Raw genomic sequence first — 115,343 nt, forward strand, 5'->3', positions numbered from 1 at the left:
GCGTCCTGAATTTCTCGGGTAGCTTCCTCCGGCGTTGCTCCCCATGCGCTACAGCCTGGCAGGTCGGGTACAAGCGCAATATAGCCGCTGTCCTCATCGCTCCAGAAAATCTCAATTAGATACTTCATCGGTTGCCTCCGTACTTGCGTATCATCGCTATCAATTGCCGCGCCTGATAAGGTGGAATCTTCCCTTGGCGGTTTTGGAAGTTAAGCTGCACGGGTTCCCCCTTTCGTTTGAATGCCCTGTGAGAGCCTTTCCCGCCATGATGAATAAAGCCTAAGTGCTTAGCGGCCTGGCAGGCATCTTCAAACCGGACTGCTTTGGGATTGGTGCAAATAGCCTCTAGCAACTTCTCGCGCCTGGTCATCCGTGCTGCCTAAACTTCACCACGCTAGCCCCTTCCCGCAAGCCGCCTTTTCTAAGCGTGAAGTCGGTAATCTTCTGCATGGGTGCCCGATACGATATAGCCCGCCGTCACATCGTTGCTATTTTTGTGGTTCAGTAGGGCCTTCACGGCATAGCCCGGTACATCTAGGGGGGCCGCCGCCGTGGCAAAGGTGCGCCTTAAGCCTGTGAAAAGCACCAACATAAGGCCGGCAAGATGCCGGCCTGAGCGTGTATCGAGTTTCTTACGATGTCTATTATTTCAAGGAAACAACAACTTCGCCAAGCGTACCCTGAAAGTCAAAAGGCTCGCGGTAGTCATAGGTAACCGGCGTGCCGGTATCTGTACCAATGTCCTGATTTTCTGACAGAGAGTATTTCATCGGTGCGGTTTTCTCTACGTTGCCCTTGCCGACTCGTTGACCGTCAACGAACAGTGTGATGGTACCACCTTTGCCAACTTCCTTATCCTTGCCTTTATAGTCGAACTCCATCTTGACCACGTGCTCACCGGCGGCGATCAATTTATCGCTGGCCACTGTGTAACGTGCGATATCAAGATAGTTATGGGTTGCGACCAGCTTACCGTTGAGCAGATAGAAGCCCCAGCCACCGGTATTACCACCCTGAGTAAAGATCATGCCGTTGGCATTATCGTCGATGGTAATCTTGGCGGTGATGGTGAAGGACTTGTTCTTCAGATCGGGCGCCGATGCTTCGGGAAGCCCCACAATGGGCACGGGGTAGATGTACTCAGAACGTCCCGCAGCCAGATTGGGTTTGCCCATCAGTTCAGCGCTGAAACGTTCGGAACCCCGCCAGTCGAGCGGTAGAACCTGTTCTTTAGACGCGGTGGCCCACCAGAGCTTGACCATCTCATCTAGTTTCTTCGGCTTCTCCTTGGCGAGGTTATTCGCCTGGGAGAAATCTTCCTCCAGATGGTAAAGTTCCCAAGGTGCGCTCAGTGGGTCAAACGCGCCCCGGTTCGGGTTCCATGGTGTAAATGACAGAGCGCCTGCCCACCACCCATCTTTGTAGATACCGCGATTCACGAACATCTCAAAATACTGGCTTGTGCGGATCTCTGCAGCGTCTTTATCGGCCAGAACGCTAAGGAAGCTGCGGCCTTCTATCGGTTTCTGCGCGGTCCCATTAACGCTGCGTGGCTCTTCAATTCCAGCGGCGTCGAGGATGGTCGCGGCCACGTCAATGACATGGGTGAACTGACTGCGTACTTCGCCGCCATTGTCGTATTTGGCGGGCCAACTCACCAGCATCGCGTTTCTTGTGCCGCCCAGATGGCTGGCTACCTGTTTGACCCACTGGAATGGCGTATCCATCGCATGGGCCCACGCGGCGGGGAAGTGGTTGAAGTGCTTGGAGGTGCCGATTTCATCGATAAAAGGCATCATGTCTTCGGTTTGCATCTGCACGCCGTTAAAAAAAGCATTCTCGTTCAGGGTGCCGGGGATACCACCTTCGGAGGATGCGCCATTATCGCCGATAATATAGATGATCAGCGTATTGTCAGCGTCAGGGAGCGTTTTCACATAGTCAAGTACCCGACCGACCTGTTGATCGACGTGTTCACCATAGGCGGCGAAGACCTCCATCATTCGGGCTGAGAGTTTCTTCTCATCGGGCGAAAGGCTGTCCCAGGCGGGCAAACTGTCGTGGCGTTTAGTGAGCTTGGTACCTTTAGGAACAACTCCCATCCTGATTTGGCGCGCGAGCGTTTCCTTACGGTACTCATCCCAACCACCATCAAATTTTCCTTTGAACTTCGCGATCATTTCCTTTGGCGCTTGGTGTGGCGAGTGAGTGGCCGCGGGAGCAAGGTACATCATCCATGGTTTATCGGGCTGAATCGCTTCAGTCTGCTGTAACCATTGAATGGAGTGATCTGCCAAATCGACACTGAGATAGTAATCGTCGTCAGTTTGCTGTCCTACCGGAGTCTGGTTTTCATACAGATACGGTCTGATCTGGCTAGTGTCGCCCGCCATGAAGCCGTAGAAATAGTCGAACCCAAGATTATTCGGCCAGTGATCGAAAGGCCCCATCGCGCTGGTTTCATAAGTGGGCGTATTATGATTCTTGCCGATCCAGGAGGTAATGTAGCCGTTCATGCGCAAAATTTCGGCAAAAGTGGCGGTATCTTTCGGGATAACCCCAGTGTAACCGTCATAACCCGTCGCGACCTCAGTGATGTTGCCAGTACCCGCCACGTGGTGGTTACGCCCGGTCAGTAGCGCTGCGCGTGTAGATGAACACACGGCTGTAGTGTGGAAGCGATTAAAGAAAACGCCTTCCTCAGCGAGCGCCTCCATGCTTGGCGAAGGCACACCACCGCCGGCGACAGAGAACTGGCCAAAGCCCACGTCATCAAGCAGCACCAGGAGAACATTGGGCGCACCTTCGGGTGCCGCAACCTGCTTGGGGAATTGCGGTGCATCGGAATTCAGGTAAGTGGTACCGACATTACCCCGGTATTTTTGTTCGGCATAGGGTAGATTAAGTTGTGGTGCGGTCACTCCCGGTCGACCTTCCTGAGCCACAGCTCCCGCACTGTGCAGGGCGATCATGCAGGATGCACTGAGCGCAATAAATTTTATTGGTGAAAGTTTCATTTTCTTATCTCGCAGCTAAACATAGATGTTGAGCGACCCCCGAGCGGCGATGCGAAGTGAAACAGCGCATCGAGCGCGAGGGCCGCATAAAAATAGTCCCCAATGTTTGACCCCAGCGGAGAAGGGTTGGCTTTGGCCACAGGCCGAAGGCTGTAAAGGTTTCCTTGCTCGGTTATCTCGAAGTTTATCCCGCCCTTGCGGGTCAATCCATCGAGGGAGCACTGCCCGTTATCCCGGCCCGTGCTGTTTAACCCCCTGGCGCAGTGTTTGGAGCACTGGTATTGGCCGGTCGCCACAAGCTGGGCGACCGCCACCATCTAAACATTGCAATACAAGCATTGTCATCATTTCATTTCAACGGTCACCTGCTCAATTTCACCCGTGAACTTATTAGGTGCTTGGTAGTCACGAGTTACGGGCTGTCCGGTGTCCTCGCCGACGCCAAAGGTATCGATGCCGAAGCGACCTGGGACCGTGGACTTCAAGCTCTCCTGAGCGAGTAGTTTCCCGTCCTGGGAAAACGTAACCACTCCTCCAGCGCCCGGTTTGTCGCCGCCGTCATAGGCGAAATCAACCACCAGGGTAGCTTTGCCGTCGATCGGCGCGGAACCCTTCAGTTTTGTATCGTCGCCGAAGTAATTGTAAACGAAGACCGGCACGCCTTTTTCGAGATAGAGGGATAAGCCAGCGGCAAGCCCGCCATAGCCGAGAACGACGCCGTTGGTTTTGTCTCCCTCCGCTTTCACTTTGGCGGTCAGAGTCCACGATTGGTTCTTCATCGAAGGTGCCGCGCTTTCCGGAATGCGGGTGGCACCTTCATAGTAGGTAAAGACCTTTCCTGCCGGGTCGGCCCCTGGAACACCGGGTTTAGGAACCGCGAGGCGGGCTGCGCCGCGGTCGTCGAGCGGAAGCACGTTAAATTCTTCCATAGCCAGGGCGAATTTCGCCTTCAGTTCCTCGAGCTTGTCCGGGTTCTTGTCGGCCAGGTTCATCGCTTCAGAGAAGTCATCGGGCAGGTAGTAGAGCTCCCATTGGTCCTTATCCCAATTCCCCGGGGCAAGATCCTGGCGCCATGGTAGCGTGTGCTGGGCGTTCGCCTTCCAGCCATCTTCGTAGAAGGAGCGGTTGCTGAGGATTTCGAAGTATTGCGATTTCCTACCCTCAAAGGACGGGTCCGTGAAGCTGGCGAGGAAGGAAGCGCCTTCAAGCGGCTTCTGCTCGACGCCGTCTACGGATTTCGGCATTGGCAGACTGGCTGCCTCGAGCACGGTCGGGAACACGTCGATCACATGCAAAAATGCCTCACGCGGCTTGTCGTCGTGCTTGATTTTCGCGGGCCAGCTCACGACCATTGGGTTGCGTGTCCCGCCGAGATGGGAAGCGATCTGTTTTACCCACTGAAAGGGAGCGTTGCCCGCCCAGGCCCAGCCCATGGGGTAGTGCGGCTCGGAGCCCGGCTGACCGACGGTGTCGAGCAGGGGAATGAGATCTTCCAACGGGGTTTGCACGCCGTTGAGCGCGGCAATTTCATTAAACGTTCCGTTGGGGCCGCCTTCCGAGGAGGCACCATTGTCGCCGACGATATAAATCACCATGGTATTGTCAGCATCGGGAAGTTCCTTGATCGCATCGAGCAGACGGCCGACCTCGTGATCGGTGAAGGCCATGTAGGCTGCGTAGTTTTCCATTAACACGGCATAGACCTTCTTCTCGGTGTCATTGAGGGTGTCCCAAGGACGTATCCAATCGGGGCGCGGTGTCAGCTTCGTGCCTTTGGGCAGGAGACCGCTTTCCAATTGGTGTTGGAAGATGGCTTCGCGGTAAACATCCCAGCCCTCGTCAAAGGCTCCCTTGAAGGGCTCGCGCCACTTGGCCGGGGCCTGGTGCGGGGCATGCATCGCGCCGGGAGCGAAATACATGAAGAATGGCTTCTCTGGCGCGACCGACTCGGAGAACTTCATCCGCGAGATCGCCCGGTCGGCCATGTCTGTGAGCAGATGATAACCTTCCTCTGGAGTCTTGTCGGGCTCAACCGGCGTCGTGTTCTCGAAGAGTACCGGATAGTATTGGTCGGTTTCACCCGCGTTAAATCCGTAGAAATAATCGAATCCCAGCCCGGTCGGCCAACGGTCGAATGGCCCCGCCACAGTGGTTTCCCAATCGGGTGTGTTGTGGTTTTTTCCATACCACCAGGTGGTATAGCCATTGCCCTTGAGCACCCGGCCGATGGTGGCGGTCTGTTTCTGAATCAGGGTCGAGTAGCTCGGGAAGCCCGTCGCCCATTCCATCAAGTACCCATTGCCAGCGACATGGTGATTGCGACCAGTCAGCAGGGCGGCGCGGGTCGGACCACAGATCGCCGTAGTGTGGAAGCGCGTGTATTTCAATCCCTCGGCAGCGAGTTGATCCAGCGCCGGGGTTGGAATCTGGCCACCGAAGGTGCTCGTCTGGCCGAACCCAACATCATCGAGCATGATGACGACCACGTTGGGCGCTCCTTCCGGCGCGGCGACCGGTTCCTGCCAGTCCATTTCGGAAACTTTGTAGTTCTCGCCGATCTTGCCTTTGAATGGGGAAAGTGGAATCGGCAAGCGGGATCTGTCGGGCCATTCCGCAGCGAATAGGGAGAAGGATAGCAGTATAAAACAGCAGGCCGCCAGACCAGCGACTTGTGGGGATATGGTTTTCATTTTTCTCATGGCACTCGGGGGTTTAGTGTAGTTCGGATTATTTTGGCGTTGAATCTACAAGCAATGGAAGATTTAGCCAAGTGGCTTGGGTGCAGGTAAAATTATATTTATTATTTCCTTAAAAGTTTAAGGCAGTCCTTAGGCCAAAGGCCCAAGTGGTATCGGTACGGGGTAGGGCGGAGTCGATCATTTGGGCATCGAGGGTGACATGGAACCAGGGTGTCATCGCAATATTGTAAAAAATCTCGCCCCCGATCTCATTGCCCACCCCCAAACCACGTAGCAGATCTGCATCGCTCATGCCTACATAGTACATGCCAGCACCCCACCTATCCTGTTGGCGGCTTGGGAATAATCCCTTGCCTCCTAATCCACCGGCTCCATGCCATTTCACGGGATTTGGATCGCCATCGGAAACTCCGAACCGAGCAAATAAACCCCAGCCCTTGCTGGAGTCTCCTTGGAGATATTGATGGGCATTGTAATAAAATGCCCAGGTGTCACTATCAGTCGAAGGAATCGACTGATTTTGCAAAATACTCCCAATGAAGACCCGAGGGTCCTGAGCAATCTCAAGGCGGTTCCTGTTAATCCCATAGAGAAACCCGAAAACTTGCCCACCGGGGCGCTCGCCTAAGGTATGCTGGACACTCCATTCGGTGGAGAGGCTTGTCCCTTCATCCCGTTTAAAGGGATTCTCACCAGCAGCCTCCTCGCTATTGTAGGCGGATAAAGTCCCCGTAATGTTTTTTTGGGGTAAAAAGATCATCCCTCCACCCAAGGTTACAGTGGGGGTAGAAGCAGCTTCTACCGGTGACATCAGAAAGGCGAGGTTCAAGAAATGGGTGTTGGAGCGGGCAGATCCGGCGATTTCATTGGCATCACCATCAAGGGTGTTAAGCAGGCCCCCAAAAAACCCCCATTTTTCACTCAGGAACTGGGTAAACGTTAGCTCGGTTAGGGCTCCTACCTCTTCATCGAAACGGTCCTCGACGTTAGGAAACACGGCGTCGTTATTGATGGGCGAGACGGTGCCGGCACGCCGCACCACAGAGGTTCCAGCGCGTCCCCCCAGTCTTGCCTTAAAGAATCCACCCGGCCACCAACCAGCCTTGCCCGTATCCAGTTTCAACACCAGGTCTCCGGAGCCGGTATGACCAGTATCATCTTCATCAGAGAATTGCTGAAACAACGGTCCTTCAAGCCCTCCACCGGCTACTCCTTGGAAAGTGTAAGTGGCATCTAAATCCACCGTGAGCCCCCGGTTAGCCCATTGGTCGCGCAGCCCTCCCCAATGACCGGTAAGCTTTGGACGGGACCAGAAATTTCCCCCGAAAGTGGTATTGGGTGTAGTTAGTGTATCTGTGGCCGGCGTTTCAGCCGTTGGAGTTGTTGGCGGCGAGGACGAATCAGCGAGTGTGGATAACGATGCTGCCATCATTGCGCCGCCATACACAAAGACTATGGCGATCAGCCTGATTAGCCGTCCTTTTACGCCGGTAAGGTGTTGGTTCTCTCTTTTGGACAGCAGGCTATAAGCCAGCGCCAGCGGCTGGTTAACTAAAACCAGAAAATGCATTGTTGTTTACTTTTTTTATTGACGAGGGCATTTGTATCAAAATTTATTTCGTAAAAACAAAATTGTATCCTTTGAGTATTGCAAAGCGTAACTTAACACCGTACTAGAGTTAAAGGATATTTTTAAAAAGTCTTCCGCGCAAAGCGATCCTTTCATCGACTGGCCTGGGAAAAAATATGATTCTCTTTGTTTTTACTTAGAGCGTGTGGCCAATTAAGCCATATGATGGTAGCGGCGAGGTGTATGCCGCCGAGGAAGGAAGAAAATCTCTCTTGAAAAACTATGCCCTTGGGCTTCTCCTTTGATTCTGACGGGTGAAGTAACCAGCACCCTTGGAGCAAGCCCCTCTACTACGATAATTGGAGACAGAGGGGAGAGCTGTCATTGCTTCTTCTGCGCAGCGGCCAGGATAATTGGCGGCAGCCACTCCATTATTACGTACGACTACCATAATAATAAAAATTCCACTGTCGCCGGAAATCTTGACGAAGTGCGTCATGCGTTGGCTGATATCATCGCCGATGATAAACGGGCAAGCGAGGTAATCCAGCGCCTTAGAGCATTCCTGAGAAAACGGGATCTAGAGCGATCTCTCCTCGACCTCAATCAACTCATTGGCGAAACGATAACTCTTGCCGAGGGCAGCTTGGCAAAAAAAGACATTTCGATAAGGTTGAAATTGCTCCCGACCTCCCTTTTGTAGAGGGCGATTCCGTTCAGTTGCAACAGGTTCTTTTGAATTTGGTGTGCAACAGTTTCGAAGCCATGGGTAATGAAAAAAAACGTTCCTCGGTATTGATAGCGCGAACCTGCGGGAAACCCTAAAACGGGTGATGGTATCGCTCCGGGATACCGGCGTCGGGTTTGAACCAACGCTTACGGAGCGCATATTCGATCCCTTTTTTACCACCAAGTCTCAGGGTCTGGGAGTAGGACTGACCATCAGCCGTTCTATCATTGAAGCCCGTCATGGCCGCTTATGGGCAATTTCTAGCCCTGATCAGGGCACGATCTTGAATTTCACTTTACCAGTGGTCCGTGCGGATTAAGTTATCATTTCTATTCAACCGGGGGGCTGGTTGACTGATATTAGTTCAAAGTCCTATATCCTGCTGGTTTGGAATGTGCTAAATTTCCCTCTATCCGCTGAACTTAATAATAAGGAGAATTTCGATATGTCCACTAAAATACTGCTAAGCTTGTTTCTTGCCACCGGAGTGGCGCTGATGGGTTGCCAAAGCACAGGCGATACTTCCTCTAATCTGTCCGAGGCAGCCGAGATTGATCGCGAGGCGGTCGCAGCCCTCAAAACGCTTTACGAAACCTCCCCCTCCGCCAAGATGTTATCGACCCAGGCAAAAGCAGTTTTAATCTTCCCCACCATCACCAAGGCTGGTTTCATTGGTGCGGGAAAGTACGGTAAGGGCGCCTTGCGCGAGCACGGTAAAACGGTTGCTTATTACGATATCATCGCCGGTTCCTTTGGCTTTCAGGCCGGTGTCCAGAAATATAGCTACGCGCTTTTTTTCATGACCGATAAGGCTCTCAACTATCTTGATGCCAGCAAGGGCTGGGAGATTGGTACGGGTCCTAACATTGTGGTGGTCGATTCTGGCGTGGCCAAGAATCTTAGCTCGACAACCGCTAGGGAAGGCGTCTATTCATTCATTTTCGGCGAAAAAGGACTTATGGCGGGTATTGATCTGGAGGGTTCCAAGATTAGCCGGATTAATCCCTAGCTGCGGAAATTCTGGAGCTTGGAGGCTGCAAGACTCTAGAATCCAGAAATCCATGGTGGTTTTTGTTGTGCTGCTGGTGGTGCCGCTCAGGCTACTTCAAGGTTATGCCTCTCCGCTGCGGCGGGATGAGGCTCTCCCCTGGTATTGAGCGAGGAAGTGGGGATTCCCGATGCCACCACCCGAGAAGAGCCAGAGTCCATCAAAAGTGAGCAGGCCCGCCTGGCATCCATAAGCCATGAGGGTCTGCTTATGCTTTGATATTCCTCGTTATCTCCGACGGCACTGGATTTTTGATGGCTGGATAATCGTTGGGCAGCCCTCTCCAGTTTAAAACAGGCGGCAAATCCCGTCAGAAAATGCATACTAGGGTGGGTCTATCGCCAGCTATGTTTGCTCTGTAATGTCAGGCTGGATGTACTCTAGGTCCAGGTAAAACGTAATATCTTGAACACCGCCCAACGGGCTATTTTGCCTCTCATTCAATCCCAGGGCATAGAGTGATCTATCCCGATTTTTCATGCCGGTTCGGTAGGATAGAGTTGGTTTCGCCTAGCCTACATAACCTCTGAGTGCCATGCATAGCAACTGAACGAGATAGCCACTGCTCCTGGCGCAAAATAGAAAATAGCTTTGTAGAGAATAGAAAATGGCTTTGAGCGATGTAATGGGTCATCCTCAGCGGAGGCTGCTTTGCTCGGTATTACTGATCAATGCGATGATACTAACAGCAGGCTGTGCAGGCTTGGGAAAAGGTATCACCGAAGCCATCATCAGTAGAGGCCAGGAGGAAGCGCAACCCCTGGGGTGCGAGATACGAGGGCAGGCATTTACCGGCCTGGAAAACTATATGTTTCGCCAGGATGCCCTGCCTCCTCTCGGTACATTCAACGGTGAACGGCCCGCTCTCAAGGTGCTCATGGTTCACGGTATCGGTACCCACCAGCCAGGCTATGCTCTTGAACTTGCCGAGAATCTGGCCAAGGCCATGGATCTTGATGTTACCGCGGAAAACACCAAAGATTTGACCCTCCTTTCTCCCTCGCCCGAAGAATTTGCAGCGGTACCGAAATACCATCCTGATCCTATCGATTGGCCTGATGAGTTGGGTACCCTACGCCTGTATCGCTATTGGAACAAGGCGGGAACCCGAGAACTTCTTTTCTACGAACTAACCTGGTCGCCCATCTCCGAGCCTGAAAAGACGACTCTCATCTACGACTCCTCTGGCGAGTACGAGTATCGGCGCGCCAATATTAATCAGCAGCTAAAAGAATTCGTCAACAATTATACCGTTGACCCTCTCATTTACGCTGGCAATCTCCGCGAGCCCATCCAAGCTTCCGTGGGTCAGTCTATCTGCTGGATGTTTAATACCAAGTGGTCGGACTTTCCCCATGGGACTGCCGCCCGATGCTCAGATTTTGCCAGCGCGGGGATGGACATGGAGGATGACTATGTCATGATGAGCCATAGCTTGGGCAGTCGAATCGTGCTTGATGCCCTCAACCGTATGGCTAAACTGCTTACTTACCTCCCGGACATAGAAGGGATTAGAAAAGCTTGGCAAGAGCGGGAAATCCCTATTTTCATGCTCTCCAACCAGCTTCCCTTGCTCCAGCTAGGACGTGGCCCTCCGGAGATTGCGAACCAAACCGCCGAATACTGCAAACCCACGGGAAATCATTATGCAAAGCGATATTTCAGGGAGACCCGCTTTGTCGCCTTCAGTGATCCCAACGATATCCTAAGCTACGGCATCCCGCCAAGTTTTGAGGAGGAGTTTATAGATTCCCGCATCTGTCCTCGCCTGATCAATGTCCTTGTTAACGTTGCTCCTGCCCAGGATCTTTTTGGGCTGGGTGAATTGGCAAATCCTCTCGCCGCCCATGACGGCTATAAGCGTGACGAGCGGGTGATTGCACTGATAACCCGGGGGATCGGAACCACTGCAGCCGCTCCCGTGGTTAAGGAAAATTGCAAATGGATGGAAACACGGCCCGTTGAGAAAGCACCTTAAGCTATGGTTTTCCCGCCCCCGTATCGCGTTGATTAAGCAGACCTGGGCAGATACCACCTCGCAAGAAGAAAATAGCAGCTCTCCTTGCCCCCCAATATAAAAATGAAACCTAAATTTGTATCTTTATGCTACCCGTCGTGCTTACGGGAGAGTAACTAGAGTTTGATCGTGGCTGATTCTAATTTTGTTTCTATAAAACCTCATCAACCCAGTGACTTCACCGGCCCTTGCACTGGGTTCACTATTTCATTGCGCGGCCTCGCCAGGGGATCGTTCACCGTTTATGGAGAATTCCAATGTTAGTTTGTAATCTGAAAGGGAATACCTTGTTTCTGTTGCTGCTGGCCACAACAGTCTTAATATTTCCCATGATTCCTGGTAAAACGCAAGCCGATAGCGCTCAAGATTTAGCACAAGCAGTTCAGAATCCGGTTGCCTCTTTAATTACGGTTCCCTTTCAGAACAATATAGGTTTTGGTGCCGGTCCGGATGATGATGTCATTAATATTCTTAATATCCAGCCGGTTATCCCCGTCAAGATTGGCAACTGGAATATTATCAACCGGCTTATCATGCCTCTCATCTATCTGCCAGAAACCAGAATCGAGCTGCCTGTACAGCCGGGCGAACAGAGCGAGGTGCTTACTTTCAATAGTGAATTTGGCGTGGGTGATATTAATTACACGTCATTTTTGTCTCCTGCTCAGCCTGGCAAGGTGATCTGGGGTATCGGGCCGTCATTCAATTTTAATACGGCTACAGACGATCACCTGGGTAGCGGTAAATGGAGCGCGGGACCCTCTGTGGTTATCCTCACTCAGCCTTCGCCTTGGACTATCGGCGTACTTGCCCGCCAGCTATGGTCATTCGCCGGCGATGATGGGCGCAGCGGCGTCAGCCAGTTTCTCATGCAGCCTTTTCTTGCCTATCAACTTGGCGATGGTTGGGCTCTCAGTTCAGCGCCTATAATGACTTCAAACTGGAATGCAGATGGTGGTAATGGCTGGACCGTGCCCCTAGGTGGTGGCGTCAACCGAGTGTTTACCCTTGGCAAACAGCCGCTCAATGCCAGCGTACAAGCCTACTATAATGTAGAAAGACCAAAATTTGCTCCAGAGTGGACCTTGCGTTTACAGCTAAACTTGTTGTTCCCGAAATAAACGAGTTTATAATCATTGGAGATCAGGCTGATCTCATCATGAGTAAAGACAACTAGAGGCTGCTTTGGACGGTAACGATCTTTACACGCACAATAATCCATAATGGAAATTTGCACTGCCGATGTTCTGTTTAATTTAAAAAGCGTATAAGTTGTGCGGGCTGACTCTATAAGCAATAAAAAATAACCTGACATTGATACCGGGAGGCAACGACGATATGTCCAAGATCTGCAAAAAATTTGGCGTCATCGTGTTGATGATAGCGCTGGCCAGCGCCTGCGCGACGACGATTAAGGGCAGGAGCGATTATAATCCGGCGGTTAATTTCGCTGACTACCACACTTTTTCATGGATAGGGGATAGCCCTCTCATCAGCGCGCCGTCGGGCATGAATCCGATCAACGTACAGCGTATTATGGATGAGATCAGGCACGATCTGACCGCCAAGGGCTATCGTTTCGTCCACGATCAGACTGAGGCGGATTTTGTCGTCAGCTTCACGATCGGCACGCGGGATAAGATCAATATTGACTCATACCCAGCTGCTTATGGTGGCTACTGGGGCTGGGGCGGGCGTTACTATGGCGGTACGGGGATGATGGCGACGGATGTCGAAACCTATACCGAGGGTGTGCTAGCCATCGATATCTTCGATGTTGCTACCCACCAGCCAGCTTGGCATGGGTGGGCGGCGGAGCCGATTACGAACTCAGTACGTGAAAATCCAAGCCCGGTTATTGCGGAGGCAGTCGCGGCGATTCTCTCGAATTTCCCGCCGCAGCAAGCAGGCAGCTAAGCCGCAACCGGCCAGATACACACGGTGGTCCGAAAGGGCCACCGCGTTCTTTTTTCCCCTTGGAATAGAAGGGGCTGGGTAGATTCTTGCTAGCATCACCCAAGTGCAAACCACCCCAATAACAATAGAAACGCCGCCGGAAAGGCGCCTCGCGCCCACAAGTCTACCCGTTTGGCCATCAGGTCACGATTAGTGGCGGCAAGGTAGGAAGCCATGACTATACTTAACAGCGCTAGAAATACAAGTAAGGTACTGCTGACCGAGAAGTAATCCATACGGGTCATATAGGGCAAGCGGGGAAGCAAGCTTGCGATCACAAAGCGGTGGGCAATCAGGGTCAGTATGGAGCTAGTGGCAATCCCAATCCGCACGCCAATTTGGTCGCGCTCGAGCCAGAAGCCTGCCCAAGACATGGCCACTACCACGATTAGCGGCAGCAATACCTGCCAGATATAGTACCCCACATAGCGTTTGGCCTCGAAGTGAAAGACAAAGCCTGCCGTGCGGATTTCCGGGATAGGTTGATAGGGCGACGCCACCGCCTTGTAGCTTACAATTTTCCAGTCTGGCAGGGAGAGATCCTTGGCAATAGATCCGCCGATCAAGGTCGGATCAAATCGTGGAGCGTCAGGCACGAATTCCAGTTCGCCAGCGCCATAAGCAGTGGATGCGAAATGAATTGTAAAGCCGTGCTGGTCCATGGGAAAGTCTGTTAGTTTCAGTGGCTGGGACAGCTTTCCACTAAAACGCTGACGGTAGAAGACATTCCCATCGGGATCTACCTGAACGATTTCGGGCAGAGACTTCCATATCATCCCTTGCCGATTGGCGATTATTAACTGCGGATTCCAAATCTCTTCCAGATCAATCCGCCGAGACGCCCCTTGTGGGTTGGCAAGGCATTTATCTTTCCAGCGCAGGCGCAGATAAATATTCGCCGCAAAGTTTTGATTGACATCGTCAATAGCGTCGATGTCCAATATAAACATAAAGAAGTGGACCTTAGTTGGCTTTCTTCGTTGGTCCAGGCAGTTAGTTTTGAGCCCTTCTTTTGCCGCCGTTTCCTTGGCGGTTTTCTCCACCGCCTTCTCAACCTCTGATTCGGCCAACTTTTGCGAGTCTACGCCATCAGCGCAGAACCCGATGGCGGGCAGTAAAAATATAAAAGAGATCAAAGCCTGCTGAATAGCAGGTAAGGGGTTTCTTTTATTACTAATCGCCATCATGGGGCATCTCCCATTACTGTTATGCCAGATAGCTTATTATTAAGGTCCACTTCCGAACGATTTTATTGCTCTTCAAGGTTATCGAAGAAGATCGGAAGGGGAGATTTGGGATGGACGGTTTATCCTTTTCCAGCCTTCTCGGTTTCCTCGGATACCTTCCAGATGCTATCGAATGTTATATCCTTGGGGTGCATAAATAACAACCGGGAGGAGGTTATTTCAATGCTTCGACGGCTTTCAGGTAGTCCTCGCATACTAGTCTTTTCGCCTGATCGTCGCCCGCTTCTTTGAGGCATTGTTGGTATTTGTCAAGTAGCTCTAGTCTTCGTTCGTATACGGCTTCTTGAGCTTTGTAGGCCTTATCTTCAGAGCTTGCGCAGCCCGTTGTGAGCATGGTTGAGCCGAGACTCAAGAGCATCATAACCAGCCCCGTCAACGTAAAAGCTGATCGTGTTTTCATTTTGTGCCTCCTTTTAAATATTGATGACTTCAAAAAAACTGTTAATTATGCCAAACAGGCAAAAAAGTGCTAGTTGGTAACAACAATTACGCCCAATTACCCAAAACGCCGCTATCGAGTTGAAGCACTATCGGATAAGCGTGACGCCAGGGGTAAGGGATTGAAGAGTTGTCAGAGAACTTTGGCTCAGCAATGTGCGTTGTTCCCTAGGAGCTGGCTTGGGAAGCGCCGCTACGCGTAGGATGAATAGATCTCACCGGGATAGGGGCCAACAAGAGATTCCTCCGAGGGCATGCACTGCGCCCCCTCAGGCTAGGCAGGAAAAAATGGCAATTATTTCTCGCCACGGCCAAAGAGATTGCTGGTTTTATTGTATTATCCTCCGAAATATTTAGAGTTAGAAGCTGTGGTCAATATACTAGCGTTAGCATAAGGGAACCGGACCGGCTAGGATATACAACCAAAGGCTACTGTGATTGAAGGGAGGTGTCGGGAGTAGACTTCTGACAAACATATATTTAAATAACAAGAGGAAATTAATATGATTCCAACCTCGTTTAGGCCAAGCGTTGCGGTTGCGCGGCACTTGGCGGGATTGGCCGTTGCCGTGGCGCTATTTGCCAGTGCCGGGCCGTCAATGGCGCAGGATAACGACAAACAACCGAATATCCTTGTCATCTGGGGAGACGATATCGGTCAAAGCAATATCAGTGCCTACACTTTTGGCTTGATGGGTTATCGGACGCCTAATATCGACCGGATTGCCAAGGAAGGGATGATGTTTACCGACTCTTATGGCGAACAGTCCTGCACCGCTGGCCGGTCGAGTTTTATCACTGGCCAGAGCGTTTTCCGCACCGGCCTCTCCAAGGTTGGTATGCCCGGCGCTAAAATTGGCATGCGCGAGGAAGATCCGACCATTGCGGGTCTTCTCAAGGCTCAGGGTTACGCCACCGGCCAGTTCGGTAAGAATCATCTCGGTGATCGGGACGAACATTTGCCGACCAACCATGGGTTTGACGAATTCTTTGGTAATCTCTACCACCTCAACGCCGAGGAGGAGCCGGAGCAAGCGGATTATCCAGGGGATAGGGTGCTTGCTGATGGTCGCACCTTCCGGGAAGCCTATGGCCCCCGCGGTGTCATCAAGTCCTCGGTCGACGGCAAGGTCGAGGATACGGGGCCCCTGACTCGCAAACGCATGGAGACGGTGGACGATGAGACGGTGGCGGCCGCCATCGACTTTATCGAGCGTAAGCATAAGGAAGGAAAGCCCTGGTTTGTGTGGTGGAACGGCACCCGTATGCACTTCCGCACCCACGTCAAGGAAGAGTTGCGCGGCATCTCCGGCCAGAATGAATACGCCGACGGTATGGTCGAGCATGACATGCATGTGGGTAAACTGCTTGATTTGCTCAACAAGCTGGGGGTTGCCGATAATACTATCGTGTTTTATTCAACCGATAATGGACCACACATGAACACTTGGCCTGATGCGGCGATGACCCCCTTCCGCAGCGAGAAGAATACCAACTGGGAAGGTGGCTGGCGCGTGCCGGCGATGGTGCGCTGGCCAGGGAAGATTGAAGCAGGCGAAGTCTCTAACGAGATTATCCACCACATGGACTGGATGCCCACTTTCCTTGCCGCTGCCGGTGTGCCTGACATCAAGGAGCAACTGCGTAAAGGCGGCGTTGAAGCCATCGGGCGCGAATACAAAGTACATCTCGATGGTTATAATCTTCTTCCCTATCTGACCGGTAAGGCCGAGAAATCGCCTCGCCAGGAGATTTTTTATTTCTCTGATGATGGCGATCTGATGGCGCTGCGCTACCATGATTGGAAATTGGTCTTTATGGAACAGCGCGTCGAGGGTACCCTCCAAGTTTGGGCCGAGCCCTTCGTGCCGCTGCGCCTGCCATTGCTCTTCAATCTGCGCCGCGATCCTTATGAACGGTCCCAGAAGACCTCGAATACCTACTACGACTGGCTGCTCGATCATGCCTACATGCTGGTGCCGGCGCAGACTTATGTCAGCCGGTTCCTTGAAACGTTTGAGGAATTTCCACCGCGCCAGAAGGCGGCAAGCTTCAACCTTGATCAGGTCATGGAGAAACTCAACACCCCTCCGGGGGCACGATAGACAACTCTATGATTTATAAATAGACTCTTGTGGCGGGGCAAAGCGCCCCGCCGCCGCTTACTTAGTAAGAGCCGTACGCCTGGATAACCGTGATCCGTAACGGAAAGAGTATTGTTGTATTTCCCTTATCTCCCGTTCGCCCCGATTCCAAACCGAGGGGGCCGTTAATGGGTTCAAAAAGAAATCCTAACTGATACGGTTGCATATAACCTTAAATACCCGCTTCGAGTTGCCATAGCCGCAGAGACTGAAAGCGAATAGAAAGGGGCATAGTCCACACTAAAAGGAGGAGTTAATCACGCTTCGCTTTATAAAAATAACGGTGCTTGGCGGCATTGTGTTTCTTATTCCGATCGTTGTTTTCATTGCCGTTATTGACAAGGCCCTGGAGATCACGAATAAGCTAGCCGCCCCGCTAGCGAAAGTGTTGCCCGTTGATTCGATCGGTGAGCTTGCAGTGGTCCAGCTATTAGCCATGGGAATGCTTGTGTTGATCTGTTTCATCGCAGGCTTGGCGGCGAAGACGGTATCTGCCGGAAAGCTCGTGCAGTGGCTAGAAGCCAATATACTGGAAAAAGTACCTGCTTATACGCTTCTCAAGGCCAAAACGGAAAGTATGCTACGCTCTGACAATACTGAAAGCATGCGCACCGTTTTAGTGCAGTTCGATGATTCGTGGCAGCTCGCTTTTGAAATTGAGCGCATTGAGAGCGGGAAGGTTGTTGTTTTCTTGCCTGGATCTCCCGATCCTTGGTCCGGTACGGTATGTGCTGTAGCTGAAGATCGAATTACACCCCTGGATTTAACGGTTAAGTCCGTGACTAATGTAATGAAACGGCTTGGTAAAGGATCGGCCGAGGTATTGGGTGATGTCCTGCGCTCCGATGAAAATTAGGTCCTGGTTGCCAAGTAAATCACGACTGTTAGGTAAGGTAAGCCATGGCTTTACAGTTAAGTACTCCAGCGGGGGAGACTTCCTTGTCCCTTGGCTTGACTCCACTGGCGTGCTCCAAAAACATCTTCCTATTTCATTCATAGGTACTTAAATATAATACTGTACCTAAATGGGCTTCATCTGATGGGGGGCTATTAAGGCGTTTTTATTTTCAATTCGTACTCGTAAGTGCCGTGGTTGCCTTCAGTGAATTTGCGTTTCACTGTTCCAGTGCCTGTTGCACCTTCCCATTTGCCACTGCCACCAATAACTTCGAGCATGCCTTCGCCGCCTTTTGCCTTATTATGAAGATCGAAGGCGTCTTCATCGCTTTCGCGAAAGGTACAATAAGATTCGGTACTTAGCTCCCCTGCCGCAGTAATGTGCCCCAAGCCGGCGCAATCCCCAAAAATAAAACCACGTTCACTGGGCTCGATGGTTGCAATAGTTTCGTTGGTCAAGTGCAATATCCCATCGCCGTTAGCTAGCGGCATCAGTATCTGGGTTGCTTTGTAGGTTCCGGTGCCATGGTAGGTTACCGTCTCACCGGCGAGGAGATTTTCCGCGGCCAAAAGAGATATTATAGGGATAATTATTTTTAATTGAATTGGCATGTTTTTCTCCTGATGATAGCCTGCCTGCGTCCGTTTCTATTGGATCTCATAGTTACGTGCTTTCATACAGGTGACAAAAGCGCGTTGATAAGCCTCCGTTCCCTGAGCTTGCTGCTGAGCTAATTGCTGTTGCTGCTGCTGTTCCCACTGCTGCTCTTCATGCTGGCGTTCACGGCGTTTAATCCCCCCGAAGAGCGCTCCAGTAGCCGCGCCAATCGCTGCCCCTTTCCCTGCATCTCCCCCGATGGCGCCGCCCACGGCCCCCAATGCAGCGCCCCTGGCGCCGCCACCTACTATCCCGCTGCCGGAGGGGGCTGAATATCCACCCTGAGGTTGCGCAGCTGCTCGACTGGGATCAAAACCGCTTTGTTGCACCGCCCACTGACCACATTCTTCTTTATCTTTAGCCTGCTGCTCCTGAGTTTGTCCATCCTTAGGATAAGCGAATACCTGGGATTGGGCCGCCGCCGACTCTGCAAGCGCTAAACTTGCCAAGATAATAAAAAAGAAAGAAAATCTCTCTCTCCTATAGCCGTATTTATTCATAACTTCCTCCGTCATTGGTAGTTGCACTTCAAGGCGAAAGCCTGCCGATGCAACCAGTTGAATGCCTGCTGAAATGAGTCTGCCTCGCTAGAATCGGAGAATAGCTCCTGGATAAAAAAATGTCATCTTTCAATACATGCTCTCGAGGTCAACATGCCCTTGAGGTAAGCCCGAGCAAGGGCTACATCCATGCCGAGATATATCCGCGATGAGAGCCGTTAAACAGATCTTGGCTACCCTTACCCTTGGAGCCCTATTGGGATGGATGGCTCTCGCGATATCTTATTCGCCGCTTCAACCTGAATGGTTACGGATAGGGTTGGCCGTGCTTATACCCCTTGGTGCATTGCTAGCCTTCTTCAGGATGCAATCACGCCGATGGGTGGTTGCTGGAGTTCTGGTGGTGTTCCTGATGTTCCTGGTTTGGTGGCTTGCCATTCCTCCCTCCAACGAACGGCATTGGCAACCGGATGTTGCCGTGTTGGCCTTTGCTGAATTTCATGGCGATCAAGTTACCGTCCACAATGTCCGCAACAACCAATACCGTACTGAAACCGATTACACCGTTCGGTTTAAAGATCAGATTTTGGACCTTGCCCAGCTACGTTCACTGGACCTTTTTGTTTCCTATTGGGGGTCGCCGCTCATCGCTCATACTATTTTGAGCTGGGGTTTTGATGGGGATCAATACCTGGCTATCTCAATCGAAACCCGCAAGGAGATGGACGAGCAGTACTCGGCGATAAAAGGCTTCTTCAAGCAGTATGAACTTATCTATGTGGTTGCCGATGAACGCGACCTAGTGGGGCTTCGCACTAACTACCGGGACGAGGATGTGTATCTCTATCGCCTCCAGGTGTCTCCGGACACTGCCCGGCAGTTACTTATCAGCTATCTGCAGACTATCAACCAGCTCCGTGAGTCCCCGGAATGGTATAACGCGCTTACTCAGAACTGCACTACCGCTGTTCGTGGACACGTCTTGCCCCACGCACGGCACGCTTGGTGGAGCTGGAGGCTCTTGCTGAATGGTTATATCGGTGAACTTGCTTATGATCTTGGTGTTGTGGGCCAGTCACTACCCTTTCCCGTCCTCAAGGCCCAGAGCCGCATCAACGAGCAAGCAAAGGGAGCCGCTCATGATCCCAGCTTTTCGGTACGAATCCGGGAAGGGTTGCCCAACATGGATAATTCAAACTTTGAAGGAGATGCAATGTAGGGCTAAAGTCCTATAGCTTTAAGCACGTTTTTCAGATAATTATTGTTGCGCGTATAGAGGTTCTCCTCTAGTGGGAACCGCCTTGGAATCAGGACGGGAATGACTAAATCACCGTTAACAATCAGGAGATTACAATGAAAAAGGTAAAAAGCTTTATCGTTATGGGGGCGCTTGCTTTGGCTGTAACCAATGCCTGGGGCGCTGAGCACGCTGAAAATGTTATTGATTCTATGAGAAAAGGCTGCGATAAAGAGCTTAAAAGTTACTGTAGTGAAGTAACGCCTGGCGAAGGCCGCATACTGGCTTGCCTTTATGCCTATGGAGACAAGCTCTCCGGCCGTTGCGAATACGCGCTATACGATGGCGCAGCTCAGCTTCAGCGGGCAATCGGAGCGCTAAATTACGTGGCTAATGAGTGCAAGGCCGACCTAAAGGAACATTGCGCGGATATCCAACCTGGCGAGGGACGGTTGGCGGCATGTATGAAGGAAAATAAAAAGCACCTTAGCCCACGATGCCAGCAGGCCGTAAAGGATGTTGGATTAGAAGTAAAGTAAGCATCTAAGCAAAACTTCGAGGTATTGGAGCTGTGCGGGGTGGGTAGTGTGGAGGGCGAGGGGATAGGGAAGTCCCCAGACCGATTCGCCGGGAGGATGCGGCGCCCTTTATTTTGGGAAGAAAAGAGGCTTACTAAACGCCATTCCCCCGCTCCACTTTACTCTTATTGTTTTATACGGCAGGATTTAAGAATCAGTTTGACGGAAAAGCCTGTCTAAAATACCCTTCATAGCGTCATTGACCTTTCTGAAATCTTCCTTCTGGGAGAGCATCTCTTCTGGTTGCTGGATATATCTGCCCTTTATAAGTTCATTTCCACAATGTGCGATGATTTGTTGCACATTTTCTAATCCGACTTCAAGGTGAAACTGTAAAGCTAACACCTTCTTATTATAAATAAATCCCTGGTTATGACAGGCTTCGTTTTGGGCTAATCGGATAGCGCCCGATGGTAATTCAAAAGTATCCCCATGCCAATGAAAAACTCTGAACTCCCGAGGTAAGAAGCCAAGCAAGGATGAAGCACGGGCTTCCGCCGTGAATTCGACGGGAAACCAGCCAATCTCTTTATATCGATTTTGAAATATTTTTGCGCCTAGCGCATCGGCAATTAATTGAGCGCCTAGACAAATCCCAATCACAACTTTATCCTCTTTAATAGCTTGTTCAATAAACTGCTTTTCCTGTACTAGCCAGGGGTAGGTTGTTTCTTCGTAAATATTCATGGGACCGCCTATCACTACTAGCCAATCAATTGTTTTGATGTCAGGTAGAGGATCGCCACAATAAAATTGGGTAGCCGATAATGAATGGTGATGAGCTCTTGCCCATTTTTCAATATTGGCGGGCTTCTCGAAGGGTACATGTTGAAAGTAATGAATGTGCATTGCTTTATTTTTTTTTGAAAAATAACAATACGCTCTACTATAAAATTATTCTTTATTCTCTATTTAAAGCCGAAATAATTGCTACATTCCGGGCGAGTATAGGCTAGTTAAATATAGCATCTTTGATCCCGTCTTATGTTGTACTATGTCCACAGTCGCTTGATTGTGTTGAGAAGCAAAAATTAAGCTGCTTGTATAATACCGGACCTAAATGGTAGGTAGAAAGTCAATTAATTTTGAGAAACTGATGCTTGCTTGCGGGTCACGGGCAATCATAGTCCCTGGCTGGAACGCATGGCACTAGAGGAGTCTAAAAAATCGATCAACCGATGTTAGTAAATCAACGACCGGGCTGGGTTTTTTATATTGCACTCCTGATCCTGGCAATTTTTGTGCTTGCGGGAATATTTTGGCCTGGTGGGCTATCACTATGGGCTCAAGGCGCATTGCATTTCACCACCCAGCATTTTGGCTGGTTGTATTTATTTGTTACGACCGGTTTTTTGGTATTTTGCGTGGGAGTAGCCATCAGTGATCATGGCAAGTTAAGGCTTGGGGCCCCAGGAGAAAAGCCGGAATTTTCTTTCCCTACCTGGCTGGGTATGATTTTCTCCGCTGGTATGGGGGTAGGGTTAGTATTTTGGGGAGTGGCTGAGCCCATGACCCACTACGTGGATCCACCCTTGCACCGGGCGCCGGCACGGACGCCAGAGGCTGCTAGTTTGGGGCTGCGCTACTCCCTTTTTCACTGGGGGTTTCATCAGTGGGCCAATTTTGCCGTCGTGGGGCTGGCTATTGCCTATGTTCGCTTCCGTTGTTCCCGGGGCGCCCTAATTAGCGAGGCTTTTCGCGACAGTCTCGGCAGCCGGGTTGAAGGACCTTTAGGTAAGGCTATCGATATACTGGCAGTAGTCTCTACCGTGTTTGGTGTAGCCACCACAGTGGGGATGGGAGTTATTCAGATCAACAGCGGCCTTGCCACGGTTTCTGATCTGGCATTTGGCGTCCCTCAACAATTGGCGATTCTTGCCGGTATAGCCGTAGTGTTCCTGCTGAGCGCTTTGACTCCCCTAGAAAAAGGGGTGCGTTATGTCAGTGATTTGAATATGCTGCTGGCGGCCGGGCTATTATTATTCGTTTTTTTTGCCGGCCCTACTGACTTCATTACCGCCGCTATGACCAATTCTATCGGTGAGTATTTTGCCAATTTAATTGGCATGAGTTTGGTCATGACACCTTATACCGGCGAGGATTGGGTAGAACGCTGGACTATTTTCTATTGGGCCTGGGGGCTTTCCTGGGCGCCTTTTGTCGGCAGTTTTATCGCGAGGATTTCCCGGGGACGAACGATCCGCGAGTTTGTTTTCGGCGTCATCGGCACCCCCGTGCTATTAAGTTCTCTGTGGTTTGCTACTTTTGGCGGCAGTGCTCTTTATTACGAAATGTTTGAGGGTGCGGCCATCAGCACAGCGGTGGTTAATGAACTCAGTTCTGCTCTCTTCGTTATGCTTGATCAGCTACCCGGTGCCAGTGTAGTGAATATGCTTACTGTGGTATTAGTGGTACTTTTCGTTATTACTTCGGCTAATTCCGCCACCTTCGTGTTGGGTATGTTCACCAGCAAGGGCGTGTTGGAACCCCGGCGGCTGGTGCGTGTCGCATGGGGCGTTATTCAGGTATTAGTGGCGGGTGTGTTGTTACTTAGCGGTGGGCTGGAGGCACTGCAAACGATTTCCATCATCGCCGCTTTTCCCTTTATGATACTGATGGTTTTTATGGCCGCATCGCTGCTGCGCTCCTTACAGAACGAGCGGCGTAAAATCGAGCGTCAAAATTTGGCGCTACGCGTGGCTGTTGAGAAGTTATTGGCGGCTGAGGCGACTGGGAGAATCACTTCAGACGGCTGTAAGGATAAAGAAACAGATATAGAGAGTAAGCGGTCAGAGGAATAATAAGCCAATCAGGTGAAAAATGTATTGCCGAGTCAATCGTGTTTTATATTGACTTGAATCTAATCAGATGAGGTAAGTTTCAATCCAATAATGCCGGCCACAATCAGCGTGATACATGCTAAGCGAGGTAGCGTAGCCGATTCCGAGAAAAGAATAATCCCCAAGACAGCCGTGCCAGCAACGCCGATTCCTGTCCATATAGCGTATCCCGTGCCTATAGGAATAACTTTTAATGCTTGGGAAAGAAAATAAAAGCTAGCGATCATCGCTACAACAGTAAAAACACTTGGCCAAAACCTGGTGAAACCCATGGTATATTTTAGCCCAATGGCCCAGACGATTTCTAGCAATCCAGCGACTACAAGATGAGTCCACCCCATCTATTTTTCCTTTTCTATGAATAGAATTTTACGAGATTTCGCTCGTCTCGGCTGAATCATAATTTTGCCCAGATGTCATTTATGATGACTGCTTCTAGCCATCCTATTGGATCAATCAAGTATTTCATTTGTCATTGGAGCCAGAAGTTATTCGACAGTCCTAAACAGCATTATTCTTTGAGTATTGCCTAATATCAATCTGTTTTACAATCGTTTATAGAGTTTAACCGGAGATCTAGCTGTTTGTCGTTTTTTCCTGAGACGCAAGTTGAGCATTTCCACTGCTACGGAGAAAGCCATGGAAAAGTAAATATATCCTTTTGGGATATGCAGCTCGAAGCCTTCAGCAATCAGGGTGACCCCGATTAATACCAAGAAGCTTAAGGCAAGCATTTTTATAGTAGGATGAGTGTCCACAAACTCCCCGATGGATTTGGAAGCAATCATCATGATAATAACCGCGATAACGATGGCAATGACCATGACGGGAATTTGGCTTACCATTCCAATAGCTGTGATCACCGAATCGAGGGAAAACACAATGTCCAAAACGGCGATCTGAGCGAGAATTACCCCGAAGCTTACCGCTTGCGAGCTTTGAGTGTGCTCTTCTGTTCCTTCAAGGCTATTATGGATTTCAATAGTACTTTTTGCCAATAAGAAAAGTCCGCCACCAATGAGAATAATCTCTCGCCCTGTTATTTCTTCTCCAAATATTGAAAAAAGAGGAGTTGTAAGGCGCATGACCCAGGCAAGGGATAGTAGTAGGGCAATACGCATACCCATTGCCAGCGATAGGCCAGTGATCCTTGCTCTGTCCCGTTGCTGAAGAGGTAATCGGGAAACAAGTATAGAAATAAAAATGATATTGTCTATACCAAGTACAACTTCAAGCGCAGTAAGCGTTGCCAATGCTATCCATGCTTGGGGATCAGCAATCCACTCCATAGTATTTTTGCTACCTTTATTATTAGGTCATATGATGAATTTTTCTTGAATATTCCGTCGCCGGTGGACAGGGAGAGCGCTCGCCGGTTCTAATGGGTGCTTATTTCCACTAGCCTCTCTCTGAAACGGGAGTTTCTAGTTATGGTTTCGAATGTTTCCACAGCTATTGCTCGTTTGATTGGACGGAGTTTTTATTTCCATAGGTTATGGTTTTCAGTGTGAAAGTCTAACCTAGGTTTTTACCATTTGGTTTTAAATTTGATAGTCTTTGATTACCCACGGTTGTTATATGGAAAATCTCATTTCGGAATACTAGGTGATGCAGCTTAAATTAAAAGCCGTACCTTACCTGCTATTATTTCTGCATTGACTAAAAGTAAAAGCTTACTGTGGCTGCTAGCTTTTTTAAGTTAATATAGAGCTAGCAGCTTTCACTTGGGAGAGAAAGTAGGATTTATTCCAAGTGTTTTTTTAGGCGTTTATATCCGCTTTCTATTTCTTCGGCAATAGAGCCTAAGGAAGTGAAAATCTTTTTTGAACTCTCAATCGTCTCATCTCGGATTGTATCCAGCGTAGGCTTTAATTTATCCCATTTCTTTTCTACTTCCTCCCATTCTTCCTGGGCCTCAAGCTTTGCTAGATGCATTTGCACGCGTAATTCATCACGTTGCCGCTTGAGGTTATCTAGTAACTCTTCGAAAGTGTCTTTATCGTGCTCCATAATATTTTCCTCTATACTTAATTTACTAAATAAATTTTGGCATTTAAATCTTTTCCTATCAAGGAAAAGTAACCACAGTTGCATCTATCTAAATATTATAGTGCATGGACAGAAATTAGACCTAAGCTGGTAGAGCACTAGGCGCAACGACTGGAGATTATGGTTTGTCAGGAATAATATAATGAAACAGCTCGATCCAAAATTGTTACTAGTCCAGCGGTTTTTTGCTGGCACCGGTAAGAGCTATGATTTTATGGTTAATCTTGCGACCCTTGGCATCGATCGTCTTTGGAAACGCAGGATGGTTAATCTTATGCCGCCTAACCCTAGTCGTATCCTGGACCTGGCTTGCGGGACGGGTATTTCCACGTTAGCGATTGCTAGCCGTTATCCAAACTGTCAAGTAGTTGGCGTAGAGCTGCGAGAGGAGTATCTGGAGATTGCGCGTCAAAAAATTCAAAAATTAGGATTAAAAAACATTGAGTTGGTGTTAAGCCGGGCAGAAGATTATCACTCGAAAGAACCTTTTGATTGCGTCAACTCTTCCTACCTGGCTAAGTACGCTGAGTTAAGAGTCCTTACCCATAGCACCAAAACCATGTTGAAAGAAGGCGGTTTGCTCTTAATGCATGATTTTACTTTCCCCCCTAAACCTTACCTCGTTCGAATCTGGCGCTTTTATTTCAAGGTGCTACAAACTGTGGGTAGTCGTTTTTTTCCCGCTTGGCGGGAAATCTATTATGGTTTGCCTCAATTGATTGAAAAGAGTCCTTGGCTGGCGGAACTAGAAGAATCCCTCCAGCAAGAGGGGTTCCATCATATTCAGAAAGAGTATTTAACCCTCTATGGCTCGGCCATCGTTTCTGCCCGGAAGTGAAAAAATAGTCCATTACGCTTGAGCCTGGGTGCTGGAAGTGGTGGCGAGACGGTGCATCATGGCGGTGATTTTGGCGGGTGCCTTGCTGAGTATTTGAGTGTATGGATTGTCAGGAAAAAATTCAATGTAAGATTCCGCTTGCTTCAAGCGTAGATTGATTTCCTGCTCCATACAGTGGATGAATTTATATCCGGTACGTTGGCACCAATGCTGTAGCGTCTTTTGCCAGTAGGAGGCAGGCTGCTGGGGGAGGGTAAGTCCTGTTTGGCGGCAAAAATAGCTGAGCGCGGGAAGCAGGGGAGAAAGTTTTTCCGGGTTTTCCTGGGGTTGTCTCCACCATGCGATAAAGTCTTCAAGGTCGTCGGCAATTTGGTAGGCTTCTCCCGTCCGGGCGCCAAAAGCATAAGCTAGGGCTGAGACTTCCTGATGGGCGCCAGCCGCGATGGCCCCTAGCTGGCAGGCAGCACCGAAAAGAGCGCCTGTTTTAAGATAGATAATGTGTTCATAAAGATCTTTCTCGAGGAGTTTATGGGCTCTACTTTTCCCGGTTTTCGTTTGCCAAAAAAGTTCTTGGTAAGCGCCATTAGCCACGGTAGCAATGGCATGTGCAACCGTGGCGCCGTCTTCCTTGCTTAATTCTGCCATGCTCTGGATGGCGGTTGCGAACATGATATCTCCCAGCAGCACTGCTCTTCGTGGCCCTTCTATGGTCCAGGTTGCGGGGCGCTTGCGGCGGATGACATCCTCATCGAGGTAGTCGTCATGGATGAGCGAGGCTGCTTGAATACACTCGATGGCGACGGCTCTTGGTAAGGAATCTTCAGGTTTACCTTCTTGAGTTTGATTCATAAGGAAAACCAGGCAGCCTCGAATACGTTTACCATCCTTGATGATTTGCTGGATAGTCTCGATTTGCTGCGAACCGAGGGCAGAAAAAAGCACGGGTATTTGACGGTTCAGCTCTTGGTCAAGCCGGGTGCGAGTCTCTTTCCAGTAGCTGACAAAATCCAAGCCTTCTGTTTTTTCTGCCATGGCGTTCACTTTAGGCCCACCCACGCCAGATAGCCATGCCAGCAGCCAATAAGATGACTCCTAGGCTGATGCTCTTTAATATGCTTTCCAGCGCCTCTATTTGAGACATATCTTTCTTTTCCCTGCCCGTGGCGGGGGTTCGCTTAAGTGCTTTATAGGGGCGTGATGCCTTAATTTCCACCAGGCTTAAACAGCCCATGGCGGCGCTAATTACCAAGGCAGCTAAGGATATTTGGTTAGTTTGCAGTATATAACCCGCAAGGACCGGGAGACTTCCCCATGATAAAGCGAACCAACCATCAGTATGGAATCGACCCTTGAACCATTCTAAGTTATAAGCCAGGACAAAAAATCCTTCGGGGATGGCAATGAGCCAGAGTAAGGGCGCATGGAGAAGCATATAGTAAATGCCAATGCTATAGGCGGCGAGAAGGGAAAACGCAGCGAGGAAACGAAGTTGGCGCACCGAAAAAACATGACCCCAGGGTTTGATATGCTTGCTACCTAAGGCGTCGAGCGCATGGGCACCGATGCCTAAGGCAAGAAAGTAAATGAGCACAATAGCCATCACCCTCTCCCACTGTATTGTCGGGGCTAACATCGACCCGATGACAGTGTAGGCAAGCACCATACCGGTATAGGGGAGAAACAACAGGCCCGTCAGAACCCGGAATTTCAATGGCCCAAAGGTAGGGACGAACCACTCATGGGTGCGGTCGCCGCTATTGGTTTGAGCCATTATTATGCTCCTCTCCTATAAGGTTAAATGAAGTAAATCCTAAAATAATAAATATAGACGATGAATGAGCATGGAGCATAAGCGTATTAAAGAAGTGACTAGCAAGGGTCGATACCTATAGGGTGTTTTAAGGCCCGTCCATTAGTCAATACAGATAGAGTTTAGTATGTATACACCGCAGGAGCGTAAGCTAGATCGCCGCGCCTTTCCGCGCCAACCCGTACAGATGAATGCTTATATTAATAGCGCGCGATTAGGGCGGTGCGATGTGGAAATCCGAGATTTTTGTCTAGGCGGATTATTTTTGGTCCCTAGGGATTCACAGGCGGCTTATATTCAGTTTCGAGGGCATACGGGTGAGACGATTACTGTCCATTTCTCTTGTTCAACACCTGCCGGTCATAAGGATTTTTCGCTTAATGTCCGTATGGCGCGAGTGTCTGAAGGAGGAATAGGCGTAGCATTTTCCAAGCCTGGACCTGAGGTATTGCAAGCTCTCCACTATCTTACCGCCCAGTCACGGCGAGTTCCTCCCAAGCCAAAACCAGCTCTGAAACGAACTGAGCACCCCGATGAGCGAAAAGGCGGGCAAGGAGACAATGTGCTCATAAAAGCTTGCCGGCAGCAAGTAATCGATTTTACGCCTATAATTTTAAAGGATTTTTTTGAGCGACTGGATGATGCTTTATTTCTTTGCGCCAGAGATGCGGGAAATAATCTGGAGCAAACCTTCTATCTTGAGGCCATGGAAGAAATAAAAAGTCATCGCTCGCGGGTGGAGGAACACTGGCAAAAAAATATTTTGGCGCGACTAAGCGCTTTGGGCACTATAGGTAATGCTCCTCCTCCGCGAGAGGAGGAGATAGAAACTTCGAAGCTTTCCATGGTAGACAAGGACGAATTTGAAGATTGGTTAGCGATTGCCGAAGTCGTATCGAAAATGGAAGCTTGCTATGCTGATCCATTATTTGAGCTTGAGAAACGCTTTAGCCGCCTCGCGGGGGAGATCCTTGATAAAGAGAATAACCCCGTGGGGCCAAGGGCTATTTGCCGAGCACTGCAAGAAGCAATGCGGGATCTAGAGATAAGCCGTTATATCAAGCAGCGTATCTACAAGGTATTCAAGGAGACGGCTGACGATAAATTAAGCCTATTGTATGATAACTTGAATGAGCTATTAAGAGGGGGAGGTATCTTGCCATCCCTAGAACGGAAATTTGCTGCTTCCCAGAGGCAGAGCACTCCAAAGAAAGCCCCACCGTTTAGCGAAGAGTTGTCAGTTCAAGCCAACGGAGCTACTTCTTCTTCAATGCCTGATAAACAGGAAACCCTGTTAGGCAGCCCTGCCTCCTTATCCCCTTCTCCTGTCCCGAAACCGGAGGTCCATGCTTTTGATCGTCCGCAACAAGCTGGTTCTACTATAGCTGCGGCTGAAGCTTACCGGGTGACTCGTGAATTACTGGGTTTATATAAATTAGGTGGACGGCGCCCAAGAGGAGGAGAACCTTCGGGAAAGGCTGCCGCTAGCCCATTAAAGGCGAATAAGACATTCGCAAATTCCAGCATGGCTAGCGTTAACGAGGATCGAATTGCTAAGCGGATGGCGCGTCTTCTACCAGAAATCGTGCAGCAGGAAGGTGCTGTTTATAATGATCGCAGCAGCGCCGAAGCCTGCGAGCTTATGGAGATTACGGGTAGCCTGCTGGTATCTATCCTAGAGGATAGTGTTCTGTCGGAGAATACGAAGAGTTGGATCGAGCAGTTGGAAGTCCCCTTACTGCGGCTCGCGGTCCTTGATAAAGCTTTTCTGCATTTGGAAAACCATCCTGCAAGACAGCTTCTTAATCTATTAGCACAGCTTGAAATGCCTCCAAGCGAGGAGCGCGATGACACCGATGCACAATTTGAGGACAATATTGATCATTTAGTGAAATATATTGTTCGCGATTTTGATCAGGATGTTGCTATCTTTAACCGGGTTCTAAATGAGCTTAAGCATTTGGTTGAGCAGCGAACCCGGTCTATTTCTAGCAATATTGCTCAAGTCGTTGAGAGCTACAAAGCACAGCAAGAATTAAAAAAAAAGAGGCGGATGATCGCCGAAAAGCAGCTAGAAGCCGGGGGGGATGGTATCAGCGATAGCCGTTGGGACGATCGCGTGCCGAATAGAGAGCAGGATCCGGAAGAGTGGGTAAAACGAGCTAAGCAGCTACCTCTCCATTGCTGGGTGCAATTTGCTGATGACCAAGGTCACCCACGGCGTTTGCAGCTAGTGTGGGTTGCCGAAGATTGTACTACCTTCGTCTTTGTGGACTCTAAAGGCAGAAAGGCGGCCACTTTGAGTCTCAATGAAGTTGCAATGCAGCTCCGCCGGGGAACAGCCACAGTACTGGAAGATGCCAATATGCCTCTTTTGGATCGGGCGCAATACGCGGTTCTGCAAAAGTTCCATAGCCATATTGCTTATGAGGCGACCCACGATCCCTTGACCGGATTGGTTAACCGCAAGGAATTTGAGCAGCGGGCAAACCGGGCTCTAGCCAAGGCTAAGCATGAAGTTCAATCCTATGTCTTGCTCTATTTGGATCTAGATCAGTTCAAAATTATCAACAGCACGTGTGGTTATGAAGCGGGGGATGCGTTATTAAAAGAAATAGCCAACTTACTAACGGAATGCTTGCCTGATGAAGGAATTTTGGCTCGGTTAGGGGATAATCAATTTGGGGTATTGCTAAATCAATGTCCCCAAGATGAAGGCTACGAGATTGCGGAGCGGCAACGAATTGCCATTGATAGTCATCGGTTAGTCTGGAATAACAAGCGTCTATCAGTGGCTGTCAGTATTGGCCTGGTTTCTATATCAGAGCAGAACTGCGATGCGGCTGTATTGCTGCAACGGGCGGAGGCGGCCTGCATGGAAGCAAAGGAGGCGGGAGGAAATCGTATTCAGGCTTGCGAGTTTGATGATGAGGAATTTAGGCGTCGTCATGGCATGGTAGAGTGGGTTGCGAGAATCGATGAAGTATTGGAGGATGGTCGGTTACAGCTATGGTGTCAGCGAATTACGCCTATTGCGGGCTGTCCGGAAATGGTGCCCCATTATGAGATCCTACTACGTCTCCGGGACCAGGATGGGCGGTGGATCGCTGCTGGTGAGCTTATTCAGATGGCAGAGTTCTATCATCGGATGATGGCTATCGATCAATGGGTAATCCAGTCCGCTTTTCGGTGGATGGCTGATCACAAGGAGAGGCTAGAGCAGCTTGGAGGGATGGCGATCAACCTTTCGGGCCAGTCCTTGAATGATAGGCGGTTAGTGACCTTCATAAAACGTGAATTTGCCAGAACCGGCGTGCCTCCCCAGCGAGTTTGCTTTGAAATTACGGAAACCGCTGGCGTTGCTAATCTCTCTCATACCGCCCAGCTGATTAGGGCGGTGAAAGACTTAGGTTGCCACTTTTCGCTGGATGATTTTGGCAGCGGTTTGTCGTCCTATTCGTATTTGAAAAATCTTCCCGTGGATTATCTTAAGATTGATGGAGCATTCGTGAAAGATATTGCTACCAGCTCTAGTGATTATGCGGTAGTCAAATCTATTAATGAAATTGGTCACTTTATGGGCAAGAAGGTGATTGCTGAATTTGTGGAAAGCAAGGCTATCTTGGCAAAACTTCAAGAAATTGGCGTTGATTTCGCGCAAGGATATGGTATAGAGCCGCCCCAAATCTTAAGTGCAATGGAGTAAAGGGCTAACTATAGTTCCATTTAACCTTTAGGACTCTATGTGACATAGATTTTTGTTCTTTATCCCATCATTGATTGATATTTATTGGTGAGTGTTCATGTCGCGCGCTTTTTTAGCGCTGCTAAAAAGGTGCGAATCCGGCGCGCATTGGTGCCTACATCGCTGCGCCCTACCCGTGATACGGAACGGATATCCACTCTAGAACCGTCATCAGAAGGCGTGATGCGAACAACAATATCATCGCTAAAACCAAACCAGAGAGTTGTATCCGTAGCTTCGAGGCGGATGCCGTCCTTTTTCGTTTCCCGAGATTCGACCGCTATTACCTTCCACCCCAGGCCGCGGGCGATGGCCAATGCTTCATCCAATGTGGTCTTAGGGCTGAGGGGCAAATGGAGAGGTTTAATATCCGGGTAGGCTTTTTGTTGCTGGGCAGCAATGCTGGGGCCACCGTAGCGGGAGGGGTTAGGAGCCTCGGCACGCACGGGAAGGAGTACTGAAAAGGCAGGCGGATTTTCGGTATCGGTCGTGATATCGTGGATGGGAGGTACCGACCGCGCCATCAACAGCCAATAGAGCGGGATTGACACCAGGGTTAAACTGAGTACCAGACCAAGCAAGGCATGCCAGATGCCTCGCCGTTTTCGCTGTGGTCGCGTGCGGAAAACGCCCCACAATGATAATACAATAGCGACTAATGCACCAAAGGTAGCCCAGCGCAGAATTAAAAAGCCGGTGGTAAAGTGCCATGCCCCGAGACGATGTCCCAATCCTGACGAGACTGCTGCTAATGCGCTTAGAAAAGCAATCGTGATACCTAGGAAAGCAACCCAGTCAAGGGGCTGTTGAGGGGAGTGGTGACTATTAAGAGGATCTTTTTTCATTGAATGATGACTCGCTATGGCTAGAGAGCAATTGGATAAAATCTACCTTTGGGGGAATGTAACTATAGCATTAGCTTGCCTGCGCTTGTCTAGCTGAGTCCATAAACGGTGGCAGACTTTAATACGCATATAGTGGGTGCGGCAGCGGTAAGCGGTACAGGGACTACCATGCTGATGATGACGCATACTTTTCCGTCCCAGGCGTTGGCGGGCTTTTTTATTTTAGGTGTGATAGGGGGAATCCTGCCTGACATCGATTCCGAGAGTTCCGTCCCCATTCGCTGGGCATTTAATGGGCTAGGAATCATAACGGGTTTCTTCTTGGTTTTATACTTTGGCGCTCATTATTCTCTTGTCGAATTGGTTCTATTATGGGGCGCTTCTTTTGTATTCATTCGCTACGGCGTATTTTCATTGTTTACCAAACTAACTGTTCACCGGGGGCTTGTTCATTCCATTCCCGCGGCGCTGTTTTTTTTCTTAGGGACGGTGGTGCTTGCGGCGCGAGTATTTGAAGTGGCGGTGCTCACTGCTTGGCTTTGTGGCGCTTTTGTATTGTTAGGTTTTTTGACTCATTTAATCTTAGATGAGCTGTATAGCGTCGATCTGAAAGGGGTACGCATAAAACGCTCTTTTGGTACGGCACTGAGTTTAGGGAGTTTCCGAACTCCCCTAAAAACAGTGTTACTCTATCTGCTAACGGGGGCTATGTATTATTTAGCTCCCCCCGCAGATAGTTTTTTGGCATTTATCTTCAATTCTCGATTACATCAGTTACTGGTTGAACGGTTACTGCCCAAAGCAGAGTGGTTCAGTGTTTCAGCAATTGATCTGTTTTAGCCGCCATGATGAAATCATTTTTATGCAGTCCTTTTATTTTATGGGACCACCAAGTCACGGTGACTTGGCCATATTCCGTTAAAATAGCGGGATGATGTCCAGCTTCTTCCGCAAGGGCGCCGGTTTTATTGGTAAAGTCCAAGGCTTCAGCAAAATTACCAAATTTAAAAACTCGTCGTAGACGGCGAACTGCGTCTTGTTCAATGATCTCCCAGTCAGGAACTTGAGGATGGAGTTCTCTAATTTCAGCTTCACTCACTCGTGGCGCTTCTGGACGACAGGCTTCGCATTGCATGGTGGATAAATCTTCCATTGCTCCTCCTTATTAATAGTGATTGTACCTCTAGCCTTGTGCTTATCCCGAGTTTGGGCCAGCATGAACTCAAAGTATAGACGATGAATCTCAACAGGAAGAATCTAGATCAGAAAAAGTGCTAAGTATCTCGCGCCTGTTAAACGGATTTGTTTTATTTATTGCCTGCGGGTGGCGATTTCATGGCTTGGGATTAAGTAAGGGAAGATCGGCTGGTCGCGACGACGGTGATGAGGAGTTTCTATTAAGCTGTTCACGAAAAGCTTGCGCCAATTCTTTTCCTCGCCAGGCTGCACGATTTGTGGGTCCGTAGAGATAATCTTGAAGCTCAATGGCCGCGGCATGAAGCCGGGGTGAGAGTTTAGATTTTAGCGGCTGAGTGTTTTGCCATGTAAGCCACGCAGCTTCAGCCTCTACGGCATTGTCGCGACGGCTTGCGTTTAGTAGTTTCCGGGCGGCAACGCGCTTAGGCGGATTGAGTGATCGCCAGATCTCCCGCAACCAGTTGTCAACACGGCAGTGTTGCCAAGCGACGACGGCGCAAACGAGCACAGCCAGCAATAATAACCAGGTAGCCCAGCGATAATTTCGCTGAGAGGATTGAGCGACAGCGGAGGGCGCTGGCGAGGCAGCTACTTTAAAGGACACGGTCGGCAAAGTTGTCGAGCCGTATTGTTCTATTTTAGGATTCCACCACACATATTTGATTGCGGGTACCGATAACATGCCGGGTTGCTGTAGCACGTAGGTTACCGTGTCCCGGCGCATCCCGGTAAATTTTCCCCGCTCGGATTTGTCGGCCACTTCAGCCTTGCCAAGGTAAGTGCGAATTCCCTTGGGTGCGTTCGTCGGTGGAGGTGGCAATGCCATACCCGTCATTTGGTCGGCTTTCTGAGTAATCGTTCGACGGAAGATGTCTCCTTGCTTCGCGGGTCCGGGTTGGGGATTCCAGGATTCGGTTACTTCGATTTTATCCGCCGTCACCAGAAACCCTTCATATTCACGGCCGGGTGGCTGTTTGATTTCAAATTTTAAGGCGGGAGTTTGCCCGATGTGGTCTTTTGGGGGACCGGTGAAGCCGTCGCGATTGGCAAAGCGGACCTCGAAGCTAGGGATTTCAACTGCGCCGGTTGCCTGGGAGAATAAGGCAAATTCATGGGTTTGCACAAACCAACTCTCCCCATCAATGTCCTTGGATGAAACGATGGGATTACCCATCTTGACGATCACGGACCGTGGAACTTGCGGAATCGAAAAACTAGTCGCGCCGACAAAGGAGCCTGTAGCCTTTACTTGGACAAAGAACGGTGCCCGCTGGCCAACCCAGGCTTCCTCCTTGGGTATCCTGACCGTCACAGGGTCAACATCAGCCGTAGCAGGCCCTATGAGTAGCACCGCCGCAAGGAAAATGGCTAAATGGGACCTATCCATGAAAAACCAGGGCCAGCTCATTGCTCTTTTTCCGCCCCGTTTTGTGCTTGCTGGTAGGCAAATTTGGCTTGTAAAAAATCAGCTGCCTTGGTTTGAACCTGGCGGAGCCACACTGCTTGGATTGCGGCGTCGGACATTGCTTTGTCGCCGGCGACTTCCGTTTCTTGCCCACCGGACGGTTTGTCCTGATCAAAGACGATTTTATCAGCACCTATCTTTTGGTCTCCAGAATCTTCTCCCTTGGCTTCAATCCGCTTGGCGCGGGCTTTGGCAAGATCGCGATTCTCTAGGGCTTCTTGCCACTCGGGTCGCATTTCGAGAGCCTTATCGTAACTGTTCATCGCCTGATCGTATTGGCCGAGCATAAGCCAGGCGTTACCCTGATTGTAGTACGCTTCGGCGGATGAGACTCGGGAGAAGGCTTGTGTGGCCAGCTTGAACTCACCAGCTCGATACCAGGCGACTCCCTGCCGCATTGGGTCTTCGAATGTTTTGGCGGCTTTGGTAAAGGCTTCGCGCTGCATAAGCCTTTGTCCTTGCTGATCAGGGGTGAACCATAGCCCGATCCAGGAGAGGGCCAGCAGGGCGCTTAGGTTTCCGATCATGATTCTCCCCGGGCAGCTAGCTTTTGGCGGCGAAATGAAAAAGCCACCATCAGGGCGAGTAAAGGCGTCAGCCAGTAGCCGACTTCCTGCCAGCGACCGCTTTCCCCGGCGATAGTGGCGGCTGTGTTGCGCTCGGCAAAGTTAACGATGGCGTTGATATCCCCGTCATCAGCCGTTAGCGCCCGTACTGGGGCATTCAGCGATCGGGCGACATTGCGAAGAGTCTTTATCTCCGGCGAGTCGGCGCCAGTGAGCGCCAGCAGCTGAACAGGCGGTGATCCCACTAACCCATTGGCGGCGGCTATCGTCTGGGGATCGGTTTCCGCCGCGTCGGCAATCACCAGCAGAGATCCGCCCTCCAACCCTTCCTGCAGCAACTCGCCCGCCTTTTGGATTGCCAAATCCAACCGATCTCCCGGTACCGGCATGATTTCCGGGCTGATCTCCGCCGCCATCTGGGCCACAATGCTGGTATCTTGAGTGGGTGGGAGCACCAGATGGGCCGAGCCGGCGTAGGCCACCAAGCCTAGCGGCTGGCCTTTCCGCGCTTGGGCGAGATCTGCAATTTTCAGTTGGGCCCGCTCCAGCCGTGATGGCGAAGGAGGAAGCAACTGCATGCTTTGGCTGGCTTTTAACAGGATTATTAGTGGCTGAGCATCGGCGGCAAACGGGTTTGGCTCTGGCTTCCAGGTCGGTCCCGCAATCGCAATCGCGGCGACAATCCAGGCTCCCAGCAGCCCATAAGAAGCATAATCCCGCGAGGAGCTTTGGCCAACAGTCAATGCCTCCAGCAGATCAGAGTCCATCTGCTCGCGCCATCCCCGCAAGGGATCGGCTCGTCGCCGCCAGAACCACCATAAGGTGGCGGCCAGGGGGATCAGAAGAAGCCCGGCGGGGCGGATAAAATGAAAGCTGGACAAGGCTTCGATCATGTTTCTATTTCCAGCTTGCCGGTGATCGGATTGACGCCAATCACTTGCTTTTTTCTCAGGGTGGCGGTTATCTTGCGGCGCGCTATCGCCTCATACAGTGTGGTTGCCAGTGATAGAATCAGCGCGATCGCAAGCGGCAAATAGAAAAGATCGCGGCGAGGACGATGGCTGACCATTTTTATCTTGCGCGTCTCAATCTCATCGAGCTGATCGTAGATGCCTGCTAGGCTTGCGCGGTCGGCGGCAAAGAAATAAGAACCCCCCGTCTCAGCCGCGACCTCTCGTAGAGCCTGCTGGTCTAGTTTGTCTTCGCCCGCCGTGGTTGGATCGCCAATCGCAACCGTATGAATACGAATTTCACGCCGCGCCGCCACGCGGGCCGCTTCCACTGACGGAACCTGGCTTTTAGTATCGTTGCCGTCGGTGAGCGCAATGATGGTTTTGGCAGGTGCCTCGCTCTCGCTGAAAAGATTAACGCCCAGCCCAATGGCGTCGCCAAAGGCCGTGCGGGGACCCGCCATGCCCACTTCACACTCATCAAGTAGACGCCGTGACAGTTGTAGATCAGTTGAGAACGGTGCTTGCAGGTAAGCCGCATCTCCAAAGACAACCAAACCGACGCGATCCCCTTCACGCCGCTGAAGGAATTCGCCGAGAACTTCTTTCACCGCCGAGAGACGGTCGACTTGGACCCCAGCTTGGTTGGTGAAATCCTTTTGTTTCATGGAGCTGGAGAGATCGACCAGCAGCAGTAGATCACGGGTCGGCAGTTCCTGGGTGATGGGGGGCTCGAGCCATTGCGGGCGAGCTAATGCGCCGAGTACGAGCAGCCATAACAGACTGGGCAAAATCAAGCGCCGCGCTGGACTCGGCGGCGAACTAGAATCGCCTTTGTGGCTCATTGCGCCTGCCAGTCGATTACCGAAGGGAACCCGCACGGCAGCTTGGTTGCTTGGCCGCGCTGGCAGGATGGTCCGCAGTAGCCATGGCAGTGGCAACAGAAGGAAGATCCACAAATACTCGAATACCAACATAAGGTGATCTGATCCGGGACTACTTATCGGCTGTTTCCGGCAGCCGATGGTAACGAATCCAGCCTGCGGCATACTCTCGCAGGGCGCGAATATCTGCTGTCGCTTGGGGTTTGCGGTAAGCACTATCTTCGAGCTGTTCACTGACTTGTTTCGGCATGGGATATGGCGATCTCGCAGCCAGCCACGTCGGCCAATCCGAGCCGGTTAGTGGAGCCAAGGTCGAACGGGGCGCGATCACTAAGGCCGTCCGCCTAAGAATTTCCGAGATGGCGGCTACCGTTTGGGCCGAGTCCAGCTCCCGCAGGGCGGTTCGTCGATAGGCATTTGCCCGCCAACGAAGCCACTGCCAAATGAGCAACGCTATGACCACACCCGCGACAATTGCCAGCACCCCGTACCATCCTGGCGCCGGTGGCCACCAGGCAACCTGAGGCGGAACCACAATATCGTGTAGGCGGTCCAGGCTGGTTGCGTTATCATTCATGGTTATCTACCGGGGGCGTTTTCCAAGGAGCGTACGTACTTGTTCCGCGGCCGGCCGGGCCGTGGAGATCGGCAGCACCGGCACTTGTAAAGCGCGGAAAATATCCTTCCATTTATCGAGCCGACGCTGAAAAGCTTCTTGGAAGTCTTTCGCAAATGTCGGCCTATCGGGCACGTCCCACACCCTGCCGCGATCACTGGCCAGCATCCCCGGCGATCCGGTAAGGGAAATGCCCAAGGGATCATAAACGGCAATAACTAAAATATCATTATGGGCCGCAAGCCCCGTAGCCAGACGTTGTGTTTCGTCGTCCGCGCCGTCCAGGTCGCTGATCAACACGATGAGATGATCATGCTTGGCAACGCGAAAAGCGCCCTTCAGGGCGTGATTGAGCATTATCTTGCCACTGGCTTGATTTTCCGAGGCAAGGTGATGATTCAATCGCACGATCTCGTGAAACAGCCGCAGCACGCGGGTTTGGCTGCGATGGGGGCAAATCTCAACAAGTTCATTCTCGTTGAACACCAGGCCACCGACGCGATCGCCACTGCCAAGTGCCCGCCACGCTCCGAGCGCTGCCAGTTCCGCCGCCGCAACTGACTTCATAGCCCGCCGGCTGCCGAAGAACATCGGCAGCCGTTGGTCGACAACCAGTAAGACCGGTCGCTCACGCTCTTCAGTATAGACTCGGACCTGGGGTGAACGTAGGCGTGCTGTCGCCTTCCAGTCTATCAAGCGAATGTCATCCCCTGGGCGGTAGTGGCGTAGCTCTTCAAAAGTAAGCCCGCGCCCGCGAAGCCTGGAGGCGTGCCGTCCGGCCAGCAAGGAACCCACGGGCTGGCGAGGCAGGAGGGAATAACCGCGCGCCTCGGCCTTTAGCAAAAGCAAGTCTTCCAGCGCGATGGTAACGCGGGCGCTCATCGGGGTAGCTCACGCCGGAACGACATTCTTAAGCAACGCTTCGATCACTTCCGTCCGCGTGACGCCGGCCGCCTCGGCTTCGTAAGAGAGGTGCACGCGGTGCGCAAGGCAGGCCGGTGCAACGGCCCGAATATTGTCGGGGGAAACGAAATCCTGTCCCTGCAACCAAGCATGGGCCCGGGCGGCGGCATCCAAGGCCAGGGTCCCGCGTGGACTTGCTCCCAGGCGAATCCACTTTGGCAGGTCGCCTTCGTATTGCTGCGGGTAGCGCGTTGCAAGGACTAGATCGACGATATACCGCTCGGCGGCTTCGGCTACGTGGATAGCATTCACTTGATTTCTGGCTTCGAAGATCACGTTTTGTGGAAGGGGCGGAGTCGGCTCTGGGGATTCGCCTGATTTTTCGCCCCGGACCAGCCGGAGAATCGCCGTTTCATTCTCCCCTTCGGGATAGTCCACGCGCACGTACAGCAGAAAGCGGTCCATCTGCGCTTCGGGAAGGGGGTAGGTCCCTTCCTGCTCGATGGGATTCTGGGTCGCCAGTACCAGAAATAACCTTGGTAATTGGTGCGTTTGCCCCGCCACGGTGACCTGCCGTTCTTCCATGGCTTCCAGCAAGGCAGATTGGACCTTGGCTGGCGCCCGGTTGATTTCATCCGCTAGGATGAGATTGCCGAAGATGGGCCCCGGCTGGAATTCGAAGGTCGCGTTTTGCTCGCGATAAATCTCCGAACCCGTCACATCCGAAGGCAATAGATCGGGCGTGAACTGAATCCGGCCAAACTTGCTGTCGATGAGTTTGGAAAGAGTCTTCACGCTGCGGGTTTTCGCCGTGCCAGGAAACCCTTCCATGAGAACGTGACCATCCGCGAGCAGTGCGATGAGAAGCCGCTCTACGACCTCCTGTTGACCGATGACGGTGGCATTCATCGCTTCTGATACTGCCAGTATGAGCTTGCGTGGGTCCATATATTTCTTCGTAGGTTATGAATGAGCGAAATTATCCGCGTCAAATTTACAAAGAACAAGCTCCCTTCATCGCCACGCTTAATCTTGTAGTAATTTCTCTCGAAACTGCTGTAGCTCTTCGCGGCGCGCCGGGGTGACCTCGGGGTACCGCATATCCAGCGATTTAAGCTGCTCTAGGATAATTTGGGCGACGATTAGCCGCATGTTTTTTTTGTCGTCCGCGGGAACCACGAACCAGGGCGCCTCTTTCGTGGCGGTGGCGTTGATGGCGTCCTGATAAGCCTGCTGATAATTGTCCCAGAACTTACGTTCCCTGACATCACTTTCGGAAAATTTCCAATTTTTGTCGGGTTTATCGATTCGAGCCAGGAACCGCTTCCTTTGTTTGTCTCGCCCCAGATGTAGAAAAAATTTTAATACCCGTGTGCCGTTGTGCCAGAGGTGTTTCTCAAAATCACGGATGGAGGTATAGCGTTGTTGCCAAAGCGCCTCCAGGTCGACCGTTCGACCAGCGGGCAGCTTTTGAGTTGATCGCGCTATTTCCGGATGGACTTTGACGACCAGAACTTCTTCATAATAGGAGCGGTTGAAGATGCCAATGCGGCCGCGCTGGGGTAGTCGAATAGCCGCGCGCCAGAGAAAGTCATGGTCCAGTTCCTCAGCGCTCGGTTCCTTGAACGCCTGAACGGCAATGCCGTGGGCGTTCACGCCCGACATAATCGCCCGAATCGTTCCGTCCTTGCCAGCCGCATCCATCGCTTGAAAGACCAGCAACATGCTGTAGCGGTCGTGGGCGTACATCATCCGTTGAAGACTGTTGATCTTCTTCTGAAACGCCTTTATCAACTTATGGTAGTCCGCCTTATTTTTGTAGATATCCTTGTGCTTGGTCTCGTGTTCGTTTAGCTTGACGGCTTTTTTTCCTGTAAAGGTGAACTCATCGGTATTAATGGCGTGAGGCATCAGTTTGATCTCCCTGGGTAAGCTTTTTCTTTAGTTTTAGCTATTTTAAAATTAAGCGCACAAAGCGATAGGGAATTCTTAAAGCTATTAGGAGAGGCTATCCACATAAAGCGTCAAACCCTTGCGGGCAATGACCTCTACCTTCTTTCCCGCCTCGATAGGGTCGCCATTCAGAGCGACGGCGTGCCATAATTCTCCATTGATGATGATCTTGCCCTTGGGCGTGAGTGGTTGGATTGCTCTTCCTTCTTGATAAAGCAGCCCTTCTCCTCCCAGCCAGGAGCGGCTATCGTATTGGTAATAAAGCGCTCCGTGTCGTTGCTCATAGCGAATAATGCCGCTTCCCAAGGCCAGAGTCGCCGCCATGCCGAAACTGCCGATTAGAATACTCCACCCATGGCCGGAGAAAAGATCTAGGAGAACAGCCGCCAATAACAAGAGGGCCAGGGCGAGCAAAAGGTAAAGACTCCACGTGGCGGCGGCTAATAACAGCTCGAATAAAGATAAATAATGGACAAAAATCCGATTCCGTGCAAAGCGCCGCCCTTTACGAGCGATGCGATAGAATAAATACCGCCAATAAAGCCCGCCGTAAATGGCGCCTCCCGAAATACCGAGGACGAGGGCATCGAGGTGGGCGGGAATATCTTCCCGCCTAAGCCATAATAGACTACCGCATATTACACCGATAAGAGCAGTATTCCCTATGACGCGGGCGCGCTTAACCATGAGTGACTAATTTAGGAGTAATTAACGATTGTTATTGTTTTAACTAAATTTTAAGAAACTGACATGCCTATCAATAGAGAGCCGCTTTTCTCCCATATCACGGTAATTCTAGGCGATCCGCGCCTACCGGATGAGTCTAAAATCGATAATTGCTTTAGTATCGAAGACTTAGAAGCTATCGACAGGGCTAAGGAGGCCCTGGGAGAGCTGAGTGATTACCAGTTCACTTACTTAGATAACCATTCGGCGTTGCTGCCCCAGCTTATCGCTAATCCCCCGAATTTTGTCCTCAATTTTTGCGATACTGGCTATAAAAACCAAGCTCAGCAAGAACTCCATATCCCGGCGCTGCTGGAAATGCTGGGAATCCCCTATAGCGGCGCGGGACCTACTTGTCTTGGACTATGCTATGACAAATCCCTGGTGCGGTCAGTGGCGAAAACCCATGGTGTTCCCGTGCCTGCCGAAACCTTTGTCCACGGCAATGACCTTAATGGAGCGATACTTAAAGATTTCCCTGCCTTAATTAAACCTAACCGAGGAGATGGCAGTGTGGGAATCACGGAAAATTCCCTGGTGTATGATGAACCGCAAGCCCACGCTTATATCAATAAGCTGGCTATGGAATTTCCCAGCTGCGATCTGCTCATCCAAGAATTTTTGCCTGGCGATGAATATAGCGTGGGCTTACTTGGTAATCCATCTTCTGGCTTTAAGATATTGCCTATTTTGAAAGTGGACTATAGCAGGCTAGCGGCGCACCGCTTGCCCCCCATCCTCGCCTATGCCTCCAAGGTTGATCCTGCCTCGCCTTATTGGACGGATATCAAATACGGTAAAGCCGCTATAGACGAGGGCCTGCGCCAGCGCCTGGTAGGTTATTGCAGGCTGCTGTTCGAGCGGTTGGGCTGCCGGGATTATGCCCGGTTCGATTTTCGCGCCGATGCCCAGGGCGAAGTTAAACTGCTGGAAGTAAATCCTAATCCTGCCTGGTGTTGGGATGGCAAGTTAAACTTGATGGTGGGATTTGCTGGGTACCGTTATGGAGAGTTATTAGAGTGGATTCTCCAAGCGGCTCAGGCTCGATACACTAAGAAGCAAGGTATATTTTCAGGGGAGCCAGCCTCCTTAAAGATTGGACACGCAGCTGACAGATAGCGAGCCGCTCGCGGGGATAGAGTAAGTGAGGTTAGACTAAATCACGGGGGATCGTCTCCTCCCAGCTGCGGGAGAAAACCAAAGTCTCGCCTTCGTAAGCCTCCAGGTCCGCATGAAGATGAAAGCCGTTTCGGCTTGAGGACAGGCGTGTTCGAGCCTTAATCCGGATTTCCCAATCACCCCGGCGGAGTAAGGCGTTTTGCTCGTTTTCGGCATGGGCTGACAGGGGATTGGTTTCGTCGATGCGAAAACGTTTTAAAATCGTGTGGCCAAGGTCTAAGTCGATGGCGTGGAGATGGGCGACCGCCGCGCCATCGAAGTCGCCGCCATCGCTGAAAATAGTATATAAGGTTTCGTTGGTGGAAAGATTGCGTTCGATAGTGCGTTGAAATTTTGCCGGCCGCAAGGTGAGGTGCGTGGGCGCGGGCGCGCTTTCTGGTTGCTCAAAAGGATGGAGCGATTGGTCTTGGGGATCGGAGGGACGCGTGGGTAAATCCAGATGGCTATTGCCCGTGAATAGGGACAGGCAAACGGGCTCTGGAGAAGGCCATGCCACCGGCCAGTAACTGGTGGAGATTGCTAGCCGAAGCGTATGGCCTGGAGGGAAGGCATGGGCGATGTCATTGAGCTGCACCCGCACGGTGTAGCGCCGGCCTGGTTCCAAAGGTTGGGGAGATTCATGGCTGTCGCGGTGGGCGAGATTCAGCAAACCGTAGGTCACGCGGGTGGAGGCGCCATTGGGAGCGATGTCATTCAAACGCACGGCGATGAGCGCGCAAGGCCGATCCAGGGCAAGCTCCAGGGTGACGACGGGAGCCCCCAGAATTTCCAGGCGCTGATCCAGTGGAACAGAATCGAAGGTCAGGGATTTACCGTCGTCTTCCCGTTGGTCAGTAGGCATTTCCCCATCCGCGCCAAAGCCGCACCAGCCGCCAGCCGCCAGGCCCGTTGTTTGCGGGGACTGGAACGTCAGTTTGGTTTCGGCGGTGGCCGCCTGCTCCAGGCGGTTGGGGTTTAGTATCAGCCTTAAGGGTGTAATCCGTGGAGAAGGCCAGCACCGTTCCGCCACCCAACGGCCGGGGCGTTCTTGGTAAAACGGCTGCGGCGGCATGCTTTCCTGCATCCATGCCCGATACATGGGTTCTGCCATGATTCCTCGATCAATTCCCTTGAGCCAGTGATCCCACCAGCGTAGCGCTTCCTGTAAGAAGCCAATGGCAGGCCCAGGCGCGCTCTCATGGGGAAAACTATGGGTCCAGGGTCCGATTAATCCCTTGCGCGGCACAGACAACCCTTCCAGAAGCCGGGGAATGGCATTGGAGTAGGCGTCGGCCCAGCCGCCAATGGCGTATACGGGGCAGCGGATGCGGCTATAGTCTTCGCACACTGAGCCATGCTGCCAGTAGCTATCGCGCCGTGGATGGCGCAGCCACACCTCGGGAAAGAGAACGGCATGGTGTAGCCGCTCCATCCACATTTCCCGCCAGCGCTCGCCCACTAGCTCCGGATCTGGGGGATAAGCATTAAAAGTTAATAATACCGAGCCCCAGGTCAGGTTTTCGTTGAGCAAGCAACCGCCCATGTAGTGGGCATCATCGGCATAGCGATCATCGGTGGAGCAAAGCGTGATGATCGCCTTAAGGGCCGGGGGCTGCATAGCCGCTACCTGGAGGGAGTTGAACCCCCCCCAGGAGATGCCCATCATCCCGATGGGGCCAGAGCACCACGGCTGAGAGGCGATCCAGCGGATAACCTCCATGGCGTCATCTTGTTCTTGCTGGAGGTATTCGTCCAGGAGCAGGCCATCGGAGTCCCCGGAGCCGCGAACATCTACCCGTACCGCGGCGTAACCGTGGCCAGCAAAGTAGCGGTGCATGGGTTCATCGCGGGGGCGGGTGAAATCTCGCTTGCGATAGGGGATATACTCAAAAATAGCCGGCACGGGGGATTGAACGGCATCCTCGGGCAGCCAGATTCGGGCCGCCAAGCGGCAGCCATCGGACATGGGAATCCAGCAGTTTTCGATCTCGCGCACCCGGTGGGGGAATGAGCTGATGACTTTCATAATTGTTCGACGTTTATCTTATCGGCGCGGATTTCCTGGGTTGACCAGAAGGCTAACGCTAACCGCTCCCGGGCGGCAAGGCCGGCTTCCAAGTCCCAGCAGTTGACTATTGCCAAGCGAAAGCCGCCGGGGGGCATGGCGTGGGTTTCGGGCGCTTTGTCCGGGAGGAAAGTCATCTGCATGCTGGAAATCCCAGGCTGGGCCAGGATTTCATCCATGGTTTCGCGCTTAAGATCCGGATAGAGCAAGCCATGGGCGCCAAACAAAACCACGCTATAGCCGGTACGGCGTTGATCGTCCCGGTAGCGCCAGCGACGGTGGGCATAGAGTTCAACAATGGCGTCCAGCCAGCCGGGGCCATACAGATCAGGCCATTGGTCGGCGAAGCGCAGGTGCGCCTCGATGATCTTGCCGCCGATGGTTTCCAGGTTGACGGCTCCCGTATAGTCTTTTAAGTGCTGGCGCAGCCAATTGCCGCAATAATCCTCAATGGCCGGACGGGGCTCGGCAAGAATAGACCAATAATCAAAGAGGCCGCCTTCAAGCGCTTTGCCAATGGTATGGCGCCACCATTGAGGCTCCCCGTTGACTACCGTCACGTCGGTGCTGACATGCTCCCCCTCCAAGAGGGGCATCCACATGTGTCCTGGCGCCTGTTCGCGCTCGTATTGTTCGGCGGACTCGATGATTTTGCTGCCGCTTCCCATGCCACGGAGGTTGTAGATGGGCTTGCTAAATACCGGAAAGTTGGGCGGCAGGATGTCGTGGGGCGCGTAGTCCAAGCCCTGGTTTTCGCAAATTAGCATCTTGTTATAAATCCAGCGGTATTGGGGATAAAGCCGCCATGCTAATTCATCGTCCGTGGGAATGAGCACGTCTTTGGGGCAGGCGATATTCTCGAAATATTGAACGCGCCAGGGGTCTTTTTCTATGATTGGCATATTTCAATCCTATTTTTGACTCTCACTCAATAGCCATGATTTATAAGTTTTTGATCAAGCTAGCCAAGCTGAAGCATAGGCGCTAAAGTTTAAGAAGAGAACTTTTACTTTCCTCTCCCTTCAGAGAAAAGAATGGACCAGGCGCTTTGGAATTAAACATGGATGTTGAATGATCCTCCAACGAGCGTGCGAAACGAAGCGGCGCATCGAGCGCGAGGTTGCTTGCGTTTTGCCATGAATGGGCGCTATGATTTTTCCGTTACCACAAGCGCAACTTACCCGGTAGGAGGGGAAGTAATGCGCGTGGAGGGTGATACCCTACGCTTAGTCTTGCGTGTTAAGTCGTGACCAGCTAAGGGCACCCTGTGAAGCGCGAATTGGCCAGAGGGATAAGATTTTGAATGGACAAAACTGACATCAGCCATGACGAAACTCCAAATATTTGATAATAGATAAAACTAGGCTGCCCGCAAGGCATCGACAATATTCATCCGCGCGGCGCGAATAGCGGGCAGGAACCCCCCCACCAGGCCCATGAGGAGTGAAAACAACAGGGCCTGCCAGGCAATCGTGGGGGTCAGGGTGAACGTAAAAGCCAGTTCGGAAAAAGTTTGCCAATTCATGGTGGAAACAGTCAACAATTGCATAAAGGAAGCGATGGCAAGACCGACAATGCCGCCCAGAAGGCTAAGGGCGAGGGCTTCCCAAAGAAAAGCTTGCAGGATACTGCTTCGGGGGAAGCCGATGGCCCGCAGGGTGCCAATCTCGGCAGTGCGGTTCGCCACTGAGGCATACATGGTAATCATGGCGCCAATCATCGCCCCGATGGAAAAAATCGCGCTCAAGCTCAGTCCCAGGATTTTGAGAAACCGGGACATCATTTCTGATTGCTCGGCGTAGAAACGGCTTTCCCGCTTGGCCTCCACGGTGAGCCGCTGATCATTTTCTATCTGCTTTTTGGCTTGCGCAAAGGTGGCGGTAGCGGCAAGCTTGAAGATGATGGAAGAATAATCATTACGCCTGAAAGCCTGCATAAGCTGCTCCACATCGCCCCAGACTTCCGAGCTAAAGCCGGTTTTGCCGGCATCGAAAATACCGGTGATAGTCCATTCACCCAACCCAAGACGAAGCTTTTTCCCGATGCTGGCGTTAGCGAAGTTTTGCGCGATCTTATTGCCGACAATGATTTCCCTAGCCCCAGGGTGGAACATTCTCCCTTGGGTTAACCGCACTTGGGGGCGAAGCGTTAAGCCGGTAGCGGAGATACCCCGGACCGTCACGTTGGAAGGTTTGCCTTGATCTTTTTTGGGGAGCACCATCAGCACCACCAATTCCTTGGAGAGCAGGGGTATTCCCGCCAGGCTATAGGCGGTATCCGGGAGACTGGCGATAATAGCTGCCTGTTCCCGGTCGATGATACTCTGTATCTCGGTTTCCGCCGAATGACGAATGACGATGACGTTATCCGGACTCCCGGTTGCTACCAGGGTTTGTTCTAACCCTTTGGACAGCATCAGCACCGTGGCGAAGACAAAAACCACCAGGGCCATGCCCAGGGCCGTCAGCAGCGTGGTGAGCTTGCGGGTCCAAAGATTGCGTAGGATGTAGGAAGAGGGCAGGTGCATACTAACCGATTTGCCGAAAGCCTGCCGTGGCCGATATGGTGGCACCCCTCCAGGCGGGAATGGCGGCGGCGGCAAGACCCACCACGAGGGCAATGCCCATGGCCAGCCAGGCGGTTTCTGGGGTCACTCGGAAGACGGGAAAAAAAGTACCCATTTTGCTGGCGAAGCTATCCGCCGCGGGATAAAGCAGCAACAGCCCGAAGAGACCTCCCACTAGGGCAATCACCACCGATTCCCCGGTAATTAATAGGGCAATAAAACTGCCAGGAAATCCGAGTGCCTTGAGTGTGGCGTACTCCCGCTTGCGTTCCCGGGCGCTCATCGCCATGGTATTAGCCATGACCGCCAAAATAATGATGAGAATCACGAAGGAAACCACCTCTATAATGGTCACAATCACTTCGGTCATGGCGACAAAACCAAGCTGAAAGGCTTTTTCGGTTTCCGTGAGGGTTTCCGCCAGGGAGTTGGCAAAAAGACCATCAATAGCCTGAGAAATTTGGGCGGCCTGGCTGGCCTGTTCAATACCGACTACATAGGCGCCCACGTGATTAGCCCGCTCGGCGCCGGTTTGTTTTAGTCTTTCATTTAAATATTCCCAGTGAAAAAGGAAGAGGGTTTCATCAATTCTCTCGCTAGTTCCTTTGTAAATCCCCCGCAGAATAAAATTCCAGTCGCCGGGATAGATCGTCCCTCGGATGGGGATAATATCGCCGACTTTCCAGCCGTATTTTTGCGCCAGTTTTTTACCTGCGATAGCGCCTTGGCGATCGCGAAAAAAATCCCTTTCCTCTTGGGGCGAGAGGAGATATTCAGGATAAAGCTTAAGATAGCTGCGGGGTTCGATGGCGAATTGGGGAAAAAAATTCTTTTCGCTGATATAAACGCCCCCAAACCAACTGGAGTAGCTGGTAGCAGCCACTCCCTTGATTTGCTGAATCTTGTTTTGGTAGCTCAGGGGTAAGGGGAAAACCAGAGAGATAGCGTTGCGGGTAATCAGGCGGGTGGCCGAAGCTGCGTCCGCGCCCGCGTACCAAGCCTCGACCGCTGTGCGCAGCAAGCCAAAGGCCACCGTCGCAACGATAATCCCCACCATGGTCAGGACGGTGCGGAGTTTTTGGCGGAATGCGTTTCTGATGATTAAAAGTAATAAGTAGCGCATTTTTCCAGCGTGGTTTCCAAGACGGCAGACTAGGAAGGGAAGAGGTTGTGATCGTCCAGCACCCCTTTGTCCAAGTGCCGGATGACATGGGCGCGCTTGGCGGCCAGTTCATCGTGGGTGACCATCACCACGGTTTTATGGAGCTCCCGATTGAGTTGTTGCAAGAGGTTTAAAATCTCCTGGGCCGACTCCCGATCTAGGTCCCCCGTGGGCTCGTCGGCGACGATCAGGGTGGGGTCAGTGACCACCGCCCGGGCAATGGCGACCCGTTGCTGCTGTCCACCGGAGAGTTGGGAGGGGTAATGGTCCATCCGATCGCGAAGGCCCACGATGGCGAGTACCAATTCCGCATGTTCCCGCCGCTCCTTGCGGGATAATGCAGTCAATAGTAGCGGCAGTTCCACGTTTTCAAAAGCGGTAAGGACCGGCATCAAATTATAGAACTGAAAAATAAAACCCACATGCTCGGCCCGCCATTGGGCAAGTGCCCCCTCGGACAGGGTGGTAATATCGATGCCATTGATCGTCAGGCTGCCGCCATCAGGCGTGTCGATACCCGCCACTAAATTCAGCAGGGTGCTTTTCCCCGAACCGGACGGCCCCATGAGGGCAATAAATTCCCCTTCCGCAATTGTCAGGTTGATATTATCGAGGACCGGAACTCTCTGATTACCCCGCCAGTAGGATTTGCTGAGATGGCGGATTTCGACCATAGCGTTCATGGCTTTAGCTATCTCCCTTGGGCGCCACCTGGGCGCCTTCCGGCAGATCAGCCGATGGATTAAGAACGACCTTATCGCCCTGTTGGAGTCCCTGGGCGACAATCACCCGCTTCTTATCCAGTTGTTTTTCCAGCGTGACCGGAATTTTATGAGCAATCTCGTTGTCGTTAACGCGGAAAGCGTAGGCTTGTCCTTCCTCTCTGATAATGGCGGAGCTTGGTACCACGATATAGGGTTTTTGCTCTCGGGGGGATAAGGGCTTGGAGAGAAAGGCGACCCGAGCGCTCATATCCGGCAGAATACGATCATCCAGATCGACAAAGCTGACCTTGACCAAAATGGTGGCCTTGGTGCGGTCCACGGTCGGGACAATCATGTGAACCCGACCCCGGAAACGTTCCCCTGGCAGGGCGTCAAGTTGGATTTCGCAGGGTTGATTAACTTTGACCTGCATTAAGTTGGATTCTGAGACGTCGGCTTCCACCTGCAGGGTGCGCATATCCGCCATGGAGGCTACGGCTCCTTTGGATTCGATGGTGGAGGAGAAGGGCGCCACCACATCCCCGAGATCGGCATATTTCTCCAGGATAACGCCATCAAAAGGTGCGCGAATAAGAGTATATTCCACTGCTACCTTGGCTTCTTGATAGCGCGCCTGGGCCGCTAGAATATTCGCTTTGGCGCTTTGGACTGCAGCGCTGGCTTTATCATGACGAGCTACGGCGGTGTCGTAAGTCTCGCGGTTGATAAACTTTTTATCAACCAGGGCCTTGGCCCGTTTCAAGGCAAGCGTGGCATCCTTAAGCTCAGCCTGGGCCTCTAGGAGCCCAGCACGGGCCACGGCGACATTGGCTTGTGCCTGCTCCTTGCTTGCCAGAACATCCTGGTTTTCCAGACGGGCAATAATATCGCCTTTTTTTACATGATTCCCTTCTTCTACTTCTAGGACTTCTAACCGGCCCGTGGCTTTGGAGGCAATATCAGCCTTAGTTTGGGGGACCACATAACCGGTGGCGTTGAAGAGGGTATATTCCTGGGCCGGATAGCTAAGCGATACGGTTCCTATGGCCACCTCGGTCCTTGAGTTAAAGACGCCAGGAAAAGCTAAATAAATGACTGCAATCCCGGCGAGTAAAGCGATAAAAAGAAGCCACCCTTTGTGGCGGACTTTAGTAGCTGGAGAAGATTTCTTTTGGGGGGTGCGATGAATTTTTAGTTTATCCAATGCTTCCATGGGGCTGTGGGCGCTTCGCTTTAAACTAGAAAGAATGTTGTAATTTTTTTCGGATCGCGATTATAAGCGCTAGCAGAAGCCGGCGAGTACCCACATTTACCAGCCAGGCAGGGCGCCGCCTGGATCAAGATACACGGCATAAGTGGCCCAGTTGCGAAATAAAGAAAAATAACGATGTTCTCATCAAAGAGTTGATGAGAACATATGCGCTCTTGAAGGCTACCTTCTACAGGTATCTGGAAACCGAAGCAGCCTGGATTTTCTAAACTCAAGTTTTTTACAACAGTGCCCTAAAAGCTCCATCTTGGATAGTACCCGAAACAAAATAATCTACCAGGTTAATGTCAATTGCTTTTACAAATACAGCCTTTTATAGAAGAAAAAACTTTTATCAAACTAATAAATTCCTGAAATTATAGCGATTAATTTTACGGCACAATATTTGCATATCAATTATTGCTACCTAATTATGATAAAAAATTAATACGGAGAAAATTAGTAATCTGTCTATTTCAGGGTTACTCTTCAGGGACATTAGCAGCGTTAATTGAAGTAAGCTTTTCAGGGAACGCAGAGGATAGCGGGGGAAGCATTGATTTTCTTCCTGGTGAAACCTTTAGTGGGTCTTTTATCTTCGACACGGGGCTGGCGGAGATATCGGAGCCCAACTCCAATGCCGGCATCTTTCAAGAAATTGGGAACCCTCGCGACGGTCATAGCGGTCTAATTTCTGCCAATCTTACAACTTCCCGCGGATCTGTTAGCTTTGATCGTTCAGATGCGCCGCGATCACATGATTCGATAGGGCTCATAACTGAGCAGATACCATTGTCCACTTCTGCAGGGAAAATAGGACAAACTTTTTTAACGTGGGTAACTACTGGTAATCAATTCAGACCAAACAATTACTTTTCCGGTAGCATAGATGGTAACTCTTCACCGTTTGAGATAATTCTTACACTGGACTCTATTGGTGATAAAGATATGTTTTTTTCCGATCCCCACCACTTGCTTTCACTCAGCCTTCCACCAGCTAACCCACCTGGCTTCCCAGGCGGTCTTCACCCACCTAAGTTTTCAGGCGGCCTGGTGTCCGTGAGGTTCCAGCAAGGTGGGGCTACGGGCTTGGCTTTTGGTAACACTGATCCATTCACTATAAGTCTTGTTGGTAACAATGGCGGGTCATCTGGTAATGGCGGAAGTGTCTCTATCCCCGAGCCCGGAACTTTTGCCTTGTTTTTCTTGGGTCTCGTTGGGTTAGGAGTTGCTGGCCGTAAGCGGACAACTTTATACCTGGATTAAGAGTCAACTCAATCAATCCTCTTGCTAGCGTTCTCGGTCATGGCCTCTATTTTTGCTTCGGCCTTGCGACTGCTCCTGTTGGGATTGACGGAATTCTTCAATAAGCACCTTACGCCGGGCCTCACGCTTCACCGCTTGCGCCTCTGGTGAGGCGTGAGCTTCCCGGTTAAATTCCGGTTGGGTAGCAGATCGGCCTGGGGGACCTGGAGCCCTACATAGAAATCCAGAAGAAAAACCTGACGTTACCTGACTATCGCCCCTTAGCGCCTATTTCCGCACGAATGTACACAGTACCCTGTTTTTCGTGATCAGACTCAACAATGTTGTTTAGGTATTTCGCTTGCCGGTGTAGCGTATCTGATTAATTTTCTTTTTGACCATACAACATATCATATACTTAATTCTGGCCAACGCTTTTTTGCAGCAGAGCCTAAAAAAAAGAAGAGTTTGACAATAATGAGGCCCTATTTATAAGGTTAGCCGGTAGAATAGTTACAGTTTAGCAGTTAATCAGGATAAGGAAGGAATGTTATGAGTGCTGAGTTCAAAATTATTATTGTGCCTATAGATGGCTCCGAGAGTTCACAACGAGCAGCCCGCTTTGGGGACAGTCTCGCCCAGGCCACCGGCCGGAAAATGAGGTTTCTCTATATTTTTCCCGCTACTCCCAGCGAGATTGTGGGGATGTCTCAGCTATCCCGGGAGGATATCGAGCGTTCGAAGGAGGAATCCGCCCGTAGAGCCCTGGATAAGGCTCACCAGGCTATCGGCGATGCCCAGCGGAAGACTGAGGAGCAAGTGCTTTTTGGCGATCCCGCCGAGGAAATCATCCGCTACATAGATTACCTAGGAGAGCAATCCGAACAACCACTCGTGGTCATGGGCCGGCGGGGCTTGTCGCGTATTGAGTCGCTGCTGCTCGGCAGTGTCAGCGAGAAGGTCATCCGGTACGTCAACGCAGCGGTCACTATCGTTCAGTAATAAAGCGCGTAGTTCCCGATAAGCCTCGCGTATCCGGCAAAACCCTAGATATCGAGAAAATCTATGACTGAAAACCGCAGCCCTGGCGCCCGCTTGCGGGCCGCCGCCGCAGTGGAGCGGCCCTTGCAAGTGGCGGGAGTCATCAACGCCTATGCCGCGTTGCTGGCTAAACGGGCAGGTTTCCGAGCGCTTTATCTTTCCGGAGCCGGGGTGGCCAATGCTTCCTTTGGCCTACCGGATTTGGGATTGACTACCCTGACCCAGGTCGCGGAAGAGGTTCGCCGTATCGTGGCGGTAACCGATTTGCCCCTGCTGGTGGATGGGGATACTGGCTGGGGGGACGGACTTATGGTGGCCCATGCCGTGGAAACTCTGAACCGGGCTGGAGCCGCGGGCGTGCATTTGGAGGACCAGGAGCAGGGCAAGCGCTGCGGCCATCGGCCAGGTAAGACCCTGGTCAGTACCGAGGAAATGGTGGCCCGGGTGACGGCGGCAGTCAGGGGGCGCATAGAGGACCAGTTTGTGATCATGGCCCGCACCGATGCCTACGCCGTGGAAGGGCTAGAGGCCGCAATAGCGCGGGCGCGGCGCTATGTGGAGGCAGGGGCGGATATGATTTTCGCCGAAGCCTTGAGTTCCCTGGAGGAATACCGGCATTTTGCCCAGGCGGTGCAAGCGCCGGTGCTGGCCAATATGACCGAGTTTGGCCGGACCCCCTTATTGACCGTCCAGGAACTAGGCGAGGCGGGAGTCCGGCTAGTGCTCTATCCTCTAAGCGCTTTCCGGGCCATGAGTGCGGCGGCCTTGCAGGTTTACGAGACCCTGCGCCGGGAAGGGACTCAGCGGCGCTTAATCGAAGGGATGCAAACGCGGGAAGCGCTCTATGACATATTAGGTTACCATGAATATGAGCGCCAGCGAAATGTCCATCCGCCACAGAAGGAAAAGCCATGAATTCAGAAAAAGGCAGTAGCGGTCTGGCTGGTGTTACCGCTGGCAAAACGGCTATCAGTACAGTCGGAAAAGAAGGCAAGGGATTGACCTATCGGGGCTATTCCATCGAGGCGCTAGCCGAGGGGGCCAGTTTTGAGGAGGTGGCCTATTTGCTGATTTATGGTCAACTGCCTAGCCGTGCTCAGCTAACAGAGTATCGGGAGCAGTTACAGTCCCTGCGTCGCTTGCCCGAAGGACTCAAGCCCGTGCTAGAAGCCCTGCCGGGCAATAGCCATCCCATGGATGTAATGCGCACGGGCTGTTCGGCCCTGGGTTGTCTCGAACCTGAAATAGATCAGAATCAGCAGTGGGATATTGCTAATCGTTTGTTGGCCCTGTTTCCTTCCCTGCTGCTCTATTGGTATCAGTTTCACCATCAGGGTATCCGGGTTGATACGGATACGAAGGAAGAATCCCTGGCGGGGCACTTTTTAAACCTGCTCCATGGGGAAACCCCGGAGGCCGTTTCCCGGCGAGTGTTGGATACCTCCCTTATTCTTTACGCTGAACATGAATTTGCGGCTTCCACCTTCGCCGCCCGGGTGACCGCTTCCACCCTCTCCGATTTTTATTCCGCGGTTACGGCGGCTATTGGCACCCTACGAGGGTCCTTGCACGGGGGCGCTAATGAGGCGGCGATGGTGCTTATCGAACGTTTCCAGGAGCCTGATGAGGCTGAGCAGGGGGTTCTGGCGGCGTTGGAAAACAAAGAAAAAATCATGGGCTTTGGCCATCGGGTATACAAAGACGCCGACCCCAGGAACGCCATTATCAAGGAGCGGTGCCGGCAACTGGCGGAACGGGCGGGGGACAGCCGCTTATTTCCCATCGCCGAGCGGATCGAGACCGTCATGAAGCGAGAAAAGGGGCTGTTTCCTAATCTGGATTTTTATACTGCCCCGGCCTATCGCTTTCTGGGCATTCCCGTTCATCTTTATACGCCCCTCTTTGTCTGCTCGCGGGTGGCAGGTTGGGCCGCCCATATCATGGAGCAACGGGCTGATAATCGCTTGATTCGTCCCATGGCTGAGTACAGGGGTCCCGAGCCACGGGATTTCGTGCCTATTGAGCAGCGTGACTAGCAGACTTTTCCATGAGCAATGACAAACGTTCCGCCCAGGGGCCACCGCCGGATGAAGTACTAACGACTCTGGCGGATTATGTTCTCCAGGAAAAAATCGCTCATCCCGAAGCTTATGAGACCGCCCATGACTGCTTAATGGACAGCCTCGGCTGCGCCTTGTTTGCCCTGGATAACCCCGCTTGCGTCCGCCTGCTTGGCCCTGTGGTTCCCGGCGCGATTTTCCCCGCGGGTGGTGCCCGGGTGCCGGGAACTGGCTATGTCCTCGATCCGGTCCAGGCCGCTTTCAATATCGGCGCCATGATTCGCTGGCTGGATTTCAATGACACTTGGCTGGCCGCCGAATGGGGCCATCCCTCCGATAATTTGGGGGCTATTCTAGCCATTGCCGATTATCTCAGCCGTCAGCGGCGGCAAGAAGGCGCGCTACCGCTGTTGATGGACCAGGTGCTGACCGCATTGATCAAAGCCTATGAAATCCAGGGTGTCCTCGCCTTGGAAAATGCCTTTAATCGGGTGGGACTGGATCATGTGGTGTTGGTGCGGGTGGCCAGCGCCGCCGTAGCGACCGCTTTATTAGGCGGTACTCAGGAGCGGGTTATCAATGCTCTTTCCAATGCCTGGTTGGACGGCGGTCCCCTGCGGACTTACCGCCATGCCCCCAATACTGGCTCCCGCAAGAGTTGGGCCGCCGGGGACGCCACCAGCCGGGGGCTGCGCCTGGCCCTGATGGCCTTGCAGGGGGAGATGGGCTACCTGTCTGCTTTGACGGCCCCTGGCTGGGGGTTTTATGAAGTGTTATTTAAAGGAAAACCTTTTGTTCTGACGCAGGCTTTGGGTAGCTATGTGGTCGAAAACATCCTCTTCAAGGTGGCCTATCCGGCGGAATTCCATGCCCAGACCGCCATCGAGGCGGCGATTTCACTCCATTCCCAGGTGATGTCCCGATTATCGGAGGTGGAGCGGATTGTCATTGAGACCCAGGAGCCGGCGGTGCGGATCATTGACAAAACCGGCCCTCTCCATAATCCCGCGGACCGGGATCACTGCCTGCAATACATGGTAGCGGTAGCCTTGTTGGATGGGCAGATCACCATGAAGGATTACGAGGATGAGCGGGCGGCCCGTGATTCCCGGATTGACGCCCTGCGGGAGAAGATGGAGGTGGTCGAGAAACGGGAATTTACCGAGGATTATCTAGATCCCGAAAAACGGGCGATTGCCAATGCGGTCCAAGTGTTTTTCAGCGATGGCAGCAGCACCCCTCGGGTGGAGGTAGCTTATCCTTTAGGCCACCGGCGGCGGCGTACCGAGGCGTTGTCCCTGCTGCGGGATAAATTCCAGCATAGCCTGGATGGCCGTTTTCCTCCAGAACGGTGCCAGAGGATTTTGGATCTTTTTGCTGATCGGGAGCGTTTGGCGGCCATGCCCGTGGATGAGTTTATGGAGTTGTTGATTAGCGCGGCCTGATTTTTGCCGGATACGCGGCGCTTAATCCGGCCTACGTCCTTATTACAGACGCTTCCCATCTACTTTTTTTCGCCCCCTGCTCCAGGAGACACCCCCCGCCTAGTCAGAACCCAGGCGACTTAGAATTTGACGGGCCGAAGATAGGGCTGGCAACGAGGCCGGGGATTCGCGTTAATTCAAAGACTAGGCCGTAGCCATTCGGACTGCCTGGACTGGGGAGCTGGGCCCCCAACGATAATTGCCAGTCCCGCCATACATTGGCGACAATGCCTATGGCGGAAACGCTCGAATTGTTCGTGCCGGAGAGATAGTCCGCCACAAAATTAAGCCTATTCTGGATGAGGGGGATTTCAGCGCCGAGCATATAGCCGATCCTATTACCATCGCCCAAATAATTCTGGTTGCCAGCATAGGCCCCAGCAAGATAGCGTCCATACGCGCGCGACTCGGGCTCATACATTCCGACAAGCCAGTTGAAGCTAAGAAAATCGGTGGCATTTGTAGTGCTTACTCCAGCTTGGGCCCCTAGGCCAACAGTGAATATATCAGAGAGCGAGAAGGTCTTTTGCCCGTTAACGAGCAGGCCAGCCTGATCCGCATTGCCCAATTCCGGGGGAGTCTCGCTAGGATAAAGCTGAAAATTGAAGAGGTTCATACCAAGCTCGAAATCGGGCGCCAGGCCATAGTCGATGGTCGTGTTCGATGTACCTAACGTGCCTGAAAGCAAAATATTCACCTGCTGTTGGAGGAAGATTTCATGGCGTTTCGCCGTTTCCGGAATGGGGACATTGAAGAGATTTTGCTGCGCAAACCCCGAACTATGCCCGAGCAGCACAACAGTGATAGCGGCGGTAATTATTTTCGCGATTAGCCTCACTTACAGTTTTTCTCCATAGGTTGATGCCTTGTTGGCTTCGGCTTGATCGTTTCTTGCCGATTCGGTGGCTTGGCACTGCCGTGCGTGCGCATCTAAGCAAAGGAGCCGGTGACGCTTACCAAACCTGTTGAGCCGATGCCGGTGCCGAAAAGTTCATCAATAAGTGTTTGCGCGTTTTCCCCACCCGTACCAACAGTAGCGGTCGGATCAAATCCAATGATGGCCCCGTAGGAAACAGTAAGGGGTACAGCAAAGGAAGGTGCAGCAACTATGAGGGCTGAAAAAACTCCAAAAAAAGAAAAAATTATGTTGCGTATAGTGTAAGGCATTATTTTTCTCCATTATTAGCGCCGTAAGATAATGGATAAATTATGGGACAGCGATAACTCTAAAGATTGTCCTGTTGCTTATCCAAGCGACGTGCATTTGGTTGTAGCAGACCGCCTCGCGGTAACGTCTGAAAGTCTCGCTATTTGAATAAGTTAAGTCTGAGCATTAATAGCTTGCTAAATTCGGAAGCGAGGTAGAGGTAAAGGAGTTCTTGGGCATAATTCATGCCAAAGCTTAATAGAACTATCAATACCCATCATAATTTATTCCATAATCGACAACACTCCACGTAATTCTGGATTAAAAGTGTTAAATTTACGGACAAATAGTTCGCCTAGCCAAGTACCTCAGAGCAACACCCCACCTCATAGCAGTGCTAGTCGTAAAAAATAAAATGACAAATCTGCTGTGGTAACGCCTAAGTGGCTGAATGTTTGACGCGAGCGTTTAGGTCAAGTGCGAAAAAAGCGCTAGCCTGGAGTTGAAAGGGCCATGCTATCCCGAATCCAGGAAAGTAGACCTGTTGTAATATAAGTGAGAACCAGAACCTGGGTGTTGAGCAGTGGATAAAATACCAGGTAGCCCGAAATGATTTTCTAATCGCCGGCTTCGCGATAGGCGGGATGCGCTGCCGCTTTCCCGCCCTGCTTGCTATTTTACTCTAGTGGGCAGAGTCAGGCAGACAAGCGCTTGAATAACAAACGAGCAGTGATCGGAAGATAAAGTTCGCTGGCGCTTCGTTTTTTTGCAGACATGCGACGCGGCCCCATACTGCTTGCTGTCAAGTGTCTATGTGGTACCAGTGTTGCTCACCGTAATTAATCCTGAGGTAAACTTCTGAGTTTACCTCAGGATTAATTATATAATTTATGCGGTGGTGCTTATACGGCCCTGTTGCAAACAGTAAAACAGATTGAAACCTATCTGTTAGGCGAGCATCGTTTACTCGGTCAATGAATAAGCAAAAGAGTAATTAGAGGATGTCATCTGCAATACCTTCATCATACTGCCTCCGCTGTATCTTTGCCTTGGAGTTTCGCCATGACTGATTTCAGTTTTGTTCCTACAAAACCTCATCCGTCTGGCAAATTCGCGCTTCACAGAGTGCCCTTAGCTGGCCACGGCTTAGCGCGCAAGGCTAAGAGTTGGATATCACCCTCCACGCGCATCACTTCCCCTCCTACCGAGGGTAGGTTGCGCTTGTGGCAACGGGAAAATGATAGCGCCCATTGATGGCAAAAGGCAAGTCACCTTGGCCCCCTGCCTGCTGCAGCCAGGTCGCGCTCGATGCGCCACTTCGTTTCGCACGCTCGCTGGTCGGGGTCGTCGTGCGTCCCTGCACTCCTTAAATGTATTAGAATTCGTGGAATCATTGTCCACCCGTGAGGAGAATCAAGCATGCAGTCCCCATTGGCTGATCGCCAGACCCCGCCAGGAAATGCCATGGCATCAACCTCTGCTAAATTTTGGGGCGTGGGCTTGCTGGTTCTGGTCTGGTCGATGTCCCTGTGGGCCGGTCAGCCTTACATCCCCGCCGATGACGCAACAGTGGTAGAACGCCTGCCTGTTGGCCAGCTCCTTGAAGGGAAAAAACTGGCTGCCTTAAGGACCCGGCTGGCGGTCCGCCCCAATGACATTCGGGTTGCCTTAAAGTTAACCCGGAGTTATATCCAGTTGGGCCGAGCCGAGTCCGATCCCCGCTATTATGGCTACGCCCAAGCTGCTCTGACTCCTTGGTGGGAGCAGTCCAACCCACCGGTTCGGGTCCAGTTGCTGCGGGGCATTATCCGCCAGGCTCTGCACAACTTCGAGCCTGCCTTAGAGGATCTGGAGGCCGTCCTAACCCGTCAGCCCCGCAATACCCAGGCTTGGCTGAGTCGCTCTGTGGTACTACTGGTCCAAGGACGGCCCCGCCAGGCTCTGGCAAGTTGCCTGAAGTTGATGCGGCTGGTCGATCTCCTGACAGTAGCAGCCTGTAGCGCCGCAGCTAGTGGCCAACTGGGACGGGGGGAGGCGGCCTACGATCTGTTGGAGCGGGCTCTGTCCCGTCCGGGAGACGATCCCACCACGCGCCAGTGGGCCTTGACGGTCCAGGGGGAATTGGCGCGCACCCTAGGCCAGGAGGATGCCGCCGAAATGGCCTTCCAACAGGCGCTGGCTCTAGGAGTGAGAGATACCTACCTATTGGGGGCCTACGCTGATCTGCTGTTAAATCAGGATCGGCCCAGCGAAGTTTTAAATCTATTGAATGGGGAAACCCAGGCTGATGGTCTCCTGCTGCGCCTGGCTTTGGCCGAGGCCCGGCTGGATCACCCGTATTTAAGCCGCCATTTGGGCCTGATTGAAGATCGAATGGCCGCCGCCCGTCGCCGCGGTGATACACTCCATCTGCGGGAGGCCGCTCGGGCTACCCTCCATCTGTTCAATAATCCGCAACGGGCTTTAGAACTGGCTCTGAAGAATTGGCAGAACCAACGCGAACCTCGGGACGCCCACCTGGTGCTAGAAGCAGCCCTGGCGGCTAGCCGGCCTGAGGCTGCCACCCCGGTGCTAGACTGGTTAGATGAAACGGGTCTGCAAGATCACACCCTAGCCCCCCTCCAACAACGCCTGCGGGAAATGAGCGACCATGGCAAGTCGTAATTTCATCTTTCTGTTTCTGCTGCTGCTCCTACCGCCGTCGGCTTTGGCTCATAAGCCCAGTGATAGCTACCTGATCTTGAATCCGGCGGCTGGGACTGGGCGTTGGGACATTGCCTTGCGGGATCTGGAACATGCCATCGGTCTGGACGTCGACCGGAACGGCCTACTGACCTGGGGGGAAGTGCGAGCCCGCCACCCGGCTATTGCCGCCTACGTTCTGGCTCGGCTAACCCTTTCCACCGATAAAGGAGACTGCCTCCTCACTCCTGGCGCTCAGCAGCTGGTAGATCACAGCGATGGGACCTATACGGTCCTCCCCTTAACCTTGGACTGCCCTGCCCCCGGACCCCTGACTGTGGATTACCGGCTGTTTTTCGACCTGGACCCTTCCCATCGGGGCCTGCTCCAAGTACAGCACGAGGGGGGGAGTGATACCGCCATTCTCTCCCCCCAACGCCCGGCTCTAACCTTGGCCGTTACGGGGCGGCCCTGGACCACGGTGCTAGCCGAGTATTGGCAGGAGGGAGTGTGGCATATCTGGATCGGTTTCGACCATATCTTGTTCCTGATGGCCTTGCTACTGCCAGCGGTGCTGTGGCGGGACGGAGACCATTGGCGGGCGGTGACCTCCTTGGGTTCGGCGCTGAAAAACATAGCGGCTATCGTCACCGCCTTTACCGTAGCTCACTCCATCACCCTGACCCTAGCGGTGGTAGGCTGGCTGGACCTGCCGGCCCGCTGGGTGGAGTCAGCCATCGCGCTAACTGTGGTGGTGGCAGCCCTCAATAACCTCTACCCCCTGGGGTGGGGTCGCCAGTGGATGATTGCCTTCGCCTTAGGTCTAATTCATGGTTTTGGCTTCGCCGGCGTACTCACGGATCTGGGGCTAGCGGACGGGACCATGGCGAGTGCACTAGCTGGCTTCAACCTGGGGGTTGAGACAGGTCAATTGGCCATTGTCGCCCTGTTTATTCCTTTGGCCTTTGTCCTGCGGGAGACGTGGTTTTACCGTCAGGCGGTGCTGAGAGGTGGCTCCTTGGCCGTCGCGGGGATTGCCCTGGTATGGCTGCTAGAACGCAGCCTAGGAGTGGTGGTGCTATCCTAAGGCCCAGAAATAGCGTCAGGTAGGTAGGTGGCGAAAACTGCTTGCGCTATTCCTGGTTCACTAAGCCTTTAAGGATGGATTCTCTACTGCTGGGAAAGTCAGCCGGCGCCGGAACTAACCTCCCAGCGCCGTCGGCCGTGCCTCGCTCCTCCCAGAATCCCAAGTCCCACCAGTAAACTCATTAGGGTAGAGGGCGCTGATACCTCGACGGTTTCCACCAGAAAGGTAGCATTAGCCAGATTAAGGGCAGAGGTACCGGCATCCGCTTGGGTTGAAGAGCTTAATAGAATATCTAAGGTGGCCATATCGCCGGGGTTCAGGCTAAAATTGCTAATAAAGGGTATGTTTTTATCCGCCATCCCCGTAAATAGGAGATCCTCCTCTATTAGCACCCCAAAAGGGCCTAGGATAGAGAAGGCTAGCGAGGTATTAGCCAGCCCACCTGATTCCGACTGTTGAATATCGAAATCTAGCGTGAACTTCAGCGCTCCACCAGGAGCGGTGAAGTCACCAGAGAAGGATGACGTGCTGGAGGCATCAGCGGACTCGTTAGTTCCGGCAATGCTTTCCGTATTGACAAGCAGCAGATCCTCGTCAACAGCGGCGAAAGCAGCGGCGGTGCTGCCATTGGCGGTACTGAGCAAGATATCGTCATTGAGAGGCAATGGCGGTCCACCTGCCACGAAATTGTCCGACAGCAAATCACCGCTACTCTCTTCAATGTTCGCTTCACCGAGAATATCGGCAGCGCTGGGAATGATAGTCACAGGAATAGCCCCAGCCACGGGGGCAGCTAATCCCAGGGCCAGTAGGACTACTAAGCGTTTTTTGTTCACGTTCTCTTTCCTTATCTCAATTTTGCAAGAAAAACCGGACGGTTCGGTCCCGTCCGGTATTAACGGCTGTTATCGTTATTATCGATTATCAGACGATTAGTCCTCAGGGCAGATACCATCGCAGCCCATCTCATTGGGATCAATATGGCGGCTGTTACGCCCGGACTGGGCAAAGCCTACATAGGGAAAAGTTTCCTGATAGGCTGTATCGTTGCTATTTACTCCATCCCCTAATCGGCCATTAACCTCGGGGTCATAACCGGGAAAGGGCGCGGCCAGCACACCTCCGGCTACTACCCGGGCGGCAATATCGGTCACATCGTCAGAAACCCGCCGACCGTTGGGAAAGCCCGCCGTATCGTCGGCTAGGAAGCCCAGCCGGCTGCGGTTAGCCGCGGCCGTGGGGGGAATGGCCGTGTTTAAGCGCAGCAGATCGGCGATTGGGCCTGTATCAGCTTTGGTGCAGCCGGGGCAGATGGGGGCCATATACTGGACCAGGGGCAGAAGATCAGTGCGGGGTGGCGCAGGGATAGCCAGAGCGCCCTCAGTAAGAGCATTAAACACCCGCGCTAGCAGGGGGTCCAGGGCGAAATCGGCGAATTGATCATCGTTGGCCGGCGCGCTGCGGCTCCACTCGTTTTTGAAGCCGGTGCCGATAATCAACTCATTGATCAGAGGATTACCCATTCGTTGGATCTGTACAAAGCTTCTCGAAGTCAGCGCTTCCTGTCTGGGTCGGGTGGAGTAGACCTTGACCCGAGGCCGGGAAGTGGTGCCCCAAGTACCGATGACCGCCTCGGGCTCATTGGCGGCATGCAAAGCACCGTCAGCGGTGAGCAAGGTGATGGGTACCTCGATGGCAATGACGTTGACGTTGTAGCCCGCTACTTCATCTGGAGCAAAGTTCAGATTATCATTGGCGTCTTGGGCAGCGCTTAGGACACCAGGGGCTACGGACTCACGAAAGTTGAAAGTGTCAAAGGCTGCGCCTAAGTCTATATAGAAGGGGTCTTCCACGGTACCGGCGAAAACCTGAACTCCTCCCCCTAAATTATGGATGCCTTGGATAGCCAGGGAGTCATAGTCGGGCATAGTCCTGGGGCCAACATTAGAAGGCACAGCGATCAACCCTGTGGCTAATTTGGTACGGGATGCACCTCGACCACTGCCCTTCACCAGAGTCACGGTGTAAGTCTGGCGTAAGCTTAGCCCCTCGGAACCAGGCCCCTCCAGAGTGGTGATAGCTGGGGGAATAAGGGGCGTGCCTGAAGCCACCGGTGCTGGAGAGTTTTCCGGCGCTGCAATACCGCCATCGGTCCCTACAAAGCCGGTAAAGACATTGGGTGCGCGTATCTCGGTTTGGAATTGAACCTCAAAAGTCACGTCCTCAATGGCATCCTTATCATTATCAATGCGGATAGCGTAGAGAATCTCCGGATCAAAGGGGAAATAATTAGGCCCGTTACCCGGTTCCAGAAGGGGATCGACACTCAGGATCAGGGTAACCTTGGTCGCATCGTCGTAACTGACAAAAGCGAAGAAGTCGGTGATATCGGCTTTCTCATCCAGGGCCGTTAAAGGCGCTTCACGGTGGCTGGCTGCATAGGCCAAGCTGCTTAAGGTTATTAAGAGGGCCGCTGTCGTTAGTGCAGCGATAATGGTATTAGATTTCATATGTTCTCCTCGATCAGGGGTTTGCCATCCATGGACTAGAAAACATGGTTCCCGGTCATTGCTGTCCCATAAACTTTCATGAGAACTGTAGAATTGTCTGTAAATGTGGAAATGCTTGGTTGTGGTGGGCCGCCTCACAGTAATGTCTGAAGGTGGTTTGCTATTTGAATAAGCTAAGCCAAAGCATTACTGGCTTACTGATTCGGAAGTAAGGCAAGGAAATTCAAGCATAATTCATGCCGAAGTTTAATAAGACTATCAATAACAATCATATTTTACTTTTGTACCGGCAACGCTCTAGGTCATTGTAGATTACAGTGTTAAATTTATGGACAAATAGTTCGTTTGGGAAAAGCCTCAGAGCGTGCCCCGGCGCCTATTAAAACGTAACTAAGTTTTTGATAATAAAATAATTTGCTTTGTATCGGCAATATTCTAGGATATTGTAAATTAAAGATGTTAAATTTGTGGACGAATAGCTCGCCTAGCCAAGTACCTCAGAGCAACACCCCACCTCATAGCAGTGCTAGTCGTAAAAAATAAAATGACAAATCTGCTGTGGTAACGCCTAAGTGGCTGAATGTTTGACGCGAGCGTTTAGGTCAAGTGCGAAAAAAGGGGCTAGACTGGAGTTGAAACGGCTATACTATTCCGAATCCACCGGAGGTTAGAGCTATTGTAATATGAGTGATAATCAGAATCGGGTTGTTGAGCAAAGAGCCGCATTATTAATAGGCGGATAAAATACCGAATAGCGCCGGGATGATCTTCTAATTGCCAGCTTCGCGGCTGGTGGGATGCGCTACTACTCAGTTAGGAAGGCTAACAGCCCTACGTTTCTTTCAGCTATTGGATTTCATGATATTTAAAAAATTAACACTATACTGTTTATGATTAAGTAAGCCGGCGATGTTGTGATAAGCCATGGGTTTAATTCAATATTGCCGTCCCTTGATAAACCCACTAACCAGGGAGATTAATAATGAGAAAAGTATTTTTGGGCCTACTGCTAGCTGCTATTTCTGGGTTTGCATTCGCCGATAGCGGGCCAGGCTGCGGGGCTGGTTCCGTGCTCTTTAAAGGGCAAGATCGGCTTGCTCCACACGTACTGGCGGCAACCACTAATGCTAGTTTTGGTAACCAAACGTTTGGGATGACCACGGGCACCTTGGGCTGTGATACCAGCAAGCCCATTGATGTGATGGCCGCCAATTTTTTTGATCAAAACATGGAACAATTGGCAACAGATATGAGCCGTGGCAAGGGCGAGCATCTGAACGCCTTGATAACGCTCATGAAGGTTCAGGAAGCCGATAAGGACCACTTTAAGGCCACGGTAAAAAATCAATTCAGTGTTATCTTTCCCAACCAGAATGTCACTTCTAAGGAAGCCCTCTCTGGGCTAGAAAAAGTGATGAAAGGGGATGCCGCCCTAGCCAAATATCTAAGTTAATTTCTCACGCTGAAGCCATGAAGCCGGGCACTCGACCGGCTTCATGCTTCTAAGATCTTCTGATCTGGCAGACCGCTTAGTTATAATCCCAGCTTTTCCCATAACTCCATTTTTTCCACCTTCATGCTTCGCCACCTGGGCTTATTTTGTCTTCTTAATGGTATGTGCGGCTGGACCCAGGCGGAGATTCCCACCCTGGAGGAACTGCTGGCGGCAGCCCAGCAACAGCAGCTTTCGGAACGCCCCGCGTGGTGGGCCTTGCTTCATTACCGACCGACCGTGCTGGGATGGGCTCACAAAAGCCAGGCGGACGATCCCCGTTTCTTTCTTGCCAAAGACGGGAAAACCGATCCCCATGGGGAGCTTGCGGCAACGCTCATGGCGTTGCGCAATGGGGATGGCCAGGGGACTCATCCCCAATGCCGCTTTCCTGCCCGCTTTTATTGGCTGCAACAACAGGGTCAACCTTTCTCCCGTATTCCGGCGGTGCCATGCCCACAGCTTGCAAGCTGGCTGGAGCGTCTGAATACGGTCCGGGTTACCCTGGTATTCGCCTCCTCCTATCTCAATAGTCCATCCTCCATGTTTGGCCATACTTTTTTGAGGCTAGATCCGCCCAGCCTCAATCAGGACAGCCTGATTCTAGCCAGCACGGTCAGTTATGCCGCGGATGCCGCAGCCCATGACAGCGAAATCATGTTTGCTTACCGGGGTATTTTTGGGGGTTATCCGGGAATCACCACGGTAGAGCCTTATTTCGACAAGCTTCGCCTCTATAGCAAACTGGAAAACCGGGATCTGTGGGAGTACGAGTTGAATCTGCGTCCTGATGAGGTGACCCAGTTACTTCGCCATGTCTGGGAAATAAAAGATAAGAGGTTTGATTATTTTTTCTTTGACGAAAACTGTGCCTATCGTCTGCTGGCCCTGATTGATGTAGCCCGTCCTGGCACCAGGCTGATTCCCCAAGTGAGCATTTTGCGGGCCATTCCTTCCGATACGGTGCGTATTGTGGTCGCCAATAATTTGGTCGATTCAGTTTATTTTCGCCCCTCCCAGGCGACCGAGTTACGCCACCATTTAAGCCAACTCAAGGCTTCCGAGCGCCACTGGGTATTTTCAATGAATGAAAGCCAACAGCTTCCTTCTGAGAAAGCCACTGCCGATTTAGCGCCGGAGCGGTATGCGGCGGTTTTGGAAACAGCCTATGAACTGATGCGCTATCGGGCCCAAAAGGAGGAACTAGCCCGCGAGGCTACCGCTGATTGGTCTTATGAGTTGCTGCAAGCGCGCAGTAAGCTACCGGAATCATCTAGCTTATCAACTGCGCCCAGACCCAAGGTGCGGGATGATCAAGGTCATCCGACCGGCCGCATGATGGCTATGGCGGGCCGCCAAGGCCACCGCCCTTATCTGGGTTTGTCGCTGCGGCCCGCCTATCATGATTTTTCGGACCCAGCGCCAGGTTACCGACTTGGTTCTCAGCTTCAGTTTTTAAATGCGGAGTTGCGTTATTATTGGGAAAGCAATCAACTTGAGCTGGAACAACTCAATGTGGTGGATATTATTTCCTTGTCTGCCCGGGATCGCTTCTTCCGTCCCATTTCATGGCAAGCGGGTTTTGGTGCGGATCGCCAGTTGACCAGTGAAGGGACGCGCCCCTTGGCCGCTTATCTTAAAGGCGGGGCAGGAGTGAGTTACGGTATTGCCCATGGATTGGCCTATGCTTTAGCTACCGGTACCGGTCGGGTAAGCACCCAGCTTGCGGATAGTTACCAACTATCGCCGGGCATCGCCCTGGGCTGGAATTTACAACGGTACTGGGGAAGTTTTCGGGTCGAAGCCCAGAGTCAGTTTTTCCCGGGCCAGAATGAAGATCCCTATTATCGGGGGAGCGCCAGTCTGAATTTATATTGGCCGCCCGGCTGGGGGCTGACTTTCAATATAGGACGGGAGAAGAGCGGGGATTTTTATGCCACTATCCTCCAAGGCGGGGTTCGGATTTATTTCTGAGGGGAGCAGGTTACGGGTATCCGTCGCTAGGTCGTTAGTGGGGCGATTGAGTTTAGTCATCTTTTTTATTCATTTGAGTGGCTGCAGCCAGGTATTCTTTTTGCCGGGCAAGGAGGAGATGCTTACTCCCAAGCAGCTTGGCCTAGCCTATGAGGACGTTACGCTATCCACGCCGGATGGTTACTCCCTCCATGGCTGGTTGCTTCATGCGCAGGGGAAACTGTGCGGCTCGGTTTACTTCTTGCACGGCAATGCGGAGAATATCAGCACCCATATCGCTAGCGTCATGTGGCTTCCTGCCCATGGCTATCAAGTGTTTCTGCTGGACTATCGGGGATATGGCCGCTCGACCGGTTCCCCGGATATTGCCGGTGCGTTGCAGGATATCGAAACGGGTTACCAGTGGTTGTTAGCACGGCCCGAAAGCGAGGAAAAACCCGTGTTCTTGTTGGGACAAAGTTTGGGGGCGGCTCTTTTGGTTGCTTTTGGCGCCGCTATTCCGGATTTACACGAACGAGTGGATGGCGTCATTGTGGATGCCGCTTTTACCCGTTATCGGGGCATTGCCCGGGAAAAGCTTGGTAGCTTTTGGTTGACCTGGCCATTTCAGTATCCCCTGTCCTGGTTGCTGCCAGGGTCGTATGATCCCATCGATTACATTGCCCAGCTTTCACCCACACCGTTGCTCCTTATTCACAGCAAGGAGGATGAGATTATTCCCTATCATCATGGCGAGGAGCTTTTTGCCGCCGCTCGCTCCCCCAAATTCTTTCTATCTACCGATACCCGTCATATTGGTACCTTCAACGTCCGCGAATACCGCCATGCGTTGCTTCATTTTTTAGACGCTCCCCTGGAATCGACAGGAGTTTCGGAGACAGCTTCGGTCCCGTCAAGCCAGTGCTCCGGTTAATTATCAAAGGTATAATCAGCGAGGAAGGGGTAGCTGGCGATGTGTTTCCGTACGCGCTCTATCAAACTCGGGGGCCAGTCAATTTTGTGACGGCTCCGATGGGGTTGGGTGTAGACAATGCTGGCGCAATCTTGGAGATAATCGTGGGAAGCTTCGATCTGGAGAAATTCGCAGACTTTTTCAAGTTGTGCCTGGGGATCTTGAATAAAGTCTTCGTGCCTCATATCGAGAATGTCCAGGCGCCGTCTATTTTTTATTTGCTGGATAGTTTCCATTCTACGGAAATATGAGCTTATAGCCCGTGCTAGGTCAGTGGAGTTTACGGTGCCCATGGCCTTTTTTCTCCTGGCCATGGTGGTAATGTTATCGTAGGGATTTCGCATGAAATGAAGGCATTTGATTTTCACTTTGATGACATGGTGAAGTTTATCTAGCAATGCAGGGTTTTTTCTTATCGATTCGACGCTTCCGCCGCCTTTTTTATCACCGATAATCTTGAGCTGCGTGAATTTTCCTTGCCATTGGTTGGGAACCCGATAATCATAGCCCGAGGCGATGCGCCCCCGTTTAGCCAACTTTTGTGAATACCTCATCAGGAGGTAAAAAAGCTGGGTTTGATGATAGCCAAATTTAAGACGCTTCATCAGATTGAATTCATTGGCAATGAGTACGTTGGGATGGGCATCGAGCAGGGCCCCAAGCATACTGTGCCCGCTCCGTCCAGAGCCCAGAAACATGCAGTAAGCTTCAACATGCTGGAAATACTTCCGCCGGGAGGCGCTGAAGGCGTGGGCGCTGAAGTAATCCCGGACCTCGGCAAGCCCGTGGTAGATTTTTCTTCGGGATTGTTTTTTTAGACGTGCCGTCGGCCTTTTGTAATGAATCATGGGGCAAATATCCCTAGGGGAAGAAGGAGATAACCATAACTGGCTTTTTCATTTGTCTGTTGCTTTTCGCCGTTTGGCGAGCAAGGCCACAATGGGGGCATAGTCTTCGCGGCGTATTTCCTCTAAAGCCTGTTCCACGGCTTCCGGCGGAATCCCCCAGCATTTTAAGGTCAGGCTAGAAAGCTGCAAGCTGGCTTCTAGGGCTTCGGGAATTACCGCGGCGGCGCCGGCTTGGCGCAATTGCTTGCTCTGGATTTGATCCCGTCCCCGCACCAGAATTTCCAAATCGGGATAGGAACGGTGCAAGTCGCTGATTAAATACTGAGTCCTTTCCGGATGGTGATCCAGGGTCATCACCAACAAATGAGCCCATTCTAAACCTGCCGCTTTGAGCACATCAATCTGGGCGGCGCTGCCATAATAGACGCTATAGCCCTGTGCTTGTCCTTGGGCAACCTTAAAAGGGTCCACATCAAGGGCAATATAAGGCACATTATAGTTTTGCAGCAGCCGGGCTACCGTTTGTCCTACCCGTCCAAACCCTCCCACGATGACATGATTACGCAAATCCTCGCTAGCGGTTTGAATGCGCTCCTCTTGATTGGCTAGAGGCGGAGTCAGCCGGCGGGAGAGGTAGGCTCCCAGGCTTGCCAACCAGGGAGTCAGCACCATGCTGAGGCTGACAGTGACTAAGAGAAGCTGGCCGATCTCCGTAGGGATAATACCTAGAACCATGGCGAAGCCAAAGAGCACGAAAGCAAACTCGCCCCCTTGGGCTAGCAATAACCCAATATGAACGGCAGTAGCCATGGGAAAGCCAAACAACCGGCAGAAGAGGACAAGCACCGTGCATTTCAGGCTTAACAGGCTGAGCAGCAATAGTAGCACTGTGCCGATCTGGGTCCATACTAGCTGCAAGTCAATGGTCATCCCTACTGACATGAAGAAAAGCCCCAGGAATAGTCCTTTAAAGGGTTTGATATCGCCTTCCACCTGATGGCGGTATTGGGTTTCGGCTAGCAGCAGACCCGCTAGGAAAGCGCCTAGTTCCAGTGACAATCCCATGCGGCCAGTGGCCCAACTGGTGCCCAATACGATAAGCAAGGTGGTAGCGACGAAGAGTTCACGATTATGGGTGCGGGCCACCAGGTCATAGAGGGGGCTGAGCAGGAAACGGCCAATGAGAAAAATGACCAAAAGGGCGAGTATCGCCTTGATTCCCGCCAGTGCCATGGCTTTTCCAATATCGCTGCCATCACTCGCCAAGAGGGGCAATAGGGCCATAAAGGGCACCACCGCCAAATCTTGAAACAACAGCACGGAAAAGGCGCCACGGCCGGTGCGGCTGGCGCTTTCGCCCCGCTCGGCCAGTAACTGCATTACCATGGCGGTGGAGGAAAAGGCCAAGCCGCCACCAATTAGAATCGCGACTTCCATGGAACTGCCTAGCTGGTGAGCTCCATAGCCGATAAGCAAGGCGGTTACTAATACTTGAACGGTACCCAGGCCCAGTACCTCTCGGCGCATGTTCATTAACCGGAGAATGGATAATTCCAGGCCAATGGTAAACAAGAGAAAAATGACCCCAAATTCCGCCACATGGCCGATGTTTTCCACTTCCTTGATTAACCCCAGGACATGGGGGCCGATGATGGCGCCAGCGGCCAAATAGGCAAGGATGGGACTGACCCCCAGGGCTTGAAACAGGGGCACCAGTGCCACCGCGGCCGTCAGGAAAATCAGTACCGGGGTGAAATCAAAGCCGTGTTCCATCATGGAGATGCTCCTGGGTGTCTTTGTTGCGGGCCATGGGCAGGCAAGAGCATGAGCATAGCCTTTTCCCAGGGGAAAAGGTGGCAGCCTACGCTTAGCGCCATGGTCTATATATAAGTGGATGTTAGAACCGAGGCTGATTTTAGCAGATTACGGGCTTGAATCCGGTTTATCAGAGAATGCCCATGGAAAGACCCCTGGGGAAACCCTTCAGCGCCCAGATAGCGGGAGCCCTCATAATCCGGCTTTGCACGCTGTTTAGGAACAATATTCGGCTAAGGTGGTTGATTATCCCGTTCCCTGCGCCTGATCGCTCCAGCAACCCGTGGAGTTTTGGCGTTTCTGCAAATAAAGGTTCCCCAATCCTGGGAGAGCGTGCTGGAAAACAGCGGCCAGAGGCACGCTGGTTTATGGGCAGGCGGTTGGATTCTGCGGGGATTTGCCGTGTTACTAGAGAATTTTTCAAGGTACTTACCTAGCCGCCACACCATGATCTAAATGATCTAAGGAAAGTATAGTATATCTTATTAAGAATAGGAGATTATGAGTTCTTCAACGGTTGTTTCTACGGGCATGCCTTCGCGGCATTTTTTCATGGCGCTAAAGGATTGTTCGATGGGATTAAAATCTGGAGAATAAGGTGGCAAAGCCAGCATGGCATGGCCATGTTTTTTGAGAAGTGAGCGCATTGTCTTTTTGTTGTGCACGGGCGCATTATCTATGACCACAATGCTGGGGAGATCCAGCTCTTTGAGCAGAAATTTCTCTATCCACGCATTCACCGTTTTTCCTGTACAAGAGCCTGTAAAAACAAACGGTGCCAGCCATTCTTTGCCGCGCTGAGCCATAAGTAAATTGGTTCGCTTTTCCCGCTTTCCTTTGACATCAGCGTAGAGTTTTTGCCCGGCTGGCGCCCAGCCGCTCAAAAGTAAACAACGTTTTCAGAGCCATATTTCTTAATCATCTTGCGCAGGCGGCGTAAAAACCTCTGCCTTTTCATAAAGCTTCGCTCTAAATAACGGCGCTCTTTTTTTACTGATTTTTATCTTTGATAAAGCATGCCCCATTGAACTCGTGTGGACACCAAATACAGCCGCACGTTCACGTAAGAACATATCAGGATACTTCTTAACATGGGCACATAAGGCATCCTTGTCGATCTTGCGATGACGCATTTTTGGCGGTGGTTTCGGAGCAATCTCATCAAGCCTAAGCCAACGATAAATCGTGTCACGGGATACTTTGAAAATTCTGGCAGCTTCAACCTTGCCACCACCGTCTTCGATAAAGGATAAGACAGCTATCCTATGGGGCGTTTGATAAGTCATCCCTAATGATAACATGTCTGATTCTTATTAAGAAATACTATATTTCTTAGACTTTCGTAAAAATGTGGTGAGCTTTATCGAAGAGGGCGGAAGCCGGAGAGAAGCCGGGCGCCTATTCAAAATATCCCGTAACACACTATATCGCTGGTGGACGAGTGAAGGTTTATGCCCTAAGCGGCATGGGCCTCGTTATCGAAAGCTGGATAAGGCGGCATTAAAGGGCCATGTTCAGGATTATCCTGATGCTAAACTTTCAGAGCGCGGCGCTCACTTTGGCGTTCATACCCGTGCAATTGGGTCCAGTCTGCGCCAGAAAAAAAGCGCGTAGATATGCCGAAAACTGCCCTATGCAAAGGGCGAATTATCTTGCCCGATGGCGCTTCAAAAGTCACGGTCAGGAGAACAGTGTTTATTGTGATGAAAGCGGCTTTGAAAAACACAGCTATCGCCCGCATGGAGGGCACCAGGGGGCCAAAAAATTTAGGGAGATGTAGCGGGAAACAACCGCAAGGAGGTGAACTTCATCATCGCCCAGCGCAGAGAACAAGGGCTGGCACCGGTTATATTCAAAGGCTCTTGCAACACAGCTTGGGTTAATATGTGGCTAAAGGATTTTTTGCTTAAAGAATTAACAAAACCAAGCGTTATTGTGATGGATAATGCCCGCTTTCACAAAAAATCTGATATCAAAGCCATTTTTGAGAAAGCCGGGCATACCTCACTTCCACTCCCAACCTACTCACCCGATGTCAACCCCATTGAACCATCCTTTGCTCTACTCAAAAAACAAAGGCAGTTCTCAGGAGAAAATATCGAAAAACTCATGATGTCACAAAGTTATTTAGTATAACTATAGCAAGTTCATAACCTTACGACTCTACCATCGAGAGAGCCTTAAGACCGAGATGGTCTGCTTCAAGGTGAAGGGCGCGGTCTGCAAGCGTCCCGCTCGCTAAGGCACAATTAAAACTGAAAAAGGGGCCAGCCTTTTTGGGATGGTCCCTTTTTTCTATTTAAGATTAATCGCGGCTGCGGTTATGGGGCGAGATCTCAAACCTTCTATGCAGGTACAGGCCAAGGGTTATAATTCCGATTGCAATCAGCATCAACAGCCATATATAGGCCTCCAAATAGGAAACCACTATCAGGGCGATCGCGAGAAAGGCGCCGAGCACATAAAATCGCCAATCCACGTATATACCCATAAGAAAGGTGGTTTGCGCTACTAAAAGGAGAATTACTTGACCGATGCTTTGCTTGTTTAACGTGCCAAAATCCAAAAGCATATAGGCCAATTGCACGGCAACCAAAAGCGAGCCCCAATGAATGAGCTGAGTCTTCAGTAAGGCTTTCCACCTAACGCCTGTTCCTAGTTGGGCATGGGACCATTCCACGTAGAGGGAAGCAACTGCGAGCAAGGGTACCATCGCCAGCCAATATAAGTGGCCCGTCCCCCAAGAAGACTGCGAAATAGCAACTCCGATAAGGGAAAATATAATTAATCCATAAAACAGGTATTCATCCAGGGTTAACCGATTGAAGCTCTTTTTTTCGGCTTTTTCGGTTATCTCCGAAAGTCCGGATTCTTCTAATTCCTGCGTCTCGTTCTGTTTTGTTTTCATGAAGTATTTCTCCACGCAATGAAAATAAATGCTTTTATACAGTATTGGGTGGTAAGCGCCGGGTATCGTTGCTTGAAACTCATTATGAATGAGTCTTGGGTTTTTTGCAGAGGAATCTAGTTAAAAAATGTCTATGAATAGGCGTTGTTGAACTGCTTGTGAGATATTTAAGTATAGGTAAGCTGACTGGTTCTGGGTAGCCTAATAGTATTTCGCTCTTCCTAGATAGTGTCGTCACATATAATTAAGGTTAATGGCCTCCTTACTAAGCTTATAGCTGGGAGATGGATTTGTTTAGAGCAAATATATTTCCGCTTGCAATCCTGTACCCAAAAGCTGGTAGCTTGTGTTTCATGCCATACTTTGGGTTGGGGGGGGAGCAGTTTGGAAACGATCATAAAACCAGAGGCTTATATTTGTATCTATTTCTTGGAACAGCGGCTTATTCTAAGGAGGAGACGGAAAGTATTGTTTGAGTCGCCTGTCTCCCTGGCAAAAAACGGTTTAGGTGAGGAAATAGGGAGCGAGTGCACGCCTCGGGGGTGGCACCAGATCCGCGCTAAAGTTGGTGCCGGTTGTCCCGTGAATACCGTATTCCGGGGGCGGCGGCCAACAGGTGAGATTTATACTCCTGAGCTGGGGCGAGCCTATCCGGAGCGGGATTGGATATTAACGCGAATTTTATGGCTAGGTGGTTTGGAAGCGGGTAAAAATCGTTTCGGCAGGGTAGACACTCTGCGCCGGTATATTTATATCCATGGGGTTCCGGATGCAGCGGTTATGGGCCTGCCGGGTTCCCATGGCTGTATTCGCATCCATAACGGACCCGTGCTTGAATTGTTTAAGCAGGTAAGGCCGGGAATGCGGGTATTCATTAGCTAAGCGGTTTTCCAATGCAATATTTTTTCCTAAGCCGGCTGCTAAGCGCGGTGGTCGTGGTGCTTGGCGTGGCTTGCCTCGTTTTTTTGCTCATCCATTTTATTCCGGGTGATCCCGTGGAGGTTATGTTAGGGGAGGGCGCGCAGCCTGCTGATCGGCAAGCATTACGCCAAGTTTTAGGGCTGGATCGTCCCTTGCTGGTGCAATTGGGGCAATTTCTCCAAGGGTTAGCCCAATTGGATTTAGGGACTTCACTTTATTCTCAGCGGCCAGTGATGGAATTGCTGGCCGAACGTTTACCAGCAACCGTGGAACTGGCTCTAGCGGCGCTGTTAGTGGCGATACTGATTGCTTTTCCTCTGGGGGTATTGGCGGCGGTGCGCCGGGGGACCATTTGGGATCGGGCGGCGAGCGCCTTTGCCTTGCTCGGAGTTTCAGTGCCCAATTTCTGGCTGGGACCCATGCTGATCCTGGTTTTCTCCATCGGCTTAGGCTGGTTTCCAGTCAGCGGGCGGGCCGGGCTGAGTTCTTTGGTGTTGCCGGCCCTAACCCTGGGGAGCGCCCTGGCCGCCATTCTTTCCCGGATGGTGCGTGCTGCTCTGCTGGAAGTTTTGGGAGAAGACTATATCCGCACGGCAAAGGCCAAGGGTTTGTCGGCAAGGCGGGTAATATGGTGGCATGGGCTGCGCAATGCCTTGCTTCCGCTCATTACGGTGCTGGGTCTGCAACTAGGCGCTTTACTAGGAGGGGCCGTTATTACCGAAGTGGTATTTTCCTGGCCGGGAATCGGTCAACTTACGATAGAGTCTATTCAACGGCGGGATTATCCTGTGGTGCAAGGGTGCGTGCTGTTGATTAGCCTGTCTTATGTGGCCATCAATACCTTAACGGATCTTATTTATGGCTGGGCCGATCCGCGGGTGCGATTAGGCATTGGAGAATGAAGGGCGCGTGGTTGCCCACGGGAATCCTGCTGGTATGGGCGGCACTTGCCTTACTAGGACCTTGGTGGGGGCTACAACCTAATGCTATCCATTTAGAATGGATATTAAAACCTCCCTGTCCGGAATCCTGGTTGGGTTTCGATGATTTGGGCCGGCCCTTGTGGGATCGCTTGGTCGTTGGCGCCCGGACCTCTTTTCTAGTAGCGGTGGGTGTGGTGGCTACCGCCGGATTTCTTGGCACCTTAGTAGGAACCCTAAGTGGCTATCTGGGAGGTTGGTGGGATCATGGGATCGCCCGGATAATGGATATTTTTCTAGCGTTCCCCGGTATCTTGCTGGCTATTGCCCTGGCAGGCATTCTAGGGCCGGGGATTGACAATGTGGTATTTGCTTTGGCCGCGGTGGGATGGGTTGGCTATGCGCGCCTGGCACGGGCGCAGGTCCTGAGTCTTCGGCACTATGAACATATACAAGCGGCCATTGCCCTGGGAAGCGGAACCCTGCATATTGTGGGGCGGCATTTGTTGCCTTTGATTCTGGCGCCGTTGATTGTGGAGGCCACCTTTGGGGTGGCAGGGGTAGTCGTGGCGGAAGCGGGACTGTCTTTCCTTGGACTGGGAGTACAGCCGCCAGCGGCTTCTTGGGGCAGCATGATCCGGGATGGAACCCGTTATCTTCTGGTCGCACCCCATATGGTATTAGTCCCAGGAGTAGCGCTGATGTTGGTGGTATTGGCCATCAATCTCTTGGGAGATTGGCTGCGGGATCGGCTGGATGTAAGGCGGCCAAGAGGAAAATAGGGGAATTAAGCGATGACTCTAGGCCCTTTGATGGTTGATTTAAAAGGCGTAACCCTGGACTCGGAGGAACGGGCGTGGTTAGGGCATCCTTGGGTGGGCGGAGTCATTTTATTTAGCCGTAACTATGAATCGCCGGAACAAATCGCAGCGTTGATCAAGGCGATTCACGCACTCAAGAAACCTCGTCTATTGGTAGCTGTGGATCATGAAGGAGGACGTGTACAGCGTTTCCGGGATGGTTTTACCCTTTTACCGTCGGCCTCTCTCCTGGGTAAGCTTTATGATCGGGATCAGCGCCAAGCCCAGCGTTTAGCAATGACAACCGGCTGGCTAATGGCGGTTGAGTTGCGAGCAATTGGCGTTGATGTTAGTTTTGCCCCCGTCTTGGATTTAGCTCAGGGAGTCAGCGCGGTGATAGGGGATCGAGCCTTTCACGCAGAGCCTGACGCCGTGATAGCCTTAGCTAGAGCTTATATCCGAGGGATGGCCTGGGCGGGCATGGCTGCGGTGGGTAAACACTTTCCGGGACATGGGTCAGTGGTGGCCGACTCCCATACGGTGCTCCCCGTGGATGAACGTCCCTGGCGGCAGATTCGGGAGAGGGATCTCTTGCCCTTTGAATATCTGGTGAAAGCCGGCTTACCAGCAGTCATGCCCGCCCACGTGTGCTATGCTTCAGTGGATGCCCGCCCCGCCGGTTTTTCCCCTTTCTGGCTGGAGACCGTCTTGCGTGGGCAACTGGGCTTTCAAGGCGCCATTATTAGCGATGATTTGAGCATGGCTGGCGCAGCGGAAGTAGGGAATATGAGCGCGCGGGTACGGACGGTTTTAGGTGCCGGCTGCGATATGGCCTTAGTCTGTAATGATCCTGACGGTTATGCTCTCTTATTGGATGAGCTGAACGGGGACCCTTACCCTCAGATTCCCGCCCGCCTGCTTCGGCTCTATGGCCGCTATCCGCTAACCCGCTCCCGGTTATACCGTAGCCCCGCCTGGCAAAAAGCGGTGCGGACGCTTGCTGCCTACGGCAAGTTTTAGGAGGGATGGTCGCGAAGCTTGATTGGACTGCTAGCGACTTCAATTAAGGCCAGATCATTACTAAATAGCGCGTAAAGCATCGCCCAATGCGGGCGGTGATATAAGCGCCTTGCAGAACTATGGGCATCATCGTAAAATTCATCTTCTTAAAACCACCGGACGGGCGGGGTTAGCCTGTGGAGCGACCGGAACGGGGACAGCGGCCAGCGCCGATGTCTAGGGAAGGCGCGTTGAAGCAGGAAGGTTCCTGGGGCGACCCAAGAACCTCCGCCCAATCGGGCGGAGAGTGTCAGCGTGTATAGCTCGCACTTTGGATTGCGCAGTATTCTGCGGAACATGTTTCCCCATTATTTTCTTTTAGCCGCGGTCATGGGCTTGATGTCTTGTGAAGCATCGACATGCTGGCGGGAGCTGATCGGTGAGTCGCCGGTATGTTAATATGGCGACATCGTGCCCTTTTCCGGCGTTTTCTGGCGCGGGAAATTAAAAGCCGGTATCTTGGCAGTATCAGCGGTTATTTCTGGGTTCTGGTTCAGCCGCTGGCCCAGCTCGCTTTGTATTCCCTGGTTTTTACCACTATTTTTAAGGTTCGCTTTCCGGAGCTCGAGCAGCACAGCTTTGTGGAGTTTGTCGCCATTGCCCTATGGCCTTGGGTCGCCTTTCATGAGGGGGTTATGCGGGCAACGACGGCGATCACTAATAATGCGGGGCTGATTAGAAAAATTGCCCTGCCCCATGAGCTGCTGGTGTATGCGGCGGTGGGCGGCAGCTATATCGTCCATGGAGTAGGCTTTTTGCTGGTGTTAGGGGTGCTCACGATGCTTAGTGCCGAGTTGTTTCTGAATACTTTGCCGCTGGTGTTGGGGTTGTGGGGGCTACTTTTGTTGCTGACCCTGGGGATAGCCCTGATTCTGTCGGCGCTGCAAGTTTTTTTGAAAGATATTGAACATCTGCTTGCCCCGGTGTTCATGCTTTTATTTTACGCTTCGCCGATTTTATATCCCCTCTCGTTAGTGCCAGACCCTTTCCATACCTTGATTATGGCTAATCCCTTGAGCTATTTCCTCGACCGTTTACGGGCCTTGCTGATGTTTGGGGAGTGGGTTCCCAGTGGAGCCGATATCCTGGCATTGCTGGGCAGTGGGCTGATCTTTATAGTGGGATTGCGATTGTTCCGGCGTTGTGCCGGCCGGTTCGAGGAATTTTTATAGCGTGGCCCCGCAACTTCTGGTAAAGCTGGACAACGTCAATAAGTGTTACCCGAAGCTGACCTCATCCCGGGAGCGATTGCAGGCGCTATGGGCCGTATTGCGGGGAAAGGGGGAATATGCCAGTCATCCCGTACTCCAGGATATCTCCCTGGAAGTTTATCAAGGGGAAACCCTGGGGATTATCGGTGAGAACGGCGCGGGTAAATCCACTTTGCTCAAGCATATTGCCGGCGTGGTTAAACCTTCTTCCGGCAAGGTGTGGGTCTCTGGCCGGATTGGCGCTTTGCTGGAGTTGGGCGCAGGCTTTCATCCCGAGTACACAGGGCGAGAAAATCTACAGCTTTCCGGCGCCTTGATGGGCATGAGCGATGCCGAACTGCAGGATAAATTGGCGGGAATTATCGAGTTTGCGGATATCGGCGATTATATTGACGAGCCTATTAAACACTACTCCTCCGGCATGGTGGTACGGCTTGGGTTTGCCTTGATTACCGCGTCACGACCTGATTTGCTCATTACTGATGAAGTCCTGGCGGTGGGCGATGAGTCGTTTCAGAAAAAATGCACCCGCTGGATGGAAGACTACCTTGGTAATGGCGGAACCTTGCTGCTGTGTTCCCATAGCATGTTCCATGTCCAGAAACTTTGCCAGAAAGCGTGCTGGATAAAGGAAGGGCGTATGGTGTCCTATGGCGAAGCGTTTCAGGTGACCCAAGCATACCTGGCTTACCATGAGGAGAAGTCCCGCCAGGAAGTTCGCCCCCAGGCCGCTTTATCGGCTGCGGCTTACCAGGTAAAGGTTGTATGGCTGCAAGGGGAAAAAGAGGGAGGGCTGGCGGTGATTCCCATGGGGGAAGATCTTGAGGTTAGAGGTGAGGTCTATTCTCCCGATGATAGGGCACCGACTGTGGCGGTGGGGATTATACGGATCAATGGCACCGAAATTTATGGCTTTACCTCCGATGTGGATGGGGTTGTGCTGAAACGTCAACAGCCCACCTGTTTTGCTTTTGCGCTGACTTTTCCCCGGCTGGCGCTTTTGCCGGGTAGGTACAAACTTTGCACCCATGCCATGGACCCCGAGGGAATGCGGTTGTTCGATGTGGTGGAAAGGGAGTTTCAGGTGGTGGGCCAGACTCGCGAGCTGGGGGTGTGCCGCCTGGCGCATGAGTGGCGAGAAAATCCACCTTAGAAACGCGCTGTGGGATTATTAAGTAGGCTGCGGCGGGAATTCAAGGATCTGCTGGAATTGGTAGTGTTGCCAGGAACCGCCATTTTTCTTCCTTGGCCTTGGTGTTTCCGATTCTACCGCTATTGTAGCCAGCAATCCTGGTTGTATCGGGCGTTGACGGAGCAGTCCCTGGCGGCGGCCCGGAAAATCATCCCTATAGATGATCCCGCCCGCTGGTGCGCAACTTACCGGTTAACCCAGTTAGTGGATCATGGCGATTTGTATCTTTCCCGTTTTCGCTCGGATCGCTGGTTGAGAAAATATCTCGACCTTACTGGAGCGAATTGGCCTAAGCACCCCTCCTTCTTGGCCATTACCTTCCATTGGGGAACGGGATTGTGGTCGCTGCGCCATCTGCGCAGCCACGGGATAGCTACGGCCTTTTTATCCGCCCGCTTTGATAAAAGCAGCTTTGTTAAACGGCGGATAGCATATTATTATTCCCGCTTGCGGACGAGGGAAGTGGAAAGAGCGGGGTTAACCAAAGTGATTTATAAAGGGGGCAGCGTGCCTCGTCTTCTGGAAGCTTTTCGCCAGGGGAAAGCGGTGGCGGCGCTGATTGATGTGCCTCCCCGCGAAGTGGGGACGTGTTTGCCTGTTACCCTTTTTCAACGCCGGGCTTGGTGGCCCAGCGGGTTGATAGGGCTAGCGGTAAGAGAGCATATCCCGGTAGTGGCTTTCACGGTGGCTCTGGACCCGGAGACGGGACGGCGGTGTTTGCATATTACGGCGCCCCTACCCGCCCATGATCCCCAGCAACTCGCGGAAGTCTTGGCGGGCTACTTTTCTGAGGCAATGTCACGGGATTCCCCAGCTTGGCATTTTTGGTGGTTAGTGGAAGAATTTTTTAAATACGAAATTTAGGGTAGGGATGAGTGATTTTCAGGGCTTTCCTCCTTTTGCCGAGCATTACCCTGGGGTCGACAAACTCGGCAAAAATTGCCGGATTAGCCCCACTGTCAGTGTCATGCGAATAGGCCGTCCATGCCTGGATAGAGGGATTTTTCTTGGGGATGAGGTGGTTTTGTTTGATTATGTCCGCTTAGTGTTAGGTGATCTGGGATTATCACCGGAAACTAAATTGATCCTAGGTAATCGGGCCATTATCAATGTGGGGAGCTATCTTTCTGGCGAAGGGGGCCTCATCATTGGGGATGAGGTGTTGGTGGGCCCCCATGTGCGGATTTTATCCGCGGGTCATCAAATCCATGGGGGGAGCTCTTCCATTGCTCGTAACCCCATTACCCACCAACCCATTCATATTGGCAAAGGCGCCTGGATTGGGGCAGGCAGCACCCTCTTGCAAGGTATTACCGTCGGGGAGGGAGGCGTGGTGGGCGCTGGCAGCGTAGTGACCAAAAGTGTTCCTCCCCATGCCGTTGTTGTCGGTAATCCCGCGCGGATCAAGCGTTACCGGCGCGGCCATGGTGTTGGCAAGGGGTGGCGTTTTTGTTGGCGCAAGCAGTAAAAATTAAGCCATATCTGTTGGTTAATAGTTAAAAAACGCGTCCCTGGCTAGCATAGTTAGTTACCATTGTTAAAATTTCTTTCAATTTCTCTTTTTTTTACCCGCACCATGAATAGTAACGCCCCATTCAGCAAGTCAATGCCGGTTTCTTCTCCACCCTTAAAAGAACATTTATACATCCGAGAATTTGATCCCCAGGGAGAAGATTCCCTGGCTAAAATTGCTCGCCTTATCCGGCCCCATACTCAGGTATTGGATTTGGGCACGGGACCCGGCATTCTAGGGAAATATTTGTCTACGGCGTTAGGCTGCATCGTGGATGGCGTGGAAATGAGCGGGGACCAGGTACAACTTGCAAAACCCTTTTATCGGTATTTACGGATGGCTGATTTGGAGACAGCGCGGCTAGCGGCGCTTTTTCCGGGCCACGGAGCGGGAAATGAGACGGAATATTCAATAGATACTAGCAGCACCGACTCTAAGGAAGATACGCATCACCGCTACGACTACATCGTCTGCGCCGATGTTCTTGAGCATCTGAAAAATCCTGGTGCCGTGGTCTCCCAATTGCCCACCTTGTTAAAACCAAATGGCCGGGTTTTGTTGTCTATTCCCAATATCGCCCATGCGGGCGTGATTGCCGAGTTGCTAGTGGGGGAGTTTCGTTACCGTCCAGAGGGATTACTGGACTCGACCCATTTACGCTTTTTTACCCGCCAGTCCTTGCTGGAATTTCTGAACTGCCATGGCTTGGTGCCCCTGTCGATGGAAGGGATACCCTGTGATATCAGGGCGAGCGAATTTCGAAGCTACTATGTGGAGACACTGCCGCCTGCTATTTACCGTTTATTGCAAGCCTATCCCGATGCTTTAACCTATCAATTTATTGTTGAAGCAGCGCCGGGCGTCCAGGCTGCAAAAAAACTGGCGGCAGAACCCACGGCGCCTGAATTTCACTTTGCCTGCCGGCTTTATTGGCGTACGGGAGGAGCTGAATATCAGGAAGAAAATAGTCGCTATGTGCTGGGTTGCATCGGTAAGGAGCACCAGACGATTCGGTTTTCTATGCCTGCCCTACCGGAAATTCCCATGGGGATACGGATCGCTCCCGCTGAGCGCCCAGGGTTTATGCAAATTCACCAAATTGCCCTCTACGATAAGGAAGAGCAGGGTATTTGGCAATGGCCAGGGAATACCGCTCATTTGCCGGTCGTTAATACCCACCAGATGGAATTTTCCCATGGCTGGAGCGCTCTTCTAGGAGTCAACGCGGTTTTAATGGGCAAGGACCCCTCTTTTGAATTGTCTCTTGAAGAATCGGCGCTAGCCTCTTTGCAAGCAGGTGGAACGCTAGAGTTGCAGATTTCATGGCCCTTGTCCGCTGATTTCATGGCGCTAACGCAACGCCTGGAGCAAAAAGATCGGGAGCTACAAGCGCGGGAGGAATTACTGCGGGAAAAAGAGCGTCTCCTGGTTCATCGTGACCGCCAATTAGAAGAAAAAGAGCGGCTACTAGAAGCTGGCAGGCAGGTTTTGCATGGGCTTCATGAACAACTGGCGGAGCAGCAGCGGGTGCTCACCGTCCATGAACAGCAGCTAGCGGAAACCAATGCCTTGGCCGATTACTTAAAGGCTCGGTTAGACCATCAAGAGAGTTGGCGCGGTTGGGCGCGGCGTCCTTTCCGGCCTTTGAAGCGCTGGTATCTAAAACGGCCCGAGGTTGAAACGGACGGCTCCCAACTTATTGACATCATCATTCCCGTTTATAATGCCTATGAGTATCTACGGGACTGCTTAGAGCGCCTGCGCCTCTGTACTCAGGAGCCTTACCGGCTGGTGCTTATCGATGATGCCTCAACGGACAGCCGTATTCAGACTCTATTTGAGGAGCTTGAGGCGGCGGGGGAGGAAGATATTCTGTTGCTGCGTAACGAATATAACCAGGGGTTTGTAGCTACCGCCAACCGGGGAATGTCCCTCGGCGCTAACGATGTGGTGCTGTTGAATTCCGATACCTTGGTAACCAGGAATTGGTTGGAAAAACTCAAACGTTGCGCCGCCTCGGACCCAAAAATAGGTACCATTACTCCTTTTACCAATCATGGGGAGATTTGTTCTTTTCCGGAGTTTTGCCGGGAAAATCCTTTGCCCGACGATCCGGAATTGATCAACGAGGCCATGGATCGCCTGGATCTTGCCGTTTACCCGGATATTCCCACCGGGGTTGGTTTTTGCCTTTATATTCGCCGAGCCCTTATCCAGCAGGTGGGTTTATTCGATGAAGCGGCATTTGGCCGGGGGTATGGAGAAGAAAATGACCTATGCTTGCGGGCGGCGCAAGCCGGTTTCCGGAATGTGCTCTGTAGCGATGCCTATGTAGCCCATGTGGGGGGAGGCTCCTTTGGCCAGGAAAAAAGCGCCGTCGGGGAAAAGCAAATGGCGGTGCTACTCAATAAACACCCCACTTACCTGGAGCAAGTCGACGACTTTATAAAAGGAGATCCCCTTAAACCCCTTCGGCAGTTAATTCAAAGTCAGTTAGAAAAGGCCGCTCCTTCCAGAAAGCCCGCTGTCTTGCATGTGATGCATGGCCACGGCGGGCCCGCCGTTTCCCAGGGCCGGGGCGGAGGGATAGGGATGTATATCGAACATTTAACGGCCTGCCTTGCTGGTGAATTCCGGCATTATGGGTTGATTGCCCAGGGGCAAGCATGGACTCTAAAAGAGCTTTTTTCCGGGAAAGAGGGGCAAGGTTATTGCTTTCAGCGACAGGATAACGAAACCTGGACGGCTTTTTTGGAGGGGATTTGCGCTTGGCTGGACGTTAAGCTGTGTCATATTCATCAAATTGCCGGTTGCCGCGATGGTTTGCTGGAAGCTTTTGCCGGGACGGCGATTCCCTATGGGGTCAGTATTCACGATTTTCTTTTGGCGTGTCCAACGGTGAACCTTTTGGATAGCAAGGGACATTACTGCCATGGCGTCACCGATATTGACCAGTGCCAGCAATGCCTCGGGGAACAGGCTTCCTTCGCTGCTATTAATATTGGAGAATGGCGGCGGCGGCATGAAAGTTTTTTAGCCAAGACCGCTTTCGTGCTTGCTCCCTCGGTCTGGGCTCAGCGCACTTTTAATAATTATTTTCCTGGGGTTCCGGTCACTTTCATCCCTAATTTTCAGCAGCCCAGGTTATCTAGGCACAGGGGAGGGAATATCCGTGGCTTCTTGCTCCCACAAGATGATATAAAGTCGATTGGTCTGCTGGGCGCTATCGGGCCGGTGAAAGGCGCTAGACAGTTGGAACAGTTAGTGGAAAGAACCCGGGAGCGGCAATTGCCCTTGCGCTGGGTAGTGATTGGCTACACGGATCGGCAGGGGGACCCCCCTGTGCCTTACCAGAGCGAGGATCAGATAGTAACGCTCCATGGCCCTTATAGGCAGGCAGATCTGCCAGTCCTGCTGGATCATTACGCTATCTCTTTGGTGGTCTTTCCTTCGGCGGGTCCAGAAACTTTTTCTTATACGCTCTCAGAAGCTTGGGCAGCCGGCCGACCGGTGTTGGTGCCTCCTATTGGGGCGTTGCAAGAACGGGTGGCAGAGTCTGGCGCTGGCTGGATCATGGAGGATTGGCAAGATATGGACAGGATTTTGGACCGGGTAATGGCTTTGGTTTATCCGGAAGTGGCGGAATCCCTGCTGTCAATTCAGGAACGTGTGGAACAGGCTAATCGCCAGCAGGCGGATCAATCGTGTTCTGCAAGCCTTTTGATTGCTGAAATCTACCGGCGCGCTTTTACCGCTTCTCCGCCGCCTGGGTTAATTAGCCTGAGCTCCTTGCGGGTTTATGAGGCAGCGTGCCAGGAGCATGATAGGGATTGAAAAAGAGAGCGGAACTGGAGAAAGTCTTATCATGGGTGGGTTAGCAAGGGCGGTGATTGAATGTCCCAGCATTATTGCGATCATTGTCACTTACGAACCGGACCTTGAGGCGCTGGAGCGGCTGCTCCTTGCCCTGTTTTCCCAAGTCGAAGCGGTGGTGGTAGTCGACAATGGTTCAAGTGAAGATATGCGCCAATGGCTCAAGCGATTGAATATTGCTAGCCTCCATTGTGCGGCGTTACCCGAAAACCAGGGAGTCGCTGCGGCTCAGAATGAGGGCATCGCTTGGGCGAAAGAGCAGGGCGCTACCCATGTGGTCCTGTTTGACCAGGACAGTGTGCCCGCTCCCGATATGGTTGCCCGGTTGTACGGGGCATGGCGGCAACTGGAGCAGGACGGGCTATCCGTGTGCGCCGTGGGTCCTAATTACCAGGATTTAAGGCGACCTAAAACGTCGCCGTTTGTTCGGGTGCGGGGATTAATGATTAGCCGCTGCCAGTGCCGAAAGGAGGGCGATGTGCTGGAAGTAGATCATTTAATTTCCTCCGGGAGCCTGATCCCGATGATGGTGTTGGATGCCGTGGGAGGTATGGTGGAGGGGTTGTTTATTGATTACATTGATACCGAGTGGGTATTGCGCGCCCAGCGCAGGGGTTATCGGGCTTATGGTATTTGCGGCGCCAGAATGAGCCATGTTCTAGGAAATAAGTCAATTCGCTTTCTGGGCCGTGAAGTTGTAGCGCGTAGCCCCTTGAGGCATTATTATCTGTTCCGTAATGCGCTTTGGCTTTACCGGCAAAGCTGGGTGCCTTGGGGGTGGAAACTGGCGGACGGGTTCCGTTTGCTACAACGTTTTTGTTTCTATGCTTTATTTGCTCCACCCCGGTTGCAGCAGGTGAAAATGATGACCCTGGGGCTTTGCCATGGCCTGTGGGGCCGTCAAGGGAAATATCCTGCCTGAGAGAAAACGATCATGCCTCTAGTGAGCGTGCTTATGCCCGCCTATAACCACGAAGAATATGTGTCCTCGGCAGTGGAAAGCGTCCTCGGCCAGACTCATAAAAATCTGGAGCTGATTGTGATTGATGACGCCTCCTCGGATGGCACCTGGGCGGTTTTACAATCTTTCCAGGATCATCGCCTGCGGCGGTACCGGCATGACCGCAACCAAGGCGCCCATGCCACGCTAAACGAGGCGATGGCTCTGGCGCAAGGGGAATACATTGCCATCTTGGATTCGGATGATAGGTATGACCCCCGCCGGCTTGAACGGCTGTTGTCGGAAGTCGGGCGCGCTAGCGGCAACGATGTTTTTATTTTTAGCGATGTGGATTTCATTGGGCCAACGGGAGGCGGTATTGCCGATCATCCCCGCGCCCAAGGCTATAAAACGCAGCGCAAGCGCTGGGAAACGTTAAGTCCGGCAAGCTGGTTTTTTGCCAGCAATCTTGCCATGACTACTTCTAATTTCTTTTTTTCCCGTTCCCTGGCAAATCGGGTTGGCGATTTTTCCCCCCTGCGCTATACCCATGATTGGGATTGGGCATTACGGGCTACCTTGCAGGGAACTATTCCTCTCTGGGTTCGGGAGGATCTGCTTGCCTATCGGGTCCATGGTGCCAATACCCTCTCCGAGGGTGATCTCTGGCGGCACATTCACGAAAACTCCTATGTGCAGGCCAGGGCGCTGCTCTCATTGGGGAAACAGTTAGGGGAGGGGAGCCCGGAGGGAAAAGCCCATGGGGAAGACATTCTCTTGGCCTTGATGGGTAATGAGAGCCTGCATCCCATTTCCCTTTTATGTTATTTGGTTTATGGTCTTGCGGGGACAGAAAATCTGTGCTTGCTAGATTGTGCGGGCGGGGGTAGTACCGGTTGGCGGTTACAGCGGCTAGCGGAGGCAGTTGCTTGCCCCCCGGGGGTCTTTCGTTCCATGGCTCACCTGGCGGAGCGGGAGAGAGCGATTGTCGTCCAAGCAGCTATGCTGGATGAGCGCTGGCAAGCCATGGAACAGATGAGACGAGAAATTGCAGGACAGAAGGCCATGGTTGAAGATCGCTGGGCTACCATCCAGCAGATGAGCGGCGAAATTGCTAGTCGGAATCAATGGATTGACGATCTGAGCACCGTGGTAAAAGAAAAGGAACATTGTATTAGCGCTCAGGGGACCATGCTAGATGAGCGCTGGCAGGCCATGGAACAGATGGGCAAGGAAATTGCGCAGCGGGATGCCCAGCTTGAAACAGCGCGGGCGGAAATACAGAAGCTCAATAGAAATCTTTTCATCCGGGCAGGGCGCTATCTCAGGCGGATGTTGGCGGCCCTTTAGTAAGGGGGAGGCATAAGGTATGGAAATAACCAATCTGGATTTGCCAGCGGATCTGGAAAGAGTGCTCCACGAGCACGTTTTTAGCAAATGGGATCAAGCCTTTCTTAAAACCCCCGAAGGAGAAGCAGGCAAACAGGAAGTACTGGTCCATCGTTTCAATAATGCGTTGCGCTTTACCGTGCCCTGGCTCAAACGCAGTCTCGATCTTTCTAATGCCTGTGTCGTCGAGATCGGTTGCGGATCGGGTTCGAGCACAGCCGCCCTTGCCCATCACTGCCGCGAGGTGGTGGGTTTCGATATCGACTCCGGTGCCATAAAGGCCGCCGAGGCGCGCTGCCAAGCCTACGGGCTTTCTAACGTCCGACTTCAGAGCGTGGCTCCGGAAGATTTGCTGCCAGCTATTGGCAGCCTGCCGCAAAAGGCTGATGTTTATCTTCTCTATGCTGTCATTGAGCATCAAACTTACCTGGAGCGGATCGAGACGCTCTCCACTCTTTGGAAGTTGCTTGCACCAGGCGGAGCCTTAGTTGTTATCGAGACTCCCAACCGGTTTGCCTATATAGACAAGCACACCTCGGAGCTTGAATTTTATCATCTGCTGCCAGACGATTTGGCCTTTCGATATATTCAGCACGTGCCCAGGCGGGCTTTCAAGGATACGATTGAACCTTTGATACAGCAGCAAACATGGGCTCAGGCAAGTGAGCTGCGGGTGAGATGGGGTCTGGGGGCAAGCTATCATGAGTTTGATATCGCCCTGGGGGAACCCTTAGATGAGATTATCGTAGCCGATGGCTTCGAGCAGGAGATGGTGGATTTTTTCCCCATAGACATGGATGAGGAATTGCTCACCCGCTTCTTTCACGCCCGAGTGCCGAGCAAACCGATTGGCTTTTCCCGGGCCGTGCTCAATCTCATTCTGCGCAAGCCTGGGGGGGAATTAGACCGGCGTGGAGCGGCTGAATTTGCGCGTAGCCGGAGAACTCAGATTGGTCTGAGACTGAACTCCGTGCCCGCGCCGCCGCAGACCCTAGCCCAACGCGCCTGGATGCGAGTCCGGACCTTTGTCGATCAAAAAGTTGGAATCTAAATCTGCTTCTTCAGTATTGCGAACATCGGCGATAAATAGAACTAAACATTCATTATAGATAAAATATGGCCACTATTGCCTGGCTTATTCCGAGTCTCCTTGAAGGTTCAGGAGGCCACCGCACTTTCCTTCAGCATGCGGATTATCTGCAACAACAGGGGCACCGCTGCTCCCTATACTTGGAAAATCCTGAGCAATTTTCTGGCCCCAATCTGCGTAAGCGTATCAAGCGGATGTTTGGGTATGATTTCCGGGAAGTCCATTCGGGTTGGTCGAATATTCGGCCAGCGGAGCTGGTATTCGCCACCATATGGTACTCTGCTAAGGTAGTTCGTGATTTGCCCTTTCCTTGTGTCAAAGCCTATTTCGTCCAGGATTTCGAGGCCCAGTTCAATTCCATGGGAGATGGTTATCTTATGGCCGAGAATTCCTATCGCTACGGCCTTTATCCGGTGACTATCGGCCGTTGGTTGCCGGCCTTATTAGAGCGCCAGTTCGGGGTGGCGGCTAGTCATTTCGATTTTTGCGCTGATTTAGAGAAGTATCGCCCGCTATCAAGGGTAAGGCGGGAACGGGCGATCTGCTTCATTTATCAACCGGATAAGCCCCGACGTTGCGTGGAGTTAGGGCTTGAGGCGTTGGGCCTCGTTAAACATTGGATGCCGGAGGTTAGGATTTATCTCTATGGTTCCAAGAGCAGCGCCCGGGCCTGGTTCGAACACGAAAACCTGGGCCTGTTGAGCTTAGAAGATTGCAATCGGCTTTACAACCGCTGTGCGGTGGGTCTATGTCTTAGCTCTACTAACCCCTCCCGGGTTCCCTTTGAGATGATGGCTGCTGGCCTGCCGGTAGTGGAGATGTATCGGGACAATACTTTATATGATTTTCCCGAGGAGGCGGTGTTGCTATGCGAGCCGACCCCGGAATCTCTGGCTCAGGGAATGAAGATTATTTTGGCTTCCTCTAAGCGGGCTGAAGCTATGAGTCAAGCTGGGATAGATTATATGGCTAACCGGCCGTTGGAATATGGGTTGGCGCAATTTCACGCTACGGTCAGTAGCCTGTTAAAAGGCACGGAGCCTTTTCCGCAGGAGCCAGCCCCCATGTATCGGCGGCCCGCGCTCGTTGCCGAGTCTCGCCCGGCAGGCACTGGGGCCGTTGCTGTTCCAGAGCCCTTGGTGGACCGGGGTCGTCTGGCTTTTTTGCCGCCTTTGCCACGCAAGGTCATACGGTTTTTTTATTATCGGTTGCGGCGGGCGCTGGCGGCGGTGAAAATATGAACAATGGCACGGGAAAGATAGCTGCTCAATCCTATGCGTTATTGACGATTGATGTTTGGGATACTTTGCTGCGCCGGCGCTGTCACCCCGATAGCGTGAAGTTGCAAGTGTGCCGGTATGTGGCGCTGAATTACGCGCAACATCTGCATCCTGAGAACCAGGATATTTGGGTTTTGTTACGCCTGCGCCAACAGGCGGAAAAAGAATTGGGAGATAAGAGCAGACAAGCGGGGCAAGATGATGAATACCGCCATCGGGAAGTTTACCGGCGTTGGCTGGCATTGGCGGGACTAACTCCCTTTCCCCTAAACCGCGAAACTCAGGAGCAATTGCTCTTGACCCTGGAGCGGGTGGAAATGGCCCAGGAAAAATTTGTTTCCTATCCGGATCCCACCATTGCGGCAACCCTAGAGCATTATCCTGTCTCTAGGCGGTGTTTTCTTTCGGACTTTTATCTGCCGGCTGCGGCCATCCAGAAACTGCTAGCTCATCATGGTCTGTCCCATTGGGCTGCGGAGGGGGTGGTCTCTTGCGAGGTAGGTTTAAACAAACGCTCTGGGCGGCTTTATCAACATTTGCACCAACACTTTGGGGTGACCCCAGGCCAGCATCTGCATGTGGGTGACAATGCTGAGGCGGATGTGCGGGCGGCAAAAAGAATGGGTGTGGTGGCGCTCCATTTTCAACCCCGGGATGAGCACGAAAAACGTCGGCAGCGAGAGGCTTCCTTTCATGCTCGAGCGGATGCCCTCCAAACGGCATCCCGAGATTTACTTGCTATTCCGCCTCCCTTCCCGTGTGAACGGCAGGAGATTTATGACTATGGCCGGAAATGCTCCCTGCTGTTAATAGGCTTTACTACTTGGGTCATGGAACGGGCAGTAGCGGATCAGGTAAAAGAATTATATTTCTTTACTCGGGAAGGTGAATTTTTTATTGAAATTTACCGCCGGCTGGTGAAATGGGATTGGTTAGGTTTTTCACCGCCCCCCGCCAGTGTGCTCCCCGTCAGTCGACTTGCTACTTTTGCCGCCTCCCTAAAGAATTTATCCACGACGGAGCTGATGCGTTTGTGGAATCAATACAGTACTCAGTCTTTAGGCGCGTTGTTGAAATCCCTTGGTTTGGAGCCGGTAGAGTTCACTGAGCAGGCTGTTCGCCATGGGTTGGAGCTAACCCGGCCTATTACCTATCCCTGGCAGGATACCCGCATTCATGCTTTTCTCGGCGATCCTGAGGTCAGCGCAGAAATTGAAGCCCATCTGAAGGCTAAGCAGGGCCAATTGTCTACTTACCTGGAATCCATGGGCCTGGAAAATGTCGCCGGTTCGGTGGGAATTGTTGATATCGGCTGGCGAGGGACCATCCAGGACAATTTGGCTCGTCTGCTGCCGTCAGTGGCGCTGCACGGTTATTATTTAGGTTTGAATCGGTTTCTTAATATCCAGCCAGAAAATATTCGGAAGGAGGCTTTTGGCCCCAATCTTAATAAGAATAACGAGAGGGGTTCTCTCTTGGATTTTGTGGCGCCTCTAGAAATGCTGTGCAATTCCCCTTCCGGTAGTGTGATGGGTTATGAGAAGGGTGAGCACAGTATTCAGGCTTATCGTCATACCGACGAGGAAGAAAATCGGATATATGATGCGTATGTTCGTCATTTTCAGGCTGGAGTATTAGACGCAGTCCCCTTTTGGGTGGATTTTCTGCGCACCCATGCTTATTCGTCCAGCGAGTTTCGGCCACTTGCCATGGATATTTGGTCGGATATCATTCAACACCCCCCGCCTTTTTTGGCACAAGCCTATTTTCAGCTTAATCATAATGAGACTTTCGGAATGGGGGGATTCTCCAATAAGCAGCGTATGCTAACCACGGGAGAGGTAATGGGCGCCTTTGTTTCCAAAAAACAGCGGACAAAGCTTCATGAATTTTTACGGGAGAATGGTTGGGTGCCAGGATTGTTGGCTTGTCCCGATGTTGATTCGACCTTTCGCTGGGTGCTGGGTAAGTTTTTATGGGCCTTGAGTATTCGGCGCTGGGTCCGGCGCCGTTTCTTCTCAAGCCTATAAGTTCAGAAAATATTATGGTTGCTTAGGGTTGTGATTAAAGCATGGTCGGTGAGAGTGCTAATCACGGGTACGCGGAACTGCTTGATTTTAGTGAGGTGGGGCTGGCTTTTATCGCCTGCCATAGGCAGATAGATTAGATCTGCGGCTATGAGGTATTCTGGCAGCGAAGCGGCGGTGGCCTGTATGAAAAATAGTCGGCGGGGCGCCATCGCTAGCCCTCTTGCTTTCAGCCCGGCGGGGAGAGGAGAGATATCGTCTCCTTCGCACCATAAAAAATATAAATTCCGTTGGTTATCCATCTGTCTGCTAGCAGCGCTAATAAAATCTTGCACTGCCTCCGGTTGATCTGTCTGAGCAAGACCCAGCATGATACGGGCGGCGTCGGGTATTCCAAGACGCTCCCTTAGGTGGATACGGCCTGTGAGCCGTTGCGATAAATTAAGCGTATGGGCGCGTTCTTGGAGTAGGCTTCTGTTTTTAGAGATATTTTGAGTAGGTTGCAGGGTTGAGGTTTCTCTTCCGCTGGCAATAGGGGGGGGGTTCTGGTTTGCTGCCCAGGGTGGTTTGGGATGAAAATGAGTGCGCAAAGCCCGGAGGGGCGCGGTCATTCGCCAGGAATTCGAATGACGTAAGGCAATCAGCTCCCGCTCCAACGTTTTGGTGTGAGCCTGGTGGTAGCTGAGCATTTGGCTCATCTCATTAAGCTGATGACGGCTTTCTGCCAGTTCTGCGGCTTGGCGGCAGGTTTCCTGCTTCAGCCGGGTATGAGTCGAGTGGTTGCGGATTTGGGCATTTTCAATTCCCTGGGGTAGCCAATTTCCTTGGGTTAGGGAGTTGCTGAGGGTTGGCAACAGAGCTTGGTAATCCTGCACCATATCCCGTGCCTGGCGGATAGGATGAGTATCCAAGTGGTGGGCAACACGGCCAAGGGAGACTCGCTCCTTCGCTAGAGAAGTAACCAGGGCGATCAAATCTTGAGCGGTGGGTGGGTATAGGAAGCCGTTTATGCCGTGCTGGATGCGTTCCCTGAATGCGCCTAAGGCGGTGGCGAGGGTAGGGATACCCAAGGCCCACATTTCGCTGAGGGTGTAGCTAAAAGTCTCCGGCAGAGTGGAGAGGAGCAGGGCGCAATCTGGCGAGAAATTCTGGATTAAGGTGCTGAGTTCAGCAAGGTTGTAGTCCGGAACGAGGGTGATACCCTTGATATCCGTGAAGGATTGAGCGAATAGGCCGCAGCCGAGGAGAAGGAATTCGGCCTGCTTAGTGAGTCGTGGGAGGGCCTCCTGCAGCAGGGGTAGCCCTTTGTGGAATTCTAGACGGCCAGGGACGACAATGCGTAATTTGCGGCTTTCGTGCTCCACATCTCTAGCGTTGTTGCTAGGCGTGGTGTGGACCGGGCGACGTAGCCGCTCTAAATCGGTGCCATGGGGGATGAGGTGGCATGTTTTAGCAGCGATTTCAGGATAAAGTTGGTACAACCGGTCCCGCGCCGTGCGGCTAGGAGCCACCAGATAGACTTGGGGTTGCAGGATGGCAGCCGCATAAACTTGGCGTGTGGCTAGCCAGTGTTCAGCGGTGGAATTATGCCAGCATTCGTTATGGGGGTTGGACTCTAGGCAATGGGCTAAACTGTCTTGATTGCAGCGTTCGCAGGAAGCGCCAAAATAACCGAACATGGCCGGGCAGTAAGGATAGAGATCGTGCAGCACCCGCAGGGTAAGCCGTCCAGTGTCGAGGGCATCCAGGGAGTGTCCAATCAGAGAAGAGACCACCACGGTCTCCACGGCCAGGCCGGTGAGGAGATCCGAGAGGAGGGTTTTATACTGAGGATGGGTAAGGGCAGTCGTGGGAATGGGAGGGGTAAGTTCCCAGGTGGCAAGGGGCCTCTCCGGGTAGGCCGAGTCTACCAGCTCCAACCCCTGCCCAAAAATATTACGGTTACTGACGGAATAAAGAATGAGGTGTCGCCGTTCCGGATAGTGCTGGATAAAGTCCTCGGTCCAACGGGCGATGCCGCCACCCCAGCTATGGAGAATATGGAGTAGGCTGGGCTTGGGATAATTATCTGCCATTAGAAGCGATAAGGGATGAGCCTATTTTTTTAGCAATGAGTGAATTTTTAATGACGTTTTTAAATAAATTTTACGCTAACATTTTGAAGAGTCTGGATAATGGCAATTGAGAAAAGAGGCAAGATAAATTATTCTTGGAATTTTAGCCAGGATTACAACACGGCGGCTACCGCTACCACCCATCAGGAGCGGGGATTATGGGCCTTTGATCATTGTGCCGTTTTTTCTCTACCACAGCGGCGGCTACTTTTAAAGAGCAGGCATACCGATAGCAGGTTAGTGGTCTCTTCAGAGGTCTTTCAAGTGCTCCAGTTTTGCCGGCAATTTAGAACACTGGAAGAACATATGGCCGTGGTGAAGAGAATGAATCCGGCGCTTGCGGAACGCCAGTCTGAAATAAGCCAAATTTTTAATAAATTCATTGAACAGGGCTTCATGATTTCGGCCAAAACATTAGTTACAAAGTTGCAGCATAAAGAGAGAAATTTTAGCCAGTCTCCTTTATTTGGAATTTTGGCACGCACTTGCGATAGGCCAAAGTCATTGGCCCGTTTAATCAAGAGTTTTGCTGAAAATGAGCACCATCATGGACAACGCTACCGGTATTTTGTGGTGGATGATTCCAGAAGTCTGGAGAATATCACTAAAAACCAAGCTCTCATAGAGCAGGCCAAAAAGAAAGAAGGGCTAGAGATTTATTATCATGGCTGGAGTGAGCAGCAAAAACTTATTGCTGCTTTGCTCGGGGCTTTTCCAGAACATGAGGAGTCAATCCAGTGGTTGTTAGGTAAAAATACCGAGAATGGAAGATTTTCAGGGGGCAGGCTCTGGAATTACATGATGCTTCTAACCGCTGGGAAACGCTTCCTGGCGATAGACGATGATATGGTCTGTCAACCGCGCCTGGCGCCGGACCACCAGAATCGTTTGGAAGTCTCGGAGAGACCGCGAGAAGTCCGTTTCTTCCTGGATCGGGATGATCTATTAACAAACACCACCGTATCTCCTATCGATCCTATCGAGCAACATGCCGATGTGCTTGGGCGCTCGATGGGGGCAGCGGCCCATCATTTCTCTGCGGTTAAGTTGGAGGAGCAAAGCTTTAAGGATTTTAGAAGAGAGCAGATGGATGCGTTGCGGGCCGACTCTAAGATTCTTTTAACCCAATCCGGTATTTTGGGTGATCCTGGCACTGTTTCTACTGATTGGATATACGAGCTTGAGGGAGAAGCAAGATCGCAATTGGTGGAGAGCTTAGAAAGTTATCAAGTATTACGTGCTAGCCGGTACTTGTGGCTGGGAACTTCTTCCTTTCATTTTTTACCTGACACTTCATTGCTCAGCACTCTGAGCGGGGTTGATAATCAACAGATGCTGCCTTGTACAAGCCCTTATTTCCGCAATGAGGATCACTTATTTGGGGGTTTGGTTAAAGCTTTGTATCCTACTTCCTTGGCGCTAGAATTCCCCTGGAGCCTGCTGCATTTTCCTGAATCTGAACGGGTTTGGAATCAAGCGGTTTTGGATAAGCCTGAGAATGTAGGTGCGCTTGGGTTTCTCACTGACATTACTAGTAATGCCATGAAAAATTGCTATGCTAATCATGCATGGCAAAGATTAACTTTCTTGGCAGAAACTTACCTTGGCTTGGCGAACGGGGATGTCGCTGTGCTTGAGGCGGGAATTGAGGAAAATTTGCTTCATGCACGGGTAGGTAAGGTCAATCGCTTGCAAGCCCAGTTAGATGCTTATCAGGGTCAGCCTTCCTATTGGGCTGAGGACATAAAGCGTTTATTGCAAGCGGGGAGCAATGCTTTGGTCAGTCGTGAAAATCGACTCATTCCCGATGCTGCACCGGATAGTGGGCGGACAGATCAGGTAGTCCTCGTCAGAACGCTATTACGCCAGTTGGGGGGTGCGTTGAAGGTATGGCCGTTGCTATGGCGGTTCTGCCAAGAAAATACTTGGGATTAGCTCTCTATCTAACCGCTTTAGACTCTAAGCCCAAGTGAACAAAGGAATTATCCGTCGAGTGATCCATTTAATGAAGGTCTGTATGATTTTTATGGGCCTAGCACTTATTTCGGCATACGGAGATGGCAGTAATGACCGCCGATTAGAAAGCAATGAAGTTTTTTCTCCCACCCCAGACGCACCCTCCTCCTCTCATCCCCGTATTGAGTATCGTTTGCAAAAGATGCTGGAAGCGGTGGCTAGCCCTAAGGGAACAGCCCAGGCTCGACCCGTGCAAGTCCATGTTCTTTTGGCTGGGCCTCTTACCGCCGAAACGCGCTTAGCCATCGAGGCGTTAGGAGGTAAGGTGGAAATCGAGCGCGGTGAGCATTTGCAAGTGTTATTGCCCCTGCCACGGGTTTCCGAGCTGGCGGCCTTATCCCAGGTCCAGTACGTGCGGCTGCCCCGCCGGGCCGAACCTCGTGAGGAGAATCGTCTTGTGCCGCAAAGCATCCGTAGTGAAGGTGTCCAGGCCACGTTTGCTGATCAGCTCCACTCCCTAGGGGTGACGGGAAAGGGAGTGCGGGTTGCTGTCTTGGATAGGGGGTTCCAGGGCTATCAGGATCTTTTGGGGGTTGAATTACCCGCTGAGGTTACGACAAAAAACTTTAATCTAGGGGAAGGGTTCGAGGGGACTCGTCATGGCACCGCGGTAACTGAAATTCTATACGATATGGCCCCCGAGGTGGAGTTTACGCTGATTGCCGTGAGTACTGAATTAGAATACATGGCGGCGCTAGATTGGCTGCGGGCGCAAGGGGTTTCCATCGTTTCATTTTCCTTGGGCTTCGATAATCTCGGTCCGCTGGATGGCAGGAGTCCGGTTTCCGCGGCTGCAAGCCGGTTATTTGATGAAGCGGATATCTTATTTGTCGCTGCTGCGGGGAATGAGCAGCAAAACTACTGGAGCGGTCTCTTTAACGACCTAGATGGCAATGGTGCCCACGACTTTAATGCCCAAGACGAGGGTCTAGGCGTCCAGTTGCGTGGGGGAGATGGCGTTCGCGTTATCCTCAATTGGGACGATTGGGGCGAAGATCCGGCCTATCCCCATGCCGATCAGGATTATGACCTCTATATTTTTTGCCCAGGCGCAGTCCGGTTTTCCCCCGATAATGCCTGTGCTTCATCTAGGAATTTCCAGACTGGGCAATTAGGCCAGGAGCCGCTAGAGCAGGTTTTTTTTGCTGCGCCAGAGACGGGCGAATATAATATTTTTGTTGTGCGCGGGAGTCCTGGAACCGGTGAGCGGTTACTGCGGCTATTTGTCGGCGGCAGCCAGGGAGAAGCTTTTCTCATGGAATATCAAAATACCGCCAGCACCTTGGTTTTACCTAGTGATGGCCGGAGTGTATTTGCGGTCGGCGCTATGGATATAGGCACCCAGCAATTAGCGCCTGAGTCTTCCCTTGGCCCCACCTGGGATGACCGAATCAAGCCAGATATCGTTGCCCCCGATGGGGTCACTACCGCCGCTCTGGGCGCTTTTTTCGGTACTTCGGCGGCAACGCCTCATGTAGCGGGAGCAGGGACGCTGCTCAAGTCCCAAGATCCCAACCGTAGCGCTCAGGATCTTAAGCTGCTGCTACAACAGGCTAGTACAGATCGTGCCGTTGGGGGAAAAGATAATGAATATGGTTCCGGAACCTTGCTGCTTGAGAATTTTGTAGCCGATGAGCGACTCTCGCCCCTATCTGGTGTATGGTGGAATCCTTCGCAAGTTGGGCATGGCTTTTTTTTCGGTATTCGCAATAATAGGTTAGTAGCTACTTGGTATACCTATGATGGAGTGGGGAACCCATTTTGGCTGCTCTCCGCTGGCTCCATGGCTGCTGGGAGTCGCTATTCTGGTACACTACATGCTTTTCATGGCCCGCCATTAAAGTCGCCCTTGAATACATTGTTTGATAGTAGCGGTAGTACTGTGGCTACAAACGAAATAGGTAGCCTTGATATTGATTTTATCCATCCTGGCGAAGCTTCCATCAATATTCAACTGAATGGCGATTCTCTAATTTCTCCAAATACCTTGAGCCTTAAGGCGCAGCCTTTTTTGGCCTATCCAGCAGCTGCTCAAAGTCCCCAGGTTCCTTATATTTCAAAGTACAGTGGTCTATGGTGGAATGCAGAGCAGAGCGGACACGGTTTTTTTATTAATATTCAAGAGAGCGTGCTAACCGCGGCATGGTATACCTACGATGATAGCCAGGGAGAGCCAGTCTGGATTCTGACGGCCGGTCCTATGGATTCCGCAGCTACCTATTCAGGAACAGCCTATCGTTTTACAGGCCCAGCTCTTATGTCTGGCGCAAATCTTGCTGATTACTTTGATGAGACGGGAGCTACTGTCAATGGAGTGGCCAGTGGTGCTCTTTCCATCACTTTTACCTCGAATACCACAGCGGTTGTGACTATCGGTAACGTGCTTTCGGTAAATGAAACCCTACAGTTAGAGCGTTTTAATTTTTAAAGCCTTTTAGAAATTTAACGGGATAATAGTATGTTTAGCATAGCGATTTGTTTGCTTTAGTCTGCTAAACTAATCACGGGTAATATAAAAGAAAACTATGCCGGGCAAGGCTATTCATGAAAAGTATAAATGGAGAGGGTAGGAACAAGTTCAGCGGAGCGGAGCGCCATCCACTTGTTTCCGTCGTTATAGTCAACTTCAATGGCGGTTGGCTGCTAACCGAAGCGGTGCGCTCTGTGTTGGAGGTGGATATCCCTTTAGAGATAATCGTCGTGGATAATGGTTCCCACGATAGTAGTCTAGCGTGCTTGCGGAGTATCGTGGACGGGGATTCACGAGTGCGGGTGATTGAAAATAGCCGCAACCTAGGATTTGCCCGGGCAAATAATATTGCTCTCAGGCAGGTGTTAGGAGACTATGTTCTGTTGCTAAATCCAGACTGTGTTATCCGCCCAAATACGCTCTCAAGTATGCTTAAGGCCATGGCTAGGGAGCCGGAGGCAGGGATGGCAGGTTGCCTGCTTCGTAATCCAGATGGAACCGAGCAAGCCGGTTGCCGCCGTAGTGTGCCTACACCATGGCGAACTTTTGTCCGGGTGCTTCATTTGAATAGGCTATTTCCCGATCACCCTAGATTTCAAGGGTTTGTCTTGAGCCGCCAGCCTTTACCTAGGGAGTCCTTCTCTCTCGAAGCTATCTCTGGTGCCTTTATGCTGGTTCGACGGGAGGGCCTCAAACATGTGGGTTTGCTGGATGAAAATTATTTTCTCCATTGCGAGGATTTAGATTGGTGCATGCGATTCCGGCAGGCGGGCTGGAAAATTTTATTCGTCCCGAGTGTGGAGGTGGTTCACTATAAGGGGACTTGCAGTAAGGATTGGCCTATCCAAGTGCTTTGGTACAAGCACAAGGGCATGGTGTATTTTTATCGGAAATTCTTTCGCCACCAATATCCCTTATCGCTTATGGGGTTAGTAGTCGGTGCCGTGTGGGGCCGTTTTTGCGTGCTAGCCGGGTTGGCCTTACTACGGCGGCTTGCCGCTGAAGGCAGAGCTAAGGCTGGGTTTAGAATAAGGAATACTTTTTACTTGGCTGGGAGACCCCCGAAAATGGCGAGCACTTCAGCCACGACGGCCTATCGGGTTAAGCCGGACAGCACCAGCGTTTCACAGGGAATGGCAAAACGTGCCCATAGCCGCTAATATTGTATTCATAGTCTCCGCTGTTTTCCTTGGTGTCTGATTTTAGAATGAAGGTGCTTGTTACCGGCGCAACGGGTTTTATTGGTCGGCACTTGGTGGCAGCGTTACTATCGAGAAAAAAAGCTATCCGGATATTAGCAAGAAATGCGGAGCAGGCTGAGGCAATATGGAGTCCGGGTTCACTAGAGGTAGTCCAGGGAAATCTTGGCAATGCCTTAACGCTGGGGGATTTGTGTGAAGGGATTGATATTGTTTTTCACTTGGCTAGCGGCAGCTTTGCCGAAAACGATAAGACCGGCGAGGCAGAGCGGCTCCACCAAAAAGTAGGGGTGGAGGGGACGAAAGAACTTCTGAGACGAGCTGTAAGGGCTGGAGTTAAACGATTTATTTTTGTGAGTAGCGTCAAAGCCATGGGTGAGGGAGGAAGCAGTCATCTTGATGAGGCTAGTCCAGAACTCCCCCAAACTGCCTATGGTCGAGGGAAGCTAGCTGCTGAACGGGTGGTGCTAGAGGCAGGCCGTACCTACGGTATGCATGTTTGCAACTTGCGCCTTCCCATGGTTTATGGCAGTGATGGCAAGGGGAATCTCCCCCGGATGATGGCCGCGATTGAGCGAGGATGGTTTCCACCACTGCCGGAAGTGAAAAACCGCCGTTCCATGGTGCATGTCAATGATGTTGTGCAGGCGCTATTGCTCACAGCCGAAAATCCCAAGGCGAGCCACCAAACTTATATCGTGACGGATGGTTGTACTTATTCCTCTCGCCAAATTTATATATTGCTTTGCCAAGCATTAGGCCGTTCTATTCCGGGGTGGCGTTTTCCGGCCGGGTTGCTGCGAATGATTGCTAAAGCGGGGGATTTTGCCGGGTGGGTTCTCAAGAGGGAAGTACCTTTGAATTCCCACGTATTATACAAGTTAATGGGTTCGGCATGGTATAGCTGTGCCAAAATACAAAGAGAACTCGGTTATCGTCCTCGGTATTCCCTAGAAACGGCATTGCCTGAAATCCTTAAAGCTCTTTGCTTAGCAACCCTTCACCAAAGATCGTTGGCATTGACTCCTGATAGGAGGGAAGAGGGGAAGTGAACCTAGAAAGCAATTTCCCGTACTCTTCCACCTCCCGTATTAAGGTGGGAAGATAGCCATTACTGAGCGTCAATTTTTTGCCAAACCGCTTTTGTCATTAATCGCCATTTATTTGGCGGCCACCAGGTACTTTACGGCAAGTTATTTAAATTAATACGTTTTTCTGCTATTGGAAGAGATGGTATGGGGCTTGCTTACATTAAGAATAAATAATTCTTAGTTGTAAGCAGAGGAATAAACCCCATGGCTGAAAGCGATACCTTGGATGCGGAAACCGGGAATGGTGGAGGCTCCAAAAAATCCCTGATTATTCTCATTTGCGCCTTGCTTATCCTCCTGATAATAGCGGTGGCGGGGGCTTTGTACCTAACTGGCGTGATAGGCCCGCAGGTGGCTACTAACGAGGTTTCCGCAGCCGCTAAGGTATCTAGCCAGCCCGCTATCTATCATTCTCTAGACCCTGTTTTCGTCGTTAATTTCCAGCACCAAAGCCAGCACCGGATACGCTTTCTCCAGACTAAAATGGAGGCTATGGCTCGCGATCAAGAAGTCATTGATGCGTTGAAAACGCACATGCCTGCTATTCGTAATACGCTGCTGCTTCTACTTAGCCAACAGGACTACGAAACGGTGCGTACCCTGGAGGGTAAAGAACGGCTGCGGGAGGCAGCACGGGAGGAGATTAATCTAATTTTGGAGGCCCAAGCGGGCGTCTCCGGCGTGGAGGCCGTCTTTTTCACTGGCTTCGTAATGCAGTAAAGCCATGGCTGCTACTGATATTCTTTCCCAAGATGAAGTGGATGCCTTGCTTTCCGGTATTGCCGGTGGTGGGGGTGAAGACGACCCACGGGTTCTGGGACATGAAAAGACGATTCGTCCTTACGATTTTAGCAGTGAAGACCGTATCGCTAGGGCTTATGTTCCCCTGTTGGAAATGATTAACGAGCGTTTTGCACGCCAATTTCGCCTCAGTTTATTTAACCTGTTGCGGCGGGCGACCGAGGTTACGGTGGGAGGAGTGCAGGTGCTCAAGTTTTCTGAGTATCTTCATACCCTCTTTATGCCTACCAGCTTAAATCTAGTGCAGATACATCCTCTCCGGGGGGCGGGCTTGTTCGTATTTGATCCTAAATTGGTATTTATGCTGGTAGATCGGTATTTCGGCGGTTCTGGGGAATTTTATAATCGCCTTGAAAACCGTGAATTTACCCCTACCGAGATGCATATTATCCAGTTGGTTTTAGAAAGAACCTTTACTGATCTAAAGCAGGCTTGGGAGCCGGTGCTGGCAATAAATTTTGAGTATTTACAGACGGAGTTTAATCCCCGGCTTGCCACCATTGCTAGCCCCAGTGAGATAGTAGTGGTTTCCACCTTTCATGTGGAGTTTGAGGGAGGGGGCGGAGAATTTCACATCGCCTTGCCCTATACCCTACTGGAGCCTGTGCGTGAACTACTAGATACTGGAAAAAAAGATGATTTCACTCAGGCAGATGGTGGCTGGAATCAGGCTCTAAGGAAAAATGTTTCGGATGCCGAAGTAGAATTGTCCTGTACCTTAACGGAAATCCGGCTTTCCTTAAAGGAGGTATTAGCGCTCAAGTCGGGAGATATCTTACCCATTGAACTGCCGTCCACCGTCACCGCCCTTGCCGATGGTGTTCCCGTATTCCGGGTCCGCTATGGGATTCACAATAGTAGTCGCGCTCTAAAAGTAGTAGAGCGTCTACTTTCTCCTGAGTCGTTTACTGAAAAATTATCCACTGAATTATAGATCCTTATAAGGTTTATCTATGAGTTCCCATCATAAAAATCAAGATTCCGTAGCAGTTGATGAATGGGCGGATGCGCCGTCCCAGTCACAAGTTGGCGAGTTGGACTCCGGGCAGGAGGAAAAGGTTACTTCCGAGGTCAAGAAAGAAGAAGTCGCCTCGATGTCGGGCCCCCAGGCGGTATTAGAAGAGCTGGAAGCCGATCCGGGAAATGTTACCAAGGATATCAATTTAGAACTTATTTTGGATATCCCGGTAACCATGGCCATGGAGATTGGACGCACCAGAATTAGCATCCGGAATTTACTGCAATTAAACCAGGGTTCGGTGGTAGAGCTTGATCGGCTTGCCGGAGAGCCTTTAGACGTTTTAGTCAACGGATGCTTGATTGCCCATGGTGAATTGGTGGTAGTGAATGAGAAATTTGGCATTCGCCTGACCGATGTAATCAGCGCCCCAGAACGGGTTAAGAGGCTCAAATGAATAAGTCTCCTTATGCTTTTATGGCTGTTATTTTTTTGCTATCGGTGTTTTCCGGTCAGGTCGCTCTAGCTACGGGAAGCCCCGCCCAAACCCGGCCGCTCCAGGGGGAGGAAGTTCCGGGAGGGTTCGTTCAAGCCCCCAATATTCCTGCTTCAGCGATTGCTACGGGAGAGGTACTCCAAATGATGATAGCCCTTGTCTTGGTGCTTGGCGCTATTGTTTTGGTGATGTGGCTGCTGCGCCGTGTCCAGGGTTTACAACGTAACAATGGAACTGACTTGCGGATTCTGGGAGGCGTGTCCCTTGGAACGCGGGAGCGGGCGGTGCTTGTTCAGGTAGGGGAGCAACAACTACTTGTGGGGGTTTGTTCAGGGCAGATCCGGACTTTGCATGTGCTAGAGACACCGGTTGCCGTGCCCCAGAAGCCGTTAAAAAACCCTTTTTCTCAGCACTTGAGTACTGTACTCAAACGGGGGGAGTCGCCATGAGCAGGCTGATGCGGCGGCTAAAATTATCTTGCCACCAGGGAGCGTGGTATTGGCTATTGCCTGGCTTGCTCCTGCTGCCCGTAGCCACAGGCTGGGCCGCGCCAGGTGTTCCCGCGCTGGCGGTAACGGCGGATGGGAATGGCGAGCAAACCTATACCGTGACCTTGCAAATCCTGGGGCTTATGACAGTTTTAACCTTGCTGCCGGCAGCAGTGATGGTTATGACCTCCTTCACGCGCATTATCGTGGTGTTTTCCATCCTGCGCCAAGCGCTGGGATTGGCCCAGACTCCCTCTAGTCAAATTTTGATTGGACTTGCCCTATTTTTGACCTTTTTTATTATGAGCCCAGTGTTGGATAAAGCCTATCAGGAAGGGGTAAAACCTTATTTTCAAGAAGAAATCTCCGTGGCCGATGCCCTGGCGCGAGTACGAGAGCCCTTTCACCACTTTATGATAGCCCAGACCCGGGAAACCGACCTTAAACTTTTTGCGGAGATCTCTGGACGGGAAGCGTTCGAGTCTCCTGAGCAGGTACCCTTTTCTTTATTGGTGCCCGCCTTTATTACCAGCGAGCTTAAAACAGCTTTTCAGATTGGCTTCTTATTATTTATCCCCTTTCTCATTATTGATCTTGTGGTGGCAAGTGTATTAATGGCGATGGGTATGATGATGCTTTCTCCCATGCTGGTATCGCTCCCCTTTAAACTCCTTCTTTTTGTTCTCATCGACGGTTGGTCCCTGCTGATGGGTACCTTAGCCTCAAGCTTTTATGTAGCCTCATGACTGCAGATATCGTCCTTTCCCTTCTTCGCCATAGTCTAGAGTTGCTTGCCTTATTGCTGGCTGTTCTCTTATTGCCTTCCTTAGCCGTAGGCGTCTTGGTGAGCATGTTTCAGGCAGCTACCCAAATCAACGAAATGACTTTGAGTTTTATTCCTAAACTCTTAGCCGTGTTACTTACGCTTGGCCTCGCTGGTCCTTGGATGTTGCAGTTAGTGTTGGATCACAGCCGGCAAATTTTTGAGAATATTCCCACGCTTATCGGGTAAGCATGGATTTTACCAGCAGTGAGTTAAATCAACTGATCAGCGCTTATCTGTGGCCCTTTTGCCGTATCGGGGCACTATTGATGGCGATGCCACTCTTTGGCAGCAAGGTCGTCCCAGTGCGGATACGCTTAATGCTTGCCCTTGCGCTCACCGTTGTGATTGCACCTGTAATCCCGGCCACTTCAGTAGCTGCTTTAAGCGTGGAGGGAGGGTTGTTGGTGATGCAACAGTTCCTAATTGGGCTTGCCATGACCTTGGTCTTACAGATGGTATTTCAGGCTTTTGCCATAGGGGGGCAAATCGTGGCTACCCAGATGGGATTGGGCTTCGCTTCCTTGATGGATCCTCAGAATGGAGTGGCGGTTTCCATGATCTCGCAACTTTATACTATTCTTATTACCTTGGTTTTTCTGGGATTAAATGGCCATTTAGTGGTCATTCAAGTGTTAGCGGAGAGTTTTTATATCCTTCCTTTGGGTGTGGAGGGGGCAAGTCTAGGGAGCTTTTGGCAATTGGCGGGAGGGGGAAGCTGGATGCTTGCCGGGAGCGTGTTAATCGCTTTGCCAGCCATTGGAGCGTTGTCGTTAGTTAATTTGACTTTCGGTGTGATGTCCCGTGCCGCGCCTCAACTTAATCCCTTTTCCATTGGTTTTCCCCTCACCCTCCTTTTGGGATTTTGGGTGCTTTTATTTACCTTGCCCAATGCTCCAAGTCATTTAGTCAATCTCACCGATACCGCTTTAACGCTTATCCGCGCTTGGTTAGAGGAAGGGAATAATGGCCGACTCTAGCGCCCAGGAGCGCACAGAACAGCCGACTGCAAAGCGCCAGGAGGATGCTCGAAAAAAAGGCCAGGTTCCCCGTTCACGGGAACTTAGCACCACAGTTTTGCTGCTGAGTTCTGCTCTAGGGCTGGTGTTGGTAGGGGAGTCTTTGTTGCAGGGGTTAGCTGATCTGATGCGGCAAGGTTTGCAGTTGGAGCGCGCCCAAATTTTCGAGCCGAAGGCTGTTATTTTACAATTCCAGTGGGGAGTAGGGGAAGCGGTCAAAATAATAACGCCTTTTTTGGCTTTAACACTGATAGCGGCGTTGGCCGCCCCTCTTTTAATGGGGGGTTGGAGTGTTAGTGCTCAGTCCTTGGGTTTTAAGTGGGAGAAATTAAATCCGGCCAAGGGCATGAAGCGAATTTTCGGCCCTCAAGGCGGCATGGAGCTACTCAAGGCACTGATTAAATTCCTGCTTCTAAGTGGTGTGGCTTGTCTGCTGTTTTGGCTTTTTAGTTCCGATTTGATGGCCTTGGGAAGGCAACCGTTTGTTCCCGCCGTATTTCAACTAGCCCACTTGATGGGATGGAGTTTAGTGGGCCTTTCAGCCAGTCTTGCGCTTATCGCGGTGATCGATGCTCCCTTCCAAAGCTGGAATCATATCCGTCAGCTTAAGATGACCCGGCAGGAGGTCAAGGAGGAACATAAAGAAACCGATGGCAACCCGGAGCTCAAGGGACGGATTCGCCGTGTTCAGCGGGAAATAGCAAGCCGCCGCATGATGGCAGCGGTGCCCCAGGCCGATGTGGTGGTGGTCAACCCTACCCATTACGCGGTAGCCCTGAATTATGAGCAAGATAAACAGGGTGCTCCACGAGTAGTTGCTAAAGGGGTTGATCAGGTGGCCCTTAAAATTCGAACGGTAGCGGCAGGTAATAACGTACCCGTACTCTCCGCACCGGCTTTAAGCCGCGCCATTTACCACAGTACCGAGCTAGACCAAGAAATTCCTGCCGGACTTTACCGTGCTGTGGCGCAGGTGCTGGCTTACGTCTTGCAACTGCGCCAGTACCAACGCCGGGGTGGTCCCCGACCCCAACCTATTCCAAATGAACTTCCGATTCCTGAAGACTTGAGGCGGGATTGATATTATGAATACTGCTGCTGTTCGCGGACACCTGCGCGAGGCGGGCCGTAATGGTCTAGGCGCGCCCATATTATTGCTTCTGATGCTTGCCATGATGGTGTTGCCGTTACCGGCGGCGCTCCTTGATCTGCTGTTTACTTTCAACATCTCGCTGGCTTTGGTGGTTCTGTTAGCCGGAGTTTATGCTCGCCGGCCCCTGGATTTTTCTTCTTTTCCCACGATACTTTTGCTTGCCACTTTAATGCGGTTGGCCCTGAACGTGGCCTCCACCCGGGTGGTATTGCTAGAAGGACATACAGGTTCGGATGCGGCTGGTAAGGTTATTCAAGCCTTTGGCGAATTCGTAATTGGCGGGAATTACGCCGTTGGCTTGGTGGTCTTTTTGATCTTGGTCATTATCAATTTTGTGGTGGTGACCAAAGGGGCAACCCGTATCTCCGAGGTGAGCGCCCGGTTTACCTTGGACGCCATGCCTGGCAAGCAGATGGCCATCGATGCGGATTTGAATGCCGGCCTGATCGATCAAGAAGAAGCCCGCCTTCGGCGCGAGGAAGTTGTGCAGGAGGCGGATTTTTATGGCTCCATGGATGGCGCCGGCAAGTTTGTTCGCGGCGATGCCGTTGCTGGCATTTTGATTTTGCTGATTAATGTTGTGGGAGGGCTTGCGGTGGGCCTCTTGCAGCATGATCTTTCTTTTAGCGAAGCCGCCCGGAATTATACTCTACTGGCCATTGGCGACGGCTTGGTTGCCCAGATTCCTTCCTTGGTGTTATCTACTGCCGCGGGTATTCTGGTGACCCGGGTTTCCCATGCGCAAGATATGGGCAACCAAATCTTGGCCCAATTATTCAAGAATCCTAAATCATTGGCGGTGGTCACCGTTGTGCTGGGAAGCATGGGACTTATTCCTGGAATGCCTAATCTGGCTTTCCTGGGGTTGGCTTTGCTCTGCGGCTTTGGAGTTTGGTGGTTGAGCAAGCGGCAGAAAGCGGAAGCGGCTCCCCCTCCTCCTATGGTTGCTCCCTCGGAAACGCCGGAACTGTCCTGGGAGGATATTCCGCCCGTGGATCCCATCGGCCTTGAAGTTGGCTATCGCTTGATTCCCTTGGTAGACAAGGCTCAAGGGGGGCAGTTGATGGGACGTATCAAAGGGGTGCGGAAAAAGCTCTCCCAGGATTGGGGTTTTCTGATTCCGCCCGTCCATATTCGCGACAATTTGAATATAGCGCCTATTGCCTATCGAATAACCTTATTTGGGGTCACGGTGGGGGAGGCAGAAGTTTTTCCCGAACGGGAGATGGCGATTAACCCGGGTCAGGTTTTTGGCAAGGTGGAGGGAACCCCGGCCCAGGACCCAGCATTTGGCCTAGAAGCCCTATGGATTGAACTAGCCCAGCGGGAACAGGCTCAGATGCATGGCTATACGGTCGTGGATGCCGGTACGGTAATCGCTACCCACTTAAGTCAAATTCTGCAAACCCATGCTCATGAATTATTGGGCCGGGAGGAAGTGCAGAAGCTGCTAGAAAATTTGGCTAAAACGGCACCCAAGCTGGTTGAAGGACTGGTTCCAGAGATCTTGCCATTGAGTATCGTGCAAAAGGTACTGCAACAGTTGCTGGAGGGGGGCGTTCCTATCCGTGATATGCGCACCATCGTCGAATCTTTGACGGAGCATGGACTGCGAAGTCAAGACCCCGCCATCTTGACAGCCATGGTCCGCATTGCCCTAGGCCGATTTATTACCCAATGTTTCAATGGCTTAGAAAAAGAACTCCAGGTTATTTCCATATCTCCTGCCCTGGAACAATTATTGCTTTCGTCTTTACAGACAGCTAATGAAGGGGGAGGACTGAATATGGAACCGGGTTTAGCAGAAAAATTGCACCTTACGCTGAGAGACAGCGCCCAGCGACAAGAGGCGGCTGGAAAGCCGGCTATTTTATTAGTTCAGGGCGTATTAAGGCCCTGGCTCGCACGCTTTGTCCGGCACGCTATCCCTGAGCTTAAAGTGTTGTCCTATAACGAGATACCGGAAGATAAACAGGTGCGTATCGTCGCCAGTGTGGGCAATTAATGAAAATCAGGCGGTTTACGGCTCCGGATGTGCGTCAAGCTATCCGGCAGGTACGGGAGGCGATGGGAGCAGATGCCGTCATCTTATCCAATCGCCCGGTTGGAGAGGGTGTGGAGATTGTTGCTGCCACGGATTATGAAGACACTGCGCCCAAGCAAGCTCTGGATGCTCAGCGCCACGATGGGGCGGAGCCTCTGCCAGAAAAAAGAACCTCTTTTGCAGCCCAGAACGGCGGGTCTCAGGAGCCAATTCTCCTCGAGATGCGCCAAGAGATGAAAAATTTACGCAATCTAGTAGAAACACAGTTATCGGATCTCGCATGGGGTGAAATGGGACGCCGCAATCCTTCTAAGGCGCAACTGCTCCGTCGATTAATGAACTTGGATCTAGCTTCCGATCTTTGCCAACAATTGGTTGCTCAGGTGAATAATGAAGGTGCTCCCCATCAAATTTGGCAGCAGGCATTGAAGGGATTGACTGACCTCATTCCTATTGCTAACGATGATATTTTGTCCGATGGCGGCATCATCGCCCTTGTGGGTCCGACGGGTGTGGGAAAAACTACCAGCGTGGCCAAGCTCGCGGCGCGCTTTGCCCTTTGCCATGGCCTCCATAGTGTTGCTCTGGTGACTACTGATTGTTTCCGCATCGGCGCCCAGGAGCAGTTGCATACCTATGGCCGCATTCTAGGTATTCCAGTCAAGGTGGCCCATGACCGGCAGACATTACAGGAAACCTTGGAATATTTGGCGGATCGGCGATTAGTGCTTATTGACACGGCAGGTATGAGCCAGCGGGATATGCACCTTACCGAGCAATTTTCCATGCTTGCGGGCGGTACCCTAGCAATCAGGAACTACCTAGTGCTCTCCGCCGCTACCCAATTCTCGGTGCTAGATGAAGTAGTACGGAAATTCAATCGGATAGATCTTGCTGGCTGTATTCTTACCAAACTTGATGAGGCAGCCAGCCTCGGCGGAATGGTGTCCACTGCTATTCGTCATCATTTACCTTTAGCCTATGTCTGCAATGGACAGCGGGTGCCGGAGGATTTTGCTCCAGCTTGCGCCCAAAATGTTGTTCATTTACTCAGCGAATATGCTCATGAGAAGGAGAAGGGATTAGCAGATAAGGTTTTGGCTCAAACTTCTAGCAGGGCTGGCGCTTATGCTCATGTCTGAAGCACGAATTGATCAGGCCAGCGGCTTGCGGCAGATGGCTCATCCCGTTCGGGTAGTGGCGATTACCGGCGGTAAAGGGGGCGTTGGTAAAACCAATGTTTCAGTCAATCTAGCAGTAGCCCTGGCTAATCAAGGCCGAAAAGTGATGTTGCTAGACGCTGATTTAGGGCTAGCGAATATCGATGTGTTATTAGGGTTACAACCTGCTTATAACTTGGCCCATGTGGTTAATGGGGAATGTTCGTTAGAGGACATTATTCTCCTTGGGCCGGCGGGAATAAAGGTTGTGCCGGCGGTTTCAGGCGCACGGGCTATGGTGTGTCTTAGTCCGGCGGAACACGCGGGTCTCGTCCATGCTTTCAGTAAACTCGGTATGGCTCTGGACGTCTTGCTAATCGATACTGCCGCTGGCATTTCTGACAGTGTGATTAGTTTTTCTCGGGCGGCTCAAGAGGTGTTGATGGTCGTTTGTGACGAGCCCGCTTCTATTACCGATGCTTATGCCTTAATCAAGATATTGAGCAGGGATCATCGACTGTATCGGTTTCATATTCTTGCCAATATGGCTCGCAGTATTCAGGAGGGTAGGGAATTGTATGACAAGCTTGTCAAAGTCACTAACCAGTTTTTGGATGTGACATTGGAGTTTTCGGGAGTAATACCTTATGACGATTGCCTTCGTAAAGCGGTGAAAAAACAAAGCGCGGTGGTGAGTAGTTATCCCAGAAGCAAATCGGCAGTAGCTTTCATGCATTTAGCCCAGAAGACGATTCGTTGGCCAATGCGGAGAGAACCTGGAGGACATCTAGAATTTTTTGTAGAGCGCCTAGTGCAATCTAGTCTGTATGCCGTGGATGGGCCGGCTAAAGCTTATGCCGGAGATTCTTATAGTAAAGGGGAATTATCATGAATGGGGTTGTTGCTTACGCTACTCGTACGCAAGAGAAGATGAGAGATGATGAGTTGGTTACTCAGTATGCACCGTTGGTTAAGCGTATTGCTTATCATTTGTTAACTAGGCTGCCGCCTAGTGTGCAATTGGATGACCTTATTCAGGCGGGTATGATTGGCTTGTTAGAGGCCGTTCGCAATTACAATGCTTCCCAAGGGGCAAGTTTTGAGACGTATGCGGGAATCCGTATTCGGGGTGCCATCCTGGATGAGATCCGCCGTAATGATTGGGCGCCCCGCTCGGTCCATCGTAAGGCGAGACAGGTTGCCGAGGTCATGCGGGAAGTTGAAAACCGTGAAGGTCGGGACGCGCGGGATTATGAGGTCGTTGAAGAGCTGGGGTTGCCACTTAATGAATATCATCGACTATTGCAAGATGCAGGCGGTTATCGGGTATTTAGCCTGGACGAATTCAACGAAGGTGAGGAGGCGGAGCCTCTAAGCGCTCCCTTAAAGGGTCCCTACGAGGGATTGCAGGATCAAAACTTCCGTGGGGCATTAGTTGAGGCTATTGAGGGGTTGCCGGAGCGGGAGCGATTAGTGATGTCGCTCTATTATGTTGAGGATCTCAATCTCCGGGAAATTGGCGAGGTACTAGGGGTGAGCGAGTCACGAGTTAGCCAAATTCACAGTCAAGCCGTTTTGCGCCTGCGATCTCGCCTAAGTGGGTGGCTGAATTAAGCTGCTGATCGCTCTATTTTCCCTGGATATTGTTAGTGTGCGGGAGTTCTATGCACATTTGAGGGGCCTGTCACGAGTAAGCGGACATTGAAGCCATCACGCGGGACATCATCGGGGGAGGGAAGGCGTCGGGACCGGCCTGTATGTGACATAGTGGGGCAATCTTTTAGCCGGCGCACATTGGAGGTAGGGGTTCCCCTCGGAATTGGGTTCAGATCAACAGTGGAGAGCGTGCCACCCTCCATGCTTGGTAAAAAGACAGATATGAAAAATTTCAAAATCATACTTAATCCGAGTATGTCAGAGTTGAGGTAGTGATGGAATTAGATTGGTTGCTTTTGTCCGTGACGGGAATATTGCTTATCTTAGTGCTTTATTTGAACTTTATTTTGCACCGGACTGGCCGGGAACTGGAGGAACAGACTACCCATCTTCAGCAATTACAGCGGGATTTCGAGGTTTTTTGCACTGCTGGGGACGAGTTGGGAAAGCAAGTCGTGCGATTGGAGCTGCGGGTAAAAAAGCTTGCTGAATGGCAAGATCAAATTAATTTACATACGCCTGAAGCACGCGCCTATAGTCAAGCAATAAAGATGGTGCGCAGCGGTGCCGATATTGACCAATTAGTTGCCCGCTGTGGATTATCTCAAAATGAAGCAGAGTTAGTGTATTTATTACATAATGCAAGCTCGGAGTCAAATACTGTATCGGAACAGACTAAAGCAAAAATTTCTTCTTTGTAATATAATGCGTGTAAATACATATTTGTAATGGTTATCATTAAGGAAGCAGTAAGAGCGGTGTTGATTCTTGCCTAGAAATAGTCGTTTTGGGTCAACCCATTACCGGCTTTGTCGTTCGTCCTCACTCCATAGCAGGGTGAGCGGATAGGATTAACCCCTCCGATCATTATCAGGCAGTAGTTGCCTGATCAGCAGCGGCAGGTCAATTTTATTTTTTTCGCCTAGAGCTTATCCAAGCTTACATACATTATCCATCACCAGAATACCCTGATCACGCGCTACCTGAGCAGCGACTTTCTTTTACTGCCCTTCTCGCAACTCCAAGTCGGGTAAACCGGGTAACTTTTTATATTAAAAACTAATCTTTAGCTACTATGTCTAATGTTCGGTGAAAGCAAAACATGATAAAAGTAAGACTGGGTTTTTTCCGGGCTTAGTGAAACAAGATGAAGCGGGGTACCTCTGGGATGACCGTCGCTCGGGGTATGATCGCCGTAAATTTAAGAAGCGGCGTTCTCGCTTTGAGCAGCGCGGGAAGAAAGATCGGCGCTCTCCTGAGCTTCCTGAAACCATTCGATACCGCATAGCACGAACCCAGCTCAGAACTCAATTAGAAGCGTATCAGATTAGCCATGTTAAATACCGTTTCATTGGGGTAGTTGTCTTGGTGATCGCTGTTTTCCTGGGAGGAATAATTTCTTTATCGCCTATTAGAGCGGAGAAGGGCTGTGATGTGCTCCCACGTCCAGGTGTCAATTGGAGTAACTGCCTTCTTCCAGGGAAAGATTTGGTAGCGGCTAATCTGAGCGAAGCCAATCTTCACAACTCATCATTTACAGGTGCTGATTTGCGTCGAATTTCTCTAGCTTCAGCTACTTTGACCTATGCTAATATGGCTTCCGCAAACCTGGCCTATGCTGACCTTTCTAATGCTGTGCTGCGAAGTGCTAATTTGCAAGATGCTAATCTGGGCTATGCCAAATTAGATTATGCCGATCTTTCCTATGCTAATTTGCTAGGGGCTAATTTAGAGGGAGCTTCCTTACGAGGGGCAAAGTTAGATCATGCTGTATGGCCTGATCAACGTGAGTGTACGCCTGGCTCTGTCGGATTTTGCCGATAAAACCCTATATAAAGTAAATGCCGCCCCCCAGTCTCTGCCCCAAAGGAAATTTAAGAGTCCCTTCACTTTATTCTAACTTGTATTGAGAGAGATTCATATTAGTGCTATTGCCGTTCTCACTGATTAAATATCTCCCGTTAATACGGATCATCTAGTAACCACGTTTTTCCTAGGCACCCTTTCCTTCCGTCCGCTATGTCTTGTTTATGGCGATACACTATACTTGGAGTTCCGCCATGACTGATTTCAATTTTGTGCCTACAAGACGTCATCCGCCTGGAGACTTCGCGTTTCTCGGCAGTCTTCGACGAAGGCATCATCTGGATCTTGGGTTCTTGGGCGCTCCACGTGCTTTCACTTCAGGTGTTCCCCACCCTGGGCTGGGCTCCGAGAGCGAGAAAATGATAGCGGGATTTCATGGCAGAACGCGAGGAATTTGGCCCTCGCGCGACCTGCGTCCTTTCGCTTCGCATCGTTGCTAGGGGAGAGTTCACCTTCCATGGAAGACACCAATGAGCGTTATTCTTTCTTCTCTTGATCTTAAGGGAGTGGTTTCGTGCGGCTTTTAGTTATGAAAGTTTTTCTGCGTTTAGCCGACTATGGGGGATAATCAGTAATGACAGTCTCCATTTGGATCGGCGTTGTCGCGCTTATTATTGGGTTATTGGCCTTAGATCTTGTTGTTCTAAATCGCGGGGCACGCATAGTTTGCGTCAAAGAATCCCTGGTGTGGACAGTTACCTGGGTGGCATTGGCGCTTTGTTTTAATGTATTTGTATATTTTCTGTATGAGAATAACTGGCTTGGATGGAGTGATCTGGCCTCCCACAATGTTAGCGGACGGGAAGCCGCAATCCAATTCTTGACGGGCTTCCTGATGGAAAAATCCTTGTCGGTAGATAATATTTTTGTCATCGCCATGATATTTTCATATTTGAAAATTCCCGTAGTGGAGCAACAACGTATGCTGTTATGGGGGATTTTGGGGGCGGTTGGACTGCGTGTCATCATGATCACATTAGGCGTTGCATTGATGGCGCGTTTCCCCTGGATAGCCTATTTGTTTGGGGGGTTGCTCCTGGCAACCGCCGTGAAAATGCTGATGACCCGCCAGGGCAATGTCAACATAAGCCGTAATCCCTTGCTGATCCTGGTTAGAAAATTCTATCCTGTTGTAGATGATTTTAAAGGGGGGTATTTTTTTAGCACCCTAAATGGAAGCCGTGCTGTAACGCCCTTGTTGCTTGCACTGATTCTAGTGGTAAGCACTAATCTAATATTTGCCCTCGACTCTATTCCAGCTATTTTTGCCGTCACCCAAGATCCCTTTTTGGTCTTCACCTGTAATGTTTTTTCAGTGCTTGGCCTTCATGCCCTCTATTTTACAATTGCGGGCCATGTGGAGCGATTCCGCTACATTAAGTTGAGCCTGATTTTTATCTTGATCTATTTCGCCATAAAAATAACGTTAATTTATTATTACCCTATTCCAAATATTGTCTCCCTAGTCATTATTGGAAGTATTCTCACGCTGGGTATGCTTG

104 protein-coding genes and 1 pseudogene (2 of these 105 only partly in view) are annotated in these 115,343 nt (G+C 51.6%); 61 read left to right on the top strand and 44 right to left on the bottom strand.

Annotated elements, in window-relative coordinates; translation table 11 throughout:
- The 6 genes from NWAT_RS04090 to NWAT_RS04115 all read right to left on the bottom strand — a co-directional run.
- Window positions 1-128 carry the 5' portion of a type II toxin-antitoxin system HicB family antitoxin gene (locus tag NWAT_RS04090; RefSeq protein WP_013219884.1) on the bottom strand. It extends 82 nt beyond the left edge of the window, so 128 of the gene's 210 nt are visible here — the first part of the coding sequence; its start codon is at window positions 126-128; the stop codon falls past the left edge of the window.
- The gene (locus tag NWAT_RS04095; RefSeq protein ID WP_013219885.1) at window positions 125-370 is read right to left on the bottom strand and encodes a type II toxin-antitoxin system HicA family toxin; all 246 of its coding nucleotides are present in this window, start codon (window positions 368-370) and stop codon (window positions 125-127) included. The genes NWAT_RS04090 and NWAT_RS04095 overlap by 4 nt, the downstream gene beginning before the upstream one ends.
- Window positions 371-421: 51 nt before the next feature.
- Window positions 422-592: a site-specific integrase gene (locus NWAT_RS15955; RefSeq protein WP_232420203.1), complete on the bottom strand. Its 171-nt coding sequence runs from the start codon at window positions 590-592 to the stop codon at window positions 422-424.
- A 52-nt stretch (window positions 593-644) separates the two neighbouring features.
- On the bottom strand, window positions 645-3,017 hold the full coding sequence (locus NWAT_RS04100) for an arylsulfatase (protein WP_013219886.1): 2,373 nt from the start codon (window positions 3,015-3,017) through the stop codon (window positions 645-647).
- 344 nt (window positions 3,018-3,361) lie between these two features.
- On the bottom strand, window positions 3,362-5,707 hold the full coding sequence (locus tag NWAT_RS04110; RefSeq protein ID WP_157679796.1) for an arylsulfatase: 2,346 nt from the start codon (window positions 5,705-5,707) through the stop codon (window positions 3,362-3,364).
- Window positions 5,708-5,825: 118 nt separating this feature from the next.
- Complete coding sequence (locus tag NWAT_RS04115; RefSeq protein ID WP_013219888.1) at window positions 5,826-7,286, bottom strand: carbohydrate porin; 1,461 nt, start codon at window positions 7,284-7,286, stop codon at window positions 5,826-5,828.
- Window positions 7,287-7,776: 490 nt separating this feature from the next.
- Between NWAT_RS04115 and NWAT_RS16940 the strand changes: the two genes are divergently transcribed.
- The 3 genes from NWAT_RS16940 to NWAT_RS04130 all read left to right on the top strand — a co-directional run bounded on the left by NWAT_RS16940 (window position 7,777) and on the right by NWAT_RS04130 (window position 9,025).
- Window positions 7,777-7,989 (top strand): hypothetical protein, encoded by a 213-nt coding sequence (locus tag NWAT_RS16940; protein ID WP_198342177.1) that lies wholly within the window; start codon window positions 7,777-7,779, stop codon window positions 7,987-7,989.
- 130 nt (window positions 7,990-8,119) lie between these two features.
- Window positions 8,120-8,335, top strand: a complete 216-nt coding sequence (locus NWAT_RS04125; RefSeq protein ID WP_041350464.1) for an ATP-binding protein — start codon at window positions 8,120-8,122, stop codon at window positions 8,333-8,335.
- 126 nt (window positions 8,336-8,461) lie between these two features.
- Window positions 8,462-9,025, top strand: coding sequence for a lipid-binding SYLF domain-containing protein (locus NWAT_RS04130; RefSeq protein ID WP_013219889.1), 564 nt, complete (start codon window positions 8,462-8,464; stop codon window positions 9,023-9,025).
- Window positions 9,026-9,127: 102 nt separating this feature from the next.
- On the opposite strand, the gene NWAT_RS17745 is transcribed toward NWAT_RS04130, so the two are convergent.
- Entirely contained in the window at window positions 9,128-9,262 is a 135-nt protein-coding gene (locus NWAT_RS17745) for a hypothetical protein (RefSeq protein ID WP_269724272.1), read from the bottom strand.
- 409 nt (window positions 9,263-9,671) lie between these two features.
- On the opposite strand from NWAT_RS17745, the gene NWAT_RS04135 reads away from it, so the two are divergent.
- The 3 genes from NWAT_RS04135 to NWAT_RS04145 all read left to right on the top strand — a co-directional run bounded on the left by NWAT_RS04135 (window position 9,672) and on the right by NWAT_RS04145 (window position 12,998).
- Window positions 9,672-11,042: a hypothetical protein gene (locus tag NWAT_RS04135; RefSeq protein ID WP_013219890.1), complete on the top strand. Its 1,371-nt coding sequence runs from the start codon at window positions 9,672-9,674 to the stop codon at window positions 11,040-11,042.
- A 296-nt stretch (window positions 11,043-11,338) separates the two neighbouring features.
- The gene (locus tag NWAT_RS04140; RefSeq protein WP_013219891.1) at window positions 11,339-12,202 is read left to right on the top strand and encodes a hypothetical protein; all 864 of its coding nucleotides are present in this window, start codon (window positions 11,339-11,341) and stop codon (window positions 12,200-12,202) included.
- Window positions 12,203-12,419: 217 nt separating this feature from the next.
- Window positions 12,420-12,998 (top strand): DUF4136 domain-containing protein, encoded by a 579-nt coding sequence (locus NWAT_RS04145; protein ID WP_013219892.1) that lies wholly within the window; start codon window positions 12,420-12,422, stop codon window positions 12,996-12,998.
- 95 nt (window positions 12,999-13,093) lie between these two features.
- Here the strand turns inward: NWAT_RS04145 and NWAT_RS04150 are convergent, their stop codons facing one another.
- Window positions 13,094-14,224 (bottom strand): ligand-gated ion channel, encoded by a 1,131-nt coding sequence (locus NWAT_RS04150; RefSeq protein ID WP_013219893.1) that lies wholly within the window; start codon window positions 14,222-14,224, stop codon window positions 13,094-13,096.
- Window positions 14,225-14,438: 214 nt separating this feature from the next.
- Window positions 14,439-14,684 (bottom strand): hypothetical protein, encoded by a 246-nt coding sequence (locus NWAT_RS04155; protein ID WP_013219894.1) that lies wholly within the window; start codon window positions 14,682-14,684, stop codon window positions 14,439-14,441.
- Window positions 14,685-15,225: 541 nt separating this feature from the next.
- Here NWAT_RS04155 and NWAT_RS04160 point away from each other — a divergent pair.
- Window positions 15,226-16,827, top strand: a complete 1,602-nt coding sequence (locus NWAT_RS04160) for an arylsulfatase (protein WP_013219895.1) — start codon at window positions 15,226-15,228, stop codon at window positions 16,825-16,827.
- 337 nt (window positions 16,828-17,164) lie between these two features.
- Complete coding sequence (locus NWAT_RS04165) at window positions 17,165-17,722, top strand: DUF502 domain-containing protein (protein WP_157679800.1); 558 nt, start codon at window positions 17,165-17,167, stop codon at window positions 17,720-17,722.
- Between the two features lie 194 nt (window positions 17,723-17,916).
- Here NWAT_RS04165 and NWAT_RS04170 read toward each other — a convergent pair whose 3' ends face one another.
- Window positions 17,917-18,375, bottom strand: coding sequence for a hypothetical protein (locus tag NWAT_RS04170; protein WP_013219897.1), 459 nt, complete (start codon window positions 18,373-18,375; stop codon window positions 17,917-17,919).
- 36 nt (window positions 18,376-18,411) lie between these two features.
- Window positions 18,412-18,921 carry a glycine zipper domain-containing protein gene (locus NWAT_RS04175; protein WP_013219898.1) on the bottom strand — a complete coding sequence of 170 codons (510 nt, stop codon included), beginning with the start codon at window positions 18,919-18,921 and terminating at the stop codon, window positions 18,412-18,414.
- 208 nt (window positions 18,922-19,129) lie between these two features.
- Between NWAT_RS04175 and NWAT_RS04180 the strand changes: the two genes are divergently transcribed.
- Window positions 19,130-20,140: an Lnb N-terminal periplasmic domain-containing protein gene (locus tag NWAT_RS04180; protein ID WP_013219899.1), complete on the top strand. Its 1,011-nt coding sequence runs from the start codon at window positions 19,130-19,132 to the stop codon at window positions 20,138-20,140.
- Between the two features lie 134 nt (window positions 20,141-20,274).
- Window positions 20,275-20,697, top strand: coding sequence for a cysteine rich repeat-containing protein (locus tag NWAT_RS04185; protein ID WP_013219900.1), 423 nt, complete (start codon window positions 20,275-20,277; stop codon window positions 20,695-20,697).
- Between the two features lie 186 nt (window positions 20,698-20,883).
- Here the strand turns inward: NWAT_RS04185 and NWAT_RS04190 are convergent, their stop codons facing one another.
- Window positions 20,884-21,585: a type 1 glutamine amidotransferase gene (locus NWAT_RS04190; protein WP_013219901.1), complete on the bottom strand. Its 702-nt coding sequence runs from the start codon at window positions 21,583-21,585 to the stop codon at window positions 20,884-20,886.
- Between the two features lie 329 nt (window positions 21,586-21,914).
- Here NWAT_RS04190 and NWAT_RS04195 point away from each other — a divergent pair, with 329 nt between their 5' ends.
- A complete protein-coding gene (locus NWAT_RS04195) occupies window positions 21,915-23,537 on the top strand; it encodes a BCCT family transporter (protein ID WP_013219902.1) in 1,623 nt (540 codons plus the stop codon).
- A gap of 59 nt (window positions 23,538-23,596) precedes the next feature.
- On the opposite strand, the gene sugE is transcribed toward NWAT_RS04195, so the two are convergent.
- The 3 genes from sugE to NWAT_RS04210 all read right to left on the bottom strand — a co-directional run bounded on the left by sugE (window position 23,597) and on the right by NWAT_RS04210 (window position 25,586).
- Window positions 23,597-23,917 carry a quaternary ammonium compound efflux SMR transporter SugE gene (gene sugE, locus NWAT_RS04200; protein ID WP_013219903.1) on the bottom strand — a complete coding sequence of 107 codons (321 nt, stop codon included), beginning with the start codon at window positions 23,915-23,917 and terminating at the stop codon, window positions 23,597-23,599.
- Between the two features lie 204 nt (window positions 23,918-24,121).
- On the bottom strand, window positions 24,122-24,865 hold the full coding sequence (locus NWAT_RS04205) for a TerC family protein (protein ID WP_013219904.1): 744 nt from the start codon (window positions 24,863-24,865) through the stop codon (window positions 24,122-24,124).
- Window positions 24,866-25,319: 454 nt separating this feature from the next.
- Window positions 25,320-25,586: a hypothetical protein gene (locus tag NWAT_RS04210; protein WP_013219905.1), complete on the bottom strand. Its 267-nt coding sequence runs from the start codon at window positions 25,584-25,586 to the stop codon at window positions 25,320-25,322.
- A 181-nt stretch (window positions 25,587-25,767) separates the two neighbouring features.
- On the opposite strand from NWAT_RS04210, the gene NWAT_RS04215 reads away from it, so the two are divergent.
- A complete protein-coding gene (locus NWAT_RS04215; protein WP_013219906.1) occupies window positions 25,768-26,463 on the top strand; it encodes a class I SAM-dependent methyltransferase in 696 nt (231 codons plus the stop codon).
- A gap of 12 nt (window positions 26,464-26,475) precedes the next feature.
- On the opposite strand, the gene NWAT_RS04220 is transcribed toward NWAT_RS04215, so the two are convergent.
- Together NWAT_RS04220 and NWAT_RS04225 are read right to left on the bottom strand one after the other, a co-directional pair.
- Complete coding sequence (locus NWAT_RS04220) at window positions 26,476-27,495, bottom strand: polyprenyl synthetase family protein (protein ID WP_013219907.1); 1,020 nt, start codon at window positions 27,493-27,495, stop codon at window positions 26,476-26,478.
- Between the two features lie 10 nt (window positions 27,496-27,505).
- Complete coding sequence (locus tag NWAT_RS04225; RefSeq protein WP_013219908.1) at window positions 27,506-28,234, bottom strand: UbiA prenyltransferase family protein; 729 nt, start codon at window positions 28,232-28,234, stop codon at window positions 27,506-27,508.
- Between the two features lie 166 nt (window positions 28,235-28,400).
- On the opposite strand from NWAT_RS04225, the gene NWAT_RS04230 reads away from it, so the two are divergent.
- Complete coding sequence (locus NWAT_RS04230; protein WP_013219909.1) at window positions 28,401-31,979, top strand: DUF1631 family protein; 3,579 nt, start codon at window positions 28,401-28,403, stop codon at window positions 31,977-31,979.
- A 95-nt stretch (window positions 31,980-32,074) separates the two neighbouring features.
- Here the strand turns inward: NWAT_RS04230 and NWAT_RS04235 are convergent, their stop codons facing one another.
- Entirely contained in the window at window positions 32,075-32,863 is a 789-nt protein-coding gene (locus NWAT_RS04235) for a DUF1499 domain-containing protein (protein ID WP_013219910.1), read from the bottom strand.
- A 108-nt stretch (window positions 32,864-32,971) separates the two neighbouring features.
- Here NWAT_RS04235 and NWAT_RS04240 point away from each other — a divergent pair, with 108 nt between their 5' ends.
- Window positions 32,972-33,703: a metal-dependent hydrolase gene (locus NWAT_RS04240; RefSeq protein ID WP_013219911.1), complete on the top strand. Its 732-nt coding sequence runs from the start codon at window positions 32,972-32,974 to the stop codon at window positions 33,701-33,703.
- On the opposite strand, the gene NWAT_RS04245 is transcribed toward NWAT_RS04240, so the two are convergent.
- The 10 genes from NWAT_RS04245 to NWAT_RS04290 all read right to left on the bottom strand — a co-directional run bounded on the left by NWAT_RS04245 (window position 33,675) and on the right by NWAT_RS04290 (window position 42,084).
- Entirely contained in the window at window positions 33,675-34,016 is a 342-nt protein-coding gene (locus tag NWAT_RS04245) for a 4a-hydroxytetrahydrobiopterin dehydratase (RefSeq protein WP_013219912.1), read from the bottom strand. The two genes, NWAT_RS04240 and NWAT_RS04245, sit on opposite strands and share 29 nt — an antisense overlap.
- Before the next feature lie 180 nt (window positions 34,017-34,196).
- Entirely contained in the window at window positions 34,197-35,468 is a 1,272-nt protein-coding gene (locus NWAT_RS04250) for a BatD family protein (protein WP_013219913.1), read from the bottom strand.
- A complete protein-coding gene (locus NWAT_RS04255; RefSeq protein WP_041350471.1) occupies window positions 35,465-36,052 on the bottom strand; it encodes a tetratricopeptide repeat protein in 588 nt (195 codons plus the stop codon). Before NWAT_RS04255 ends, NWAT_RS04250 begins: the two co-directional genes overlap by 4 nt.
- Window positions 36,049-36,984, bottom strand: coding sequence for a vWA domain-containing protein (locus tag NWAT_RS04260; protein WP_041350473.1), 936 nt, complete (start codon window positions 36,982-36,984; stop codon window positions 36,049-36,051). Before NWAT_RS04260 ends, NWAT_RS04255 begins: the two co-directional genes overlap by 4 nt.
- On the bottom strand, window positions 36,981-38,018 hold the full coding sequence (locus NWAT_RS04265; RefSeq protein ID WP_013219914.1) for a VWA domain-containing protein: 1,038 nt from the start codon (window positions 38,016-38,018) through the stop codon (window positions 36,981-36,983). The genes NWAT_RS04260 and NWAT_RS04265 overlap by 4 nt, the downstream gene beginning before the upstream one ends.
- A gap of 19 nt (window positions 38,019-38,037) precedes the next feature.
- The gene (locus NWAT_RS04270; protein ID WP_013219915.1) at window positions 38,038-38,502 is read right to left on the bottom strand and encodes a DUF4381 domain-containing protein; all 465 of its coding nucleotides are present in this window, start codon (window positions 38,500-38,502) and stop codon (window positions 38,038-38,040) included.
- 6 nt (window positions 38,503-38,508) lie between these two features.
- Window positions 38,509-39,423: a DUF58 domain-containing protein gene (locus NWAT_RS04275; RefSeq protein WP_013219916.1), complete on the bottom strand. Its 915-nt coding sequence runs from the start codon at window positions 39,421-39,423 to the stop codon at window positions 38,509-38,511.
- 9 nt (window positions 39,424-39,432) lie between these two features.
- Window positions 39,433-40,353, bottom strand: coding sequence for an AAA family ATPase (locus tag NWAT_RS04280; RefSeq protein WP_232420205.1), 921 nt, complete (start codon window positions 40,351-40,353; stop codon window positions 39,433-39,435).
- 117 nt (window positions 40,354-40,470) lie between these two features.
- Window positions 40,471-41,355 (bottom strand): polyphosphate kinase 2 family protein, encoded by an 885-nt coding sequence (locus NWAT_RS04285; RefSeq protein WP_013219918.1) that lies wholly within the window; start codon window positions 41,353-41,355, stop codon window positions 40,471-40,473.
- Window positions 41,356-41,442: 87 nt separating this feature from the next.
- On the bottom strand, window positions 41,443-42,084 hold the full coding sequence (locus tag NWAT_RS04290; RefSeq protein WP_013219919.1) for an NfeD family protein: 642 nt from the start codon (window positions 42,082-42,084) through the stop codon (window positions 41,443-41,445).
- 63 nt (window positions 42,085-42,147) lie between these two features.
- On the opposite strand from NWAT_RS04290, the gene NWAT_RS04295 reads away from it, so the two are divergent.
- Window positions 42,148-43,242 (top strand): D-alanine--D-alanine ligase family protein, encoded by a 1,095-nt coding sequence (locus NWAT_RS04295; protein ID WP_013219920.1) that lies wholly within the window; start codon window positions 42,148-42,150, stop codon window positions 43,240-43,242.
- Window positions 43,243-43,273: 31 nt separating this feature from the next.
- Here the strand turns inward: NWAT_RS04295 and NWAT_RS04300 are convergent, their stop codons facing one another.
- Complete coding sequence (locus NWAT_RS04300; RefSeq protein ID WP_013219921.1) at window positions 43,274-45,307, bottom strand: CocE/NonD family hydrolase; 2,034 nt, start codon at window positions 45,305-45,307, stop codon at window positions 43,274-43,276.
- Window positions 45,304-46,248, bottom strand: coding sequence for a hypothetical protein (locus tag NWAT_RS04305; RefSeq protein WP_013219922.1), 945 nt, complete (start codon window positions 46,246-46,248; stop codon window positions 45,304-45,306). Before NWAT_RS04305 ends, NWAT_RS04300 begins: the two co-directional genes overlap by 4 nt.
- Window positions 46,249-46,410: 162 nt before the next feature.
- On the opposite strand from NWAT_RS04305, the gene NWAT_RS16605 reads away from it, so the two are divergent.
- Window positions 46,411-46,596 carry a hypothetical protein gene (locus NWAT_RS16605; RefSeq protein ID WP_041350476.1) on the top strand — a complete coding sequence of 62 codons (186 nt, stop codon included), beginning with the start codon at window positions 46,411-46,413 and terminating at the stop codon, window positions 46,594-46,596.
- A gap of 110 nt (window positions 46,597-46,706) precedes the next feature.
- Here NWAT_RS16605 and NWAT_RS04315 read toward each other — a convergent pair whose 3' ends face one another.
- The 4 genes from NWAT_RS04315 to NWAT_RS04330 are packed head-to-tail and all read right to left on the bottom strand — an operon-like array spanning window position 46,707 to window position 50,991.
- Window positions 46,707-47,918, bottom strand: a complete 1,212-nt coding sequence (locus NWAT_RS04315) for an ABC transporter permease (RefSeq protein WP_232420206.1) — start codon at window positions 47,916-47,918, stop codon at window positions 46,707-46,709.
- On the bottom strand, window positions 47,875-49,035 hold the full coding sequence (locus NWAT_RS04320; protein ID WP_013219924.1) for an ABC transporter permease: 1,161 nt from the start codon (window positions 49,033-49,035) through the stop codon (window positions 47,875-47,877). Before NWAT_RS04320 ends, NWAT_RS04315 begins: the two co-directional genes overlap by 44 nt.
- 29 nt (window positions 49,036-49,064) lie before the next feature.
- Complete coding sequence (locus NWAT_RS04325; protein ID WP_013219925.1) at window positions 49,065-49,757, bottom strand: ABC transporter ATP-binding protein; 693 nt, start codon at window positions 49,755-49,757, stop codon at window positions 49,065-49,067.
- A 4-nt stretch (window positions 49,758-49,761) separates the two neighbouring features.
- Window positions 49,762-50,991 carry an efflux RND transporter periplasmic adaptor subunit gene (locus NWAT_RS04330; protein WP_013219926.1) on the bottom strand — a complete coding sequence of 410 codons (1,230 nt, stop codon included), beginning with the start codon at window positions 50,989-50,991 and terminating at the stop codon, window positions 49,762-49,764.
- A 456-nt stretch (window positions 50,992-51,447) separates the two neighbouring features.
- On the opposite strand from NWAT_RS04330, the gene NWAT_RS04335 reads away from it, so the two are divergent.
- From NWAT_RS04335 to NWAT_RS04355, 5 genes are all read left to right on the top strand, one after another.
- Window positions 51,448-52,293 carry a PEP-CTERM sorting domain-containing protein gene (locus tag NWAT_RS04335; RefSeq protein WP_013219927.1) on the top strand — a complete coding sequence of 282 codons (846 nt, stop codon included), beginning with the start codon at window positions 51,448-51,450 and terminating at the stop codon, window positions 52,291-52,293.
- Between the two features lie 531 nt (window positions 52,294-52,824).
- A complete protein-coding gene (locus NWAT_RS04340) occupies window positions 52,825-53,274 on the top strand; it encodes a universal stress protein (protein WP_013219928.1) in 450 nt (149 codons plus the stop codon).
- A 63-nt stretch (window positions 53,275-53,337) separates the two neighbouring features.
- Entirely contained in the window at window positions 53,338-54,228 is an 891-nt protein-coding gene (prpB, locus tag NWAT_RS04345) for a methylisocitrate lyase (RefSeq protein WP_013219929.1), read from the top strand.
- On the top strand, window positions 54,225-55,349 hold the full coding sequence (prpC, locus tag NWAT_RS04350) for a bifunctional 2-methylcitrate synthase/citrate synthase (protein ID WP_013219930.1): 1,125 nt from the start codon (window positions 54,225-54,227) through the stop codon (window positions 55,347-55,349). Before prpB ends, prpC begins: the two co-directional genes overlap by 4 nt.
- 11 nt (window positions 55,350-55,360) lie before the next feature.
- Complete coding sequence (locus NWAT_RS04355; protein WP_013219931.1) at window positions 55,361-56,818, top strand: bifunctional 2-methylcitrate dehydratase/aconitate hydratase; 1,458 nt, start codon at window positions 55,361-55,363, stop codon at window positions 56,816-56,818.
- 103 nt (window positions 56,819-56,921) lie between these two features.
- Here NWAT_RS04355 and NWAT_RS04360 read toward each other — a convergent pair whose 3' ends face one another.
- Together NWAT_RS04360 and NWAT_RS04365 are read right to left on the bottom strand one after the other, a co-directional pair.
- Window positions 56,922-57,695, bottom strand: coding sequence for a hypothetical protein (locus tag NWAT_RS04360; protein WP_013219932.1), 774 nt, complete (start codon window positions 57,693-57,695; stop codon window positions 56,922-56,924).
- Between the two features lie 92 nt (window positions 57,696-57,787).
- A complete protein-coding gene (locus tag NWAT_RS04365; RefSeq protein WP_013219933.1) occupies window positions 57,788-58,024 on the bottom strand; it encodes a hypothetical protein in 237 nt (78 codons plus the stop codon).
- Between the two features lie 1,399 nt (window positions 58,025-59,423).
- On the opposite strand from NWAT_RS04365, the gene NWAT_RS04370 reads away from it, so the two are divergent.
- Both NWAT_RS04370 and NWAT_RS04375 read left to right on the top strand, forming a co-directional pair.
- Window positions 59,424-60,668 carry a tetratricopeptide repeat protein gene (locus tag NWAT_RS04370; protein ID WP_013219935.1) on the top strand — a complete coding sequence of 415 codons (1,245 nt, stop codon included), beginning with the start codon at window positions 59,424-59,426 and terminating at the stop codon, window positions 60,666-60,668.
- Window positions 60,655-61,773: a HupE/UreJ family protein gene (locus tag NWAT_RS04375; protein WP_013219936.1), complete on the top strand. Its 1,119-nt coding sequence runs from the start codon at window positions 60,655-60,657 to the stop codon at window positions 61,771-61,773. The genes NWAT_RS04370 and NWAT_RS04375 overlap by 14 nt, the downstream gene beginning before the upstream one ends.
- 98 nt (window positions 61,774-61,871) lie before the next feature.
- On the opposite strand, the gene NWAT_RS04380 is transcribed toward NWAT_RS04375, so the two are convergent.
- On the bottom strand, window positions 61,872-62,609 hold the full coding sequence (locus tag NWAT_RS04380) for a hypothetical protein (protein ID WP_013219937.1): 738 nt from the start codon (window positions 62,607-62,609) through the stop codon (window positions 61,872-61,874).
- 96 nt (window positions 62,610-62,705) lie between these two features.
- On the bottom strand, window positions 62,706-64,283 hold the full coding sequence (locus NWAT_RS04385) for a DUF4331 domain-containing protein (RefSeq protein ID WP_013219938.1): 1,578 nt from the start codon (window positions 64,281-64,283) through the stop codon (window positions 62,706-62,708).
- Between the two features lie 982 nt (window positions 64,284-65,265).
- Between NWAT_RS04385 and NWAT_RS04390 the strand changes: the two genes are divergently transcribed.
- The 3 genes from NWAT_RS04390 to NWAT_RS04400 all read left to right on the top strand — a co-directional run bounded on the left by NWAT_RS04390 (window position 65,266) and on the right by NWAT_RS04400 (window position 68,662).
- Window positions 65,266-65,736, top strand: a complete 471-nt coding sequence (locus tag NWAT_RS04390) for a DUF3015 domain-containing protein (RefSeq protein ID WP_013219939.1) — start codon at window positions 65,266-65,268, stop codon at window positions 65,734-65,736.
- A gap of 162 nt (window positions 65,737-65,898) precedes the next feature.
- On the top strand, window positions 65,899-67,749 hold the full coding sequence (locus tag NWAT_RS04395; RefSeq protein WP_232420207.1) for an Lnb N-terminal periplasmic domain-containing protein: 1,851 nt from the start codon (window positions 65,899-65,901) through the stop codon (window positions 67,747-67,749).
- Complete coding sequence (locus tag NWAT_RS04400) at window positions 67,709-68,662, top strand: alpha/beta hydrolase (RefSeq protein ID WP_013219941.1); 954 nt, start codon at window positions 67,709-67,711, stop codon at window positions 68,660-68,662. Before NWAT_RS04395 ends, NWAT_RS04400 begins: the two co-directional genes overlap by 41 nt.
- Here NWAT_RS04400 and NWAT_RS04405 read toward each other — a convergent pair.
- From NWAT_RS04405 to NWAT_RS04420, 4 genes are all read right to left on the bottom strand, one after another.
- Window positions 68,659-69,549: a sulfotransferase gene (locus tag NWAT_RS04405; protein WP_013219942.1), complete on the bottom strand. Its 891-nt coding sequence runs from the start codon at window positions 69,547-69,549 to the stop codon at window positions 68,659-68,661. The genes NWAT_RS04400 and NWAT_RS04405 overlap by 4 nt on opposite strands.
- A 48-nt stretch (window positions 69,550-69,597) precedes the next feature.
- Complete coding sequence (locus tag NWAT_RS04410) at window positions 69,598-71,325, bottom strand: monovalent cation:proton antiporter-2 (CPA2) family protein (RefSeq protein ID WP_013219943.1); 1,728 nt, start codon at window positions 71,323-71,325, stop codon at window positions 69,598-69,600.
- 524 nt (window positions 71,326-71,849) lie between these two features.
- Window positions 71,850-72,248 (bottom strand): transposase, encoded by a 399-nt coding sequence (locus NWAT_RS04415; protein ID WP_157679802.1) that lies wholly within the window; start codon window positions 72,246-72,248, stop codon window positions 71,850-71,852.
- 30 nt (window positions 72,249-72,278) lie between these two features.
- Window positions 72,279-72,665, bottom strand: a complete 387-nt coding sequence (locus NWAT_RS04420) for an IS630 transposase-related protein (RefSeq protein WP_013219945.1) — start codon at window positions 72,663-72,665, stop codon at window positions 72,279-72,281.
- 19 nt (window positions 72,666-72,684) lie between these two features.
- On the opposite strand from NWAT_RS04420, the gene NWAT_RS17965 reads away from it, so the two are divergent.
- Both NWAT_RS17965 and NWAT_RS04430 read left to right on the top strand, forming a co-directional pair.
- A complete protein-coding gene (locus NWAT_RS17965) occupies window positions 72,685-72,978 on the top strand; it encodes an IS630 transposase-related protein (protein WP_041350482.1) in 294 nt (97 codons plus the stop codon).
- Window positions 72,979-73,158: 180 nt separating this feature from the next.
- A pseudogene (locus NWAT_RS04430) lies at window positions 73,159-73,500 on the top strand (transposase); the annotation flags it as partial.
- A 169-nt stretch (window positions 73,501-73,669) separates the two neighbouring features.
- Here NWAT_RS04430 and NWAT_RS04435 read toward each other — a convergent pair.
- Entirely contained in the window at window positions 73,670-74,272 is a 603-nt protein-coding gene (locus NWAT_RS04435) for a hypothetical protein (RefSeq protein WP_013219946.1), read from the bottom strand.
- 396 nt (window positions 74,273-74,668) lie between these two features.
- Here NWAT_RS04435 and NWAT_RS04440 point away from each other — a divergent pair, with 396 nt between their 5' ends.
- From NWAT_RS04440 to NWAT_RS04505, 14 genes are all read left to right on the top strand, one after another.
- Window positions 74,669-75,154 carry a L,D-transpeptidase gene (locus NWAT_RS04440; RefSeq protein ID WP_041350883.1) on the top strand — a complete coding sequence of 162 codons (486 nt, stop codon included), beginning with the start codon at window positions 74,669-74,671 and terminating at the stop codon, window positions 75,152-75,154.
- Window positions 75,155-75,165: 11 nt separating this feature from the next.
- The gene (gene nikB, locus NWAT_RS04445) at window positions 75,166-76,095 is read left to right on the top strand and encodes a nickel ABC transporter permease (RefSeq protein WP_013219948.1); all 930 of its coding nucleotides are present in this window, start codon (window positions 75,166-75,168) and stop codon (window positions 76,093-76,095) included.
- A complete protein-coding gene (locus NWAT_RS04450) occupies window positions 76,092-76,895 on the top strand; it encodes an ABC transporter permease (RefSeq protein WP_013219949.1) in 804 nt (267 codons plus the stop codon). The genes nikB and NWAT_RS04450 overlap by 4 nt, the downstream gene beginning before the upstream one ends.
- Window positions 76,896-76,907: 12 nt before the next feature.
- Complete coding sequence (nagZ, locus tag NWAT_RS04455) at window positions 76,908-77,933, top strand: beta-N-acetylhexosaminidase (RefSeq protein ID WP_013219950.1); 1,026 nt, start codon at window positions 76,908-76,910, stop codon at window positions 77,931-77,933.
- A 431-nt stretch (window positions 77,934-78,364) separates the two neighbouring features.
- Window positions 78,365-79,144, top strand: a complete 780-nt coding sequence (locus NWAT_RS04460; protein WP_013219951.1) for an ABC transporter permease — start codon at window positions 78,365-78,367, stop codon at window positions 79,142-79,144.
- 97 nt (window positions 79,145-79,241) lie between these two features.
- On the top strand, window positions 79,242-80,336 hold the full coding sequence (locus NWAT_RS04465; RefSeq protein ID WP_408634626.1) for an ABC transporter ATP-binding protein: 1,095 nt from the start codon (window positions 79,242-79,244) through the stop codon (window positions 80,334-80,336).
- 9 nt (window positions 80,337-80,345) lie between these two features.
- Window positions 80,346-81,239 (top strand): lysophospholipid acyltransferase family protein, encoded by an 894-nt coding sequence (locus NWAT_RS04470; protein WP_013219953.1) that lies wholly within the window; start codon window positions 80,346-80,348, stop codon window positions 81,237-81,239.
- Between the two features lie 7 nt (window positions 81,240-81,246).
- Complete coding sequence (locus NWAT_RS04475) at window positions 81,247-81,843, top strand: acyltransferase (RefSeq protein ID WP_013219954.1); 597 nt, start codon at window positions 81,247-81,249, stop codon at window positions 81,841-81,843.
- Between the two features lie 138 nt (window positions 81,844-81,981).
- Window positions 81,982-85,722, top strand: a complete 3,741-nt coding sequence (locus NWAT_RS04480) for a methyltransferase domain-containing protein (RefSeq protein ID WP_232420208.1) — start codon at window positions 81,982-81,984, stop codon at window positions 85,720-85,722.
- A complete protein-coding gene (locus NWAT_RS04485) occupies window positions 85,709-86,683 on the top strand; it encodes a glycosyltransferase family 2 protein (protein WP_232420209.1) in 975 nt (324 codons plus the stop codon). The genes NWAT_RS04480 and NWAT_RS04485 overlap by 14 nt, the downstream gene beginning before the upstream one ends.
- A 12-nt stretch (window positions 86,684-86,695) precedes the next feature.
- Window positions 86,696-88,051, top strand: coding sequence for a glycosyltransferase (locus NWAT_RS04490; RefSeq protein WP_013219957.1), 1,356 nt, complete (start codon window positions 86,696-86,698; stop codon window positions 88,049-88,051).
- Between the two features lie 19 nt (window positions 88,052-88,070).
- On the top strand, window positions 88,071-89,141 hold the full coding sequence (locus NWAT_RS04495) for a class I SAM-dependent methyltransferase (RefSeq protein ID WP_013219958.1): 1,071 nt from the start codon (window positions 88,071-88,073) through the stop codon (window positions 89,139-89,141).
- 65 nt (window positions 89,142-89,206) lie between these two features.
- A complete protein-coding gene (locus NWAT_RS04500) occupies window positions 89,207-90,421 on the top strand; it encodes a glycosyltransferase family 4 protein (protein WP_013219959.1) in 1,215 nt (404 codons plus the stop codon).
- The gene (locus NWAT_RS04505; protein ID WP_013219960.1) at window positions 90,418-92,490 is read left to right on the top strand and encodes an HAD family hydrolase; all 2,073 of its coding nucleotides are present in this window, start codon (window positions 90,418-90,420) and stop codon (window positions 92,488-92,490) included. Before NWAT_RS04500 ends, NWAT_RS04505 begins: the two co-directional genes overlap by 4 nt.
- Before the next feature lie 2 nt (window positions 92,491-92,492).
- On the opposite strand, the gene NWAT_RS04510 is transcribed toward NWAT_RS04505, so the two are convergent.
- Window positions 92,493-94,562: a glycosyltransferase family 4 protein gene (locus tag NWAT_RS04510; RefSeq protein ID WP_013219961.1), complete on the bottom strand. Its 2,070-nt coding sequence runs from the start codon at window positions 94,560-94,562 to the stop codon at window positions 92,493-92,495.
- A 99-nt stretch (window positions 94,563-94,661) separates the two neighbouring features.
- Here NWAT_RS04510 and NWAT_RS04515 point away from each other — a divergent pair, with 99 nt between their 5' ends.
- The 19 genes from NWAT_RS04515 to NWAT_RS04605 form a co-directional block, all read left to right on the top strand.
- A complete protein-coding gene (locus NWAT_RS04515) occupies window positions 94,662-96,536 on the top strand; it encodes a hypothetical protein (RefSeq protein ID WP_013219962.1) in 1,875 nt (624 codons plus the stop codon).
- 82 nt (window positions 96,537-96,618) lie between these two features.
- On the top strand, window positions 96,619-99,045 hold the full coding sequence (locus tag NWAT_RS04520) for a S8 family peptidase (RefSeq protein WP_013219963.1): 2,427 nt from the start codon (window positions 96,619-96,621) through the stop codon (window positions 99,043-99,045).
- 116 nt (window positions 99,046-99,161) lie between these two features.
- Window positions 99,162-100,247: a glycosyltransferase family 2 protein gene (locus NWAT_RS04525; RefSeq protein WP_013219964.1), complete on the top strand. Its 1,086-nt coding sequence runs from the start codon at window positions 99,162-99,164 to the stop codon at window positions 100,245-100,247.
- Between the two features lie 47 nt (window positions 100,248-100,294).
- Window positions 100,295-101,338: a UDP-glucose 4-epimerase family protein gene (locus tag NWAT_RS04530; protein ID WP_013219965.1), complete on the top strand. Its 1,044-nt coding sequence runs from the start codon at window positions 100,295-100,297 to the stop codon at window positions 101,336-101,338.
- A gap of 243 nt (window positions 101,339-101,581) precedes the next feature.
- Window positions 101,582-102,097 (top strand): flagellar basal body-associated FliL family protein, encoded by a 516-nt coding sequence (locus tag NWAT_RS04535; protein ID WP_013219966.1) that lies wholly within the window; start codon window positions 101,582-101,584, stop codon window positions 102,095-102,097.
- Window positions 102,098-102,101: 4 nt separating this feature from the next.
- Window positions 102,102-103,112, top strand: a complete 1,011-nt coding sequence (gene fliM, locus NWAT_RS04540; protein ID WP_013219967.1) for a flagellar motor switch protein FliM — start codon at window positions 102,102-102,104, stop codon at window positions 103,110-103,112.
- A gap of 19 nt (window positions 103,113-103,131) precedes the next feature.
- The gene (fliN, locus tag NWAT_RS04545; protein ID WP_013219968.1) at window positions 103,132-103,593 is read left to right on the top strand and encodes a flagellar motor switch protein FliN; all 462 of its coding nucleotides are present in this window, start codon (window positions 103,132-103,134) and stop codon (window positions 103,591-103,593) included.
- On the top strand, window positions 103,590-104,081 hold the full coding sequence (gene fliO, locus NWAT_RS04550) for a flagellar biosynthetic protein FliO (protein WP_013219969.1): 492 nt from the start codon (window positions 103,590-103,592) through the stop codon (window positions 104,079-104,081). The genes fliN and fliO overlap by 4 nt, the downstream gene beginning before the upstream one ends.
- Window positions 104,078-104,866, top strand: a complete 789-nt coding sequence (fliP, locus tag NWAT_RS04555) for a flagellar type III secretion system pore protein FliP (RefSeq protein WP_013219970.1) — start codon at window positions 104,078-104,080, stop codon at window positions 104,864-104,866. Before fliO ends, fliP begins: the two co-directional genes overlap by 4 nt.
- Window positions 104,863-105,132 carry a flagellar biosynthesis protein FliQ gene (gene fliQ, locus NWAT_RS04560; protein WP_002811617.1) on the top strand — a complete coding sequence of 90 codons (270 nt, stop codon included), beginning with the start codon at window positions 104,863-104,865 and terminating at the stop codon, window positions 105,130-105,132. The genes fliP and fliQ overlap by 4 nt, the downstream gene beginning before the upstream one ends.
- Window positions 105,133-105,134: 2 nt before the next feature.
- A complete protein-coding gene (gene fliR / locus NWAT_RS04565; protein ID WP_013219971.1) occupies window positions 105,135-105,923 on the top strand; it encodes a flagellar biosynthetic protein FliR in 789 nt (262 codons plus the stop codon).
- Window positions 105,910-107,043: a flagellar biosynthesis protein FlhB gene (gene flhB / locus NWAT_RS04570; RefSeq protein WP_013219972.1), complete on the top strand. Its 1,134-nt coding sequence runs from the start codon at window positions 105,910-105,912 to the stop codon at window positions 107,041-107,043. Before fliR ends, flhB begins: the two co-directional genes overlap by 14 nt.
- Window positions 107,044-107,047: 4 nt before the next feature.
- Window positions 107,048-109,120, top strand: coding sequence for a flagellar biosynthesis protein FlhA (flhA, locus tag NWAT_RS04575; RefSeq protein WP_013219973.1), 2,073 nt, complete (start codon window positions 107,048-107,050; stop codon window positions 109,118-109,120).
- A complete protein-coding gene (gene flhF / locus NWAT_RS04580) occupies window positions 109,120-110,301 on the top strand; it encodes a flagellar biosynthesis protein FlhF (protein WP_013219974.1) in 1,182 nt (393 codons plus the stop codon). Before flhA ends, flhF begins: the two co-directional genes overlap by 1 nt.
- Entirely contained in the window at window positions 110,288-111,211 is a 924-nt protein-coding gene (locus tag NWAT_RS04585; protein ID WP_013219975.1) for a MinD/ParA family protein, read from the top strand. The genes flhF and NWAT_RS04585 overlap by 14 nt, the downstream gene beginning before the upstream one ends.
- The gene (locus NWAT_RS04590; RefSeq protein WP_013219976.1) at window positions 111,208-111,933 is read left to right on the top strand and encodes an RNA polymerase sigma factor FliA; all 726 of its coding nucleotides are present in this window, start codon (window positions 111,208-111,210) and stop codon (window positions 111,931-111,933) included. Before NWAT_RS04585 ends, NWAT_RS04590 begins: the two co-directional genes overlap by 4 nt.
- Window positions 111,934-112,250: 317 nt before the next feature.
- Window positions 112,251-112,676 (top strand): DUF2802 domain-containing protein, encoded by a 426-nt coding sequence (locus tag NWAT_RS04595; protein ID WP_013219977.1) that lies wholly within the window; start codon window positions 112,251-112,253, stop codon window positions 112,674-112,676.
- 436 nt (window positions 112,677-113,112) lie between these two features.
- Complete coding sequence (locus NWAT_RS04600; protein ID WP_232420210.1) at window positions 113,113-113,799, top strand: pentapeptide repeat-containing protein; 687 nt, start codon at window positions 113,113-113,115, stop codon at window positions 113,797-113,799.
- Between the two features lie 616 nt (window positions 113,800-114,415).
- Window positions 114,416-115,343 carry the 5' portion of a TerC/Alx family metal homeostasis membrane protein gene (locus NWAT_RS04605; protein ID WP_013219980.1) on the top strand. It continues 290 nt past the right edge of the window, so only the first 928 of its 1,218 coding nucleotides appear in the window; the start codon lies at window positions 114,416-114,418; its stop codon lies beyond the right edge, outside the window.

The sequence above is a fragment of the Nitrosococcus watsonii C-113 genome (assembly GCF_000143085.1).
Classification (GTDB): Bacteria; Pseudomonadota; Gammaproteobacteria; order Nitrosococcales; family Nitrosococcaceae; genus Nitrosococcus; species Nitrosococcus watsonii.

What these genes read in the sequence shown, in the direction of transcription:
- NWAT_RS04095 (WP_013219885.1), bottom strand. Translation starts at nt 370, where the DNA reads ATGACCAGGCGCGAGAAGTTGCTAGAGGCTATTTGCACCAATCCCAAA.
- NWAT_RS15955 (WP_232420203.1), bottom strand. Translation starts at nt 592, where the DNA reads ATGTTGGTGCTTTTCACAGGCTTAAGGCGCACCTTTGCCACGGCGGCG.
- NWAT_RS04100 (WP_013219886.1), bottom strand. Translation starts at nt 3,017, where the DNA reads ATGAAACTTTCACCAATAAAATTTATTGCGCTCAGTGCATCCTGCATG.
- NWAT_RS04110 (WP_157679796.1), bottom strand. Translation starts at nt 5,707, where the DNA reads ATGAAAACCATATCCCCACAAGTCGCTGGTCTGGCGGCCTGCTGTTTT.
- NWAT_RS04115 (WP_013219888.1), bottom strand. Translation starts at nt 7,286, where the DNA reads ATGCATTTTCTGGTTTTAGTTAACCAGCCGCTGGCGCTGGCTTATAGC.
- NWAT_RS04125 (WP_041350464.1), top strand. Translation starts at nt 8,120, where the DNA reads ATGGTATCGCTCCGGGATACCGGCGTCGGGTTTGAACCAACGCTTACG.
- NWAT_RS04130 (WP_013219889.1), top strand. Translation starts at nt 8,462, where the DNA reads ATGTCCACTAAAATACTGCTAAGCTTGTTTCTTGCCACCGGAGTGGCG.
- NWAT_RS17745 (WP_269724272.1), bottom strand. Translation starts at nt 9,262, where the DNA reads ATGGCTTATGGATGCCAGGCGGGCCTGCTCACTTTTGATGGACTCTGG.
- NWAT_RS04135 (WP_013219890.1), top strand. Translation starts at nt 9,672, where the DNA reads ATGGCTTTGAGCGATGTAATGGGTCATCCTCAGCGGAGGCTGCTTTGC.
- NWAT_RS04140 (WP_013219891.1), top strand. Translation starts at nt 11,339, where the DNA reads ATGTTAGTTTGTAATCTGAAAGGGAATACCTTGTTTCTGTTGCTGCTG.
- NWAT_RS04145 (WP_013219892.1), top strand. Translation starts at nt 12,420, where the DNA reads ATGTCCAAGATCTGCAAAAAATTTGGCGTCATCGTGTTGATGATAGCG.
- NWAT_RS04150 (WP_013219893.1), bottom strand. Translation starts at nt 14,224, where the DNA reads ATGATGGCGATTAGTAATAAAAGAAACCCCTTACCTGCTATTCAGCAG.
- NWAT_RS04155 (WP_013219894.1), bottom strand. Translation starts at nt 14,684, where the DNA reads ATGAAAACACGATCAGCTTTTACGTTGACGGGGCTGGTTATGATGCTC.
- NWAT_RS04160 (WP_013219895.1), top strand. Translation starts at nt 15,226, where the DNA reads ATGATTCCAACCTCGTTTAGGCCAAGCGTTGCGGTTGCGCGGCACTTG.
- NWAT_RS04170 (WP_013219897.1), bottom strand. Translation starts at nt 18,375, where the DNA reads ATGCCAATTCAATTAAAAATAATTATCCCTATAATATCTCTTTTGGCC.
- NWAT_RS04175 (WP_013219898.1), bottom strand. Translation starts at nt 18,921, where the DNA reads ATGAATAAATACGGCTATAGGAGAGAGAGATTTTCTTTCTTTTTTATT.
- NWAT_RS04180 (WP_013219899.1), top strand. Translation starts at nt 19,130, where the DNA reads ATGAGAGCCGTTAAACAGATCTTGGCTACCCTTACCCTTGGAGCCCTA.
- NWAT_RS04185 (WP_013219900.1), top strand. Translation starts at nt 20,275, where the DNA reads ATGAAAAAGGTAAAAAGCTTTATCGTTATGGGGGCGCTTGCTTTGGCT.
- NWAT_RS04190 (WP_013219901.1), bottom strand. Translation starts at nt 21,585, where the DNA reads ATGCACATTCATTACTTTCAACATGTACCCTTCGAGAAGCCCGCCAAT.
- NWAT_RS04195 (WP_013219902.1), top strand. Translation starts at nt 21,915, where the DNA reads ATGTTAGTAAATCAACGACCGGGCTGGGTTTTTTATATTGCACTCCTG.
- sugE (WP_013219903.1), bottom strand. Translation starts at nt 23,917, where the DNA reads ATGGGGTGGACTCATCTTGTAGTCGCTGGATTGCTAGAAATCGTCTGG.
- NWAT_RS04205 (WP_013219904.1), bottom strand. Translation starts at nt 24,865, where the DNA reads ATGGAGTGGATTGCTGATCCCCAAGCATGGATAGCATTGGCAACGCTT.
- NWAT_RS04210 (WP_013219905.1), bottom strand. Translation starts at nt 25,586, where the DNA reads ATGGAGCACGATAAAGACACTTTCGAAGAGTTACTAGATAACCTCAAG.
- NWAT_RS04215 (WP_013219906.1), top strand. Translation starts at nt 25,768, where the DNA reads ATGAAACAGCTCGATCCAAAATTGTTACTAGTCCAGCGGTTTTTTGCT.
- NWAT_RS04220 (WP_013219907.1), bottom strand. Translation starts at nt 27,495, where the DNA reads ATGGCAGAAAAAACAGAAGGCTTGGATTTTGTCAGCTACTGGAAAGAG.
- NWAT_RS04225 (WP_013219908.1), bottom strand. Translation starts at nt 28,234, where the DNA reads ATGGCTCAAACCAATAGCGGCGACCGCACCCATGAGTGGTTCGTCCCT.
- NWAT_RS04230 (WP_013219909.1), top strand. Translation starts at nt 28,401, where the DNA reads ATGTATACACCGCAGGAGCGTAAGCTAGATCGCCGCGCCTTTCCGCGC.
- NWAT_RS04235 (WP_013219910.1), bottom strand. Translation starts at nt 32,863, where the DNA reads ATGAAAAAAGATCCTCTTAATAGTCACCACTCCCCTCAACAGCCCCTT.
- NWAT_RS04245 (WP_013219912.1), bottom strand. Translation starts at nt 34,016, where the DNA reads ATGGAAGATTTATCCACCATGCAATGCGAAGCCTGTCGTCCAGAAGCG.
- NWAT_RS04250 (WP_013219913.1), bottom strand. Translation starts at nt 35,468, where the DNA reads ATGAGCTGGCCCTGGTTTTTCATGGATAGGTCCCATTTAGCCATTTTC.
- NWAT_RS04255 (WP_041350471.1), bottom strand. Translation starts at nt 36,052, where the DNA reads ATGATCGGAAACCTAAGCGCCCTGCTGGCCCTCTCCTGGATCGGGCTA.
- NWAT_RS04260 (WP_041350473.1), bottom strand. Translation starts at nt 36,984, where the DNA reads ATGATCGAAGCCTTGTCCAGCTTTCATTTTATCCGCCCCGCCGGGCTT.
- NWAT_RS04265 (WP_013219914.1), bottom strand. Translation starts at nt 38,018, where the DNA reads ATGTTGGTATTCGAGTATTTGTGGATCTTCCTTCTGTTGCCACTGCCA.
- NWAT_RS04270 (WP_013219915.1), bottom strand. Translation starts at nt 38,502, where the DNA reads ATGAATGATAACGCAACCAGCCTGGACCGCCTACACGATATTGTGGTT.
- NWAT_RS04275 (WP_013219916.1), bottom strand. Translation starts at nt 39,423, where the DNA reads ATGAGCGCCCGCGTTACCATCGCGCTGGAAGACTTGCTTTTGCTAAAG.
- NWAT_RS04280 (WP_232420205.1), bottom strand. Translation starts at nt 40,353, where the DNA reads ATGAATGCCACCGTCATCGGTCAACAGGAGGTCGTAGAGCGGCTTCTC.
- NWAT_RS04285 (WP_013219918.1), bottom strand. Translation starts at nt 41,355, where the DNA reads ATGCCTCACGCCATTAATACCGATGAGTTCACCTTTACAGGAAAAAAA.
- NWAT_RS04290 (WP_013219919.1), bottom strand. Translation starts at nt 42,084, where the DNA reads ATGGTTAAGCGCGCCCGCGTCATAGGGAATACTGCTCTTATCGGTGTA.
- NWAT_RS04295 (WP_013219920.1), top strand. Translation starts at nt 42,148, where the DNA reads ATGCCTATCAATAGAGAGCCGCTTTTCTCCCATATCACGGTAATTCTA.
- NWAT_RS04300 (WP_013219921.1), bottom strand. Translation starts at nt 45,307, where the DNA reads ATGAAAGTCATCAGCTCATTCCCCCACCGGGTGCGCGAGATCGAAAAC.
- NWAT_RS04305 (WP_013219922.1), bottom strand. Translation starts at nt 46,248, where the DNA reads ATGCCAATCATAGAAAAAGACCCCTGGCGCGTTCAATATTTCGAGAAT.
- NWAT_RS16605 (WP_041350476.1), top strand. Translation starts at nt 46,411, where the DNA reads ATGTTGAATGATCCTCCAACGAGCGTGCGAAACGAAGCGGCGCATCGA.
- NWAT_RS04320 (WP_013219924.1), bottom strand. Translation starts at nt 49,035, where the DNA reads ATGCGCTACTTATTACTTTTAATCATCAGAAACGCATTCCGCCAAAAA.
- NWAT_RS04325 (WP_013219925.1), bottom strand. Translation starts at nt 49,757, where the DNA reads ATGAACGCTATGGTCGAAATCCGCCATCTCAGCAAATCCTACTGGCGG.
- NWAT_RS04330 (WP_013219926.1), bottom strand. Translation starts at nt 50,991, where the DNA reads ATGGAAGCATTGGATAAACTAAAAATTCATCGCACCCCCCAAAAGAAA.
- NWAT_RS04340 (WP_013219928.1), top strand. Translation starts at nt 52,825, where the DNA reads ATGAGTGCTGAGTTCAAAATTATTATTGTGCCTATAGATGGCTCCGAG.
- prpB (WP_013219929.1), top strand. Translation starts at nt 53,338, where the DNA reads ATGACTGAAAACCGCAGCCCTGGCGCCCGCTTGCGGGCCGCCGCCGCA.
- prpC (WP_013219930.1), top strand. Translation starts at nt 54,225, where the DNA reads ATGAATTCAGAAAAAGGCAGTAGCGGTCTGGCTGGTGTTACCGCTGGC.
- NWAT_RS04355 (WP_013219931.1), top strand. Translation starts at nt 55,361, where the DNA reads ATGAGCAATGACAAACGTTCCGCCCAGGGGCCACCGCCGGATGAAGTA.
- NWAT_RS04365 (WP_013219933.1), bottom strand. Translation starts at nt 58,024, where the DNA reads ATGCCTTACACTATACGCAACATAATTTTTTCTTTTTTTGGAGTTTTT.
- NWAT_RS04370 (WP_013219935.1), top strand. Translation starts at nt 59,424, where the DNA reads ATGCAGTCCCCATTGGCTGATCGCCAGACCCCGCCAGGAAATGCCATG.
- NWAT_RS04375 (WP_013219936.1), top strand. Translation starts at nt 60,655, where the DNA reads ATGGCAAGTCGTAATTTCATCTTTCTGTTTCTGCTGCTGCTCCTACCG.
- NWAT_RS04385 (WP_013219938.1), bottom strand. Translation starts at nt 64,283, where the DNA reads ATGAAATCTAATACCATTATCGCTGCACTAACGACAGCGGCCCTCTTA.
- NWAT_RS04390 (WP_013219939.1), top strand. Translation starts at nt 65,266, where the DNA reads ATGAGAAAAGTATTTTTGGGCCTACTGCTAGCTGCTATTTCTGGGTTT.
- NWAT_RS04395 (WP_232420207.1), top strand. Translation starts at nt 65,899, where the DNA reads ATGTGCGGCTGGACCCAGGCGGAGATTCCCACCCTGGAGGAACTGCTG.
- NWAT_RS04400 (WP_013219941.1), top strand. Translation starts at nt 67,709, where the DNA reads ATGCCACTATCCTCCAAGGCGGGGTTCGGATTTATTTCTGAGGGGAGC.
- NWAT_RS04405 (WP_013219942.1), bottom strand. Translation starts at nt 69,549, where the DNA reads ATGATTCATTACAAAAGGCCGACGGCACGTCTAAAAAAACAATCCCGA.
- NWAT_RS04410 (WP_013219943.1), bottom strand. Translation starts at nt 71,325, where the DNA reads ATGATGGAACACGGCTTTGATTTCACCCCGGTACTGATTTTCCTGACG.
- NWAT_RS04420 (WP_013219945.1), bottom strand. Translation starts at nt 72,665, where the DNA reads ATGTTATCATTAGGGATGACTTATCAAACGCCCCATAGGATAGCTGTC.
- NWAT_RS04435 (WP_013219946.1), bottom strand. Translation starts at nt 74,272, where the DNA reads ATGAAAACAAAACAGAACGAGACGCAGGAATTAGAAGAATCCGGACTT.
- nikB (WP_013219948.1), top strand. Translation starts at nt 75,166, where the DNA reads ATGCAATATTTTTTCCTAAGCCGGCTGCTAAGCGCGGTGGTCGTGGTG.
- NWAT_RS04450 (WP_013219949.1), top strand. Translation starts at nt 76,092, where the DNA reads ATGAAGGGCGCGTGGTTGCCCACGGGAATCCTGCTGGTATGGGCGGCA.
- nagZ (WP_013219950.1), top strand. Translation starts at nt 76,908, where the DNA reads ATGACTCTAGGCCCTTTGATGGTTGATTTAAAAGGCGTAACCCTGGAC.
- NWAT_RS04460 (WP_013219951.1), top strand. Translation starts at nt 78,365, where the DNA reads ATGTTAATATGGCGACATCGTGCCCTTTTCCGGCGTTTTCTGGCGCGG.
- NWAT_RS04475 (WP_013219954.1), top strand. Translation starts at nt 81,247, where the DNA reads ATGAGTGATTTTCAGGGCTTTCCTCCTTTTGCCGAGCATTACCCTGGG.
- NWAT_RS04480 (WP_232420208.1), top strand. Translation starts at nt 81,982, where the DNA reads ATGCCGGTTTCTTCTCCACCCTTAAAAGAACATTTATACATCCGAGAA.
- NWAT_RS04485 (WP_232420209.1), top strand. Translation starts at nt 85,709, where the DNA reads ATGATAGGGATTGAAAAAGAGAGCGGAACTGGAGAAAGTCTTATCATG.
- NWAT_RS04490 (WP_013219957.1), top strand. Translation starts at nt 86,696, where the DNA reads ATGCCTCTAGTGAGCGTGCTTATGCCCGCCTATAACCACGAAGAATAT.
- NWAT_RS04495 (WP_013219958.1), top strand. Translation starts at nt 88,071, where the DNA reads ATGGAAATAACCAATCTGGATTTGCCAGCGGATCTGGAAAGAGTGCTC.
- NWAT_RS04500 (WP_013219959.1), top strand. Translation starts at nt 89,207, where the DNA reads ATGGCCACTATTGCCTGGCTTATTCCGAGTCTCCTTGAAGGTTCAGGA.
- NWAT_RS04505 (WP_013219960.1), top strand. Translation starts at nt 90,418, where the DNA reads ATGAACAATGGCACGGGAAAGATAGCTGCTCAATCCTATGCGTTATTG.
- NWAT_RS04510 (WP_013219961.1), bottom strand. Translation starts at nt 94,562, where the DNA reads ATGGCAGATAATTATCCCAAGCCCAGCCTACTCCATATTCTCCATAGC.
- NWAT_RS04515 (WP_013219962.1), top strand. Translation starts at nt 94,662, where the DNA reads ATGGCAATTGAGAAAAGAGGCAAGATAAATTATTCTTGGAATTTTAGC.
- NWAT_RS04520 (WP_013219963.1), top strand. Translation starts at nt 96,619, where the DNA reads ATGATTTTTATGGGCCTAGCACTTATTTCGGCATACGGAGATGGCAGT.
- NWAT_RS04525 (WP_013219964.1), top strand. Translation starts at nt 99,162, where the DNA reads ATGAAAAGTATAAATGGAGAGGGTAGGAACAAGTTCAGCGGAGCGGAG.
- NWAT_RS04530 (WP_013219965.1), top strand. Translation starts at nt 100,295, where the DNA reads ATGAAGGTGCTTGTTACCGGCGCAACGGGTTTTATTGGTCGGCACTTG.
- NWAT_RS04535 (WP_013219966.1), top strand. Translation starts at nt 101,582, where the DNA reads ATGGCTGAAAGCGATACCTTGGATGCGGAAACCGGGAATGGTGGAGGC.
- fliM (WP_013219967.1), top strand. Translation starts at nt 102,102, where the DNA reads ATGGCTGCTACTGATATTCTTTCCCAAGATGAAGTGGATGCCTTGCTT.
- fliN (WP_013219968.1), top strand. Translation starts at nt 103,132, where the DNA reads ATGAGTTCCCATCATAAAAATCAAGATTCCGTAGCAGTTGATGAATGG.
- fliO (WP_013219969.1), top strand. Translation starts at nt 103,590, where the DNA reads ATGAATAAGTCTCCTTATGCTTTTATGGCTGTTATTTTTTTGCTATCG.
- fliP (WP_013219970.1), top strand. Translation starts at nt 104,078, where the DNA reads ATGAGCAGGCTGATGCGGCGGCTAAAATTATCTTGCCACCAGGGAGCG.
- fliQ (WP_002811617.1), top strand. Translation starts at nt 104,863, where the DNA reads ATGACTGCAGATATCGTCCTTTCCCTTCTTCGCCATAGTCTAGAGTTG.
- fliR (WP_013219971.1), top strand. Translation starts at nt 105,135, where the DNA reads ATGGATTTTACCAGCAGTGAGTTAAATCAACTGATCAGCGCTTATCTG.
- flhB (WP_013219972.1), top strand. Translation starts at nt 105,910, where the DNA reads ATGGCCGACTCTAGCGCCCAGGAGCGCACAGAACAGCCGACTGCAAAG.
- flhA (WP_013219973.1), top strand. Translation starts at nt 107,048, where the DNA reads ATGAATACTGCTGCTGTTCGCGGACACCTGCGCGAGGCGGGCCGTAAT.
- flhF (WP_013219974.1), top strand. Translation starts at nt 109,120, where the DNA reads ATGAAAATCAGGCGGTTTACGGCTCCGGATGTGCGTCAAGCTATCCGG.
- NWAT_RS04585 (WP_013219975.1), top strand. Translation starts at nt 110,288, where the DNA reads ATGCTCATGTCTGAAGCACGAATTGATCAGGCCAGCGGCTTGCGGCAG.
- NWAT_RS04590 (WP_013219976.1), top strand. Translation starts at nt 111,208, where the DNA reads ATGAATGGGGTTGTTGCTTACGCTACTCGTACGCAAGAGAAGATGAGA.
- NWAT_RS04595 (WP_013219977.1), top strand. Translation starts at nt 112,251, where the DNA reads ATGGAATTAGATTGGTTGCTTTTGTCCGTGACGGGAATATTGCTTATC.